The sequence below is a fragment of the Micromonospora sp. WMMD964 genome (assembly GCF_029581455.1).
Taxonomy (GTDB): Bacteria; Actinomycetota; Actinomycetes; order Mycobacteriales; family Micromonosporaceae; genus Micromonospora.
This window is the reverse complement of sequence record NZ_CP120860.1, coordinates 285388-400419: the sequence shown is the minus strand read 5'-3', so window position 1 is coordinate 400419 and position 115032 is coordinate 285388. Positions and strand designations below refer to the sequence as shown.

The window sequence follows — 115032 nt, the reverse complement described above, 5'->3', positions numbered from 1 at the left end:
CCGCGCTCAAGATCCGCGCAACTTCCCGGATGTTGCTGCTTCCGACGTGCGGGAGACACCAACTTCCCTGGGGTAGTTCCATCCTGAGTTGGCTGGTCAGGGGGTCTTGACGGTTGGTGGTGGTGGGTGGGAGGTCCAGGTTGGTGGTGAGGTGATCTTTGGGTTGATCGTTTGCCGTGGGTGGTTAGCGGGTGGTGTGGGTTTGGGTGAGGACGGTGAGTGCGCGGATCAGGGTGGTGGCGTGGTGGTGGTTGCCGCGTAGTCGGTCGAGGATTCGCCAGTTCTTGAGGTCGTTGAAGGCGTGTTCGTTGGTTGCTCGTTCGCGGCTGATGAGGGTGTTGACGATTGTTTGGTGGCGGGTGAGGGGTTTGCCGCGGGCGGCGCGGCGGCCGGTGATGATGGTGGGTTGGTCGTGGGGGTGGCCGGGGTGAGCGCCGCGGGGGCGAGGTGTGTGGCTGATGCCGGGTTGGTCGTCGAGGCGGGTGAAGCCGAGGTCGCAGATGGCGGCGAGGTCGGCTGCGCGTAGGTGTGCGGGGATGCGGTTGCGGCGGGCGGCGGTGATTTCCGCGGTGCGTGCGGGTAGGGCTGCGGAGGTCCAGAGCAGGTTGCCGTTGAGGTCGGTGATGGCGAGGACGAGTAGGCCGAAGGTTTTGTGTTTACCGCTGTAATGGGTGCGGCGGCGGTGTCGGTCGTGGGGGCGTTGGACCGGGATGAGGGTGCCGTCGAGCAGGACTACCTCGCTGTGGTGGCGGGCGCGGCGCAGGACCCGTGACAGGCGGGGCATCTCAGCGGCCAGGACAGCGATGACTTGCGCGACCCATCGACGGACGGTGGAGGCGGATATGCCGTTGCCGGCGGCCAGGTCGTGAGGGCGTTGGTTATGGCGCAATACCGCCAGCACGATCATCGCCGCGCGGTGATCGGACAACTTGCGCCATCGGGAACGCACCCGTGAGCGGTGCTGACGGATCGCGTTGACGACCAGGGTCAGGGTCTTCGTGGACAGCGCAAGGCTCGACTGGTAGACAAGCGGCGAGCCCTCGGCCACCGGGTTTTTGTGTGTCACGACCGAACACCCTGGCCGAGGGCTCATCTATCTTCTGCACGCCACACCGTCACCACCGGCAAACGATCACCGCGAAGATCACCAGCGGTTGACCTGCTCCATCCCCGCCACCCCCGCACCGTCAAGACCCCCTGACCAGCCAACTCAGGATGGAACTACCCCCCCTGATGTTGCGCGGATCTTGGGCGACGAGCATCCGGCGCGGGTGGCCGCATCGGCGACCCGCGCCCACTGCCGTTGCAGTATTGAGGCGTGCGACGGGATCTGGGTGATGGTTGGTCGATCGATCTCTACGGTGAGTGGACGGCCGAGCGCGCCACAGACGGCGGCACAACCTGGTGTGCGCCCGGCCGCACGATCCTGGTCGTGCCCGGCGCTCCGTGGCGGTGTGCCGATGGGGTCGACATCATCGCCTCGCTCGATGCCCAGCTACCGCCGGAACCCACGGTCAAGCTGGGTGAGGGGGGCCGAGGCGGGACCGGTCATCGCGCCGCCTGGGTCTACCACCACGACGGCGATGTCGAGTCCACCCTCCACGGCTACGCCTTCACCGATGAGACATACCTGGAGACGGTCTTCACCGACAGGCACTCGGGTGACCTCGGTTGGGCCTACGACGCTTGGCGGTCGGTGACCCGATCTGCCGCATAGTCGGTCTAAGGGTCTCGAGCAGTGACCTGCTGGCATCAACGCAGGAACGTGAAGAGGATTCCCGAAGGTTCCAGGGGCCGCGGAGCGCTTTCGAACCGGTGAACGCCGACAGAGAATCGAACGCCGTCCGGAGCGTGGAATGCCTGCTCCGCGAAGCCGGCAGCCCGAAACCACTCCCGTACCGCCGGGGTCAGGTCCGGCTCGCGCCGCGTCCTGGTCCAGATCACGGTGGCGCCCTCGGAGCAGACCTGGGGTAGGGCGGCAACGGTTCGCTCTACGTCGGCGTCCGAGATGTTGCCGAAGACCCCGACCATGAGCAGCAGGTCGGCCGGAACCGCCCCCGCGTACGACGACAGCCAGCCCGCGTCTGCCTGCCTGATCACGATGGTGGAGAGCCCGGCCTGAGCGGCGGCGGCCTGAGCGGCCGCCACATTGCCCGCGTCGTTCTCAAGAAGGGTCGCGCGTACTCGTTGAGCATCACACCTGGAGGCGAGGACGCCGATGAGGTCTTGGCCCTGCCCCGCGCACACGCTCACCACAGTCAGCCGCTCGTCGGAACGCTGCTCGAGCCACGACGCAATGTGCTGCTGCACCAGGCGCAGTCGACGCGACAGCGGGGATGTTTCATCGGCATAGGGCTCATGCCACGCCTGCCAGTGTGTCTGGGCGGTCATTCGGGCAACGTTGCCAGGCCGATGCTCACACCGAGGCTGCGCCGGGCCGTCGGAGGCCGGTCGCGGCCGACCAGCGACGACCAGGGGCGACGGTGTGCCCAGGGGATGATCGGTCTGCCAGCTCGCCGGTCCCCGCCCTACCGGTAGTTGGTGAACTGCAGGGCGACACCGAAGTCCTCGCCCTTGAGCAGTGCGATGACCGCCTGGAGGTCGTCCCGCTTCTTGCCGGTGACCCGCAGCTGGTCGCCCTGGATCTGGGCCTGCACGCCCTTGGGGCCCTCGTCGCGGATCTTCTTGCTGATCGCCTTGGCCTTGTCCGTCTCGATGCCCTGGATCACCTTGCAGTCGATCTTGAAGGTCTTGCCCGACGGGCGCGGATCACCGGCGTCCAGCGACTTCAGCGAAATGTTCCGCTTGACCAACTTCTCCTTGAACACGTCCAGCGCCGCACGGACCCGCTCCTCGGTCTCCGCCTGAAGGCCGATCGCCTCCTCGCCGGACCAGGAGATCTCAGCGCCGGTGCCGCGGAAGTCGAACCGCGTCGCGAGCTCCTTCTCCGCCTGCCGAAGGGCGTTGTCGACCTCCTGGCGGTCAACCTTGCTCACGATGTCGAACGACGGGTTCGCTGCCATGTTTCTGCTCCTGCTGTCCGGCGGTCTGGGCCTGCCGTCGGCCGCCGACCAGCGGCACGACCCCCTGACCGTACCCGGTTGCGTGGGTGCCGGGTGGAGCCGCTATCCTTGCTTCCGCCGCCGCGTTACGACGCGGTGGGGTGCCCTGGCGGGTTGCCCGAGCGGCCAATGGGAGCGGACTGTAAATCCGTCGCGAAAGCTTCAGAGGTTCGAATCCTCTACCCGCCACCAGGTGCAGACACGGCCCCTGACCAGCAGAGATGCTGATCGGGGGCCGTTGTCGTTTGTCTGGCCGAGTCCGGCTGAGTCCAGCCGTTGACGACTCGTCGTGGGCAGATGGTGGGCGGGTCGATCTTGCCGTTCAGGACTCCTCTGGGGGCTGCGAAACGCCAGCGCTCCGGGAGTTGCCGGCCCGGCGCGATGGCCCCTGGAGCACCGGCTGAGACTGCCGCGGGCTTAGCTGGCTGCGTAGGTAGCCCGGGGGCAAGCCAGTCCCGGGGTTGGACTGGCGCGGCAGTCGGAAGCCCTCACCCTCGATCAGGTCGACCTGCCGGCTTCCGTGCCGCCTGGCCTTGGTCGCGCTGCGGCTGGATCAGTGGAGTTCGGGGCGGCGGTCCGGCGACAGTCGGTGGCTCTCCGCCCCGGCGCCGGAGGCGGCCGGGGCGGCTTGCCGCCGGCCGGCTCACCGCCCGCGTCGCGCGGAGCGCGGCGCCTTGATCCAGAACAGAAGAAGTCGGCAGCACAGGGGCCCATGTGCGTGTCCACGTGCGGACGGCAGGTGGCAGCGAGAGATCTCGCTTACAAGCCCTGCGCAGGTCGTCTGGCCTCGTCCATCCGCGTTCGCGGCCTCGGGTTGGGAGCCGCCGCCGGTGTCCATCCGTACGGAGTGTCAGCTGGCGGTCAGTGCTCGTCACTCGGCCTCCCTTTGCCATCGGGGAAGCGGCATGATCCTGGGTACCTGGACGGCCTGCGATCTTGACCGCAAGTGTCGGCAGTACGTACGTTCTAACGGTGTGCCACCCGAGCGTCCAACTCAAGCGCAGCGCCCGCTCGGCGTGTCGCGAGTTCGACGCCCCCCCGCCGTCAGCCCTCTCCGCTACTCTCCCTTATAGTTTCGGCACCTCGGATGAGGTTCCGAATTTATAAGGAACCTGAGGAGGTTCGGTGGCAACAATCCTTCCCCTCGGTGGGGGCGGGTACGAGGAGGAGCTTCGGCGGCTCAGCATCCCGTACGACGCTCTCCTCGAAGCAGTCGGCGCCAGCAACACCGAGCGCCGGCTGTGCACGCCGCAGTCAGCCAAGACGGCCTTCGGCTACTACGCCTACAACGGCATGGTCGCGGGTATGACGGTCCAGCTGCGCCCGCACGGTTACCGCCGGATCGACCTCAACGGCGTGTTGCCCCTCTGGATCAATGACGAACTGAAGATCAAGATCGGTGTCACTAGCGGGAACTCCATGACGGGCAGCCGTGTCGGAGGCCACCAGCCGAAGACCCGCTACCCCAAGGGTGAGCTGACCCGCCAGATGGTCACCCGCAACCAGCCCGCAGGGGTCACTCCGTTGTTCGACATTGCAATGGAGACGAGCAGCCAGGACGAGCCCTTGGCCGACTACGACCTGTGGCTCGCGCTCATGTACTTCGACAAGGCGAAGTCGGAAGTGCGTTACGAGGTGTCCTACCCGCTCCAGACCAACGCGCGTGGCTTCATCACCAACTGGCGTCCGCGCATCATCCCGCCGCCGTACCCCGTCGAGGAGATCCCTGCAGACGACCCGAACGACGGCTTCGGAGACATCGACGTGCGCGTCGAGCCACGCTAGCGCCAACAGCGCTTCATATAGAAAGAGTGCCCCATGTTTACGCCGTCGCGATTGTCCCTAGCTAGGAAAAGGCGCGGCATGTCTGCCGCAGAACTCGCACGGCGCATCGATAAGAGCACTCAAAGCGTCTCCAACTACGAGTGTGGCCGCCAGAAGCCGTCGGAGGAAACTCTTGCTCGAATCGCCGCCGAGCTGGAGTTTCCCCTGGCTTTCTTCTCCCGTCCCCCGGTAGAGCACGTCACGGAGGGACAAGTGAGCTTCCGCGCAAGAACGAAGTTGCTCGCCGGACCTCGCGACGCCGCCCTAGCCACGGCAACACTCGCCTTCGAGCTCAACAATCTAATCGATGCTCGCTTTCGTCTTCCTACAGCAAATGTGCCAACTTTGGAGCGCCATCGCCCAGAAGAGGCCGCAGAGTTCGTCCGCGCCAAGTGGGGCATTGGGGAACTTTCCCCCGCCCCCAATATGGTCCATCTGTTAGAAGCCAACGGCGTCAGGGTGTTCTCTCTTGCCCCCGAGCACAGTGATGTTGATGCCTTCTCATTCTGGCGAGAAGGCATCCCGTTCGTCGTGCTCAACACAATGAAGAGCGGTGAACGCGGCAGGTTCGACGCTGCTCACGAGCTGGGGCATTTAGTCCTTCACGGGCACAACGGATGCGCCACGTGGCCAAAGGATAGCGAACGTGAGGCGAACCACTTCGCTTCAGCCTTCCTCATGCCGCGCATTAGCGTCCGTAGTCGAATACCGAACAACCCGACCACTGATCAAGTGCTCAGGGCGAAGCAGTATTGGAGAGTCGCAGCGCTAGCTTTGGCATATCGAGCCAATGACATCGGCATGTTCAGCGAATGGAACTACCGTCGGTGTCTAATCGAACTCGGCAAGCTCGGTTACCGTGTTGGAGAACCGGGTGGAATCCAGCGGGAAACATCCCAGGTCCTCGACAAGGTATTTCGAGGTTTGCGAAAGCAGCATGTCCATCCATCGCAGATCGCCGCTGAACTGGATACCAGCGTTGACGATCTGAGCATGCTTGTGTTTGGACTCGTGATGACAGCTCTTGACGGCACTCGTGAGGCAAGTCCTCGACCGGAAGGGCCTGGTCTTAAGCTTCTCGCTGGCGGTCGGCGCTAGCCACCCCGGGTCCTTTCCCTGTTGCCGCCTAGCCGTTTGAACGACTTGCCGGAGTTAGGTCCTTCTGCTGGCGGCGATCTCATCGAAGGATCTTCTCTCAGCCTGGGGGATCGGATTGATTTGCGCCAGAGGCGTGGTGTTGGCCGGTTGCGCAGGTGCGGGCGATGCAGCAACACGCTGCGGTCTGCTCCGGTCGACCCGTGCTGACCGCTCCGACGGGCATTGGCTCGGCGCGGCAGAAGCTCAACTCTAGGTCGCGATTCGGAGGGATCAGCGGCACCGACCGCTCACCCGCTGGCTTGGCCCGCCGTCCTCGAAGGGAAGGTGTGTGGCGAAGCCCAGCTACCCTCACAAGGGACCTTGTCTGCGCCTCGGAACGTGGAGTTCAGATGTCGACCTTCGATGTCGAGGTAATCTCTGACCCTATCAATTTGCTTGCTAACCTGGCCTACGATTTTGATAGCCCCTTATGCAAGGCGTCTCCGGCTTACGACACGCAGATAGTTAAGCCCGCACTGTTGTTTGCCGATCGGGTCAACCTCGTAAGCTCTCGGTCGACCCTGCACCACTTCGTGGGAATCGAGGCGTCTTACTTCGCTAAGAATCCAGATGAGCAGATCAAAGCGTTCATCCATTTGTCTACCGGCAAGTATCCTCGGCTCCTTCAGATGCTTGGCCTTACCCTAAAGGATCTGGGGGAAGCCGCAGAAGCAGAGAACATTATTGCAGCAATGGCGGCCAGCAAGTCAGGTCGAGAGACCCTTGATCTATACCGACTCCTAGTCGTCCCTTTTTGGGATAAGCACATTAGTGAAGTTGAAGCTTTGGCTGATGCATATCTGAGCCTGTGGCAAGAGCGGCACGACTCCTTGATTGCTCCTGAGGTTCGTCAAGCGATTGACCGTGGCGTGGTGACGATCCAAGCTTGGGGAGGAAAGCACCCTGAGGTCGACCAAATCCTCACACCCGCAGACGAATTTCTTGGGGAGAGCGTTGGTGCGATGATCCAACGGCTCCAAGATCCGGCCCGTCTGGCACTGCTTGACACCCAGCTCGCCGGGTCAACTAACGGCGACAGCCAAGGTGCGGGAAGCGGTCCCCCCTTCATCGCAAATGCGGTCCTTTCCAGGCTGACTGGCCTTGAGGACCTGCCAATCACTGAAGTCCTCGGTTTGCGAGAGGATCTGAAAACGCACTTGCCGTATTTCCGCAGCGAAATAGTCCGACTCTCCGATGAGCTTGCCAACACCGATTCCAGTCGCGAAGCCTCAGCACTTCTTGACCGACACTGGCACCGCGAAATTCTTCCTGCCTTGGAGGAAATACGTAGGGAAGTCGCTGGTGCAAGATACCCGCGACGGCTCTTGGACGCAGTAACCGCAGACCCAGGCACGATTGCCTCAAGTGCCGGCGCACTGACTCTCGCAGTCGGTGGCTTAGCCGCCGGGCTGAGCGCCTTGTTGCCTGCAGCAGCAATAGCTGCATATCCGTTTCTCAAAGCAAATTCTGATCGGCTGCAACGACTAGATCAGGCAAAAGCGAATAAACTCTTCTTTCTCTACGCAGTCCAGGAAAGGGCAGGCAATGTCATGTGACCGCCAGAAATAGCGGTGCGTGACACGCCCCGCAACCCCGCAAGTCCGTCCTGCCAGACCGCCAGCGCCCTGCCCGATTGCTACTTGGCCAAGGACGGTGTGGGGCCCCATGCCCCAAGTCAGGACCGGCAGGACAGCAGGCGTTCACCCACCGGCGCCGTGTGACTAGGCGGAAAGTTGAAGCGGAACGAAGAGCACCTGTCCCGCCACCAGCGGCACAACGCCCGACGCCTGCTCACACGCCGTCTCGGGCTGCCGGCGTTGGTGGCTGGTTGACGACAATTGACGGTTCTTGCGCCCCGTGTGTGCCCCATACCGTCGGACGCAGCCATCGTCAGAACCCCTGACAGACTGCCGCCATGCCGCCTCAACCGGACATCAGGCGCTTCTCACAAGCTAATCGCTGCCTCGTGGCTGCCTGACCTCGACCGCCTGGGCCGCGCTCGCCTGCGGGAAGCCGTCTCCGTGCTAGGAGTGTCACCCCCACCTGTCAACATTGATGCACCTGACGATCAGAGGGGACAAGATGCCTTCGGCAGAACGGCAACGCTTACGGGAGCGGCGAGCGCTCGGGCAACCCGCGCAAGCCTGTCACGCCGATCGAGGTCGCCGCGTCACCGATGCAACCGAAGCGGGGATGCGAACGGCGCAGCGAGGGCTGCCGAACGGCCTCGCCCGTCTACGGTAGGTATGCGCCAACTGCGCCTACGAGCTTGACCGATACTTATCGGTTTATATGGGTCTGACCGGAGGCGCAGCAATTGAGGTGTATGAGAGCGCCAAGCGACGTGGGAACTTCCTCCGCCCGGCCCTCGTGGCCCGTGTCGACGTCCGCAAGTCCTAGTCACACAAGTGACAAGTCATATCGCAGACAGCGTACGGTTGGATACCCTGCACATTCGTCCAACGTTCCCTGACACGAGGATCCCGATGAGTAGGCATGCCTTCGCCGCCTATGGTCTGCACGTATCGCCGCGATACCGCCCAAATGAACGACTGCCACTCGACGACATCGGCGGCACAAAGGCTAGCCTCTTGTCACTCGTTCACGGCCTTTTACAGAACCTCAAAGATGAGCCGCTTCGGGAAGAGAAGTCCGAGGACTACCTTTACATTGATGAAGTCGACCCCCTGGGTGCCCGGATACATTTCAACGCCGAATACGGGAAGTTTGGCCTCGAAGGAGGAATCCGGGACACTCGCAGCCATCAGACTACTCACACATACGGGACCGACGAATCCGCCACTGTTCCTATTCGAAATATGATCCTTTGTTTGCCCCGGTCGAAGACCGCAGTGTTCTTGACTGAGCGCTACGGCAACCGTGGAGTAGGCAGCATTTTCCTTAGGCAACTACAGGTCGCATTCAGGGCGAAGTTCTCCGACCTCATCCTCCATTCCGAAAGCTTCATCGACAATGAGCAATGGCGCATCTTCCGCGAAAGAGCTAAGCTTACTAGCGTGAAGGTCGTCCGTCATAAGATCTCACACGACGTCGCAGATGGCATTGATCCTCAAGTTATTGGCAAGATCGTCTATGAGGCCAAGCCTCGATGGGGTGTCGAGGGTCTCGGAAATAAGATAAAGAATGGGCTGCTTGGCGGCGATCTTAAGGCGCACGGGCTTCTTGGCCTGTCCGAGGTGCAAGATAGCGACGAGACGCGACTTACGCTCAGTGACGGCGACCAGGAACGTCAGGTAGTCCTTGGGAGGGAAGACTTGCCGGCGCTCGTGTATTCGGTTGATCACGATGGCAAGGAACGCGCAAAGGATTCTGTAGTCTATAGCGAGATGCATAGTATTATCCCGGTCCTTACGAAGCAACTTGGACTTGAGCTCCCCGGGGACTGGGACTCCACTGAGTGGCAGAAGGCCCAGCTTATAGTGAAGATGGGAGCCGTCCGTGAGCGCTAAGTGGTCGGTGACACCAATCATCAAAAAACAGCTGAACACGCTCGTCGACCAGAATGATCCGAAGCAGCGGCCAAGATTGGGCGACTATCTCGGGCTTTTTGGAGTTCCGCTGGCTCTTGCCGCTGCCGCATTCTTTATGGAATTTCGCCTCCGCGGCGTAGAGGGTCTACTAGCGGGTGTTGCGATCTTCACGGCGCTCCTATTTGGACTGCTGGTTCATGTCTTTACGCTCGGACTTCGGATTACCGATGATCCCCGAATATCTAAAAGCGGAAAGACAGCGCAACTAGTGGATCAGCTTCAAGGTAACGTCGCTTATGCCGTCCTGGTGGGGCTTTTTACCACCACGGTACTTATCGTGGGAGTAAGCACGACTTTGAAGGATCATGCTCTGGGTGTGCCAATCAGCACGGTCACCGTGTTCAGTATCTGTCATCTCCTTTTGATTATGCTGATGGCCCTTAAACGCACTCAAGCTGCATACGAACAATTTCGTCTTTAAACTGGCAGCGCCTTCGCCTTGTCAATCTCGTCTTGACACTGAACGGGCAGCTACGCTCCTGGCAGGCCAGCGACGAGGCCGGGGTGGGTGGATGCGGCGCGAGCATCACGGGCAGGCTCCCGCCTGCCGGCAATGTCGGCTCGAGGGGTCGCGGAGGCTCCGGGGTCAAGGGCAGCCCGTAGGGTCGCCGCGCTGCGATGGGAGGCACCCTTGAGGTCGGAGGGGCGGCCTGCATCCAGCGCGTCGCCTCCCCATCACGGCCGGCGGTAACTCGCCCTACGGCGCGGCGATGCGACGGCCGCCGCAGCCGGCCGACTGCCGGCCCTCAAACTTCAATCGCCCTCGCCGCTACCGTCTGTGGGGGCCCCAGGCATCGCGCTCTCCGCGCCAGCCGCCGGGCATCAAGCGTAACGGCCGCAGAGCGACCGTGTCCGGTTGCGCGCCCAGGCGGGCGCGGTGGACGGGCACCCCATGCTCGGTGTTGGCGCGTGCGGCCCGTTGCGGGCCGCCTTGAGGACGTATCGAAGGTGCGGACCGGTCTATTGCTCTGTCTGAAGGAGTCGGTAGGTCCTGACGACTGTTCCGACGACTCCGTTTGTCCGAGTGAGGCTCTGTTGCTCCACCAGGGCCACGCCCACCTCGACAGCGAAAAGGGCTGCAAGCTCTGCGTCAGCGGCGACCTGGCGCTGTTGCGTTTCCGTCTCGGAACCCCTGTCTAGCCCGGGCTCACAGCGCGGGGTTGCATAGGTTCCGCGACCGTGTTCGGTAGCCACCAAGCCTGCCTCGCGTAACGCGGCTATTGCCTGACGAACCGTGCCGCGCGCTGCCTCGAATTCGGCGGCGAGCGCGCTCTCAGCCGGCAAAAGGGCTCCGGGCGCAAGGACGCCGCTCTCGATGCGCTCTCTTAACTCTTCGGCGATGGCGCGGTAGCGCGGCTGTCCGTAGTGCGGGGTGGGCACCCGCTCACCGTACCTGGCACTTGTCTTACCAAGTGCCAACCAAGCGACTGGGTTCGACACCTAGACAACTCGTCCAGTTGTAGATACGTTTCCTGGTGTGCGGCTGGGGTGACGGTTCGTGTCAGGGGTGGCTTTCCGCCCTTCCTGGTCGCACCTGGTGCGCGGCGTCCTGTCGGACCGGTTGCGGTAGCCGCGCGTACAAGTTGGCTCGGCGATACCCGACCCGTCCGGCGTCTGACGGCGTGCCGTGCCTTCATCCGGGCCGGTGGCCGGCCGCATTTCCCCCGTGGCTGGCCACCGGTTCCTGTCTACCTGTGGAGGTGCGATGTCCGGCTCTCATCGTCGATACCATTGGCTCTCGTCCTGGTGGTCTCGGAGACGCCCATCAGCCCGGAGTGCCAGCAGCAACGTTCCGTCGAGTCCACGCGCGGGATCTACTACCTCCTCGCCGCGGTGGTCGACGCGTGCCACCCGCGAACTGCCAGCGCTCCGGTACGCGCCCTTGATGACGCGAGCCCAGCTCTTCCGAGGCAACGGCGGGCGGTGGCCGCAATGAGTCGTACGAGCAATCCGGCCGCCGTCACAAGCCACCCGGACTGGTGCGCCCCGGATCGCTGCGGCTACCTGGTGCCGCCGGTTATGACTCATATGGCCCGTCGTCATCGTGGCCTAATGCAGCGGGTCGGCGAGAGCCGGGCGGGCGGACTCGTCGTCACGTACCTCATCAGTAGTGAGGCTCTGGGCGGTCCCATGGTCGGCGTGCACGTGACGTGCAGGGCTGGGAACGCCTGGGCAGAGTTGTCCTTGCCGCAAGCGGCCCAACTGGTCGAGCAACTTCGCGGATCGCTGGCCCAGGTCGCCGGGCAGGAGGTGACCGGCGATGAGTGAGGGAGCTGCCATTCCAGAGGGCCGGTCTTCGTTGTCGATCGCGCCGGTCGTGTGCCCCGTGTGGTGTCGGGGCTGTGGACCGAACGACCCGATGCACCGCGGGCTTCTCTCCACAATCGGACGGGAGCGGACCGGCTGGGTCACCGTCCAACTGGTCGTCGACCGGTTCGCCCGTCGGGACCTGGCCGTGAAGCTCGACGCGACCCGGTACGGCGCGACGCAGACCGTGCTTCTGTCGCCCGCGCAGGTGGACCGGCTCATCGACGAGCTGGTGTACGCCCAGCTGGAGATGCTGACACCGGCAGAAGGCGGCGAGCGGGCCGGAGAGACGCGGTGAACGCCAACACCCGTCGGGGCCCAGCCGTTCCTCGTACTCCTGGCCTCCGCCCTGCGCGGCCACCGCGAGCAGCGGTAGCCGTACCGCCGGTTCCTGAGCGGCCCGCAGGCGGGACCACCTGGCAGACGTTGGAACGTCTAGGGGGTACGGTGACCGGTGTGCAAGGCCGGGACTGGCGCCCTCGCTACCTGCAACTCGCCGAAGAGTTGCGGGCGAAGATCGTGAGCGGCGAACTTGCCCCCGGCACCCTGATGCCCAGCGAAACCGAGCTGGCCGACACCTCGGGCCTGTCACGCACAAGCGTCCGCAACGCCATCCGGCAGCTCCGCGAATGGGGCCTGGTCCGCGCGGAGCAGGGGCGCGGCACCTACGTGCGGGCACCCCGCCAACGGGTACGCCGTCGCAACACCGAGCGGTACCAGTGGGAGAAGGATCGCGTCCTACTCGATGAGGACGAGCGGCTGAAGACTGGTGCCACCGAGCACGACACCGGTCTGACCGTCGACGACCTGAAGTTCCACGCCGAGTATTCCCGAGTGGAGGCTGATGCGGAGATGGCGGCGGCCTTGCAGGTCGAGCCGGGCACTTCGCTGCTGCGCCGGGTCTACTGGACGTCGTCGCGGCACGAGAACGCGCCGCTGACCGTGTCGTACTCCTACCTGCCGTATGACCTGGTGGCCGCGAACCCGGACCTGCTCGACGCGGGCAAGGAACCGTGGCCGGGTGGCACCCAGCACCAGCTCTACACGCTCGGCATCGAGCTGGACCGGATCGATGACGAGATCCGCGCCCGCCCGCCGTCGCCCGATGAGGCCGAGTTGTTGGACATCGACCCGGGCGTCTCCGTGCTCACCGTGCGAAAGACCTCGACCGACACCACCGGCCGGGTCGTTGAGGTCGCCGACGTGGTGATGCCGGGGGATCGCACGGAGCTTGTCTACTCCCACAAACTCCAGCGGTGGAAAACTTGACGCAGCTCGTCTCGGTCATCACCCCGGTTCACGCGCCCAGCATCGAGCACCTGCCTGGCGCCTATGAGTCGTTGGCCAAGCAGGAGGTGCCGGACGGCTGGGACTGGGAATGGCTCGTCCAAGAGGACGGGCAGACCGGCGTCCTGATCGACGCGCTGCCCGGTGACCCTCGGATCAGTCTCGGTACCGGCCGTCCCGGTGGGCCTGGTGTTGCCCGGACCCTCGCGCTCTCCCGAGTCTCCGGGCAACTCATCAAGGTCCTAGACGCCGACGACCAATTGACCCCCGGCGCGCTCGCCCGAGACATCGCCGCGTTCGACGCGCACCCGCAGATCGGCTGGACCACCTCACGAGTACTCGACCTGCTGCCCGACGGATCGACCGCCGGTTGGGACAAGGACCCGGCCGGCGGGGTGATCGACCGCGGTGCGGTGCTGTCGTTCTGGCGAGCCAACGACTACCGCGCATCGGTGCACCCGGCGACGCTGTGCCTGCGGCGGGATCTCGTCTTCGCCCTGGGCGGCTGGATGGCGCTGCCCGCCTCCGAGGACACCGGCCTCCTGCTCGCCGCCAACGCCGTCAGTGCAGGTTACTTCACCCGGGAGTACGGCTTGCTCTACCGCAAGTGGCCCGGCCAGGTCACCAGCCAGGCCGCGCACCGAGAGCCGGCCGAGTATCAGGCACGAATGAGGATCATCGAGGCCAGAGCCACCGCCCTGACCTCGATGATCCCGATCGGCTTCGGCGACAGCGCTACGGCGTAGCCTCGTGCCCCGGCATCCCGTGGGTACGCCGCCGCTCCTTCATCTCCGCCTCGAAGATGTGCCGCCGACCGCCGGCCAGCCTCTCCCGCGCCTCGCGCTCGATCTCCTGGAACGCGGCGTAGTAGCCGTCGTCGAACTCCTCCACGATCTGGAACGTCCACCGGCCTGGTAGGACGTTGCGGCCCAACAGCTCGCGTTCGACTCGGTCGGCTATCTCGCCGTGTCCGGCCTCGCGAAGCAGCTTCACGACCCGGTCCAGGGTGAGGTCCGCCCCACCGACGAGCTGGTGCGCCGAGTACAGGTGACCTCGCACCCGATGGATCGTCTCCAGCGCCTTGCTCAACTCTCCCAATGCTTCGACTGTCTGGTCATCCAGGCCAAGCGGCCTGGAATGCGTTTCGTCTAACACTGCCGGCGACCTTGACTCGTGCTGCGACATGAGTGACTCATACCCCGGGTCTGTCCGACGTCACATCTGCACTCCTCCTGACGTCCGGATGCCGCCGCCTGCGGATCTCATGCCTAGATTCGTTCGGGTGGCCACGATGCAGGGTGGCGCCTGAGATGTACTCTTCGCCTGGCTTGAACTGATTGGTTGATGTCTCGCGTGACGCGGCCCCGCTTGGTGGCAGTGAGGGGCGGCCTGCCGTGCGGAGCAACTTTGTTTATCGCCACCAAGCGGTCTGCCTCCGAGCGCCATGCGGCCGAATTCACCACCGAAACCCCAGCGGCGTCCAACTCGACCGCTCGACCACCAAGCCGTTCAGGCCCAGCAGCCGGGTCGCATGCTCGCAGCTCTTCACCTGTGACCATCCACTCCTCACTCAGATGATCACCGACGAGCTGCGAGCTTTGACGTTTAGGTCGACTCCAGCCGCGAACCCTGCTCAAGTTCGAAGAGCTGCCATGCGTTAGCCGTGGACTGTACGAACGCTGCCACTCACACCAGCGGCTATCCGCCGTCGCAGCTCCTCCCGTCCGACGTCGAGGCACTGGCCTAGATGCCGCATTATCGGCGGTTCTGTCGTTACCCCGTGCCTGTCTCGGTGGCGTCGAATTTGCGACGCAGGACGCGCAGTTCGCCTTGAGTGGCGTCGCTAGAAGCGGCGACTGCGAAGACTTGGCCGTAGATCCGCAACCAGTCGTCAACAATCCGCTCCTGCAGGTCACCCGTCGTCTCGATAACCATCAACCGCTCCAGGACCGGCAGCGAGTGCCGCAGATAGGCCATCCACGTGACCAGGTTGCCGGTCTCCAGTTCGTGCGCCGCCTCGAACTGGTCCATCGCGTCGTCGTAGTACGCAGCCAGCACGGTCTCGTCGCTGCGCGCCGCCTTCGCCAGCAGCACGACGCCAAGCGTGGTGAGACTGTACGAGTCCCTGACCAAGGTGACCGCGCGGCGGGCGTAAGACTCGGCCCGAGACAACAACTCCGGCCGCAGCTCGCCGTCGTGCCGACTCATGATCGCCCGCTGCTCCCAGAAACGGGCGCTCCACGAACCGAAGCTGCCGGACAGCTTGTCGTACCAAGGTTCCAGGTCGGCGCTGGAGAAGACGCTGCGCAGGTTGTTGTACTTCATGAACGAGCCGACGAGCAGGCCGCGGGCGTTGCGTTCGAGCTGGCTCTGCCGGCCGAGGCCCTTGGCAATCCGCGTTATGCCCTGGGCGAGCATCTCCAACGACTGGTCCTCGCCGAGGCGCTGCACGCAATACGGCAGGGCGAGCCACCGTTGGCGGGTGCGCAGCCAGTCGCCGTCGGTGGACAGCACCGACGCCAGCCGGTTGCCGCCGGAAACTTGCCGGATAATCACCTCGCTCTGCGTGTTCAGCAGCCGGGCCGCGTCAATGACGTGCAGACGGGCGCCGACCCGGGCGGCGTACGAGGCGAACAGCAGGTAGCGCATCTCGTCGTCGGAGAGGTCACGGATTTCGTCCTCCACCCGCCGGCCGAACCCGGGGGCGTTCTCCAGCTGCGCCATCGCGTCGAAGATCTCGTTGTTACGGAAGTGTCGGAGGCGTGCCCAGTCCTTCTGGTCCTCCAGGATGCCGAGCCGGGTCAGCCGGTTCAGCGTGTCGACCAGTCGGGACGCGTCGGTGCTGGTCAGCCGCTGGTTGATCGTGCGAACGGTGCGGTTCACCAGGAAGTTGGTCTCGATCCGGCCGAGCAGCCCGGCGCTGCGCCCAGCGTGGTCCACCCCGATGCAGGCGATCTTCAGGTCCGCGTACCTTGCCCGTTCAATCAGGTCGTTGACGTCGTCGGCGAAGTCGGTGATGCCGTCGAACAGCAACGCCACCGGCCGCTGGTCGGCGGCGTACGTCAGCAGGGCCTCGACGTCCAGACGCTGGTCTGCTGTGAATAGGAAGGTACGCCAGGAGAGCTCCCGCAGCTTCCGGCCGATCGCCAGCAGGCCGGTGCTGCGTCCGCTCAGTCGCTCCCCCGTGTAGACCACCGCGCTACTGCTCGGCACCCCCGCTGAACCAAGCCGCTTGACCGTGTCCGACGCCTCCCTGATCCAGTCCAACTCGGCGAAGCGGCGCATGACGATGTCCGCCCAAAGCGGCTCATCCCCGCCGATGAAATCATGCGCCCGCGGAACCTTCCCGACCCGGTCCGTCCGCAGCTCGACAAACTGTCGGCCGACCCGCAGACCGATCTCCTCCCGCGCCGCCGGCGGCGTAGTCAGATCCATGCCTGTCAGCTCGGCCCACGCGGCGATGAACTCCTCGCCGGTCATCTTCAGAGGGATGACGTTCCAGCTGCGGAAGTCTTCAGCGGCCGCTTCCGAAATGCTGCGATTCACATAGAACGTGGGCGCCGGATGCACCGGCTTGCGGCGCGCCACCACCGCCTCGATGTCCGGCTCGTCACGAATCCGGGCGCCCACGATGACGAACGGTGCGATGCCGTAGTTGTCGCGGAAGTTCGCCGGCCACGCGGCGCCAGCGACCGCAGCGTCCGCGTACTCACTCAGGGAGAAGACCAGCCGCTGAGCTTCCTCCTCGTCCACCTTGCCGTGCAGGTGCACCACCGACAGGTCCCGGGTCATGCTGAACTGGTCGTCCCAGTTGACCCGCCGGATGGCCCGCGAGCCCTCGCCCATTACCCGGCCGTACGCCCGTTCGAACGAGTCGTCGACGTTCAGCGTCCACACGCACTGCCAGGGGAAACGGGCGAACGGATCCATCCAGTCCGGCGGGGTGACCTCATGGAACAGCTCCCGCAGCCAATCGTAGACCGGCTTCGCGCCAGCCTTCTGGACCACTCGGTCATAGACCCGCCACAGCAGGTCGTCCGCGTCGTACTTCACGCCGAACTCGGCGGCCAACTGCTTCAGCAGATCCTGGCTGCCGGGCAACTTGCTGCCGTTGCGCGCCACCGAATCACGGCTGGCACCGGCACCGAGCAGGAGGTGGTAATCGCCGTTGGCTGCAGCACGCAGCAGCGCCTCCGTTTGGTCCCCGGACAACCCGAGATCCGCCACCCTGGTCACCCCGTCTTAGTCCGTCCGCCACGCTTCGTATCGCCGCATCGTACCGAGCACTCGCCCGGCTCCCCGGGTCGCCATCGACGAGCGACAGTCTTACCGGCATGCGTCGTAGGCGTCGCCCTTCGGGCCGATGGTGTGTACGGCGGCGGGCGGGAGATACGCAAGGCGGGTGAGCAATCGCATGGCCGCGCCGTGGGGTTGCCGGTGGACCGTCCCCCAACCCCCTTACGGACGGGCAGGGGCGGATCCTGCCTGGCGTCAGAGCGATCGTGGGCGGGATGCAGCACTGGGCCACTGGCTCATTGGTATTGCGGGCGCCGCCGCCCTGGCTATGCCGTCGACGGTCGTCAGGATGACCGCTGCGGTCGCCGCCCTCTGTCGGGCCGAGTCAGCTGATGGCGGCGTGAAGTTGATCAAAGCGCTCACAGGGCTAGCCAAGGTCAAGTGACGCCCCGACCCGATGCCGAAAGCTTGTTGACTTGTCTGCCAAGTGCCGTCTACGTTGGAATCTCAACTTGGCAGACAAGTTAACAAGTTGGAGGTTGAGCGATGGCTCTGCGAGGCGGCACGAGGTTCGCGGTGCGGTGTGAGGACGTGTTCCCGGCGGGGTGCGCGTTGGTGCCCGAGTCTCTGGGCGAGGTCGAGGACTACGACGAGAAGACCGGCCGGCGTAGCCCGGCGAAGGACAAGCTGACCGGCCAGCGGGTGTGGCAGGTCCGGGTGATGGACCTGGATCCGGAGCTGGGGAAGCGGTCGCGGGAGACGACGGTGAAGATCTCGGCGGACTACCAGCCGGTGCCGCCGACGGGTGGCCTGTTCGAGGCGGTGGAGTTCGACGGCATGACTGTCACGCCGTACGTGGGCAACAACGGTCGGATGGCGTATTCGCTGCGGGCGACCGGGATGCGTGCCCCGGCGGGCGTGGCCGCGAAGGCGGCGCAGTAGCCGCATCTGGTGGGGGCGGGGCTGTCAGGTCTTGGCGGACGGCAGCCCCGCCCTCTGTCTCTTTCCCCTGCTCTGTCGAGAGAGGTAGTGACATGTCCAAGCGTATGCCTGCCGTCCTGCGGCGGCCCACAGTGGCGGGTGCGCGGTGATGCGCCGGCCGCGTGGCGAGGTTGTGATGACCACCGCCGGGGACCTGATGGTGATCCGGCCGCGCCGGCTAGAGCTGCCGGTCTGGTTGATCGCGCTCGGCCTGGCGCTGCGGTGGTTGTGGCGGGGCCTGTGGTGGTGTCTTCGCCACCCGGTCGCCGTCGCCCTGGTCGTGGCCGGGGTGAGCCTCTACCGGGAGTTCGGCCGGTCCGGCGTGATCGTGCCCGTGGTCCTGGCCGCTGCCGTGTCGGCGCTGTGGCGGTGGCGGCACGAGTCGTCCTGGTGGACCTGGTGCGCCGGCCCGATCCTCGGCCGCTTCCGTCAGCTCTTCGTCTACCGGCGGGCCTGGCGCGAGGCCATGACCCTTTGCGGGCTGGCCAAGGTGTACGACCATCGCACCGTCCTGCCGGAGCTGCTGCGGGTCCGCTCGGATCAGGCGCTCGACGTGCTGACCATCCGCATGGTCCGCGGCCAGACACCGGAGGAATTCCAGAAGGCAACGGCGAACCTGGCGTACGCCTTCGGCCGGCGGCACGCCCGCGTCTACTCCGAGCGCCCCGATGATCCGCCGATCCGGTCAGGCTACTGGGCGCTGGTCCTGGGCGCGGTCGACCGGCTGCGATTCCGGGACCGGCCGTCGGTGGTCTACCTGGTGGTGGTCCGCACGGATGCGCTGCGCACCGTGGTCGACCCGTTCGACGTCCCGTCGGTCCCGGACTTCACCGCCCTGCCGCTGGCGCGACGGGAAGACCTGCGGCACTGGTGCCTGCACCTGCTCGCCACACACGTCCTCATCGGCGGCGCCACCCGCTCCGGGAAGGGCTCGGTGCTGTGGTCGCTGGTCCGGGTCCTGGCCGGTGGGATCTCCTCCGGGCTGGTCCGGCTGTGGGTGATCGATCCCAAGGGCGGGATGGAGTTCGCGATGGGTCGGCCGTTGTTCGCCCGGTTCGCCTGCAAGTCGTTCGAGGCCATGGCCGACCTGCTCGACGAGGCCGTGACAGTGATGCGGGAGCGGCAGACCCGGCTTGCCGGCGCGGTGCGGGTCCACACTCCGACCCTGGCTGACCCCCTGGTCGTGGTCGTCATCGATGAGATGGCGGCGCTGACGGCGTACCTCCAGGATGTCGACCTGCGCAAGCGCATCGGCGGCTCGCTCGGGTTGCTGCTGTCGCAGGGTGCCGGCGTCGGTGTCCTGGTGGTGGCGGCGTTGCAGGACCCCCGTAAGGAGGTGCTGCCGTTCCGGGACCTGTTCCCGACCCGGATCGCGCTCGGCCTGACCGAGGCCGCTCAGGTCGACCTGGTGTTGGGCGACGGTGCCCGCAACCGGGGTGCCCTCGCCGACCAGATGCCCCGCTGGGCCAAGGGCGTCGGCTACGTGATCCTCGACGGCACCCCTGAGCCCGCCCGGGTGCGCTTCTCCTACATCTCCGACGACCACATCCGGGAGCTGGCTGCCGAGTACCCGGCACCGGCCGACGCGGCGGACATCCTCGCCCAGGTCGGCCGGGAGACCGCAACCGAACCGACCCGGCCGCGTCTGCCCCGGCAGCGTCGCGGACCACTGCTGCCCGACTCGCTGCTGAACATCCTCGACCGGGACACCACCGACGGGGGTGAGCCGCGGTGACCGCATCGACCGATGGCCGAACCTTCTACCGGCTCCGCGCACCCGGCACCGACGGCGCCACCAGCACGGCCGTGTCTGTCCGCGTCGACCCCGGCCGGCCCGATGCGTACCCGGTCTATCTCGCCGTCGGCGGCGGCCGGCGCCGCATGTACCTGACTCCCGACGAGGCGTGGGCGCTGTGGCGCTGCCTCTCCGAAGCGGTGGCCTCCCTCGGCGAGCCACCCGACCACATCCGTACCCGCGTCGCCCCGGCCCGGAGGTAACCGATGTCCCTCAAGAGCCTCTTCCTCGGCACCCATCGCCTCAAGCCGCTGCACGTCGAACTGGACGGTTCCCCGGACCGGCTCGCCGGTGCCCTGCACGGCCTGGCGCACATGGTCAACCGCCGTCGCGACCTCAACGGCCAACAGATCTGCATCATCCTGACCGTCCGCGACAACGGCAGCGGCCGATGATCCGCGAACGCGCCGAGTCCGGCGTTCGGGTGCTGATCCTGCTCGCCATCGGCACCATGGCCGGCGCCGCCGCCTTCACCCACGTCCACGACCTGACCGTCGCCCACGGGCAGCCCGACTGGATCGGCTGGGCCAACGCCGTAGCCGTAGAGCTGATGGCCATCTACCTCGGCCTAGAGATCCGCGCCCGCCGCCGTGATGCTCGGCCCGTCGGCCTGGTCGGCGTGCTCCTGGTCGCGTTCGCGCTGCTCTCCCTCGCCGCTCAGGTCGCCGAAGCCGAACCGTCCGTCTGGGGCTGGATCGTCGCGGCGGTGCCTTCGCTGGCCTTCCTCGCCCTGGTGAAGGTTGTCCTGTCCAGCGAACCCACCACACTGCCGGCATCGGAGCCCGATCAGCCGCAGGGCGATTGGTACGACGAGCCGCAGCCTGTCGAACCCGCGCCACCGGCTCCGGTGATGCCGCCGGCATCAGCCGCGGCGCTGCCTCCGGTCGGCGTCGTCCATTCCAACCGGCCCCAGGTCGTCGGGATCATCCGATGACGGCTCCGACCCTGCCCGGTCTCGAACCCGCCCCGACCCCGGTTGCTCCTCGGCCGGGGTCGCGGGCGGCCCGCATGGCGCTACCCCGCTCGATCGACGTGCTCAAGGACATCGCCATCGAGTACGGCGTCTGCGTCCGCCCTCTGGCTATGCGCCGCACCGACCTCGACACCGGCCTGGCCGAAGTCATCGACCTACCCTGCGGCGCGACCCGTGAGGACAAGTGCCCGCCGTGCGCCAAGAAGAACCGCCGGCTACGGCAAGCCCAGATCCGCGAGGGCTGGCACCGCAACGACGAACCGCTGCCCGGTCCGGAACCCGCGACCGAGGCGCAGAAGTCGCTGATCCTGTTCCGCGCGCACCTGGAATTCTCCCGGGACGAGGCGGTGAGGGCAGCCCTGTGGGACCAGGTGACCGACATCGACGAGGCTATCCGCGAGGTAGAGGAAGCCATCGCCGCTGAGGGCCTGCGCGGGCGCGTCGGACCACCGCACGCCAGCGACGATGAGGACCAGGACGACGAGCCCGGTCAGCGACGCAAGCGCTCCACCAAGCGGCGCCAAGATGCCCCCGAGCTGCCTCGACGCAAGGTCGAACGGCGCACCGTCGGCAAGACCTATACCGCCCCGGACGGCGCCACCTACCAACCGTCGATGTGGCTCACCGTCACCCTCGACTCGTACGGCCCGGTCCGCCCCGACGGCACCCCCGTCAACCCCGCCCGTTACGACTACCGCCGTGCCGCCTGGGACGCCGTGCACTTTCCCCGGCTGCTCGATCGGTTCTGGCAGAACCTCCGACGGTGCGAGGGCTGGAACGTCCAGTACGCCGGCTGCGTCGAGCCGCAACGACGACTCGCCCCGCACGCCCACTTCGCCATCCGGGGCACCATCCCTCGGGACGTGCTTCGCACTGTGGCGGAGGCGACCTATCACCAGGTGTGGTGGCCCTCGGTCGACGTCCAGCGTTACACCCTGGACCGGCTCCCGGTCTGGGACGAGCAGGCGGCGACATGGGTCGACCCCGACTCTCGCGAGCCGCTGGCCACCTGGACGGACGCCCTCGACGCCATCGATGACGACCCGGACGCGGAACCGGTCCACGTCGCGCGCTTCGGCGCCCAGGTCGACGCCCGCGGCGTTATGCCCGGCACCGAGGACGCCGAACGGACCATCCGGTACGTCACGAAATACATCACCAAGCACACCGGCGACTGCCACAAGGCGACCACCGACCGGCAACGCAAGCACCTCGACCGGCTCTGGCAGCAACTCCAGCTCACCCCGTGCACCGATCGGTGCGCGAACTGGCTGCTCTACGGCGTCCAGCCCAAGAAAGCGCACGCCAAGCTCAAGCCGGGCCGCTGCAAGGGCAAGGTCCACCAGCGCGACACCCTCGGCATCGGCGGCCGGCGCATTCTCATCTCCCGCGACTGGTCCGGCAAGACCCTCGCCGACCACAAGCACGACGCGCGGGCCTGGGTCCGGGCACTGCTCGGCGTCACCACCGACGGCACACAGCTCATCGACGACCAGGGCGACACCACCGAACGGGTCCGGCACGCCTGGGAGTTGGCCCGACCGGATGACCCGGACGTCGGCCCGACGACCCACCGGCTCATGCGCTCGATCAGCGAACGCGCCCGCTGGCGGTCCGAACTGCTCGCCGCCAAGGACCGGGCCGCGCAGCAGTCTCCAGATCTTTCGGCAACTCAGCACAGCGCACAGCACGACGGGGAGGAAACGCCGTGAACGAGGAGTTGTTGACCGTGCCGGAAGTACTCGCCGAGCTGCGCGTACCGCGATCGACCTGGTTCTACTGGCGGCAGACCGGCAAGGGACCACGGGTGATCAAGCTCCCGAACGGGCAGCTGCGGGTCCGCCGGTCGGCGCTCGGCCGGTGGCTCGGCGACCTGGAGCAGGACGCGGCATGAAGAGCTACGAGGTCCAGATCTGGGATATCGGTAAGCGCGCTGACCGGAAGGCTCGGCCCTGGCGGGTCCGCTGGGCAGTCAGCGGTCAGCGCTTCGAGGACATGTTCCGTACCAAAGCCCTGGCGCACTCGTTCCGCGCCGAGCTGGTCCAGGCGGCCAACGCGGGGGAGCCCTTCGACCCGGCCACCGGTCGCCCGGTCTCGGAGGCCAGAACCAAGAACCCCACCACCTGGTACGCGCACAGCCGGGCGTACGTCGAGATGAAGTGGCCCCGGGCGGCGGCCAAGACCCGGCGCTCGATCGTCGAAGCACTGACCTCGATCACGGTGACCCTCACCCGGCCAACAAAGCGGGGCCGACCGACCGATGCCCTGCTCCGTGAGGCGCTGTACCTCTACGGCCTCAACCCACGCCGCTGGTCCGACGAGATCCCGGCCGAACACGCGGCGGCGCTGGCCTGGCTGGAAACCGCATCCCTCCCGGTAGTCGAACTCGACTCGCCCGCGATGGTCCGCCGGGTCCTCGACAGCCTGTGCGTACGCCTCGACGGCAAGCCCGCGGCTGCCTCCACCGTCCAGCGGAAGCGGGCCACCTTCTACAACGTGCTCGGGTACGCCGTCGAGCTGGAGCTGATCGACTCCAACCCGGTCGACCGGGTCCAGTGGACCGCCCCCGAGGTCGCACAGTCCATCGACCGGCGGGTGGTGGCGAACCCGGCCCAGGTCGCCACGCTGCTGGAGGCGGTGAAATCTCTCGGCAAACGCGCCGACAAGGTCACCGCGTTCTTCGGCTGCCTCTACTACGCGGGGATGCGTCCCTCGGAAGCCGCGGACCTACGGCGGGAGGACTGCGACCTTGCCGCCCGGTGCGCCGACTGTGGGGCCGACTTCGACGACCTGGCGGCGGTGAAGCCTTCTCGGTCCTGCGACCACGAGAAGATCGAATATCGCTGGGGCCGCCTGGTGCTCGCCGGCACCTCGCCGCGGGCCGGGTCGCACTGGACCGATGATGGCGGCTCCCACGAGCGGCGTGGCCTCAAGCACCGGGGGAGGGCTGAGACTCGTACGGTCCCGATCCCGCCTCGGCTCGTCGAGCTGCTGTGCGTGCACGTCGAGAATCACGGGGTCGGCCCGGACGGTCGGTTCTTCCGGGGCCTGCACGGTGGGCCGCTGTCCGAGTCGGTCTACGACCGGTGGTGGAAGCTCGCCCGCGAGAAGGCGCTGACCGAATCGCAGGTCGCCTCGCCGCTCGTCCGCCGGCCCTACGACCTGCGGCACGCGGCGGCGTCGCTCTGGCTGAATGCCGGCGTCCCACCGACCGAGGTCGCCCGGCGCCTGGGCCACGGCGTCGCCGTCCTGCTCCGCGTCTACGCCAACTGCATCGACGGCGGCGACGACACCATGAACGACAAGATCGGGAATGCCCTCGAATGACTGGTTGTTGCCCGCAGGGCTGAGCCTGGTGGGGACAGAGTGGCATGAGTGAAGGGGCAACGGGCGCTTCGTGGTTGATCCGATGAATTTCCTGCGCGGTTTTGAGCAGCAGTCGCGCGAGCGTGAGCAGTGGCGCATCGAGTCCGAGCGGATGATGGACGACCTCGAAGAGTCCGTGACGGCGAGGGAGGCCGAAGAAGCGGAGCGCCACGAGCGAGCTGAGCAACGTGAGACGGAGCTCCTGAAGTGGAACGCTGCCTTGGCGCAGCAGTTTGCGGACTTCGTGTCGAAGGTCGAGCACGACCGGGTCGACGACCAGCAACGGCTTGAGCGTGCTGAGCGGAGAGAGCTTGAGGCTCTCGGGGTGGCCAAGGACAGTCGGCGTGTGGCTTGGCTCTCCGCAGCGGTTGCGATCTTTGCTCTGCTGGTCGCGATCGTCGCGATAGTTGTGCCCCTGGTCTGGCCCTCTAACCAGACGAGCACTCCGGTGGTGACGCCTTCCGTGTCAGTGCCTTCGCCCACCAGTTCTCCCGCCCCGTCGGCGGAAGTTGGCAGGCCGTCTGGTTCGCCGTTGCCCTCGGCGTCGTGAGAGGTCGGGGGAACCTGGTGGGCGTGGGCAGATGGTGGGCGGCTGAACGGATGGCCTCTGTCCGGACGAGCAAGTCGCCAGGTCGCAGGCGCTGAGGCGGTCAAGATCGCGGACGCCCTGTAAATCCGTCGCGAAAGCTTCAGAGGTTCGAATCCTCTACCCGCCACCAGGTGCAGACACGGCCCTTGACCAGCAGAGATGCTGATCGGGGGCCGTTGTCATATGTCCAGCCGACCCCAGCCGAACTGCGGGAGGTGGTTCGGCGGCTGAGGGCATCCGGAGTCGGAGTCGGCAGCGTCAGCTGAAAGGGATTCGTCAGTCGTCCAGGTCGAGGTTTCGTCTGGTGCGGCAGACCGGCACAGCCCAGGTGGGGGCGTGCGTACCCGCACCGTCGATGCGGGGTAGGCGATCCGACTGACGCCGGGGCTGGTCACGTATGCGGCCGCACGGGGGGTGCTCTCCGTCTGTAACGAATCCGCCGGGGGGCTGGCGCGATGGCGGTAAGACGGTATGGTTGTCGATGGCCGATACGGAGAGCGAGCATCGACATACCGCCTCCAGGTGTTACGTACGGTGACCGTCGCGCTGGACACAGTGAGCGTCGGACGGCTGGACCGAATTGTGGTGAAGGTCGTATTGAGCGTTCTGTGAAGCGGTGAGCTGACCCGCAGGCGTGTGATCTGGCCCGGTGCGACGAGGGCGGTCGGCCGAACGGCGGGAAGTCACAGACGGTGGGGTCAGTCGGGGCGTCCACCACTTTTCTGGCTGCCAGCCCTATGGCACCATCGTGGAATCTTTATCCACGCTGCACATCTTCCGACAGGAGCGATAATGTCTGGTCGTAGGTTGGGCCGACTGAGCGGGTCGCTTCTCCTTCTTCTCGCTGCCGCCGCCATCGTCGGATTCAACGCCGGTCTCTACGACGGCATGGCCGATGCTTACCAGGCCACCGACATCATCTGGACCATCGGCACAGAGAGCGCTGTCGTCGACAGCGGCCGCTGAGCGGTTCCGCCGTCATCGCCACCGGACGGCGGGGGCCGAAGAAGCCGTAGGGAGCGACATGGCGCAGCGTGATCGCTCGCGACGATCAGCAGATCGGGCCTGGTTCATCACCGGGCCATTGGCGCTGTTCGCGGCTATTTGTTCCCTGGTCACGGGGCTGGTGTCTGATCCGCCGTTCGGTGACTGGTTGTTGGCGGCCGCGTTGCTGGTCGCGATGGTCGGCATCGGCATGCCGGTCCTCAACTTCGTCATCCGGCGGCAGTCGTTCGGCGTGACGCTGACCGAGATTCCGCTGGTCCTCGCACTCTTTCTGCTGCCACCGTTGACCGTCGTCGTGATCTACACGGTGGCGTCCATGCTCACGCAGACGCGCCACCGGTTCGCGCCCGTCAAGTTCTGGTTCAACGTGGCCAAGGCGGCCGCCGGCACGTCCCTCGCGGTCCTCGTCCTTGAGGCGCTGCCACCCCTCGAAAAGGTGGAACCGGGCACCTGGCTGGGGCTGTTCGCGGCCGTCACCGCGGTGATCCTCGTCAGTCTGGTGGCCGTGGTCGGCGTGCACACGCTGTTGCAGGGCTGGCAGGCGGGACGGGACGCCCTGCGCACCGCGCCCCCAGCGCTCCTCACCGCAGCGATCAACGCCTCACTCGGTCTGATCATCCTGATCGCCGTCACCACCACGTGGTGGTCTGTGGTGCTGCTGGCCTCGCTGGGTGCGGCCCTCGTGCTGGTCTACCGCTCCTACGCGGCGTTCTTCCGCCAGCACCGGACGCTGGCCGCGATGTACGAGCTGACCCGCGCGATCGCGGAGCAGGGCCAGGATGGTGCGCTCGTCGATGCTCTCCTGGGTCGGGTCCGAGCGCTGATGCAGGCCGAATACGCGACACTCTGGCTGCCCGCCCAGGGCCGTCATCCCGAGGTGCTGCTCACCGCCCGGGTCGACGATTCGGGCCTGCTGGACGTCGTGCCGACGCCGCCGTCCCTCCGGCAGCGAGCCGCGGACGAGGGACGGACCCTCGCGGTGGGGCGTGCCTTCGACGACGAGTCGCACGAGCGACAGGCACTGAGTCAGGGCAAGATCAAGGACGTCATCGTGGTGCCGCTCCGTTCCGGCCAAGCGGTCATCGGCACGCTGGAAGTCGCCAACCGGCTCAGCGACGTCGGTCATTTCACCCGTAGCGACATCCCCATCTTCGAGACCGTGGCGGCGCACGCGGCGGTGGCGTTGGAGAATTCCCGCCTGGTGGACCGGCTGCGGCACGACGCCTACCACGACGCGTTGACCCGGCTGCCCAACCGGCGGCGGATCACCGACGCGCTGGACGAGTCGGTCAAGATCCGGCTGCCCGGTGAGGTGGTGGCGCTGCTGCTCTTCGACGTCGACGGGCTGCGGCAGGTCAACGAGTCCCTCGGTCACGCGGCGGGGGACAAGGTCCTCGCCGAGGTCGCCAGCCGGTTGCGGGCCAGCGCGCCGTCGGCGGCGCTGGTCGGCCGGGCGGGTGGCGACGAGTTCCTGGTGACGTTGCGGTTGGAGAGCGCAGAGGCCGCGCTGGAGTTGGCCGCCCAACTGCGCGACCAGATCCGCGACGAGATGGTGTTCGACGCGCTCACCCTGGACGTGAACACCGCCGTCGGGGTGGCCGTACACCCGGATCATGGAAGCGATGCGGCGACCCTGCTCCTGCGGGTCGACCTGGCGGCCACGGCGGCGAAGTCGGTGCCGGGCAGCGTGCAGCTCTTCAACCCGGCTCTGGAGTCCCGGTCGCTGCGTCGGCTCGGTCTGGCCGGCGATCTGCGCCGAGCGTTGGACGACGACGAGCTGGAGGTCTACTTCCAGCCGAAGGTGACCCTGCGGGACCGGCGTCTGGTGGGTGTCGAGTGCCTGGCCCGGTGGGAGCATCCGACGCATGGCACTGTCGCCCCGGAGGACTTCGTGGCGGTGGCCGAGCACACCGGTCAGTTGAGCCGACTCACGGAGGTGGTGCTCCGGGAGGGGCTGCGCCGCAGCCGTGACTGGGCGCTGGCCGACCAACCGCTGCCCATCGCCGTCAACCTCGCGGCCCGCACGCTGACCGACCAGGACTTCCCGGAGCGCGTGCGGGAGCTGCTGAGCGAGTACCGGGTGCCGGCGCAGCGTCTCACCCTGGAGATCACCGAGTCGGGGGTGCTGGACGGCACGGACCGGCCCATCCCGACCCTGCAGCGGCTGCGTGACCTCGGCGTCCGGCTGTCGGTGGACGACTTCGGCACGGGCGACTCGTCCCTGGCGCACCTACGCCGGCTGCCGGTGCACGAGGTGAAGGTGGACCGCTCCTTCGTGCAGGGCATGGCGACCGACCCGGGGGACCTGGCCATCGTCAACGCGGTGGTGACTCTCTCGCAGCAGTTCGGCCTGGCCGTGGTCGCCGAGGGCGTGGAGAGTGAGCTGACGCTGGAGCTTCTCCAGGACATCGGCTGCGAGATCGGGCAGGGCTTCCTGTTCAGCAGGCCGCTGCCGTACGAGCGGTTGGCCGCCTGGTTCGGTGCTCAGGTCGAGCCGGAGACGACCGCCGAAGGGGAGCTTCCGCGCCTTCGAGTAGTGCCCTGAGCAGGGCGGGAACCATCACCGGGGATCCGATTTCACCTGTCGAGCCGGGCCGTGTACTCTTACTCCTGCGCGCCCCACGGGGAGATCGCGCAGGCCCCCTTAGCTCAGTCGGCAGAGCGTCTCCATGGTAAGGAGAAGGTCTACGGTTCGATTCCGTAAGGGGGCTCGAGGGTTCAGCTGGACCCATCGCAGCGGTGTAGCTCAGATGGTAGAGCAAGCGGCTCATAATCGCTGTGTCGCCGGTTCAAGTCCGGCCACCGCTACTCTCGTCTTCCGGGCTCGTTGCCGGTGGTCGTAAGAATGGGCGCTTCTGGCGCCCACTTTGCATGTCCGCGCTGTCAGCGTCTAGGCTGGCGCGTCGTAGTTGTTTCCGTTAGCGAGGAAGGCACTCCGCCGTGGCGAAGGCTACCGATGTCCGGCCGAAGATCACTTTGGCGTGTGTGGAGTGCAAGGAGCGCAACTACATCACGCGCAAGAACCGGCGCAACGACCCCGACCGCATCGAGCTGAAGAAGTTCTGCCCGCGTGACGGTCGGCACACGGTCCACCGCGAGACCCGCTGATCCGTGGCCGGCTTCGCGCCGGCCGTTGTCGAAGCTCTAGCAATCGCCGATCTGACCGGTTTGGCGCGGCTCCGCCGCCTGCCTGCCGATCGGATCGGCGATTGCGCTTTCCGTGTAGGTTCGCGGCATGTCTCTGGACCCTTCCTTCGTCGGCCGGACCTATCCGCCGACCGCCCCCTACCAGGTGGGCCGAGAAAAGATCCGTGAGTTCGCCAGCGCCATCGGCGCCACGGACCCGGCTCATCACGACCCGGAGGCTGCTCGGGCGCTGGGGCACGGCGACGTGGTGGCCCCGCCGACCTTTCCGGTGATCGTCACGATGGCCGCCACCCGTCAGATCATCGAGGATCCGGACCTGGGGGTCGACTACAGCCGCCTGGTGCACGGCGACCAGCGGTTCGCGTACACCCGGCCGGTCGTCGCGGGCGACGAGCTGGTCTGCACCAACACCATCGAGGACGTCAGCACCCGGGGTGGGCACGGCTTCCTGACCACGCGCACCGACGTGAGCACCGTCGCCGGGGAACCGGTGGTCGCCGTCTGGGCCAGGTACGTCATTCGCGGGGAGGGCTGAGATGGAGCTGCCGGCCAAGACGTTCCGGGTGACCCGGGCCGACCTGGTGCAGTACGCGGGCGCCTCGGGTGACTTCAACCCGATCCACTGGAGTGACCGGGTCGCCACCAAGGTCGGTCTGCCCGGGGTGATCGCCCATGGCATGTTCACCATGGCGCTGGTCGGCCGGGCGGTCACCGAGTGGGCCGGAGCGCCCGACGCGGTGGTCGAGTACGGCGTCCGGTTCACCCGACCGGTGGTGGTTCCCGACGACGACCAGGGCACCGAGATCGAGGTCACCGCCAAGGTCCGTGAGGTCACCGAGGACGGCCTGACCCGACTCGACGTGACCGCGACCTGTCTGGGCGACAAGGTGCTCTCGCAGGCCCGCGCGACGATCCGTACGGCCCGCTGAACCCTCCTCGCCACGCGTGGCGGGGAGACCGGTTGGGAAAGTCGGGGGGCTACCCGTACACTGGTCCGCCGTGGGGCAAGTGACCCCTGCTCGGTCGTCTGTGACCGCGTGGGGCGAGTGTTGCCGCACAGGGGTGTAGCTCAATTGGCAGAGCAGCGGTCTCCAAAACCGCAGGCTGCAGGTTCAAGTCCTGTCACCCCTGCGCCTCAGGCCTGACCGTTCCCGTGGGTCGCGCCGCCAGCATGGCGGCGTCCGGCCCGTGGTGGTGGCATCGGCGGGGTGGTTCCGAGGCGATCGGGCCCCTCCGGATGATCCACCGGCCGCGGCCCGTCGCGGGACGGTTGGGCCCGGCCGGCGTGACCAGCGCCGCGTACGCCGCCCGGCGTGCGACCCGAGATTCCGCGACGGAGGGCGAAGTGGCCGACAACAAGCGGCACGGCGAGGACGCCGGCGACGATCGTCTGGATGACGAGATCGTCGACGACGTGGCCGACGACGACGCCACCGGCGCGGACGAGCCGGTTTCCCGGGGCGGCACCGCCACGCGGTCGCGCGCACGGGCGGAGTCGGCGGACAGCCGACCGACCACCCGGTCGGAAACGGGTCGGGTGGGCGTGTTCGGCCGCATCGCGCGGTTCTTCCGCGAGGTCGTAGCCGAACTGCGTAAGGTCATCTGGCCGACCCGCAAGGAGTTGCTGACCTACACCGCCGTGGTGGTGACGTTCGTCGCGGTGATGCTGACGATCGTCGGTGTGCTGGACTACGGCTTCGCCAAGGTCGTGCTGTTTGTCTTCGGCAACTCGGACTGACCGGCTGCCTCCAGCCGATAGTGACGGAAGTGAGCGAGCGTGCCTGAGTACGACGAGACCGCCGGACCGGTGGACGAGCAGTCCACGGTCGCGACGGCGGCTGGTGACGAGTCGGTTGAGGCCGCCAGCGAGCCGGAGTTCCCAACGACCGAGCCCGCACCGGACGAGGATTACGACGCGGTCGCCGAGCTGAGGCAGAAGCTGCGTTACGCGCCTGGCGACTGGTACGTGGTGCACTCGTACGCCGGCTACGAGAACAAGGTCAAGACCAACCTCGAGACCCGGATCACGAGCCTCGACATGGAGGACTTCATCTACCAGGTCGAGGTGCCGACCCGGGAAGAGGTCGAGGTCAAGAACGGCAAGCGTTCCCAGGTCCAGGCCAAGGTCTTCCCGGGTTACATCCTGGTCCGGATGGAGCTGACCGCCGAGTCCTACTCGTGTGTGCGCAACACCCCGGGTGTGACGGGCTTCGTCGGCGCGACCGACCGGGCCGACCGGCCCGCCCCGCTCTCCCTCGACGAGGTGCTGAAGTGGCTGGCACCGGCCGTCGAGACCGAGCAGAAGAAGGCGAAGCCGGAGGTCAAGGTCCTCGACTTCGAGGTGGGCGACTCCGTCACCGTCACCGACGGCGCCTTCGCGTCGCTGCCGGCCACGATCAGCGAGATCAACGCCGACCAGCAGAAGCTCAAGGTGCTGGTGTCGATCTTCGGTCGGGAGACCCCGGTGGAGCTCAACTTCAACCAGGTCGCCAAGATCTGACTGGTCGTCGGCGGCGGGCCCGGCCCGCCGCCGACGTCGGCGTAGCCCTCCCGCTCGACCTCGGCGGACGAGCGGGCTGCGGCCTGCGCTACTCTTGAATGTCGCCGCTGTCGCACCGCGCTGACCGTGCGCGCTCCGAGGGCGGCGACAGCCGCATTTTCCCAGCTCCAAGCCCCAGGAAGTGACATGCCTCCGAAGAAGAAGCTCGTCAAGACGTTCACGCTTCAGCTGCCGGCGGGCCAGGCCACGCCGGCCCCGCCGGTCGGCCCCGCGCTCGGCCAGCACGGCGTGAACATCATGGAGTTCTGCAAGTCCTACAACTCGCAGACCGAGTCCCAGCGGGGCGACATCGTCCCCGCCGAGATCAGCGTCTACGAGGACCGGTCCTTCACCTTCGTGCTGAAGACCCCGCCCGCCGCCCGGCTGCTGCTCAAGGCCGCCGGTGTGCAGAAGGGCTCGGGTGTTCCGCAGTCCGACAAGGTCGGCTCGGTCAGCCGCGGCCAGCTCCGTGAGATCGCCGAGAAGAAGATGGCCGACCTCAACGCCAACAACATCGAGCAGGCCGAGAAGATCATCGCCGGCACCGCCCGGTCGATGGGCATCACCGTCAACGACTGACGTCGGCCCAGGCCGTCGACCCGACCGTGGGAGGGCCCGCGCCGAGCGGCCCGCCAGAGACCACAGGAGTAATCAGCAATGCAGCGCAGCAAGAGCTACCGCAAGGCCGCCGACGTCATCGACCGGTCGAAGCTCTACACCCCCGCCGAGGCCGTGAAGCTGGCCAAGGAGACCACCAACGTCAAGTTCGACGCCACGGTCGAGGTCGCCATGCGCCTCGGCGTCGACCCCCGCAAGGCGGACCAGATGGTCCGCGGCACGGTCAACCTGCCGCACGGCACCGGTAAGACCGCCCGCGTGATCGTGTTCGCCGGTGGCGCGAAGGCCGAAGAGGCCGCCGCGGCGGGTGCCGACGAGGTGGGCACCGACGAGCTGGTCGCCCGGATCCAGGGTGGTTGGCTCGACTTCGACGCGGCGATCGCCACGCCGGACCAGATGGCCAAGATCGGCCGGATCGCGCGGATCCTGGGCCCGCGCGGTCTCATGCCGAACCCGAAGACCGGCACGGTGACCATGGACGTCACCAAGGCGGTGCAGGACATCAAGGGCGGCAAGATCACCTTCCGGGTGGACAAGCACTCCAACCTGCACCTGATCATCGGCAAGGCATCCTTCACGGAGAACCAGCTGGTGGACAACTACGCCGCGGTGCTCGACGAGGTCCTGCGGGCCAAGCCGTCCGCGGCCAAGGGCAAGTACCTCCGCAAGGTCATCCTCACCACCACGATGGGCCCGGGTGTCCCGGTCGACCCGAACCTGGTGAAGAACCTCCGTGAGGACTCGGCCGAGGCCTGAGCCGACAGTTCGCTCCGCCGGGGCGCCGCCACGACTGTGGCGGCGCCCCGGCGCGTTCCTGGTGGCAGGCTCGACGCCATGCGGCTGGAGAACGTCTGGTTGCGGTACCACCGGCGGGGGCCGTGGGTGCTGCACGGTGTCGACGTGCGGATCGGTCCGGGCGAGGTCGCGGTCGTGCTGGGCCGCAACGGGGTGGGCAAGTCCACACTGCTCCAGGTCGCGGCCGGAGTGCTGCGGCCGGGCCGGGGCCGGGTCACCGATCGACCCGCGCGGGTGGGCTGGGTGCCGGAGCGCTTTCCGGCCGACCAGCCGTTCACCGTGGCTCGCTACCTGACCGGGATGGCTCGGGTGACCGGGCTGGGCAGGGCGGCGGCCGACGAGGCGGTGGCCTCGTGGACCGACCGGCTCGGGCTCTCCGCCTTCCGCTCGGTCCGGCTGCCGGAGCTGTCCAAGGGCACCGCGCAGAAGGTGGGCCTGGCCCAGGCGATGCTGCGCCCTCCGGGGTTGCTGGTGCTCGACGAACCGTGGGAGGGGCTGGACGCCGCCACCCGCGAGCTGGTGCCCGAGCTGATCGACGAGGTGCTCGCCGCCGGGGGGTCCGTCCTGGTCAGCGACCACCGGGGGGAGACCGTCCGGTTGCCGGCCGCGCGCCGTTGGCTGGTGGCCGACGGTTCGCTGACCGAGGAGACGTCCGCCGCGGACGAGACGCTCGCGGTGGTCGAGGTCGCGGTTCCGGCCGCGCGGGCCGCCGGCACCGTCGCCCGGTTGCGCGCCGAGGGGCATCACATTCTGCGGGTACGCGTCGACGCCTCCACCGCCGCAGCTCCGGCGCGACCGGACGAGCCGTCTCCGGAGGCCGGTGCCGCCCGACCCGGCGAGCCGCCGTCGTCGGTGGTCGGGGAATCGGCAGCGGGGCAACCCGCCGACGCGGTGGTCGAGCCGGCGGCGGGGGAGGCCCGGTGAACGCCCTGATCCGGATGCGACTGGCGGGTTTCCTGCGGACCGGCCGCGCGATCGCGCCGCTGCTCGCCGGCCTCGTGACGCTCGGCCTCCTCTACGGCGGCGGTCGTGCCCAGCCGGCGGAGGCGTACGGCGTCTCGGCCGTGGTCCTCTTCCCGGTCATCGCCTGGCAGACCAAGATCCTGCTGGACGTGGAGCCGGACGTGCAGCGCCGGCTGGCACAGGTGGCGGTCGGGGTGTCCCGTGAGCGGTTGGCCGGTCTCCTCGCGGCCAGCGGGGCAGCGCTGGTGACGGTGGGCGTCGGGCTGCTGTTCCCGTGGTTGGTCGGTGGGGTCTCCGGCCCGGTGGAGCCGGGGGACCGGTCGATCCCGGTCGGGCTCGCGCTGGGGCTGTGGGCGCACCTGGTGGCCGTACCCGCTGCGGTCGCCCTGGGCGCTCTGGCCAGCCGGGCGTCGGTGGGCGGGGCCGGGTACGGCGTCGCGGTGCTGGCCCTCGGCGGCGTCGGCGCGGTGGTGCTGGGCCTGAGCGGCTCGGTGGTTCCCTGGCTGGCACCGCCGATCATGGCCGCCGCCCGCGCCACCGGAGGGGACGCCGCCGCGCTCACCCTGGTGGGGCTGAGCATGTGGGCGGTGGCCTGGAGCGCCGCGGTAGTCGGTGGCTATCTGTGGCGGCGGCGGGCCCGGGGCTGACCACCGATGTCGGCGTCGGTGACGTGGCTCACCAGGCGCGATTTGGTGCTGGTGGCCCGGGCGCGTACTCTTCAACAGTCATCCGTGTTCTCATGGATGGCGAACCACCCAGAGACCGCTGGTCACCGTGCTTCGGCACGGTCGAAGGTCCCGCGACAACGGGCGACCCGCGCAGGGCGGCAAGCGTAACTCGGCAGTGAGCATGGTCCGCCGACCGTGACGATCCGCCGGCCCTCGCCCCGTGCGCCCTGCGCCGGGGCTTTTTCGTTGTCGCGCTGCCTCCGCTCCCGTTCCGGCTTCGGCCGTGACGGGGCCAGCCTCGAGTAACGAGAGAGGAGGGACATGGCGGACAAGCCGATCCGGGCCGACAAGGCCACGGCCGTCGCTGAGCTGACCGAGAGCTTCCGCAGCTCGGGCGCCACCGTGCTGACCGAGTACCGCGGTCTGACGGTTTCCCAGCTCACCCAGCTTCGGCGCTCGCTCGGCGCCGACACCAGCTACATGGTCGCGAAGAACACGCTGGCCAAGCGTGCTGCGACGGACGCGGGCATCACCGGCCTCGACGAGCTGTTCACCGGTCCTACCGCGCTGACTTTCGTTTCGGGCGACGTCGTCGAGGCGGCGAAGGGGCTTCGCGACTTCGCGAAGGCCAACCCGAAGCTCGTCATCAAGGGCGGTGTCTTCGAGGGCAAGGCCATTTCCGCGGCCGAGGTCACGAAGCTCGCCGACCTGGAGTCCCGCGAGGTGCTGCTGGCCAAGCTGGCCGGCGCGATGAAGGGCAACCTGAGCAAGGCCGCGGCCCTGTTCCAGGCCCCGCTGTCGAAGACCGCCCGTCTGGCGGCTGCACTGCAGGACAAGCGCGAGAAGGAGGGCGCCGAGGCGGCCTGAGGCCCCCACGGCGCACCAGTTCTTACTTATCAGCATTAGGAAAGGACGCCAGACATGGCGAAGCTCAGCACCGACGAGCTGCTCGACGCGTTCAAGGAGATGACGCTGATCGAGCTCTCTGAGTTCGTGAAGCAGTTCGAGACCACCTTCGAGGTCACCGCTGCCGCTCCGGTCGCGGTTGCCGCGGCCGGCGGTGCCGCCGGTGGCGCTGCTGCCCCGGCCGAGGAGGAGAAGGACGAGTTCGACGTCATCCTCGACGCCGACGGTGGCAAGAAGATCCAGGTCATCAAGGTCGTGCGTGAGCTGACCGGCCTGGGCCTCAAGGAGGCCAAGGACGCGGTCGAGTCCGCGCCGAAGGCCATCCTGGAGAAGGTCAACAAGGAGACCGCCGAGAAGGCGAAGGCCAAGCTCGAGGGTGAGGGCGCCAAGGTCACCCTCAAGTGACCTGAGCTCCACCAGCGCGTACCCGGCTCGTGAGCCGGGACACGAATCGCGTCGCGGCGGGCGGTGATCCGACACGGATCGCCGCCCGCCGTGTTGCTGGATCCGGCGCGGACCGGCCCTGAGCTGGGCTCCGACGCCCGGTGTGCGGGACCCCGAGGAGCGCGGCGGGTCGCCCGCCAGGAGGAAAGAAGTGACGACCCGGATACCGGCCCTTGACGCGGCCCCGGGCTGCCAGGCACGCTGACACCAGCAAGACACCGCGCTTGCGACGGCCACGATGTGGGTATGACAGCGACGGCACCATCGGTCGCGGTCACCCGAGCGGCCCAGTGGGGAGTTGCGTTCTGAGCGGCCCGGCAGACCCCGGTTGAGGGGGGCCGAGGCGCGTTCCGCAAACGACCTGCGGGGTGGGCTGGACAGCGGTTAGCCTCTCGGCTACACTGCTAGTTTGCGCTGCCTTCCGACTTGACCCCTGCTCGGAAATGTCCGTTTACGGATAATTCTGGTGGGGTCATTGGAGTGCACGCGTACCAGCCGTTCTGCAGCACCGGTCCTCGGAAGGACGCATCTTGGCAGCTTCCCGCCCTGCGAAGACCAGTCGTACGTCGAGCGCATTCGCTCCCCGCCGAGTTTCATTCGGCAGGATCACCGAACACCTCGAGGTCCCCAACCTCCTTGCCATCCAGAACGAGTCCTTCGACTGGCTCGTCGGCAACGAGGCTTGGCAGGGCCGGTCGGCGGACGACCCGCACGCACGCTCGGGTCTCGCGGAGATCCTTGAAGAGATCAGTCCCATTGAGGACTTCTCCGGCACCATGTCACTCTCCTTCTCGGCGCCGCGCTTCGACGAGGTCAAGGCCTCGATCGAGGAGTGCAAGGAGAAGGACCTGACCTACTGCGCTCCGCTCTTCGTGACCGCGGAGTTCACCAACAACACCACTGGCGAGATCAAGAGCCAGACGGTGTTCATGGGTGACTTCCCGATGATGACGCCCAAGGGCACCTTCGTCATCAACGGCACCGAGCGCGTCGTGGTCAGCCAGCTCGTCCGGTCCCCGGGCGTCTACTTCGACAAGCAGCCGGACAAGACCTCCGACCGCGACCTCTCCAGCGTCAAGGTCATCCCGAGTCGGGGTGCCTGGCTGGAGTTCGACATCGACAAGCGCGACACGGTCGGCGTACGCATCGACCGCAAGCGTCGGCAGGCCGTCACGGTCCTGCTCAAGGCCATCGGATGGTCGGCCGAGCGGATCCGTGAGCGGTTCGGCTGGTCCGAGCTGATGATGACCACGCTCGAGAAGGACCACATCGCCGGCGCCGACGAGGCGTTGCTCGACATCTACCGCAAGCTGCGCCCTGGCGAGCCGCCGACGCGCGAGAACGCCCAGACCCTGCTCGACAACCTCTTCTTCAACCCGAAGAGGTACGACGTCGCCAAGGTCGGGCGCTACAAGTTCAACAAGAAGCTCGAAGTCGACGTGCCGATCACCACGGGCACGCTGACCGAGGACGACATCGTCGCCACCGTGGAATACCTCTGCCGGCTGCACGCCGGTGAGGAGGGCTACGAGGCCGACGACATCGACCACTTCGGCAACCGTCGTCTGCGCACCGTGGGCGAGCTGATCCAGAACCAGGTTCGGGTCGGCCTGTCCCGCATGGAGCGGGTCGTCCGCGAGCGGATGACCACGCAGGACGTCGAGGCGATCACCCCGCAGACTCTGATCAACATCCGCCCGGTGGTGGCGGCGATCAAGGAGTTCTTCGGGACGTCGCAGCTGTCCCAGTTCATGGACCAGACCAACCCGCTGGCGGGCCTGACCCACCGGCGGCGGCTGAGCGCGCTCGGCCCGGGTGGTCTGTCCCGGGAGCGGGCCGGCTTCGAGGTCCGCGACGTGCACCCGTCCCACTACGGCCGGATGTGCCCGATCGAGACGCCGGAAGGCCCGAACATCGGTCTGATCGGCGCGCTGTCCACCTTCGCCCGGGTCAACCCGTTCGGCTTCATCGAGACGCCGTACCGGAAGGTCGTCGAGGGTCGGGTCACCGACCAGATCGACTACCTGACCGCGGACGAGGAGGACCGTTTCGTCAAGGCCCAGGCCAACGCGCCGCTGCGGGCTGACGGGACGTTCGCCGAGGACCGGGTCCTCGTCCGTCGTAAGGGCGGCGAGACCGAGGACGTGGCGCCGGGCGCCGTGGACTACATGGACGTCTCGCCGCGGCAGATGACCTCGGTCGCGACCGCCATGATCCCGTTCCTCGAGCACGACGACGCCAACCGGGCACTGATGGGCGCGAACATGCAGCGCCAGGCGGTGCCGCTGGTCAAGGCCGAGGCGCCGCTGGTGGGCACGGGCATGGAGTACCGGGCCGCTGTCGACGCCGGCGACGTGGTCGTCGCCGAGGTCGGCGGTGTGATCGAGGATCTCTGCGCCGACTACGTCACCATCCACCAGGATGACGGCCACCGCCGGACGTACCTGCTGCACAAGTTCCGCCGCTCCAACGCCGGCTCCTGCGTCAACCAGAAGCCGGTGGTCTTCGAGGGCGACCGCGTCGAGGCCGGTCAGGTCATCGCCGACGGGCCGTGCACCGACGAGGGCGAGATGGCACTCGGGCGCAACCTGCTCGTGGCCTTCATGACCTGGGAGGGGCACAACTACGAGGACGCGATCATCCTGTCGCAGCGCCTCGTGCAGCAGGACGTGCTCACCTCGATCCACATCGAGGAGCACGAGGTCGACGCTCGGGACACCAAGCTCGGCCCGGAGGAGATCACCCGCGACATCCCGAACGTCAGCGAGGAGATGCTCGCCGACCTCGACGAGCGCGGCATCATCCGGATCGGCGCCGAGGTCGTCCCCGGTGACATCCTGGTCGGCAAGGTCACGCCCAAGGGTGAGACCGAGCTGACCCCGGAGGAGCGGCTGCTCCGCGCGATCTTCGGTGAGAAGGCGCGCGAGGTCCGCGACACCTCGCTGAAGGTGCCGCACGGCGAGACCGGCACGGTCATCGGTGTGCGTACCTTCTCCCGCGAGGACGGCGACGAGCTGCCGCCGGGTGTCAACGAGCTGGTGCGGGTCTACGTCGCCCAGAAGCGCAAGATCCAGGACGGCGACAAGCTCGCCGGCCGGCACGGCAACAAGGGCGTCATCTCGAAGATCCTGCCGATCGAGGACATGCCGTTCCTGGAGGACGGCACCCCGGTCGACATCGTGCTCAACCCGCTGGGTGTGCCGAGCCGGATGAACATCGGCCAGGTGCTGGAGACCCACCTCGGTTGGGTCGCCAAGACCGGTTGGAAGGTCGAGGGCGACGACACCGAGTGGAAGCGGCAGTTGCGCTCGATCGACGCGCACGAGTCCGAGGGGGACACGAACGTGGCCACCCCGGTCTTCGACGGTGCCCGCGAGGCCGAGATCTCCGGCCTGCTGGCGTCCACGCTGCCCAACCGTGACGGCAACCAGCTGATCGGTTCCAGCGGCAAGGCGCAGCTGTTCGACGGTCGTTCCGGTGAGCCACTGCCGGACCCGATCGCGGTCGGCTACATCTACATCCTGAAGCTCAACCACCTGGTCGACGACAAGATCCACGCTCGGTCGACCGGCCCGTACTCGATGATCACGCAGCAGCCGCTGGGTGGTAAGGCGCAGTTCGGTGGTCAGCGTTTCGGTGAGATGGAGTGCTGGGCGATGCAGGCGTACGGCGCCGCGTACGCCCTGCAGGAGCTGCTCACGATCAAGTCCGACGACGTGCTCGGCCGGGTGAAGGTCTACGAGGCCATCGTCAAGGGCGAGAACATCCCGGAGCCGGGCATCCCCGAGTCGTTCAAGGTGCTGCTCAAGGAGCTGCAGTCGCTGTGCCTCAACGTCGAGGTGCTCTCCAGCGACGGTGTGGCCCTGGAGATGCGCGAGACCGACGACGAGGTGTTCCGGGCCGCTGAGGAGCTGGGCATCGACCTGTCCCGGCGCGAGCCGAGCTCGGTCGAAGAGGTCTGAGGTGAGCGGTCGGGGGCCGGTCTGCCGGCCCCCGACCTCGCCCGAGAATTAGCAGTACAGACGACGACATAGGGGACATAGTGCTCGACGTCAACTTCTTCGACGAGCTGCGCATTGGTCTCGCCACCGCCGACGACATCCGTCAGTGGTCGCACGGCGAGGTCAAGAAGCCTGAAACGATCAACTACCGCACCCTGAAGCCGGAGAAGGACGGGCTCTTCTGCGAGAAGATCTTCGGTCCGCAGCGGGACTGGGAGTGCTACTGCGGTAAGTACAAGCGCGTCCGGTTCAAGGGCATCATCTGTGAGCGCTGCGGCGTCGAGGTGACTCGTTCCAAGGTCCGTCGTGAGCGGATGGGGCACATCGAGCTCGCCGCTCCGGTGACCCACATCTGGTACTTCAAGGGCGTTCCGAGCCGGCTGGGCTACCTGCTGGACCTCGCCCCCAAGGACCTCGAGAAGATCATTTACTTCGCCTCGTACGTCGTGACGAGCGTGGACGCGGAGTCGCGTCACCGTGACCTCTCGACGATCGAGAACGAGATCCTGGCCGAGAAGCGGCAGTCCGAGAACAGCCGCGACTCGGAGATCGAGAAGCGGGCCGCCAAGCTCGAGGCCGACCTGGCCGAGCTGGAGGCCGAGGGTGCCAAGGCGGACGTCCGGCGCAAGGTCAAGGAGGGCGGAGAGCGCGAGATGCGCCAGATCCGCGACCGGGCCCAGCGCGAGATCGACCGCCTGGACGAGGTGCTGGACACCTTCCGCAAGCTGGAGCCGAAGCAGCTGGTCACCGACGAGCTGCTCTACCGCGAGCTGCGTGACCGGTTCGGTGAGTACTTCACCGGTTCCATGGGCGCCGAGGCGATCAAGGCGCTGGTCCAGAACATGGACCTCGACGCCGAGGCCGAGAGCCTGCGGGAGACCATCCGGTCCGGCAAGGGTCAGCGGAAGATCCGGGCGCTCAAGCGACTCAAGGTCGTCGCGGCGTTCCTGAACACCCGCAACTCGCCGCTCGGCATGGTGCTCGACTGCGTCCCGGTCATCCCGCCGGACCTGCGCCCGATGGTGCAGCTCGACGGTGGTCGCTTCGCGACCTCGGACCTGAACGACCTGTACCGCCGCGTGATCAACCGGAACAACCGCCTCAAGCGACTGATCGACCTCGGTGCTCCCGAGATCATCGTGAACAACGAGAAGCGGATGCTCCAGGAGGCCGTCGACGCGCTGTTCGACAACGGCCGTCGTGGTCGGCCGGTCACCGGCCCGGGTAACCGCCCGCTCAAGTCGCTGTCCGACATGCTCAAGGGCAAGCAGGGCCGGTTCCGCCAGAACCTGCTGGGCAAGCGCGTCGACTACTCCGGCCGTTCGGTCATCGTGGTCGGCCCGAAGCTCAAGCTGCACCAGTGCGGTCTGCCCAAGCAGATGGCGTTGGAGCTGTTCAAGCCGTTCGTCATGAAGCGGCTGGTGGACCTCAACCACGCGCAGAACATCAAGTCCGCCAAGCGGATGGTCGAGCGCCAGCGCCCGGTCGTGTGGGACGTGCTGGAAGAGGTCATCGGCGAGCACCCGGTGCTGCTCAACCGGGCGCCGACCCTGCACCGCCTGGGCATCCAGGCCTTCGAGCCGCAGCTGGTCGAGGGCAAGGCGATCCAGATCCACCCGCTGGTCTGCACCGCGTTCAACGCCGACTTCGACGGTGACCAGATGGCGGTGCACGTGCCGCTGTCCGCCGAGGCCCAGGCCGAGGCTCGGATCCTGATGCTGTCGTCGAACAACATCCTCAAGCCGGCCGACGGCAAGCCGGTCACCATGCCCACCCAGGACATGGTCATCGGTCTCTACCACCTCACCCACCTCACCGCCGGTGAGAAGGGCGAGGGCCGGGCGTTCAGCTCGGACGCCGAGGCGCGGATGGCCTTCGACAACGGTGAGCTGCACCTGCAGGCACCGGTGCGGATCCGTCTGCACGGCGTGATCGGTGTCGACAACGGCGCCGGCGCCGAGCCGTGGACCGCCCCGGAGGGCTGGGTCGAGGGTGAGCCGCTGACGGTCGACACGACCCTGGGTCGGGTGCTGTTCAACGAGACGCTGCCGCAGGGCTACCGCTTCGTGAACTACGAGATCCGCAAGGGTCAGCTCTCCGCGATCGTCAACGACCTCGCCGAGCGCTTCCCGAAGGTGGCCCTGGCCGCCACCCTGGACGGGCTCAAGGAGGCCGGTTTCCACTGGGCCACCTGGTCCGGCGTGACGATCGGCATGGAGGACGTCATCGCTCCGCCGCGCAAGGCGGAGATCCTGGCGCGGTACGAGAAGGAAGCCGACCGGATCGACAAGCAGTACCAGCGTGGTCTGATGACCGCCGAGGAGCGTCGCGGCGAACTCATCGAGATCTGGACCAAGGCGACCAACGAGGTCGCCAAGGAGATGGACACCGCGCTGCCGCAGGAGAACCCACTGTGGAAGATGATCAACTCGGGTGCTCGCGGTAACCTGCTCCAGCTCCGGCAGATCGCGGCGATCCGTGGTCTGGTGGCCAACCCGAAGGGCGAGATCATCCCGCGGCCGATCAAGGCCAGCTACCGGGAGGGTCTGTCCGTGCTGGAGTACTTCATCTCCACGCACGGTGCCCGTAAGGGTCTCGCCGACACCGCGCTGCGTACCGCCGATTCGGGTTACCTGACCCGTCGTCTGGTGGACGTCTCGCAGGACGTCATCATCCGCGAGGAGGACTGCGGCACCGACCGGGCGATCCCGATGCAGATCGGCGAGCGGTTGGACGGCAAGCTCGTCGTCCACACCCACGCCGAGACCAGCGTGCACGCCCGGACGCTGGCCGACGACATCAAGGGTCCGGACGGCACCGTGGTGGCCGAGCGTGGCCAGGACATCAACTCCATCGGGGTCGACAAGATCGTCGCCGCCGGGGTGGAGACGGTCCGGGTGCGCAGCGTGCTGACCTGCGAGTCGAAGCTGGGCGTCTGCGCGGCCTGCTACGGCCGGTCGCTGCCGACCGGTAAGTCGGTCGACATCGGCGAGGCGGTCGGCATCATCGCCGCACAGTCCATCGGTGAGCCCGGTACGCAGCTGACGATGCGTACCTTCCACACCGGTGGTGTCGCGGGTGAGGACATCACCCAGGGTCTGCCGCGTGTGCAGGAGATCTTCGAGGCCCGGGTCCCGAAGGGTAAGGCGCCCATCGCCGACACCCCCGGCCGGATCCGGATCGAGGACGGCGAGCGCTCGCGCAAGATCATCGTGGTGCCGGACGACGGCAGCGACGAGATCGTCTACGACAAGATCTCGAAGCGGGTCAAGCTCCGGACCCACGACGGCGGCCACGTCGCGGTCGGCGAGAAGCTGACCGAGGGCACCATCGACCCGCACGAGCTTCTGCGGATCATGGGTCCGCGGGCGGTCCAGGTCCACCTGACCAGTGAGGTCCAGGAGGTCTACCGCTCGCAGGGTGTGCTCATCCACGACAAGCACATCGAGATCATCATCCGCCAGATGCTCAAGCGGGTGACGGTCATCGACTCCGGCTCGACCGAGTTCCTGCCGGGTGTGCTCGTCGACCGGGCGCTGTTCGAGTCGGAGAACCGCCGACTCGTCTCGGAGGGCGGCGAGCCCGCCGCCGGTCGTCCGGTGCTGATGGGTATCACCAAGGCCTCGCTGGCCACCGACTCCTGGCTCTCGGCGGCCTCCTTCCAGGAGACCACCCGGGTGCTGACCGACGCTGCGATCAACTCGCGCAGCGACTCGCTGGTCGGCCTCAAGGAGAACGTGATCATCGGAAAGCTCATCCCGGCCGGTACGGGCATCAGCAAGTACCGCAACGTCCGGGTGGAGCCGACCGAGGAGGCCAAGGCCAAGGTCTACTCGATGACCGGGTACCCGGAGACCGACTACGGGTTCGGGCCAGCCGGCGGGCAGGCTGTGCCGCTGGACGACTTCGACTTCGGGTCGTACCGCTAAGCACCGATCACCCGACGAGGCCCCCGGTATCCGCCGGGGGCCTCGTCGTGTCCGGAGCCACCCACCCCGGCTGCGACTTCGGCATGATGGGGGGATGACGACCGCACCCGGGCAGGTGCCCGTCGCGCACCAGGACCCACGTCACCCTCTCGACCCGGATCCGGCCCGTGCCACGAAGGCGCGGGCGGTCTTCGCGCTGGGGCTGCTCGGCATGCTGACCGGGCTCTTCGTCGGTGGGGTGGTGCCCGCGACGGTGGCACTGCAGTTGGCCCGGCAGGCGCGCCGTGAGGCGTACACCTCGGGGGGTTTTCTGACCGGTGCCGTCTGGCTGCGGCGGGGGGAGCGGATGGCCTGGACCGGCCTGGTGCTGTTCGCGGTCACCGTGGTCACCGCGGTGGTGATCGGCGTGGTCCGGTTGGCCGGGGCGCCGTTCGGCCACGACTACCCGACGAACATGGACTGAGCCGGCCGGTGGCCGCGCCCCGGCGGCGGCGCCCTCGGCGGTAGCCTGGCCGGTGTCCACCGTGCGGCGGTGGTGCCCTTTCGACAGGAGGACCTCGTGACGGAACCGGCGCGGCCCCCTGCGGACGAATCGGCCGCCCCTCCGGACGCGCCGACCGCGCCCGAGCCGGCCCTCTCCGCGCCGACCGCGCCCGAGCCGGCCCCTGCCGCGCCGACCCCGCCCGAGCCGGCCCCTGCTGTGTCGAGCCCGCCCGAGCCGACCTCTTCCGCGCCCGCCTCTGCGGCGCCGGGCTCGCCTGCGCCGAGTGGCTGGGAGCGGCCTGGCCCGGGTGGCGCACCGCAGCCTGCGGGTTGGGCTCCAACGCCGTCCTCCGCACCACCCCCCGGCTGGGGCCCGCCCGCGTCGGCCGGCTACCACCAGCCGTACCCGGTCTCCGGTGGGCCGACCCCGCCGCCCCCAGGCTGGGGTCCGCCGTCGTCTGGGCCTGGTGTGCCGCCGGGGTGGGGTTCGCCGTCGTCTGGGCCTGGTGTGCCGCCGGGGTGGGGTCCGCCGTCGTCTGGGCCTGGTGTGCCGCCCGGGTGGGGTCCGCCGCCGCCGGGGCGTGCGCCGGGTTGGGGTGGCATGGTCGGGCATCCGGTTCCACCCCCCACGGATGACCAGCGCCGACCGCCGAAGCGGGTCGAGACGGTTCCGGGTACGCCGTTCGGTGTCGTGCACCTGGACGTGGCGCCCGTCACGTCCGGGCTGGCCATCGGGGCGCTGGTGGCCGGCATCGCGTCGGCAGTGGTCTCGCTTCTGGTGATCTGCTTCGGGGTGACCTTCGTGGACGAGGGCGGTGCGTGGGCCTCCGGGGCGTTCGCGGTGCTCGGGGTCCTGACGGGCGTGGCGGCGGTCGTCATCGGGCTGCTGGGCCAGCGGCAGATCCGCCGGCCGGTCACTCCTCCGGCCGTCCGCTTCACCGGCCGTGGTCTGGCGGTGGCCGGGATCAGCTGCGGCGTGGCGGGAGCGGTGCTCAGCCTCCTCGGCCTGGGCCTGGCGTTGCTCCTCGCGCTGGCCTGAGCAGTTTCGCTGCCGTCGCCCCCTTCCTTGTCCAAACCCGGTGCCGGTCCGGGGCCGACGGGTGGTCCCGCGGGGAAGCCGGTACACTTGTGTTCGTAGGTGCCCATCGCGGGCGACGGGGCAGGGCGAGATCCGGCCGGCAGAGTGAGACAGGCGCCGGGCCATTCCGTTTTGACCTGGGCGGTTGTGGTAGGTACTCTTTCCCCTTGTGCCCGGGCATGCCCGGGCAACTCGTGCGTGCGCTGTTTCGGGATTTCGAGCGGCGGCACGACAGGCCAAGGATCCGGGGCGGGGCGACCCGCGTACCGGTGACAAACTCCGGTCCGCACGCGAGAGCGTCGCAACGGAGCCGTGACGAGGGCGACACGCCCGACCGCGGGTGCCGGGGTCTCCGCAAGGCGACCCTGGTCGGAATGTAGGAGAGCCGGTCATCAGGCCGGCTAACGAGCAGACGGCGCGGCCGCGGATGCGGCCGAAGGGAGCGGAGAAACCCGGTGCCCACGATCCAGCAGCTGGTCCGAAAGGGCCGCCAGGCGAAGACGACCAAGACGAAGACCCCGGCGTTGAAGGGTTCCCCTCAGCGGCGCGGCGTGTGCACCCGCGTGTACACCACCACCCCGAAGAAGCCGAACTCGGCGCTGCGCAAGGTCGCTCGCGTGAAGCTCAGCAGCCAGATCGAGGTGACCGCCTACATCCCGGGCGTCGGTCACAACCTGCAGGAGCACTCGATCGTGCTCGTCCGCGGTGGCCGGGTGAAGGACCTCCCCGGCGTGCGTTACAAGATCGTTCGCGGCTCGCTGGACACCCAGGGTGTCCGCAACCGCAAGCAGGCGCGCAGCCGTTACGGCGCGAAGAAGGAGAAGAGCTGACATGCCGCGTAAGGGACCCGCTCCGCGGCGGCCACTGGTCGCTGACCCGGTGTACAACTCGCCGCTGGTCACCCAGCTGGTGAACAAGATCCTGCTCCGCGGCAAGCGTCAGCTCGCCGAGTCCATCGTGTACGCGGCCCTCGAGGGCTGCCGCGAGAAGTCCGGCACCGACCCGGTCGTCACCCTGAAGCGGGCGATGGACAACGTCAAGCCGACCCTCGAGGTGCGCAGCCGTCGTGTCGGTGGCGCCACCTACCAGGTTCCGGTCGAGGTCCGCCCGACCCGGGCGACCACCCTGGGCCTGCGTTGGCTGGTCACCTACTCCCGCGCCCGGCGCGAGAAGACCATGGTCGAGCGGCTGATGAACGAGCTGCTGGACGCGAGCAACGGCCTCGGCGCCGCCGTCAAGCGGCGCGAGGACACGCACAAGATGGCCGAGTCGAACAAGGCCTTCGCGCACTACCGCTGGTAACACCCTGGTTCCGGCGCTCACGGGCGCCGGAACCGCCACCAGTTGAGTCGAGACGACGATAAGTAGGGATTGAAGTGGCCGCCGCAGACGCGCTCGCCAACGTACGCAACATCGGCATCATGGCGCACATCGATGCCGGTAAGACCACGACCACCGAGCGAATCCTGTTCTACACCGGTATCACGTACAAGATCGGTGAGGTCCACGAGGGCGCTGCCGTCATGGACTGGATGGAGCAGGAGCAGGAGCGTGGTATCACCATCACCTCCGCTGCTACCAAGTGTGAGTGGAAGGGCCACACGATCCAGATCATCGACACGCCTGGCCACGTCGACTTCACGGTCGAGGTCGAGCGGTCGCTGCGGGTCCTGGATGGCGCGGTCGCGGTTTACGACGGTGTCGCCGGCGTGGAGCCCCAGACGGAGAACGTCTGGCGGCAGGCCGACAAGTACAACGTCCCGCGCATGTGCTTCGTCAACAAGCTCGACCGGACCGGCGCCGACTTCTTCCGCTGCGTGCAGATGATGATCGACCGGCTGAACGCCACCCCGCTGGTGCTCCAGATCCCGATCGGGCTCGAGGGCGACCACATCGGTGTCGTCGACCTGATCGGCATGCGCGCCCTCACCTGGCGCGGGGAGACCCAGAAGGGTGAGGACTACGCGATCGAGGAGATCCCGGCCGAGCTGGCCGACTCCGCGGCCGAGTGGCGCGAGAAGCTGATGGAGACCCTGGCCGACGTCGACGACTCGGTGATGGAGAAGTACCTGGAAGGCGAGGAGGTCTCCGTCGAGGAGATCAAGGCCGCCATCCGGCGTGCCACCATCGCCGGCAAGGCCAACCCGGTGCTCTGCGGCTCGGCGTTCAAGAACAAGGGCGTGCAGCCCATGCTCGACGCCGTCGTCGACTTCCTGCCGTCGCCGCTGGACGTTCCGGCGATCGAGGGCACGGCCCCCGACGGCGAGACCCCGCTGCTGCGGAAGCCGTCCAAGGCCGAGCCCTTCTCCGGCCTGGCGTTCAAGATCCAGACCGACAAGCACCTTGGCAAGCTCACCTACGTCCGGGTCTACTCCGGCGTGGTCGAGACCGGCACCCAGGTGGTCAACTCCACCAAGGACCGCAAGGAGCGGATCGGCAAGATCTACCAGATGCACGCCAACAAGCGGGAAGAGCGCAGCTCGGCCCAGGCTGGCGACATCATCGCGGTGCAGGGTCTCAAGCAGACCACCACCGGTGACACGCTGTGCGACCCGGCGAACCCGGTCATCCTGGAGTCGATGACCTTCCCGGAGCCGGTCATCGAGGTCGCCATCGAGCCGAAGACCAAGGCCGACCAGGAGAAGCTCAGCACCGCCATCCAGCGGCTGGCCGAGGAGGACCCGACCTTCCGCGTCAAGCTGGACGAGGAGACCGGCCAGACGGTCATCGCCGGCATGGGCGAGCTGCACCTGGACATCCTGGTCGACCGGATGCGCCGCGAGTTCAACGTCGAGGCGAACATCGGTAAGCCGCAGGTGGCGTACCGCGAGACGATCCGCCGCAAGGTGGAGAAGATCGAGTACACCCACAAGAAGCAGACCGGTGGTTCGGGTCAGTACGCCCGCGTCATCGTGAGCGTCGAGCCGCTGCCGCTGGACAACGACTCGCCGACCTACGAGTTCGCGAACGCCGTCACCGGTGGCCGTGTCCCCCGGGAGTTCATCCCGTCGGTGGACGCGGGCGCCCAGGACGCCATGCAGTACGGCATCCTGGCGGGCTTCCCGCTGGTCGGTGTGAAGCTGACGCTGCTGGACGGCCAGTACCACGAGGTCGACTCCTCGGAAATGGCATTCAAGATCGCCGGCTCGATGGTGATGAAGGAGGCGGCCCGCAAGGCCGACCCCGCACTGCTCGAGCCGATGATGGCTGTTGAGGTCACCACTCCTGAGGAGAACATGGGTGACGTCATCGGCGACCTCAACTCCCGCCGCGGCATCATCCAGGCGATGGAGGAGCGCAGCGGCGCCCGCATCGTCCGGGCTCTGGTGCCGTTGTCGGAGATGTTCGGCTACGTCGGCGACCTGCGGTCGAAGACCCAGGGCCGGGCTAGCTACAGCATGCAGTTCGACTCCTACGCCGAGGTTCCGCAGAGCGTCGCGAAGGAGATCATCGCGAAGGCGACGGGCGAGTAACTGCCCCGAGCAGGTGATTCGTGGTTGGTCGCGGGAGGTTCACCCGCCCGCGGCCACCACGATCGGATCGCGTGAGACCGGGCCTGTAGGCTTCATCGCCGCAGAACCCACAAAGGCTCTCCGGCCGTCTGGCCGGAAAGGCTGTCGACAGAGTCCTAAGCGCCGACCGGCGCGCCGGGCGTACGAACCAAGAAGTCCACAGGAGGACACCAGTGGCGAAGGCTAAGTTCGAGCGGACTAAGCCGCACGTCAACATCGGCACCATTGGTCACATCGACCACGGTAAGACGACGCTGACGGCGGCCATCACCAAGGTCCTGCACGACCAGTACCCGGACCTGAACCCCTACACGCCGTTCGACGAGATCGACAAGGCGCCGGAGGAGAAGGCCCGCGGCATCACGATCTCCATCGCGCACGTCGAGTACCAGACCGAGGCGCGGCACTACGCGCACGTTGACTGCCCCGGTCACGCTGACTACATCAAGAACATGATCACCGGTGCCGCGCAGATGGACGGCGCGATCCTGGTGGTGGCGGCGACCGACGGCCCGATGCCGCAGACCCGCGAGCACGTGCTGCTGGCCCGTCAGGTCGGTGTGCCGTACATCGTCGTGGCGCTCAACAAGAGCGACATGGTCGACGACGAGGAGCTCCTGGAGCTCGTCGAGCTCGAGGTGCGCGAGCTGCTCTCCTCGCAGGAGTACCCGGGTGACGACCTGCCGGTCGTCCAGGTCTCCGCGCTGAAGGCGCTCGAGGGCGACCCGGTCTGGACCGCGAAGCTGCTCGAGCTGATGAGCGCGGTCGACACCGCGATCCCGCAGCCGGAGCGCGAGACCGAGAAGCCGTTCCTCATGCCCGTCGAGGATGTGTTCACGATCACCGGTCGTGGCACCGTCGTCACCGGTCGTGTCGAGCGTGGCGTCCTGCTCCCGAACGAGGACGTCGAGGTCGTCGGCATCCGCGAGAAGGGCTTCAAGACCAAGGTCACCGCGATCGAGATGTTCCGGAAGACCCTGGACGACGCCCGCGCAGGTGAGAACGTCGGCCTGCTGCTGCGTGGCACCAAGCGCGAGGACGTCGAGCGCGGCATGGTCGTCATCAAGCCGGGCACGACCACCCCGCACACGGAGTTCGAGGCGACGGTCTACATCCTCTCCAAGGAGGAGGGTGGCCGCCACACCCCGTTCTTCCAGAACTACCGTCCGCAGTTCTACTTCCGGACCACGGACGTCACCGGTGTCGTCACCCTCCCCGAGGGCACCGAGATGGTCATGCCGGGTGACAACACCACCATGTCGGTGAAGCTGATCCAGCCCATCGCCATGGAGGAGAACCTCAAGTTCGCGATCCGCGAGGGTGGCCGCACCGTCGGCGCCGGGTTCGTCACCAAGATCGTCAAGTGAACTAGGTAACCCCGATTAGACCCGCCGCCGGTCGTGCGGCATACTAGTCAGGTTGCGTAACGACAGTTCGTCGCCTGTGTTCGGCTTTCGCTGAACCTCCGGGTGGCGAGACAGTCGAGCGTGGGGTGGTTGGCGGCCCAGTCGCCAACCACCCTCGCACGGCGTTCAGGTCGCGGTAAGCGATCGGCGCCTTGACCCACCGCGCGGTCAAGCACCACTCCGGAACCATGGGGCGGAGCTCGGCCCGAGGGCGCGACACGCCCGACCGCGGGGGTCGGCGAAGTGGGCCTGTACCAGCCGGTACAGGCGCCCGCAACACAGCGGCATCGAGAGAAGGAACAGAAGCCACCATGGCGGGACAGAAGATCCGCATCCGGCTCAAGGCCTATGACCACGAGGTCGTCGACTCCTCGGCTCGGAAGATCGTCGAGACGGTGACGCGCACCGGGGCGCAGGTCGCGGGCCCGGTGCCGCTGCCCACGGAGATCAACCGTTTCTGCGTTATCCGCTCGCCGCACAAGTACAAGGACTCGCGCGAGCACTTCGAGATGCGCACGCACAAGCGGCTGATCGACATCATCGACCCGACCCCGAAGACGGTCGACTCGCTCATGCGCCTCGACCTGCCGGCTGGCGTCGACATCGAGATCAAGCTGTAGGGACCGGACAAATGGACAGGCAAGTCAAGGGGATCCTGGGCGCCAAGCTCGGCATGACCCAGGTCTGGGACAACAACCGCGTTGTTCCCGTGACCGTGGTCGAGGCCGGCCCGTGCGTCATCAGCCAGGTTCGTAGCGCCGAGAAGGACGGTTACTCCGCGGTCCAGCTGGCCTACGGCAACATCGACCCGCGCAAGGTCAAGAAGCCGGTCAGCGGGCACTACGCCAAGGCGGACGTGGCGCCGCGCCGGCACATCGTCGAGCTGCGCACCACGGACGCCGCGGAATACTCGCTCGGCCAGGAAGTCACCGTCGAGGAGTTCCCGGCCGGCGTCGTCATCGACGTCACCGGCAAGACCAAGGGCAAGGGCTACGCCGGCCCGATGAAGCGGCACGGCTTCCACGGTCTGGGCGCCGGCCACGGTGTCGAGCGCAAGCACCGCTCGCCCGGTTCCATCGGTGCCTGCGCCACGCCGGGTCGTGTCTTCAAGGGCACCCGGATGGCCGGCCGGATGGGTGGCGTGCGGTACACCGTGCAGAACCTCACCGTCCAGGCGGTCGACACCGAGAACAACCTGCTGCTCGTCCGGGGTGCCATCCCCGGTCCGAAGGGCGCGCTCGTTCTGGTCCGTACCGCGGCGAAGAGCAAGGTGAAGAAGGGCGGTGCGGCCAAGTGACCACCGTTGACGTGCGCACCGTCGAAGGCACCACCAGCAGCTCGGTCGAGCTGCCGGCGGACATCTTCGACGTGCAGGCCAACGTCGCGCTGATGCACCAGGTCGTGGTGGCCCAGCTCGCGGCGGCCCGACAGGGCACGCACAAGGCCAAGACCCGCGGCGAGGTCGCCGGTGGCGGCAAGAAGCCGTACAAGCAGAAGGGCACCGGTCGCGCCCGGCAGGGCTCGATCCGCGCGCCGCAGTTCGCCGGCGGTGGCGTCGTGCACGGTCCCGTGCCGCGTGACTACAGCCAGCGGACCCCGAAGAAGATGAAGGCCGCCGCTCTGCGGGGCGCCCTCTCCGACCGGGCCCGCGCCGGGCAGGTGCACGTCGTCGAGGCGTTCGTCTCGGGCGAGAAGCCGTCGACCAAGGCGGCCCTGGCCACGCTCGCCAAGCTCACCGAGGCCCGTCGGGTCCTGGTCGTGCTGAGCAGCACCGACGAGCTGAACTGGGTGTCGCTGCGCAACGAGCCGCGCGTGCACCTGATCGAGTCCGGCCAGCTGAACACGTACGACGTGCTCGTGGCCGACGACGTGGTCTTCACCAAGGACGCCCTGGACGAGTTCCTGGGCGTGCCCGCCGAGACCACCGAGGAGGGTGGCAAGTGAGCACGATCGCCGACCCGCGCGACATCATCGTGGCGCCGGTCGTCTCGGAGAAGAGCTACAGCGAGCTGAACCGGAACTGGTACACCTTCCTGGTGCACCCGGACGCGAACAAGACCGAGATCAAGATCGCTATCCAGCAGATCTTCAACGTCCGCGTCCTGACGGTCAACACGCTCAACCGCCAGGGTAAGCGCAAGCGCACCAAGACCGGCTTCGGTCAGCGCAAGGCGACCAAGCGGGCGATCGTGAAGCTGGCTGACGGTGACCGCATCGAGGCCTTCGGCGGCCCGGTCAGCTGAGGGGTGTAGACAATGGCTATCCGTAAGTACAAGCCGACGACGCCGGGCCGACGTGGCTCCAGTGTCGCTGACTTCGCCGAGATCACCCGGTCCACGCCGGAGAAGTCGCTGCTGGCTCCGCTGCCGAAGAAGGGCGGGCGTAACGCCCACGGCCGGATCACCACGCGGCACCACGGCGGTGGTCACAAGCGCCAGTACCGTCTGATCGACTTCAAGCGGGTCGACAAGGACGGCGTGCCGGCGAAGGTCGCTCACATCGAGTACGACCCCAACCGCACCGCGCGCATCGCGCTGCTGCACTACGCCGACGGCGAGAAGCGGTACATCATCGCGCCGAAGGACCTGAAGCAGGGCGACCGCGTCGAGTCCGGTCCGGGCGCCGACATCAAGCCCGGCAACAACCTGCCGCTGCGCAACATCCCGGTCGGTACCACGATCCACAACGTGGAGCTGCGTCCGGGCGGCGGGGCCAAGCTGGCCCGTTCCGCCGGCGTCGGCATCCAGCTGCTCGGTCGTGAGGGCGCGTACGCGACCCTGCGTATGCCGTCCGGCGAGATCCGGCGGGTGGACGTGCGCTGCCGCGCCAGCGTCGGCGAGATCGGCAACGCCGATCAGTCGAACATCAACTGGGGCAAGGCCGGCCGGATGCGGTGGAAGGGCAAGCGCCCGACCGTCCGTGGTGTCGCCATGAACCCGGTCGACCACCCGCACGGTGGTGGTGAGGGTAAGACCTCCGGTGGTCGCCACCCGGTCAACCCGCAGGGTAAGCCCGAGGGCCGCACCCGCCGTAAGGGCCAGCCGAGTGACCGGCTGATCGTCCGCCGTCGCTACGCCACGCGTAAGCGCGGCTGAGGGAGATAAGACATGCCTCGCAGCCTGAAGAAGGGCCCGTTCGTCGACGACCACCTGCTCAAGAAGGTGGAAGTTCAGAACGACAAGGGCTCCAAGAACGTGATCAAGACCTGGTCGCGGCGCTCGACGATCATCCCCGAGATGCTGGGGCACACGATCGCCGTGCACGACGGACGCAAGCACGTCCCGGTGTTCGTGACCGAGGCGATGGTCGGGCACAAGCTCGGCGAGTTCGCGCTGACCCGCACGTTCAAGGGTCACGAGAAGGACGACCGGAAGAGCCGTCGGCGCTGACGCCGCGGGCATACGGATAGAGGGAACAAGGGGTTACAGCGATGCCAGGAAAGGGCGACGCTCCGGTGCTTCCGGGCGCGCGGGCGGTTGCGCGGCACGTGCGCATCTCGCCGATGAAGGCGCGCCGGGTGGTCAACCTCGTCCGCGGCCTGCCCGCGAAGGAGGCGCTCACGGTGCTGCAGTTCGCGCCGCAGGCTGCGAGCGAGCAGGTGTACAAGGTGCTCGCTAGCGCGATCGCCAACGCGGAGAACAACGAGCGGCTGGACCCCGACGCGCTGCTCGTCAGCGAGGCCTTCGTGGACGAGGGCCCGACGATGAAGCGGTTCCAGCCGCGGGCCCAGGGTCGGGCCTACCGCATCCGCAAGCGCACGTGCCACATCACCGTGGCGGTCGAAGCGGTCGCGCCGGCAGCACCGAGGAAGGCCGCGGCTAAGAAGGCCGCCCCGGCCACGGAGGCCGCACCGGCCGAAGCGCAGAGCAAGACGGAGGACGCCGAGTAATGGGTCAGAAGGTTCACCCCACTGGGTTCCGGCTCGGCATCTCGACCGACTGGAAGTCCCGCTGGTTCGCGGACAAGCTCTACAAGGACTACATCGGCGAGGATGTCAAGATCCGCCGCATGATGTCCAAGGGCCTCGAGCGCGCCGGGATCTCCAAGGTCGACATCGAGCGCACCCGCGACCGGGTTCGGGTCGACATCCACACCGCCCGGCCGGGCATCGTCATCGGCCGTAAGGGTGCGGAGGCCGACCGGATCCGCGGCGAGCTGGAGAAGCTCACCGGCAAGCAGGTCCAGCTGAACATCATCGAGGTGAAGAACCCCGAGTCGGACGCTCAGCTCGTCGCGCAGGGCGTGGCCGAGCAGCTGTCCAGCCGGGTCAGCTTCCGTCGGGCGATGCGCAAGGCCATGCAGTCGGCGATGAAGAACCCGGTCTGCAAGGGCATCCGGGTTCAGGTCTCGGGTCGCCTCGGCGGCGCCGAGATGAGCCGGACCGAGTTCTACCGTGAGGGCCGGGTTCCGCTGCACACGCTGCGGGCCAACATCGAGTACGGCTTCTTCGAGGCCCGTACCACGTTCGGTCGGATCGGTGTGAAGGTCTGGATCTACAAGGGCGACGCCGTTCCGGGCCGGGAGGCTCCGGCCGAGGCCGGTCCGTCCCGCCCGCGTCGTGGTGAGCGTGGCGACCGTCCCGAGCGTCCGCGCCGTGGCCGGTCGGGTTCGTCCGGCACCACGGCTGGTGGCACCGAGGCCGGCCGGGCTGCTGCGACCACCATCGCGCAGCAGGCCGAGACGCCGAGCGGCGAGCCGGTCGACAGCTCCGCTGTCGCCGCCGCGGCTGCTCCGGCAGAAACGCAGCAGGAGGGCTGACAGATGCTGATGCCGCGCAAGCCCCCGAAGGGCTTCCGCAAGCCGCACCACCCGGACCGCAGTGGCGCGTCCAAGGGTGGTAACCGGGTGGTGTTCGGCGAGTTCGGGATCCAGGCTCTCGAGCCGGCGTACGTGACGAACCGGCAGATCGAGTCGGCACGTATCGCGATGACTCGCCACATCAAGCGTGGTGGCAAGGTCTGGATCACGATCTTCCCGGACCAGGCCCTCACCAAGAAGCCGGCCGAGACCCGGATGGGTTCCGGTAAGGGTTCGCCCGAGTGGTGGGTCGCCAACGTCAAGCCGGGGCGGGTTCTCTTCGAGATGTCCTTCCCCAACGAGCAGACCGCGCGAGAGGCCATGCGTCGCGCGATCCACAAGCTCCCGATGAAGTGCCGCATTGTTACGCGCGAAGTGGGTGAATCCTGATGGCAGCGGGCGTTAAGGCGACCGAGCTGCGTGAGCTCTCCGAGGAGGAGCTGGTCACGAAGCTGCGGGAGGCCAAGGCGGAGCTGTTCAACCTCCGCGTGCAGGCCGCAACCGGGCAGCTCGACAACAACCGGCGGCTGCAGGTCATCCGTCGGGAGATCGCCCGGATCTACACGATCATGCGCGAGCGCGAGCTGGGGCTCTCGGCCGCGCCGACTGAGGTGACTGCATCATGACCGAAGAGACCGCCACCACCGCGCGCTCGCGCCGCAAGGTCCGTGAGGGCCTGGTGGTCAGCGACAAGATGGACAAGACCGTCGTGGTCGAGGTCGAGGACCGGGTTCGGCACGCGCTGTACGGCAAGATCATGCGTCGTACGAGCAAGCTGAAGGTGCACGACGAGCAGAACGCCGCTGGCACCGGTGACCGGGTTCTCATCATGGAGACCCGGCCGCTGAGCGCCACCAAGCGTTGGCGGATCGTGGAGATCCTGGAAAAGGCCAAGTAGCGAAGGCTCGAGCTCGCCCGGCGTTGCGTCGGGCGTAGGTTCCGCCAGGCTCCGGCCGCCACGGCGGCCGGAGAACCGGCAGACATAGGAGATAGACGTGATTCAGCAGGAGTCGCGACTGCGCGTCGCCGACAACACGGGTGCTCGGGAGATCCTGTGCATCCGGGTTCTCGGTGGCTCGGGTCGGCGCTACGCGAGCATCGGCGACGTCATCGTGGCCACGGTCAAGGACGCCATCCCGGGTGCCGGTGTGAAGAAGGGCGACGTCGTCAAGGCGGTCGTCGTTCGCACGGCCAAGGAGAAGCGGCGGCCGGACGGCTCGTACATCCGCTTCGACGAGAACGCCGCCGTCATCATCAAGGACGGCGGGGACCCGCGTGGTACCCGCATCTTCGGCCCGGTGGGCCGGGAGCTGCGGGACAAGCGGTTCATGAAGATTATTTCCCTCGCGCCGGAGGTGTTGTGACCGTGAAGGTCAAGAAGGGCGACACGGTCGTCGTCATCGCCGGCAAGGACAAGGGTGCCAAGGGCAAGGTCATCGCGGCCTACCCGCGGCAGGACAAGGTCCTGGTCGAGGGCGTGAACCGGGTCAAGAAGCACACCCGCATCAGCACCACCCAGCGTGGCGCCAAGACCGGCGGCATCGTCACCCAGGAGGCCCCGATCCACGTCTCGAACGTGCAGGTCCTGGACTCCGACGGCAAGCCGACCCGCGTCGGTTACCGGATCGACGACAACGGCCAGAAGGTCCGCATCGCGCGTAGCACCGGTAAGGACCTGTGATGACCACGGCTACCGAAAAGACCATGCCGCGCCTCAAGGAGCGGTACCGCAACGAGATCGTGGCCCAGCTGCGCGAGCAGCACAGCTACGGCAACCCCATGCAGGTGCCGCGGCTGGTCAAGATCGTCGTCAACATGGGTGTCGGCGAGGCTGCTCGCGACGCCAAGCTGATCGACGGCGCGGTCCGTGACCTCGCCACGATCACCGGCCAGAAGCCGCAGGTGCGGCGGGCGACCAAGTCCATCGCGCAGTTCAAGCTGCGTGAGGGCATGCCGATCGGCGCGAAGGTCACCCTTCGCGGTGACCGGATGTGGGAGTTCCTGGACCGGCTGCTCTCCATCGCGCTGCCGCGTATCCGCGACTTCCGCGGTCTGGACGGGCGCAAGCTGGACGGGCACGGCAACTACACGTTCGGTCTGACCGAGCAGTCGGTGTTCCACGAGATCGATCAGGACAAGATCGATCGGCAGCGGGGCATGGACATCACGGTGGTCACGACCGCCACGACCGACGACGAGGGCCGGGCGCTGCTCAAGCTCCTGGGCTTCCCGTTCAAGGAGAACTGAGATGGCCAAGAAGGCGCTGATCATCAAGGCGGCCGCGAAGCCGAAGTTCTCGGTTCGCGCGTACACCCGCTGCCAGCGGTGCGGGCGTCCGAAGGCGGTCTACCGCAAGTTCGGGCTCTGCCGGGTCTGCATCCGGGAGATGGCTCACCGCGGTGAGCTGCCGGGCGTGTCCAAGGCTTCCTGGTAAGGGCGACCGCGTCCCGGCCGTCGGCCGGGAACTCCTGCACCGATTAGGTATTGCTCTTCGCCGTAGGCCCGGGGCTGATGCCCCGGGAACCCCGGCGAGAAAGGCTGACGAAATCCATGACGATGACCGACCCGATCGCAGACATGCTCACGCGTCTGCGTAACGCCAACCAGGCGTACCACGATCAGGTGAAGATGCCCTACTCCAAGATCAAGGCGAACATCGCCGAGGTCCTGAAGGCCGAGGGTTACATCGCCACCTGGTCGGTCGAGGAGCCCGAGGAGGGCGCCGTCGGCAAGCGACTGGTCGTCGAGCTGAAGTACGGCCAGAACCGCGAGCGGAGCCTGGCCGGCATCAAGCGAGTGTCCAAGCCCGGTCTCCGGGTGTACGCCAAGTCGGACGGGCTCCCGCGGGTGCTCGGCGGGCTCGGCGTGGCGATCATTTCGACGTCCCAGGGGCTGCTGACCGACCGGCAGGCCCGCAAGCGGAGCGTTGGCGGGGAAGTCCTCGCCTTCGTCTGGTAACGGGAGACAGGTAGAAATGTCGCGAATTGGACGTAAGTCGATCCCGGTGCCAGCCGGCGTCGACATCACGATTTCCGGGCAGACCGTCACGGTCAAGGGCCCCAAGGGCCAGCTTGAGCACACCCTCGCCGAGCCGATCACGATCGAGCGGGCCGAGGATGGGCAGCTGAGCGTCAACCGGCCGAACGACGAGCGCAAGGCCAAGGAACTCCACGGCCTCAGCCGTACGTTGATCGCCAACATGATCGTCGGTGTCACCGAGGGCTACCGCAAGAGCCTGGAGATCGCCGGCACCGGTTACCGGGTGACCGCCAAGGGTTCGGACCTCGAGTTCGCGCTCGGGTTCTCGCACCCGGTGGTCGTCTCCGCCCCGGCGGGCATCACCTTCACGGTGGAGCGGCCGACCCTGTTCCACGTTGCCGGCATCAACAAGCAGCAGGTCGGTGAGGTCGCCGCCAACATCCGGAAGATCCGCCCGCCGGAGCCCTACAAGGGCAAGGGCGTCAAGTACCAGGGCGAGGTCATCCGCCGCAAGGCCGGAAAGGCAGGTAAGAAGTGAGCGCCACGCTGCTCAAGCGCCGCCGCGGTGTCGCCGCCAAGCGCGCCGTCGGGCGTGCGCGTCGACACTTCCGCGTCCGCAAGAACGTCACCGGTACGGCCGAGCGTCCGCGCCTGGTCGTCACCCGTTCGCTGCGGCACATGGTCGCCCAGGTCGTCGACGACACCAAGGGTCACACCCTGGCGTCGGCGTCGACCCTGGACGCCTCGCTGCGCGGTGCGGAGGGCGACAAGAGCGCCCTCGCCGGCAAGGTGGGCGCTCTGCTCGCCGAGCGGGCCAAGGCCGCTGGCGTCTCCAAGGTCGTCTTCGACCGCGGTGGCAACCGGTACGCGGGGCGGGTCGCCGCGCTTGCCGACGCCGCCCGCGAAGCCGGGCTCGAGTTCTAACAACCCCGTCACGAGAGATAAGGAAGGCTGCTGATGCCAGGTCAACAGCGCCGTGGCGGCGGGTCCGGTGGCAACGAGGGTGGTCGCCGCGACAACCGCCGTGAGGGCGGCCGCGGAAACGCGCCCGTCGAGAAGACCCCGCACCTCGAGCGGGTCGTCGCGATCAACCGCGTCGCCAAGGTCGTGAAGGGTGGTCGTCGCTTCAGCTTCACCGCCCTGGTGATCGTGGGCGACGGCGACGGCACGGTCGGCGTGGGCTACGGAAAGGCCAAGGAGGTGCCCGCGGCCATCGCCAAGGGTGTCGAGGAGGCCAAGAAGCACTTCTTCAAGGTTCCGCGTATCGGCCAGTCGATCCCGCACCCGGTGACGGGTGAGGACGCCGCTGGCGTGGTGCTGCTCAAGCCGGCCTCGGCCGGTACGGGTGTCATCGCCGGTGGTCCGGTGCGCGCCGTGCTGGAGTGCGCCGGTATCCACGACGTGCTCTCCAAGAGCCTCGGCTCGTCGAACCCGATCAACATCGTGCACGCCACCGTGGCGGCCCTGAAGGGGCTCGAGTCCCCCGAGCAGGTCGCGTCGCGTCGTGGTCTGCCGGTGGAGGACGTCGCGCCGGCCGCCATGCTGGCGTCGCGGGCGGGGGTGGCGTCCTGATGGCACGCCTGAAGGTCACCCAGCTCCGGTCCGGTATCGGGACCAAGCAGAACCAGCGTGACTCGCTGCGTTCGCTCGGTCTCAAGCGGATCAACGACGTGGTGGTCAAGGAGGACCGGCCCGAGATCCGCGGCATGATCTTCACGGTCAACCACCTCGTGAAGGTCGAGGAGGTCGAGTAATGACGATCAAGGTGCATCACCTGCGCCCGGCACCCGGATCCAAGACCGCGAAGACCCGTGTGGGTCGCGGTGAGGGGTCCAAGGGCAAGACCGCCGGTCGCGGTACCAAGGGTTCCAAGGCCCGCAAGAACATCTCGGCGGCGTTCGAGGGTGGGCAGATGCCCATCCACATGCGCCTGCCGAAGATGAAGGGCTTCAAGAACAAGTTCAAGGTGGTCTTCCAGGTTGTCAACCTGGACCGACTCGCTGAGCTGTTCCCGAACGGTGGCCAGGTCGGCCCGCTGGAGCTGGTCGAGGCCGGCGCGGTCCGCAAGGGTCACCCGGTCAAGGTCCTCGGCACCGGGGACCTCGGCGGTGTGGCGCTCCAGGTGTCCGCGCACGCGTTCAGTGCGTCGGCCAAGGAGAAGATCGCTGCCGCCGGTGGCTCCGTCACCGAGCTGTAAGGCGTAGGACCATGGCGCCCGTCCAGTTGTGACCAACTGGCGGGCGCCATGGTCTGCCTGGGGCCCTAGCGCCCGGTAACATCGGAATCGATTTATGTAGTCGGGCGCATCTGCCCGGAGCGGGGTAGGGCTGTTAGAGTCCCATCCCAGTCATGGATTGCGGGCGCTCGCCCGTGATCCACCCCGACCCGCCAGGGATCACCGGCGGCCCGCCTCGCGCAGGAGGAAGAAGTTGCTGTCCGCCTTTCTCAGTGCGTTCCGTACGCCTGACCTGCGCAAGAAGCTGCTGTTCACAGTAGGCATCATCGCGGTCTACCGGCTGGGCGCGACGCTCCCCAGCCCAGGCGTCTCGTACGGCAACGTGCAGAAGTGCCTCGACACCATCCAGGGTGACACCACCGGGGTGGTGAACCTGCTCAACCTCTTCTCCGGCGGAGCGCTGCTGCAGCTCTCGGTCTTCGCGCTGGGCATCATGCCCTACATCACCGCGTCGATCATCCTGCAGCTGCTGACCGTCGTGATCCCGCGCCTCGAGCAGCTCCGCAAGGAGGGCCAGGCCGGCCAGGCGAAGATCACCCAGTACACCCGCTACCTGACCCTCGGTCTCGGTGTACTGCAGGCGTCGGCGTTCGTGGCCCTGGCCCGCTCGGGCCAGCTCTTCCAGAACCGCTGCGACCAGTTCCCGATCATCCCCACCGGCACCGGCATCCCGGACTGGCTGACGCTGTCCATCCTGGTGATGACGATGACCGCCGGTACCGGCATGGTCATGTGGCTCGGTGAGCTGATCACCGACCGCGGCGTCGGCAACGGCATGTCCGTCCTGATCTTCACCTCGATCGCGGCCCGGCTGCCCAGCGAGGGCTGGCAGATCAAGACCAGCAAGGGCTGGGACATGTTCGCCCTGGTCATCGCGCTGGTCCTGGTGGTCATCACCGCTGTCACCTTCATCGAGCAGGCGCAGCGCCGGATCCCGGTGCAGTACGCCAAGCGGATGATCGGCCGGCGGATGTACGGCGGCACCTCGACCTACATCCCGCTCAAGGTCAACCAGGCGGGTGTCATCCCGGTCATCTTCGGCTCGTCGCTGCTCTACCTGCCGCAGCTGGCCCTGCAGTTCTTCGACCAGACCGACCCGGGCAAGACCCAGGCGTGGATCCAGAACAACCTGGTCAACCCGAGCAGCCCGATCTACATCTCGGTCTACTTCCTGCTGATCATCTTCTTCACGTACTTCTACGTCTCGATCACGTTCAACCCGACCGAGGTCGCGGACAACATGAAGAAGTACGGCGGGTTCGTGCCGGGCATCCGCCCGGGCAAGCCGACGGCCGACTACCTGGACTTCATCCTCAGCCGGATCACCCTGCCGGGCGCGCTCTACCTGGGTGTCATCTCGATCCTGCCGAACTTCTTCTTCATCTGGCTGGACAACCAGCAGTACCAGAACTTCCCGTTCGGCGGCACCGCTGTGCTCATCATGGTCGGCGTCGGTCTGGAGACCGTGAAGCAGATCGAGAGCCAACTCATGCAGCGGAACTACGAAGGGTTCCTGCGGTAGATGAGACTCGTTCTGGTTGGCCCGCCGGGGGCGGGCAAGGGCACACAGGCCGAGTTCATCGCCGCGCACCTCTCGGTGCCGAAGATCTCGACCGGAGACATCTTCCGGTCGAACGTCACCCAGGGCACTCCGCTGGGTGTCGAGGCGAAGCGGTACATGGACGCGGGCGAGCTGGTTCCGGACGAGGTCACCATCAACATGGTCCGGGACCGGCTGGCCGAGCCCGACGCCAGCGAGGGGTTCCTGCTCGACGGCTTCCCGCGGACCACTCCGCAGGCGGCCGCTCTGGACAAGCTCCTCGCCGATCTGGGGACGGCGCTCGACCTGGTCCTGGAGCTGGTCGTCGACGACGACGAGGTGATCCGGCGGCTCTCCGGCAGGCGCACCTGCCGGGGCTGCGGCAAGATCTGGCACGTCGAGTTCGACGCCACCACCCGGCCCGGCATCTGTGACCGGTGCGGCGCCGAGCTGTTCCAGCGCGACGACGACAAGCCGGAGACGATCGCCACCCGGCTTCGGGAGTACGGCGAGAAGACCGCGCCCCTGGTCGACTACTACGGCGCCCAGGGCAAGCTGGTCGGGATCGACGCGACCGGGCCGGTGGAGGACGTCACCACCCGGGCCATCGACGCCCTGCGGTCGTACGGCGGCTGAGGTCCGGCCGGACCACGGCGGATAGAGTGCGAACAGCGGGGTACGCGAGACGTGCCCCGCTGTTCTGCAACGAAAGGTAATCGCTCCATGCGTCGTCCCCAGCTGGACATCCAGCTGAAGACCCCTGACCAGATCGAGAAGATGCGGGCCGCCGGGCTGGTGGTGGCCGAGGCGCTTCGACGGATGCGGGAGGCTGTCGCCCCCGGTGTGAGCACCGCCGATCTGGACGCCATCGCCGAGTCGACCATCCGCGAGGCGGGTGGCGTCCCGTCGTTCAAGGGCTACCACGGCTTCCCTGCGTCGATCTGCTCCTCGGTCAACGAGCAGATCGTCCACGCGATCCCCTCGCCGAAGCAGGTGCTCGCCGACGGCGACCTCATCAGCATCGACTGCGGAGCCGTGCTGGACGGGTGGCACGGCGACTCCGCGATCACGGTCGGGGTCGGCGACGTCGACCCGGCACTGCTGAAGATGGCCGAGGTCGCCGAGGACGCCATGTGGGCCGGTATCGCCGCCGCCGCTCGTGGCGCGGCGAGCGGCAAGGGCCGGCTCACGGACATCTCCCACGCGGTGGAGACCGCCGTCCGCAAGGGCGGCCGGTACGGCATCGTCGACGGCTACGGCGGGCACGGCATCGGCACGGAGATGCACCAGGACCCGCACGTGCTCAACCACGGCCGGCCGGGCAAGGGCCCGCGCCTGGTTCCCGGCATGGCGTTGGCCATCGAGCCGATGATCACGATGGCCTCCCCGCGTACCGTCGAGTTGTCCGACGGGTGGACGGTCGTCACCCGGGACGGCTCGGTGGCAGCGCACGTCGAGCACTCGATGGCGCTGCTGCCGGACGGGGTCTGGGTGCTGACCGCGTTCGACGGGGGCCGGGCCCGCCTCGGTGACCTGGTCACCGCCCGTCAGCCCGCCGCCTCGACGACCCCCTGATCAGCCGAGCCCGGCCGGTCATTCCCGAACAGCCGGGCGGACCGGCTGCGTCGCCCCGACCCTGTCGTGACCGGCCAGCCCGCCTCGCCACCGCTCCGCCCTAGTGATCGACTCCGTATCGCCGGAATGGCGGTATCAGGGCGCTCGGATGCCCCCAGGTCGGCGATACGGAGTCGATCAAGTGCGCCGGTTGGACCGGGGTGGGGCCGGATTGGCGTGGCGGTGGCATGCTTGCGCGCATGGACGGGCACGACGGGATGCGAGCGGCGGACGCGGACCGGGAAGCAGTGGCCGAACGGTTGCGGGTCGCCCTCAACGAGGGTCGGTTGGACCTGCACGAGTACGACGAGCGGTTGCAGCGGGCGTATGCGGCGCGTACATACGCTGATCTTGAAGTGCTCCTGACCGATCTGCCGCCGGTGACGCCGCCGCAGCGGTCCGGACTGGCACCGGCTGTGGGTACCGCTCCGGCGGTCGGCGCGCCGGGTGTCCAGTCCGGCCCGGTCGCCACCCGCGGCGTCACCGCCCGTTGGCTGGCCGAGGTGTGGCTGCCGTACCTCAACGTGGTGGCCATCGTGGTGACGATCTGGGCGGTGGCCTCGCTGCTCAGTCGGGACCTGCTCTACTTCTGGCCGGTGTGGGTGGCCGGGCCGTGGGGTGCGGTGCTGCTGGTCCGCACGGTCACCGGGCTGACCGGCGGAGAGCCGCAGCGCCAGGCCGTCGAACGGGAGCGCCGCCGGCAGCGTAAACGGGACAAGCGGGAGCGGCGGCGCGAGTTGCGCGCCGCCGAGTCGGACGAACCGGACGACCCCACCGCACCGGCCTGACCTCGACGCCACCTCACCGTCCGCGGCGGGTGGCTGATCCCTTGATCGACTCGGGATCCGCGAAGCCGGGGTGTCGAAGGCGGTTCGTCACCGCGGGTTCCGTGAAGGCGAGTCGATCATGATGCGCCGGCGGCAACTGCATGATCAACGAGAGTCTGCGGGTCGGAGCGGGTGGCCGGTTTGGCGGGCGCCAGTCGGCGGGCGTACACTTTCAGATCGGCGCACAGCGTCCACTCCGGCATGCCCACCCTGCGCTTCGGTGGGAGCTGGAGCCGCGGCTGGCGCGGTCTTCTGATCATGGTCAGATTTCCGTGTAAGGCGTTGTGGGTCGCCCGGAGCAATCGACGTCAGGACAGCGGAGGACATGCCGAAAAAAGACGGAGCCATTGAGATCGAGGGTCGGGTCATCGAGCCCCTGCCGAACGCCATGTTCCGGGTGGAGCTCGCGAACGGTCACAAGGTGTTGGCTCACATCAGCGGGAAGATGCGACAGCACTACATCCGCATCCTTCCGGAGGACCGGGTCGTCGTCGAACTCTCGCCGTACGACCTGACCCGCGGGCGCATCGTCTACCGCTACAAGTAGTCCTGACGACGGCCGGGAAGTCCCGTGTCCGTCTTCGACGTCCGGCGTCGCGCAGAGCGCGTCCCCGGGCCAGATGGGAAGTAAGGCAACCGTGAAGGTCAAGCCGAGCGTCAAGAGGATCTGCAACAAGTGCCGGGTTATCCGCCGGCACGGCCGGGTCATGGTGATCTGCACCGACCCGCGCCACAAGCAGCGCCAGGGCTGAGTCAGCCCACACATCACACATGCTCGTCCCAGCCGCGAGCGGTACGCGAGACGTACTCCTTCGTGGCTGACCCCCGGTCGGAGGCCGGGGCCCGCTTGGGCAGCGACCGATCCCGGTCGCCGGCGCTTCTCGCGTCGGAAAGACGGGACGGCCGGTAGCGGGGTGGGACGGGTCCACACCTCCGCCACACATAACGAGGAGTACGCCCGCACATGGCACGTCTAGTCGGCGTGGATCTCCCCCGCGAAAAGCGGTTGGAGATCGCGCTCACCTACATCTTCGGGGTCGGTCGCACCCGCGCCCTGGAGACGCTCGCCGCCACCGGCATCTCGCCGGACAAGCGCGCTCGGGACCTCACGGACGAGGAGCTCGTGCAGCTCCGCGACCACATCGAGGGCAACTACAAGGTTGAAGGCGACCTGCGCCGCGAGGTCGCCGCTGACATCCGCCGCAAGGTTGAGATCGGCTGCTACGCCGGCATCCGGCACCGCCGGGGCCTGCCCGTGCGTGGCCAGCGGACCAAGACCAACGCCCGGACCCGCAAGGGCCCGAAGCGGACCGTCGCCGGCAAGAAGAAGCCCGGCAAGAAGTAAGACGTAGACCGGAATACGGGTCTGGGTCCGCCGAGCTAGGCCAGGCCGCAACCTGTATCGGGAAGTCAACTAGGAGCGCAGAAGACTTATGCCACCGAAGGCTCGTGCCGGAGCCGCTGTCAAGAAGGTCCGGCGCAAGGAACGCAAGAACGTCGCCCACGGGCAGGCGCACATCAAGAGCACGTTCAACAACACCATCGTGTCCATCACGGACCCGACCGGTGCGGTCATCTCCTGGGCCTCCGCCGGCCAGGTCGGCTTCAAGGGCTCTCGCAAGTCGACTCCGTTCGCCGCGCAGCTGGCCGCCGAAGCCGCCGCGCGTCGCGCCATGGAGCACGGCATGCGCAAGGTCGACGTGTTCGTCAAGGGCCCCGGCTCCGGCCGGGAGACCGCCATCCGTTCGCTGCAGGCCGTGGGCCTCGAGGTCGGTCAGATCTCCGACGTCACCCCGCAGCCGCACAACGGATGCCGTCCGCCGAAGCGTCGCCGGGTCTGAGAGGTAGAGAGAGATGGCTCGTTACACCGGTGCTGACTGCCGCCGTTGCCGGCGGGAGAAGATGAAGCTGTTCCTCAAGGGCAGCAAGTGCGATGGTCCGAAGTGCCCGTTCGAGTCCCGGCCGTTCCCGCCCGGGCAGCACGGCCGCGGCCGCACCAAGGAGACGGAGTACCTGCTCCAGCTCCGTGAGAAGCAGAAGGCCCGCCGCGTCTACGGCGTGCTGGAGAAGCAGTTCCGCGGCTACTACGAGGAAGCCGTCGGCAAGCAGGCCAAGACCGGTGAGGTCCTCCTGCAGATCCTCGAGTCGCGGCTGGACAACGTCGTTTACCGGGCCGGCTTCGCCCACTCGCGGGACATGGCCCGCCAGCTGGTCAAGCACGGTCACTTCACGGTGAACGGCAAGAAGGTCGACATCCCGTCGTACCGCGTCAAGGAGCACGACATCATCGAGGTTCGGGGCAAGAGCAAGGAGCTCACCCCGTTCGTCGTCGCGCAGGCCCAGGCCGGCTCGAAGACGGTTCCGGCGTGGCTCGAGGCCATCCCGAGCCAGATGAAGGTGCTCGTGCACTCCCTCCCGGCCCGGCAGGTCATCGACACGCAGGTCCAGGAGCAGCTGATCGTCGAGCTCTACTCCAAGTAGTCGGGCTCGTTGCGGTGGCCCGTCCCGCCAGGGGCGGGCCACCGGAACAGTTTGTGTCGTGGACGTCAAATAGCGGGCGTCCCGGAAGAGAAGAGAAAAGATGCTCATCAGCCAGCGACCCTCCCTGTCCGAGGAGTCGATCAACGAGACCCGGTCGCGGTTCGCCATCGAGCCGCTGGAGCCGGGCTTCGGCTACACCCTGGGTAACTCGCTGCGGCGTACGCTGCTGTCGTCGATCCCGGGCGCGGCCGTCACCTCGATCAAGATCGACGGCGTTCTGCACGAGTTCACCACGATCCCCGGTGTCAAGGAGGACGTGGTCGAGCTCGTCATGAACATCAAGGAGCTGTGCGTCAGCTCCGAGCACGACGAGCCGGTCAGCATGTACCTGCGCAAGCAGGGCCCGGGCGACGTGACGGCGGGCGACATCCAGCCCCCGGCCGGCGTCTCGGTGCACAACCCGGATCTCAAGCTCGCCACCCTCAACGGCAAGGGCCGGCTCGACATGGAGCTGACCGTCGAGCGGGGCCGGGGTTACGTGACGGCCGCGCAGAACAAGCAGTCCGGTGCGGAGATCGGCCGGATCCCGGTCGACTCGATCTACTCGCCGGTGCTGAAGGTGACCTACCGCGTCGAGGCGACCCGTGTGGAGCAGCGCACGGACTTCGACCGGCTGATCATCGACGTCGAGACCAAGCCGTCGATGGGCCCGCGTACCGCGCTGGCCTCCGCCGGTTCGACGCTGGTGGAGCTCTTCGGGCTGGCCCGGGAGCTGGACGAGACCGCCGAGGGCATCGACATCGGGCCGTCCCCGCAGGACGCCCAGCTGGCGGCGGACCTCGCTCTGCCGATCGAGGAGCTGGACCTCACCGTCCGCTCCTACAACTGCCTCAAGCGCGAGGGCATCAACTCCGTTGGTGAGCTCATCGGGCGTACCGAGGCCGACCTCCTCGACATTCGTAACTTCGGTCAGAAGTCGATCGACGAGGTCAAGATGAAGCTCGCCGGGATGGGTCTCGGGCTGAAGGACTCGGCTCCGAACTTCGACCCGGCGCACGTCGTGGACACCTTCGGCGAGGCCGACTACGACACCGACGACTACCGCGAGACCGAGCAGCTCTAGTCCGCGCTGCCGCCACAACTGAGGAGCACCAAAAATGCCCACGCCCACCAAGGGCCCCCGCCTCGGCGGCAGCCCCTCGCACGAGCGGCTGATGCTGGCCAACCTGGCCACTGCGCTGTTCCAGCACGGCAAGATCCAGACCACCGAGACGAAGGCTCGGCGGCTGCGTCCGCTGGCCGAGCAGCTCATCACCAAGGCCAAGCGTGGTGACCTCGCCTCGCGTCGGCGGGTGCTGGGTGTCGTCAAGGACAAGGACGTGGTCTACGCCCTGTTCGACCAGATCGCGCCCCGGTACGCCAACCGCCCCGGCGGTTACACCCGGATCGTGAAGACCGGCCCGCGCAAGGGTGACGCCGCTCCGATGGCGATCATCGAGCTGGTGGAGGAGCTTCAGGTCGCCGAGCCGAAGGCGAACAAGAAGACCGCCGCCCGCAAGGCCGCGCAGCAGGACAAGGTCGAGGCGCTCGCCCCGGCCGAGGAGGCCCCGAAGTCGGCCGACGCCGACCAGGACTCCGAGGCGCCGGTGTCGGCGTCCGGTGACACCGACGCCGCCCGCGAGGACAGCGACGAGGCCACCGAGAACAAGGCCTGATCAAGGGCATCGTCGGGCCCGGCACCCCATCGGGGTGTCGGGCCCGACCCGTTACAGGAGGTACGAGGTGGACGAGCTGATCCGGCTGCGGCTGGACGTCTCGTACGACGGCACGGACTTCTCCGGGTGGGCCCCGCAGCCGACCCGCCGCACTGTCGCCGGGGTGCTGATCGAGACCCTGGCCCTGGTCCTCGGTGCCGACACGGTCACCGGGCTGACGGTGGCCGGGCGGACCGACGCCGGGGTGCACGCCACCGGGCAGGTCTGCCACCTGGACCTACCCGCTGACGTGTGGCGGGAGCACGAGGGGCGGTTGCTGCGCCGCCTGGCCCGGCTGCTCCCCGGCGACGTACGCGTACGCGCGATGACCGAGGTGCCGGCCGACTTCGACGCCCGGTTCTCGGCGACCTTCCGGCGCTACGAGTACCGGGTCACCGACGCGCCCTTCGGTGCCGAGCCGCTGCGTCGGCACGAGGTGTTGGCCTGGCCGAAGCCGCTGGACCTGGCCGCGTTGAACGCCGCGGCGGGCGGCCTGGTCGGTGAGCACGACTTCGCCGCGTACTGCCGGCGCAAGGAGAACGCGACCACGCTGCGCGAGGTGACCCGGCTGGACTGGCGGCGCGACCCGGACGGCATCCTGGTCGCCACCGTCCAGGCCGACGCGTTCTGCCAGGCGATGGTGCGCAGCCTGGTGGGGGCGATGCTGGTGGCGGGTGACGGCCGCCGGCCGGTCGAGTGGCCGGGCAGCCTGCTCATCAATCGGGAGCGTTCCAGCGAGGTGACGGTGGCACCGGCGCGCGGATTGACGCTGGTGGCCGTGGGTTACCCGACCGATCCGGCGGAGTACGCCCGCCGTGCGGACCTCACCCGTCGGCTGCGGGTTCCGGTCGAGGGCTGACCTCCGGGTCAGTCGCCCGGCAGGTCGTCGCCGCTCTGCGTGCCGCTGTTGTCGGTCGGCGCTGCCGTCGGTTGTGCGGCGGTGCCACCGTCGGCGCGTTGTTGCAGCACTCCACGGCTGAGGTGCAGCTCGATCATGTCGAACAGGATCTCGCCGACCTTGGCGTCGCCCGCCTTGATCGCAGTTCCGTCCTCGCGGACCACCAGGGCGTACGCCAGGTAGTGGCCGCGTACCTGCCAGCCGACCCGTGCCGGAGCGCTGGCGAGCACGTCGGTGCCGTCGCCCTCGTTGCCGGTGAGGCCACGGAACCGACCCTGCCGCTCGTCGAGCAGTTGTCGAACGCGGTCCCGGGCCCGTTCCGCACTGGCCTTGTCGGTGAGGTTGAACAGTCCGGCGGTGACCAGGTGATCGCCGCCGGGTGTCCGCAGCGTGGCCCGGACGACCTGGTTGCAGCCGAGTCGGACCAGCAGGTCGGCGACCTCGCCGGTGGCGGCGACCGCGCAACTGCCGCTGGACTGGGTCTTCACGACCTGGTAACTCGGCTGACCTTCGCCGAGCTTCAGTTCCTTGCCGGGGAAGAGTTCCTTGGCGGTGAGCGGGGACTGGTCGGTGTCTCGGGAGTCCAGGGTGAGCCGTTCCGCCGGGGCGGACGTCGGTGCGGCGTTCGGTTGGAACGTCGGGGTGGACTGCGGTTGCGGGCCGCGTTCGGAGAGCAGCGCGGCGGCACCCAGGCCGCAGAGGGCGAGCAGCACCAGGACGGCCGCACCCCCGATCAACACCTGCCACAGTCGGCCGCCGCCGCGCCGGGTGGGCGGCTCCATCGGCGTGGCCGAGGTGTAGACCTGGCTGCGGGGCGCGGCGGGCGGGATCTCGGCACGGGCCGGCGGCGGTGGCGGTAGCGACGGCTGCGACGAAGACGGCAGCGACGGCGACGGCCGCGAGGACGACGGCAGCGAGAGCTGGTTCGGCCGGGGCAGCGACGGCGCGGGGAAGCGTGACGGTGAGGGCCCGGCCGGCGGGGGCGGACCGGCGCCGAGCGCCGAGCGGTCGGACCCGGGCTCCGGGTACTCCTCGAAAGCGTCCTCATCGGACTCGTACCGATACACCATGTCGCCCAGAGTAAGAGCTATTGTCCCTTTTGGTGATAATTTCAGGGAAATGCGTGCGCAGGCCGCGTCGGGGTCGGCCCCGACCGGTGCGAGAATTGCCGACGTGACCGGCGACCACTACTTCACCGCTCAGCCCGCCAGCGACGCCCCGGCGCGCGAGGTCGAGTTCTCCGTCGCCGACCGCGACTACCGGCTCGCCTCCGCGGGCGGGGTCTTCTCCGCCAGCCGACTCGACCCGGGCACCGCTGTGCTGCTGCGCAAGGCGGAGCTGCCCGCCGCCGACACCAGCGGTGACCTGCTCGACCTGGGCTGCGGATTCGGGCCGATCACCTGCGTCCTGGCCGACCTGGCACCGACCAGCACCGTCTGGGCCGTCGACGTCAACGCCCGCGCCCGCGAGCTGACCGCCGCCAACGCGGCCCGGGTCGACGCCGCCGACCGGGTCCGGGTCAGCGCGCCGGACGACGTGCCGCCGGACGTTCGGTTCGCCCAGATCTGGTCCAACCCTCCCATCCGGATCGGTAAGGACGGGCTGCACGAACTGCTGCTGCGGTGGCTGCCCCGGCTCGCACCGGACGGCGTCGGCTGGCTGGTCGTCGCCCGGCACCTCGGCGGCGACTCGTTGCAGCGCTGGCTCACCGAGCAGAACTGGCAGGTGGAGCGGCACGCCAGCCAGAAAGGCTTCCGGGTGCTACGAGTCACCCGGTAATTGGATGTCCCCTCCGGCCCTCGCTGGGGCAGGATCCCCGCGTGGGATACGTGGACGTGGCAGGGGTCGGGCACATTCTGCCCGACGGTCGGGAACTCTTCGCCGACGTGTCGTTCCGGGTCGGGGAGGGCGCCAAGGTCGCCCTGGTCGGGCCGAACGGCGCGGGTAAGACGACACTGCTGAGGATGGTCGCCGGTGATCTGCCGGTGCGCACCGGCGTCGTCGCACGCGCCGGTGGGCTGGGCGTGATGCGCCAGTTCATCGGCATGATCGGCGATGAGTCGACGCTCGCCGACCTGGCGCTGTCGCTCGCCCCGCCCGCACTGCGCGACGCCGGCCGCCGGCTGGGCGAGACCGAGACGGCTATGCGGGCCGCCGAAGCCCGGGGCAAGTTCAGCAACGCCGCGAGCAAGGCCCAGTTGGCGTACGCGGACGCGCTCGGCGCCTGGGGCGAGGCCGGCGGGTACGACGCCGAGGTGCTCTTCGACACCGTCGCGACGATCGTGCTGGGCCGACAGTGGGACGCGGTCCGGGACCGGCCGGTGCGCACCCTCTCCGGTGGCCAGCAGAAGCGCTTCGCCCTGGAGTTGCTGCTGCGTGGCCCGGACGAGGTGCTGCTGCTCGACGAGCCGGACAACTTCCTCGACGTGCCCGGCAAGCGTTGGCTGGAGGCGCGGCTGCGTGAGTCGACCAAGTCGGTGCTCTACGTCTCGCACGACCGTGAGCTGCTGGCCCAGAGCGCGGACCGGGTGGTCGCCGTCGAGGGTGGCAGCGCCTGGGTGCACCCGGGTGGCTTCGCCGGCTGGCACGACGCCCGCGTCGCCCGGCACGCCCGACTCGACGAACTGCGGCGGCGCTGGGACGAGGAGCACCAGAAGCTGCGCGAGCTGATGCTGATGTACAAGCAGAAGGCCGCGTACAACGACGGGTTGGCCTCGCGCTACCAGGCCGCGCAGACCCGGTTGCGCAAGTTCGAGGAGGCCGGGCCGCCGCCCGTACCACCGAAGGACCAGGACATCCGGATGCGGCTGGCCGGCGGGCGCACCGGCAAGCGTGCGGTCGTCTGCGAGCAGCTTGAGTTGGACGGCCTGACGTTCCCCTTCGACCTGGAGATCTGGTACGGCGACCGGGTGGCGGTGCTCGGTGCCAACGGCACCGGCAAGTCCCACTTCCTGCGGTTGCTGGCCCGGGGCGGCACCGACCCCGACCCGGCCAACGGGCCGGTCGACGGGGCGGGAGCGCTCGCTCCGGTGGCGCACGACGGCACGGCCCGGCTCGGTGCCCGGGTCCGCCCCGGGCACTTCTCGCAGACCCACGACCGCCCGGAGCTGATGTCGAAGACCCTCGTCGAGATCCTCTGGCGGGGCGACGAGCACCGCACCGGGATGGACCGGCACGCGGCGATGGGGGTGCTCAGCCGGTACGAGTTGGCGGCGCAGGGCGACCAGCGCTTCGGCACGCTCTCCGGCGGGCAGCAGGCCCGTTTCCTGGTGCTGCTGCTGGAGTTGTCCGGGGCGACCCTGCTGCTGCTCGACGAACCCACCGACAACCTCGACCTGGCCAGCGCGGAGGCCCTCGAAGCGGGCCTGAACGCCTTCGAGGGGACGGTGATCGCGGTGACCCACGACCGCTGGTTCACCCGCTCCTTCGACCGGTTCGTGCTGTTCCGGGGCGACAACGAGGTGGTGGAGACTCCCGAACCGGTCTGGGACGTCGGGTGATCCCCGCCGATCTGCCCGATCGGCTGTGCGCCGTCGGAGCGCGCTGCCCGGCGGGCTAGGACGGAACCAGGCGTTCGAGGCGGCGGCGGGCCTCCGCAATCGCGGGGTCGCCCACGTCCTCGTAGATCTGCACGGCCTGGCGCCAGGCGGAGGAGGCGGCGGTCAGGTCGCCCATCCCTTCCCGGGTGTCACCGAGTCGGATGAGGGTCTCCGCCTCGTGGTAGCGGTCGGCGGAGTCGCGAAAGAGTTGGATCGCCTGCTCGTAGCAGTCGGCCGCGCGGTCGCGTTCACCGAGGCGGTCGTAGGCGAAGCCAAGGCTGTCGAGCGTCGCGGCCTGGCCGTTGCGATCGTCGCTTCGTCGTTGTTGGTCGAGAGCTTCTGTGCAGCTCTCGATCGCCTGGGCGTAGTCGCCGGTGGTGGCCAGCAGCCAGCCGATCGCGTTGAGTGTCCGAGCTTCACCCGAGCGGTTGCCCGCCAGCCGGTAGAGCCGTAGCGCCTCGCGACCGTGTGCGAGGGCCTCGTCGAAACGGCCGTCCAGATAGCAGAGTTCACAGTAGTTGTGCAGCGTCTGCGCCTGGCCGGTCGGATCGCCGAGGCGTTCGTGCAGCTCGAGTGCGCGCTTCAGCCGGTGCTCGGCGGCATCGCGATCGCCGAGTCGGGTCAGGGCACGGGAGAGTAGCCGGTTGGCGGCAGCCTGACCGGCCAGGTCGCCGATCTTCTCCGCGGCGGCCAGCGCGACCCGTTGGATGTCGAGCTGGTCCTGCCACAGGCCACGCGGCGCGACGAAGGTGTTCAACGCCCAGGCGATCTGCCAGGCGTACGCTTCGAACCCGCGCTCGGCGGCCTGCCGAACCACCCGAATCAGCACCCGGTGCTCCGCCGTGAACCAGGCGAGCGCGCCGCCGTGGTCGGTCGCCGGCCGCCTGGTGGGTACGGGCAGCGGCGGCACCGGCTCGATCGGGGGCCACTGCGGCTGGAGCAGTAGCGCGGCCGGATAGGCGGCGTGCAGGTAGTGGTCGTACAGGCGCTGTCGGGCGGCGGTGTGGTCGTCGGCGCGCTCCGACGACTCCGCCAGCTCGGCGGCATAGGCGCGGAGAAGATCGTGGAAGGCGTAGCGGCCGGGCGTGTGCTCGCTCAGCAGATTGAGCCGAGTCAACTCGCGCAGTCGCGGCGTGACGACTGCGGTCGGCTCACCGGCCAGTGCCGCGGCTGCGACGGCGGTCAGGTCCGGGCCCGGGTGCAGCCCCAGCAGGGTGAACAACCGGGCCGCGTCCGGCCGCAACGCCAGGTACGACCAGGAGAAGACGCGCCGCACGTCGCCGTCGGCCAACACGTCGAGCCGCGCCTCGGTGGAGTGCAACTCGGCGGCGATGGCGCTGAGCGGAAAGGTGGGGTGGGTGGCGACGCGTGCCGCCACTATCGCCAGCGCCAGCGGTAGCCGGCCGGCGGCCTCGACGATGTCGGCCACCGCACCCGGCTCGGAGGCGAGGCGGCCGACCCCGAGCCGGCCGGCGAGCAGGCTTGTCGACTCCTCCGCCGTGAGCACGCCCAGTGTCAACGGCACCGCGCACTCGGCGGCGATCAGGCCACCGAGCCGGTCCCGGCTGGTGACCACGACCATGCAGCCACCGGCACCGGGTAGCAGGGCGCGAACCTGGGCGGAGTCGCGGGCGTTGTCGAGCATCACGAGCATCCGGCGGGAGGCCAGCAGGCTGCGGTAGAGACCCGTCCGGGCCTCCGTGCCGGCGGGTATCCGGGAGTGCGGCACACCGAGCGCTTCGAGGAATTCGGACAGCGCGTCGAGCGGGGACACCACCCCGGCTTCGTCGTAGCCCCGAAGGTTGACATAGAGCTGGCCGTCGGGAAAGCGGTCGGCGACCCGGTGCGCCCAGTGCAGGGCCAGGGCGGTCTTGCCGACTCCAGCCATGCCGGACACCGCGGAGATGGCCACTGTGCCCGACCCCTGTGCACCGCCCTCCAGCAGCGCGTCGAGGCTCGCCAGTTCGGCGGCGCGACCGACGAACTCCGGTACCGCGCGCGGCAACTGCTCGGGGCGCAGGACGTGCGGCACCGGCGCCGGCCCGTCCGAGCCCGAGGGTGGGTGCGCTGCCAACCCCGGTCGGTGATGCAGGATGTCGTCGTACACCTTGACGAGCTCCGGTGCCGGATCGAGGCCGGTCTCCTCCGCCAGCGCCTGCCGAGCTTGTCGGAAGGCGTCCAGGGCGCCGGCCACGTCCCCGATGCGGTACAGGCCCACCATCAGCTGGCCCCAGGCACGCTGCCGCAGCGGATGCCGGTCGAGCAGGGACCGGAGCCGGCGCACCACGTCGGCCGGTGCGCCGAGCGCCAGCACCGCCTCCGCGTAGTCCTCCTCGACGAGCAGCCGGCGTTCCTCGAACTGCGCCACCCGCCTGGCCAGCGACGAACGCAGGGGCAGGTCCGACAGTGGGGCCCCGCGCCAAAGCCCCAGCGCGGCGGAGAGCTCGGCCTCGGCACGGTCCATGTCGGAGGCCGCGAGAGCGTCGCGCCCTCGGGCCGCAGCGGCGTCGAAGAGGTCCAGGTCCCGCTCGTCGGGGCCCACCCGGATCACGTAGCCGCCCGCCGCGGCGGTGATCCCGTTCCAGGACTCCCGGTCGCCCAGCGACTGCCGCAGCCCGCGAACGTAGGTGCGGAGGTTCGCCGCGGCCGACGCCGGCTCCTCGTCGCCCCACAGCATCGACGCCAACTCGTTGGTGCCGACGACCTCGTTCGGGCGCAACAGGAGGCCGGCCAGCAGGAGGCGTTGCTTCACCGAGCCCAGCGGAACCGGCCGGCCTTCGCGGTACACCCGGAACGGGCCGAGGATGTCGAAACGCAACCAGGCACCTCACATGTGGGCGCTGCAATCCGGACGCGCGCCGCACCCGGGATGACGGGGCGGGCGGGTGCCCTGTACGCCAGTTGTGCGGCGGATGTACCGGCCCCACCTTACCGTTCAACCGTTCCATCGCCCATCGAAGTATCCACTTCCGTCCAAACAGGGAGATGCATGTCTTCGCTCCACTCCATCCGCCGGGTGCTCGGTAAGGCTGCGGTCCCCGCGGTCGGCGCGGCGTTGGCCATCGGACTCAACGTCACGCTCGCCACGCCGGCCGCGGCCAGCGGCTCCTACACCGGCAGGGCGTACGTCCACGGCACCGGTGCGGTATCCGACGATTTCGATGACGAGGGCGTCGTCAACGTCGGGACGCACCGCAGCTCGAACGTCACCTGTCTGTGGCAGACCATTCTCTGGGCAAATGGTTACCTGCCCTCGTCCGGGATCGACGGCATCTTCGGCGACCAGACCGATGCCGCAACGAGGAACTTCCAGCGCGACAAGAGCCTCACCGCGGACGGTTCCGCCGGCCGGAACAGCTGGACGAAGGCCGGCGACAGGCTCGCGCAGACCGACGACCAGAGCGGGTGGCGGTACGTGGTGTACCGGGGGGCACGGGGCTCCAGGAGCGCGTACAGCGCGCACGAGTTCGTCCTGCAGCGATCGCCCGACGGGAACTACCGGTTCTACCCGCCGCAGGGCGGCGGCCCCTACTGGGCCACCTACAACACCCGCTCCTGCTGATCTTCAGGACCGGCTGGCTCCTTCCGGGGGCCGCCGGGGCGATGACGTCGCCTCGGCGGGCCCTGGAGGGCCGGGCCGTCGGCCGCTGCCCCGCCGAGCCGGCGGCCACCATCGCCGCCGCCCGCGAGCTGGTCACCGAGGTGGTCGGCTGAGCCTCTACCGGGGTGGCCGCCACCTGACAGGCATAGGGTGGTTGTCGTGACAGAGATGACCTATCGCCGGCTGGGCGACTCCGGGCTCGTGGTGTCCGTGGTCGGCATCGGCTGCAACAACTTCGGCCGCAAGCTCGACCTCGACGGCACCCGTGCGGTGGTGGACGCGGCACTGGACGCCGGGATCAACCTGTTCGACACCGCCGACATCTACGGTGAACCGCAGGGCGGCTCCGAGGAACTGCTCGGGCAGGCGCTCAAGGGCCGCCGGGACGACGTGGTGGTGGCCACCAAGTTCGGCATGGACATGCACGGCCTCAACGGGCCGGACTTCGGCGCCCGTGGCGCACGCCGCTACATCGCGCGAGCGGTGGAGGCGTCGCTGCGCCGGCTCGGCACCGATCACATCGACCTGTACCAGATGCACGAGCCCGACCCGGGCACCCCGATCGACGAGACCCTCGCCGCCCTGAACGACCTGGTGCGCGACGGCAAGGTGCGCTACCTGGGCAACTCCAACTTCGCCGGGTGGCAGATCGCCGACGCCGACTGGGTCGCCTCGTCCAACGGGCGGGCCCGCTTCATCAGCGCGCAGAACCACTACAGCCTGCTGGAGCGGTCCGTGGAGACCGAGGTGATCCCCGCGTGCGAGCGGTTCGGGCTGGGCATGCTTCCGTTCTTCCCACTCGCCAACGGCCTGCTCACCGGCAAGTACAAGCGCAGTGAGCAGCCCCCGGCCGGGAGCCGGCTCTCCGGCGGTGGCCGGTACGCGGAGCGGCTCGCCGCAGCCGACTGGGACACCATCGAGGCGATCGAGGCGTACGCGGCCGAGCGGGGTCTGAGCATGCTCCAGGTGGCGATCGGTGGGCTGGCCGCCCAGCCGGCGGTGACCTCGGTGATCGCCGGTGCCACCACGCCGGAGCAGGTCCTCGCCAACGCCGCCGCCGGCACCTGGGAGCCCGGCGACGAGGACCTGGCCGCGCTGCGCGCCATCCTCTGAGCGCGGTGGCGTGCCGGTTCCGTTGATCGAGGCCGCGCGCCGCGTTGATCCACTCGCGTTCCTGAAAGTCGGGGTGACCTGTCGCTGGGGACACCCCGACTTCAGGAAAGCAGAGACGGAACAGGGCCGGGCCGCTGTCGCGGCCCGGCCCTGTCGGCTACTGCCGATGGGTCAGGTGGTCGGGCGGCGGCGGCCGAACAGCATGGCCACCCCCATCGCCAGGGCGACGAGGACCAGGCCGGCCGCCGCGTACGGCCACCAGCCGGCACCCGCCCCGCCGTCCGCCGGCTTGTTCACCGCGACCGGCTCGGGCGCGGGCGGAGTCTGCGCGGCCCGGGCCTGCACCGTCGCGGTGGCCTTGCCCGACAGTGGGGCGGGGGAGTTGACGGTCACCTTCCACGTGCCGGCGGTGAGCACCGCGCCGCTGCTGTAGAAGCCCTGCCCCTCGGGCTGCGGTTCCAACTGCACCGGCCCGACCTTCTGCCCGTCCGGGCCGGTGGCGGTGAGGACCAGTCGTACCACCTGGTCCAGCCGACGCCCGTCGGGGTAGGTGGCCTGGATGGTGACCCCCTCGGCGCCGTCGCCGGCCACCACGAGTTTGAGTTCGTCGGCCTGCGCGGCCTGCGCCGCCTGAGCGGCCGTCGGGGCAGCGGCGAACACCGTCAGAGCCAGTCCGACGAACACGGCGGCCAACGCCTTGCGGATACCCGTCACGGACATCTCCTCACTACGGATGAGGGAGGCCCCTCCCCGACGCCGTGGCGTCGGGGAGGGGCCTCGTCGGATCAGAGCTGGCGACCGGGCGCGAGCCGGGTGGCATCGCCACCGAGCCGTCCGGTGCCCTTGACCGATTCGCCGTCGTTCGCCTTCACCCCGGCCTTACTGGCCGCGCCACCGAGCCGAACGATCATGGCATCGGCGTCCCGGATCAGGACGTCCCGGACCTCCGCCTCGCCCACCAGAGCGGTGTCGGAGGCGAGCGTCCGGAACGCGGTCAGCTGCCGCACCGCCGCCTTGTCGTCGCCGGCCGCCTCGGACTTGCGGACGGCGTCGAGCTTGTTGGTCAGCTGCTTGTGCGCCTTGGCCGAGAGTCGACCCGTCGCCTTGAACCGGTCCAGCAGACCCTGCATGTCCCGGAACGAGGTGGTGACGAAGAACCGGACCGTCGAGGTGGTCTCGTTGCCCGCCTTGTCGGTCGCGGTCACGGTCAGCTCGTGCAGGCCGAGCGACAGCTCGTACATGGCCTGCAGGGTGCCGCTGGCGTACGCCTCGCCGTCCAGCTTGCCGACCACGGTCGCGATGCCCGAGGTCGGGTCGACAGCCTGCCAGGACACCCGAACGTCCTGGCTGTCACCGTAGAGCTGGCCGTCGGCGATACCGGAGACCAGCAACGTCGGCTTGGTGCCGTCGATCTTCAGGACCGCCGACTTGAGCGTCTCGGCGTTGCCCGCCTTGTCGGTCGAGCGGTACAGCAGCTCGTGCTGCCCGTCACCGGTCACCTCGACCGGCGTCGTGTACGGCGTCCACGCCCCACCGTCCAGCGACCACTCCACCGTCTTGACGCCCGAACCGGCGTCGGTGGAGGCCAGCACGACCGGGATCGTCCCGTTGTGCCAACCGGCGTCGTTCGCCGGAGCGAACGTCGCGGTGGTCACCGGCGCGGTGGCGTCGATCTTGACCGAGACGGTCTTCGTCGCCTCCACGTTGCCGGCCTTGTCGGTCGAGCGGAACCGCAGCTCGTGCTCGCCGTCACCGGTGACCTCCACCGGGGCGGTGTACGCCGTCCAGGTGGTGGCACCGTCCAGCTGGTACTCGGTGGTGGCGAGCCCGCTGCCGCCGGCCTCGTCGGCGGCGGTGAGGGTCACCGTCACCGCCCCGGTGTACCACCCCTCGGTCGGGGTGCCGGACACCGACGACGTGGTCACCGGCGCGGTCTCGTCGGCCACCTCCGTGCTCAACCGGAAGTAGTCGAACGCGGCGGTCTTCGAGGCCGTCTGGTTGGCGCCGAGGGTGAACAACCCGACCTTCGGGGTGGCACCCACCGCGGTGTTGGTCAGCGCCTCCAACGCGGTCCAGGTCGTCCCGTCGGCCGAGTATGACGCGGTGAACGTGTCGCCGGTGCGGGCCAACCGGAGGTGCCACACGGCACTGGTCAGGCTGGTCGCCTCCGGCTGCGGGTTCTGGACCGCCCCACCGATCTCGCTGCGGAACTCGATCCGCCGCGTCACCGCCGAGCCGGCCTGGTTGTCCGCGATGAAGTCGAACTTCAGGTAGTTGTCGTCGTCGGCCTGCACGAGCAGACCGGCCTGCTGGTACTGCTCGTTCAGCAGGCTGCCGTCGACCTTCGTCTCCAGGGTCCAGTCGCCCGAGGGCGCGGTCTGGAGGATGAAGTTCTTCGGCCCGGTGTTGTCGGTGCCGTAGATGTCACCGTTGGGCACGTCGATGCGCAGCGCGCCACCGGTGACCCGGTAACCGGTCGGGTCCTCCCGAAGGATCGCGTCCCACCGGCACTTGTCCAAGGTGTCACCGTTGAACTCGTCCGACGGGTCGACCGGGCCGGCCGGGGCGTCCGGCGTGACCTGGAACGAATCGAAGGCCGCGTTGACGACCGGTGCCTCGGTGCCGCCGTTGAGGGCGAAGACCCCGATGCGCGGGTTGGTGATGCCGGCGAGCGCGGCCGAACGGCCGACCGGGGTGAAGGTCTGCCCGTCGGCCGAGACGGCCGCGGTCAGGTTCGTCCCGTCGCTGGTGACCCGCAGGTACACGGTGTCACCGGCCGGTGCGTTGGTGGCGTCGGCGGCCTCGTTGCGAGGCGTGCCGGCCGTCTCCCGGATGAACTCCACCCGACGGCTGCCGTTGTACAGCAGGTCCAGCTTGGCGTAGTTGTCGTCGTCGCCGTACACCAGCAGACCTGCCTGCTGGTAGTTGGCCGTCACCGGGAGGGTGACCTTGGTGGTCATCTCCCAGGCACCGGTCGGCGCCGCCTGGAGCACCAGGTTCGTGGCGTCGTTGCGAGCGCCGTAGAGGTCACCAACAGCGGTGGGCAGCTGGAGCGCGCCGCCACTGAGCGAGTAGAGCTGGTTCTCCCGGATGACGCTGGTCCAGCGCTCCTTGTCGAGGCTGTTGCCGTTGAAGTCGTCCGAACGCGCCCCGAAGCAGGACGTGTCCGGAGCGTCCACCCGCACCGGCACCGTGGCGTACGCCTTGGCGCCCTTGCTGTCGGTCACCGTGAGGGTGGCCGTGAACGTGCCCGCGGTGGTGTAGGTGTGGCCGGCGTCCAGAGTGGTCGCCGTGCCCCCGTCACCGAAGTCCCAGGCGTACGTCAACGGGGTGTCGCCCTCGGCGTCGGTGGCCGTGCCGTCGAAGGCGACGGTGACCGGTGCGGTGCCGGTGGCCGGGTTGGCCGTGGCGCTGACCACCGGCGGCGCGTTCTCGGTGACACCGCGGCCGACGAAGTCCATCCAGTTGACGTTGAACAGCGAACCGGTGCCGCCGTTCGGGTCGCGGGCCAGGAAGTACAGCGAGCCGCTCGCGGCACCGGTGACCGGCGCGCTCACATCCGTGTACGTCTGCCACGCACCGGTCGCCGGCACGGTCGCCGTGGCGACCACCGGTCCGTCGACCGCACCCGCGCGGACCTCGATCCGACCACCCGCGGCGGCCGAGGCGGCCCGGAAGCGGATCTCGGTGATGTTGGTCAGGTCCGCGGGGGCGAGCGACCACCAGTCGCCGTCCTCGATGAACCCGATGTTCTGCCCGCCGCCGGCGGTGTCGGAGCCGGTCTCCCGCTGCACGCCGGCGTCGCCGCCGCCGGTGCTCACCGGAGCGCGCCCGGTGGCGGTGAAGAACTCGGCCTGCTTGCGCTTGGGCTGCAGGACCTCGATCACCCGACCGGTGAGCGGGCTGGCCCCGCCGGCGCCACCGTCATCGGTGTAGGTGGCCTCGAAGACCGCGAACACGTTCGCCTCGGCGCCGTGCCCGGAGGCGAGCGACGTCTGGACGGTGCCGGTGCAGCCGGTGTGCTGCTCCAGCGGGTGGGCGTGCTCGTCGTGGCCCAGCAGGACCTGGAGGTTGACCCGGTCACAGTCGATCTCCCCGTCCTCCGGGTCGGTCACCTTGATCGAGTAGCGGACCTGGTCACCCCACTCGAAGAATCCACCGTCCGGCGGGAACTCGATCGTGACAGTCGGGGACGTGTTGCCCACGGTGATCGGCACGTTGGCCACCGCGGTACGGCCCTTCGGGTTGGTGACGGTGAGCTGGGCGGTGTAGTTGCCCGCCGCGGCGTAGGTGTGCGTCGGGTTCGCCTCGGTGGAGGTCTGCCCGTCGCCGAAGGCCCAGGCGTAGGTGAGCGTGCCACCGTCCGGGTCCCGGGATCCGGCACTGGAGAAGGTGACCGTCAACGGTGCCGCACCCGAGGTCGGGGTGGCGGACGCCGCCGCGATCGGCGCGCGGTCACCGGCGGTGTAGTCGATCCGGTAGACGCCCGAGTTGTCGTTGTTGCCGCCGAAGCCGCTGCCCCACTCGATCAGGTACAGCGCGCCGTCGGGGCCGAACTCGAAGTCCATCGGCCGGATCATGCTCATGCCGGTGAGCAGCTGGTTGATGTCCACAAGCGACTTGCCGTCGGCAGTCACCTGCATCGTGTACATCTTGTTCTGGTTCCACTCGCCGAGCAGCGCCTTGCCGTCGTAGTACGCCGGCCACTTGCGGGTGGAGTCGAGGTCGGCGTCGTAGCGGTAGACCGGGCCACCCATCGGGGCGCCGCCGCCGCCGATCTCCGGGTAGCGCGCGTCACCGGCGTACCCGTAGTCGACGGTCGCCGGGACGACCGGCGGGAGGTTGGTCAGACCGGTGTTGTTGGGCGAGTTGTTGACCGGTGCGGCGCAGTCGAACTTCGGGCCGCTCGGCCCGGACGGGAACGTGTAGTCGTTGTACGCCTCGTTCGTGCCCGTGCAGTACGGCCAGCCGTAGTTGCCCGGGGTGACGATGTTCCACTCGACCAGACCGCGCGGGCCCCGGTTCGGGTTGTCCGAGTTGGCGTCCGGCCCGTAGTCGCCGACGTACAGCGTGTTGGTCTTCGGGTCGGTGCCGATCCGGAACGGGTTGCGGAAGCCCATCGCGTAGATCTCGGGACGGGTCTTCTCGGTGCCCGCCGGGAAGAGGTTGCCGGCCGGAACGGTGTACGTCCCGTCGTCCTCCGGGTGGATCCGGATCACCTTGCCGCGCAGGTCGTTCGTGTTGGCCGAGGTGCGCTGCGCGTCGTAGTCCTGGCGGCCCGCCCGCTCGTCGATCGGCGTGTACGAGTTCGACTCGAACGGGTTGGTGTTGTCACCGGTGGCCAGGTAGAGGTTGCCCTCGCTGTCGAACGTCATGCTGCCGCCGGCGTGGCAGCAGGTGTTGCGCTGGGTGTCGACCCGCAGCACCTGCTTCTCACTGGCCGGGTTGATGGTGTCGCCGGTCACCGTGAACCGGGACAGCAGGTTGCGGGCGACCCCGTCGTTCGGGGCGTAGTACAGGTACACCCAGTTGTTGGTGGCGAAGTCCGGGTCGAGCCGGATGCCGATCAGGCCGTCCTCGTTGCCGGTGAAGACGTCCAGGTCGACGGCGGTGACGGTGTTGCCGGTGTCCGGCTTGATGATCTGCACGCGACCGTCACGCTCGATGTAGAAGACCCGCCCGTCGGGGGCGATGTCCAACTCCATCGGGTTGCTGGTGTTGCTGTCCAGCGCCACCTTCTCGAAGTTCGAGGTCTTCGAGGCGCCGCAGTCGGCGTCCTGGACACCTGCCGCGGTGCGGATGCCGCCGAGCAGGTGGGAGAGGAAGCCGGGCTCGGCGTACGACTCCCGGGTGTGGCCGCCGCCGGTGTACCAGGAACGACCACCGTCGTAGTCCTGACACCAGGCGATCGGGTGGTCGGCGCCCATCGCGCCGGCACCGGCCGTGTAACTCTTCTCGTCCAGGCTGGCCAGCACGTGCACGTCCGGCCGCGGGTTGGTCTGGTAGTTGTACCACTCGTCGAAGCGGGACCAGCGGTCCGGCAACTCGGCGGTGGACGGGTGCGCGTGGTCCTCCACCTTCACGGTGGCCTGCTGGTTCTGCGGGTGGTTGGCGAAGTACGCGCCGACCAGGTCGCCGTACCAGGGCCAGTTGTACTCGGTGTCCGACGCGGCGTGGATGCCGACGTAGCCGCCGCCGGCCTTCACGTAGCGCTCGAACGCCGCCTGCTGCTCGGCGTTGAGCACGTCACCGGTGGTGGAGAGCCAGATCACCGCCTTGTACTTCGCCAGGTTGGCGTCGTTGAATGCGGCGCCGTCCTCGGAGTTGTCAACGGTGAATCCGTTGGCGGCACCGAGCTGCTGGATAGCGGCGATGCCGGTGGGGATGGAGTCGTGCCGGAAGCCGGCAGTCTTGGAGAAGATCAGGACGGAGAAGGGATCGGCCGCTGCCTTTGGTGCCTTGGGCACCACCTGGCTGACCGGGGCGCCGGCCGGCGCCTCTCGTGGGGGGACCTGGGCGGCTGCCTGGGCAGGCGTGCCGAACAGGGTGGTCGAGGCCATGGCCAGGGAGATGAGTGTTGCGGTGATGGGTACGCGGGCACGACGAGAACGGGACACGCCGCCTCCTGTGTCGTAGTGACAGAGAGCTCGCGGGAGTCGGCTCGCCGAACGCCCTCCCTCGTGGAGCCGGTGGTGACGCCGTGCCAGGGTGCCCCACCGACATTTTGTCGAATCGCTGAACAAATTAATTCGGCTGGCTCGATGTCGGGCAAGATGCCGACGGGTAACGGTTCTGCAACGGCGGGCGACATTCCGAACAGGACCGTATGAAGTGCCCCATCGATCTTGTTCGTCGCGGCCCGCCCGGACGCCGCCGACCCCGCCTTGGCAGACCGGCGGATCTGTCGTACGGTGACACGCAAGTAACCCACGGGAGCCCGGTGTACCGGGCTGAGAGGGGGGCTGACAGCCCCCGACCGTCGAACCTGATCCGGGTAATGCCGGCGCAGGGAGGAGTGTTGCCGTGCCGTCCCTGGGGCGACTGCATCTGATCACCGACACCCGACCCGGGCGTGACCCGCTCACCGTGGTCCGGGCCGCCCTCACCGCGGCCCGCGCCGACCTGGTGGTGCAGGTCCGGGTCGAGGACTCCGCCACCGACCGCGAGGCGTACGACCTGGCCCGGCGGGTGCTGGCGCTGTGTGCCCCGTACGAGGCGACCTGCCTGGTCAACGACCGGCTGCACGTGGCGCTGGCGGTCGGCGCGGCCGGCGGGCACGTGGGGGCCGACGACCTGCCGGTCGCCGCCGCCCGCCGGGTGCTCGGCCCCGCCGGAGTGCTCGGTGCCACCGCCCGCGCGCCGGGTCCGGCCGCCGAGGCGGTCGCCGCCGGAGCCGGCTACCTGGGCGTCGGGCCGTGCCACACCACCAGCACCAAGTCCGGCCTGCCCGACCCCATCGGGCCCGCCGGGGTACGCGCCGTCGTCGACGCCGTCGACGTGCCGGTCATCGCGATCGGCGGAGTGACCGCCGCGCGGGTGCCGGCGCTGCGGGCCGCCGGGGCGTACGGGGTGGCCGTCGTCGGTGCCGTCTCCGCTGCCGCCGACCCGGCCCGGGCGACGGCCGAGCTGATCGAGGCGCTGACGTGCTGACCGGCCGGTTCCCGTCACCGCCGTCGAGCGACCGGGTCCGGCCGGATGTGGCGGTGGTGGGGGCGGGGCCGATCGGGCTGTCCATCGCCTGGCGCTGTGCCACCCGGGGGCTGCGGGTGGTGGTGCACGATCCGGCACCCGGATCGGGGGCCTCCGCGGTGGCCGCCGGCATGCTCTCCCCGGTCGCCGAGGCGTACTTCGGTGAGCGGCAGCTGACCGAACTGCTCCTGGCGTCCGCCGCCCGCTGGCCGGGGTTCGCCGCCGAGCTGACCGAGGTGACCGGCGTCGAGATCGGCTACCGGACCGAGGGCACGCTGATGGTCGGGCTCACCGGCGACGACCTGGCCGAGGCGCGCCGGCTCTGGGCGTACCAACAGGGGTTGGGACTTCCGGTGACCCCGCTGCGCCCCAGTGAGCTGCGCGACCACGAGCCGGCGCTCGCCCCGAGAGTGCGCGGCGGCGCGCTCGCGCCGACCGACCACCAGGTGGACCCCCGACTGCTGGTGCCGGCGCTGCGCGTGGCGGCGCAGCAGGCCGGCGCGGTCCTCGTGCCGCGACCCGTTCAGCGGCTGTCCGATGTGGACGCCCGGGTCACTGTGGTCGCCGCCGGCTGCGGGGCCGCGGCACTCACCGGTCTGCCGGTGCGGCCGGTCAAGGGCCAGATCCTCCGGCTCCGCGCGCCCGACGGCGTCGCGCCGGGCTTCCGGCACGTGATCCGGGGGTACGCCGACGGCGAACCCGTCTACCTCGTGCCCCGTGCCGACGGCGAGGTCGTGCTCGGCGCGACAGTCGAGGAGCGGTCGGACACCACTGTCACCGCCGGTGCCGTGCAGCGCCTGCTGCGCGCCGGAGTCGACCTGCTGCCCGAGCTGGCCGAGTACGACCTGGTCGAGGCGGTCGCCGGGCTGCGCCCAGGCACCCCGGACAACGCGCCGATCCTCGGCCCGCTGCCCGGCCGTCCGGACGTCCTGGCCGCCACCGGGCATCACCGGCACGGCATCGTGCTCGCCCCGATCACCGCCGACCTGATCGCGGATCTGGTGCTCGGCGGCGGACCCGACCCGCTGCTCACGCCGTTGCGCCCGGAGCGGTTCTCCGCCCGGACGCCCGGCGGCAGCTCTGATCGCAGCACGGAGGGGGACCAGTGGAGTTGACGGTGAACGGGGCCGGACGCAGCGTGCCGGGTGGCACGTCGGTCGCCGACCTGGTGCGCGACATCGTGCCCGAACAGCGCGGGGTGGCGGTCGCCGTCAACGGCGAGGTCGTACCCCGGGCGGGTTGGCCGGCCACGGCGCTGCGCGACGGCGACCGGGTCGAGGTGCTCACCGCGGCGCAGGGCGGGTGAGCGGCATGCCGTTCGAACTGGGCGGGGAGACGTTCACCTCGCGGTTGATCCTCGGCACCGGCGGTGCCGCGAACCTGCACGTCCTGGAGCAGGCGATCCGGGCGTCCGGCACCGAGCTGGTCACGCTGGCGTTGCGTCGGGTGGGCACCGCTCCGGGCTCCACCGGCGGATTGCTGGACCTGCTGGACCGGTGCGGGGTACGCCTGCTGCCGAACACCGCCGGCTGTCACACCGCGACCGAGGCGGTCAAGGTGGCCCGGCTGGCCCGGGACGCGTTCGACACCGACTGGGTCAAACTGGAGGTGATCGGCGACGAGCGCACGCTGCTGCCCGACGGGGTGGAACTGCTCCGCGCCGCCGAGGAGCTGGTCGCCGACGGCTTCACCGTGCTGCCGTACACCAGCGACGACCCGGTGTTGGCGCGTCGCCTCGCCGACGTGGGCTGCGCGGCGGTGATGCCGGCCGGCTCACCGATCGGGTCGGGGCTCGGCATCGGCAACCCGCACCACATCCGGCTCATCCGGCAGGGTGTGGACGTTCCGGTGATCCTCGACGCGGGCATCGGCACCGCCTCCGACGCCGCCCTGGCCATGGAGTTGGGCTGCGACGGGGTGCTGCTGGCCAGCGCTGTCACCCGGGCGGCCGACCCGGTGGCGATGGCGACCGCGATGCGGTACGCGGTCGAGGCGGGACACCTGGCGGCCGGTGCCGGTCGGATCGCCCGACGCTTCCACGCGCTCGCCTCCACCCCCGACGAGGGAAGACCCGACCTGTGACCGGGCCGGACGGCGTCGTCGTGCTGACCGACCGGCTCGTGGCCCGGGACCGGCTCGACCGGGTCGTGGCGGGGGCCGTGGCCGGGGGAGTGCGCTGGGTGGTGCTGCGGGAGAAGGACCTGCCCCGAGCCGAACGCGCCGCCCTCGCCGCCGACCTGCGCGCGATCCTCGCCGACGTCGGCGGGACCCTCGTCGTCGCCGGTCCCGACCCGCTCGGAGGCGACGCGGTCCACCTACCGGCCGCCGGTCCGTACCCACCACCGACCCACACCGTCGTCGGCCGCTCCTGCCACGACAAGGCCGAGTTGGACCGCCTGACCACCGAGCACTACGCCACCATCTCCCCGGTCTACCCGACCAGAACAAAACCGGGCTACGGCCCACCCCTTGGCTCCGACGGCCTGCGAAAGCTTGTCGAGGTCAGCCCCGTGCCCGTGCTGGCCCTCGGCGGAATCGAAACCCCACAACAGGTAACCGCCAGCGTAAGAGCAGGAGCAGCAGGCATAGCCGTCCTGGGCGCGATCATGCGATCACAAGATCCCAGAGAAACAGCCGCCACCCTGACCAGCGCCTATGAAAAGGCGGTCACCCCTGTTCTGACCAAAACCCGGCTCGGTGGCACCCAGGTCTCCGAGTCAGGGCTGCGGCCGACCGTGCCCACGCAGGGATCAAGCCTGACCGCCCGGAGTGGGCACGGTCGGCCGCAGCCCCCAACCGCAACCACAAGTCGGCCGCAGCCCTCAACCGCAACCACAGGGGAGAAAGCATGACCCCCCAGACACTGCTGACGATCGCCGGCTCGGACTCCGGCGGCGGCGCGGGCATCCAGGCCGACCTCAAGGTCTTCGCGGCGCTCGGCGCGTACGGCACCAGCGTCCTCACGGCGGTCACCGCGCAGAACACCACCGGTGTCGACGCCGTGCTGCCGATGCCCCCGCGCACCGTCACCGAGCAGTTGGACAGCGTGCTCGCGGATTTCACCGTCGCGGCCGTGAAGACGGGGATGCTCGGCACCCCGGCGGTCGCCGACGTGGTGGCCGGGGCCGCACGGGACGGTCGACTGCCCCACCTCGTCGTCGACCCGGTGCTGGTCGCCACGAGTGGTCACCGGCTCGGCGTGGTGGGTGCGGTGGAGCGACTGCTGCCGTACGCCACTGTGGCGACGCCGAACTGCGCGGAGGCCGCGGCCATCACCGGACGTTCGGTCGACGACGTGGCGGGGATGGTCGTCGCCGCCGAGGCGCTCGCGGACGGCGGACCGGAGTACGTGGTGGTCACCGGCGGCGACCTGGGCGGTGGCGAGGCGGTCGACGTGCTGCACGGCGGCGGGGTCACCACAGTGCTGCGCGCACCACGGGTGGACACGCGGCACACCCACGGCACCGGGTGCTCGTTCTCGGCGGCGATCGCGGTGCGGCTCGCGCTGGGCGATCCGGTGCCGGCGGCGGTGGGGGCCGCCAAGGAGTACGTGCTCCGCGCGCTGACCGGCGCGCGGAGTTGGGAGCTGGGCGCGGGGCGCGGACCGCTGAACCACTTCGGCTGGCCCGCTTGATCACCAGGGAGGCTGTCATGCAGGCACGAGGCAAGGTGTACGTCGAGGGTTCGCGACCGGATGTCCGGGTGCCGTTCGCGGAGGTGGAGCTGACCGGTGACCATCCGCCGGTGCGGCTCTACGACACGTCCGGCCCGGGGTCGGACCCATCGGTGGGGCTGCCCGCGTTGCGGGGCCCGTGGATCGCCGAGCGGGGCGACGTGGCGCCGGTGCGGGGCGCGGGTACGCCACTGGCCGGGGTGGACGGACGCCGCCCGACGCAGCTCGCGTACGCGCGGGCCGGTGTGGTGACGCCGGAGATGGAGTTCGTGGCGATCCGGGAGAACGTCGACTCGGAGCTGGTCCGGGCCGAGATCGCCGCCGGCCGGGCGGTGCTGCCGCTCAACGTGAACCACCCCGAGTGTGAGCCGGCGATCATCGGTAAGGCGTTCCTGGTCAAGGTGAACGCCAACATCGGCACCTCGGCGGTCAGCTCGTCGGTCGCCGAGGAGGTGGAGAAGCTCACCTGGGCCACCCGGTGGGGTGCGGACACCGTGATGGACCTGTCCACCGGCAAGCGGATCCACGAGACCCGCGAGGCGATCGTGCGGAACTCGCCGGTGCCGATCGGGACCGTGCCGATCTACCAGGCGTTGGAGAAGGTCGGTGGTGACCCGGTGAAGCTGAGCTGGGAGGTGTTCCGGGACACCGTCATCGAGCAGGCCGAGCAGGGCGTGGACTACATGACCGTGCACGCCGGGGTGCTGCTGCCGTACGTGCCGCTGGCCGTGGACCGGGTCACCGGCATCGTCTCCCGGGGCGGCTCGATCATGGCGGCGTGGTGCCTGGCGCACCACGAGGAGAACTTCCTCTACACCAACTTCGCCGAGCTGTGCGCGATCCTCGCGAAGTACGACGTGACGTTCTCCCTCGGTGACGGGCTGCGCCCCGGTTCGATCGCGGACGCCAACGACGAGGCGCAGTTCGCCGAGCTGCGTACCCTCGGCGAACTGACGAAGATCGCCTGGGAGTACGACGTCCAGGTGATGATCGAAGGCCCGGGCCACGTGCCGATGCACAAGATCAAGGAGAACGTGGACCTCCAGCAGGAGTGGTGCCACGAGGCGCCCTTCTACACGCTCGGGCCGCTGACCACCGACATCGCGCCGGCGTACGACCACATCACCTCGGCGATCGGTGCCGCGATGATCGGCATGTTCGGCACCGCGATGCTCTGCTACGTCACCCCGAAGGAGCACCTCGGCCTGCCGGACCGCGACGACGTGAAGGCGGGCGTGATCGCGTACAAGATCGCCGCGCACGCGGCGGACCTGGCCAAGGGGCACCCGGGGGCGCAGGCGTGGGACGACGCGCTGTCCAAGGCGCGGTTCGAGTTCCGCTGGGAGGACCAGTTCAACCTCTCACTGGACCCGGAGACCGCCCGGTCGTACCACGACGCGACACTGCCCGCCGAGCCCGCGAAGACGGCGCACTTCTGCTCGATGTGCGGCCCGAAGTTCTGCTCGATGAAGATCACCCAGGAGCTGAAGGAGTACGCGGCCCGCGGCATGAAGGACAAGTCGGAGGAGTTCGTCTCCGGAGGTGGCCGGGTCTACCTGCCGCTGGCCTGACGGTGCCGGGCTCGGCTCGGCTCGGCCTAGCCGTCTAGCCGTCCTGGCGCCGCCTGCGCGACGGTCGGCTCGGCCTAGCCCTCCCGGCGCGGCCTGGGCAACGGTCGGCTCGGCCTGCGGGCCGGTCGGCGCGGCCTGCCGACCGGTCCGGCCAGCGGACGCCGCAGGATGATCCACTCGGGTTCACCGATGTCGCGGTGTCCGGCCGGGCGGGATGGCCCGACTTCGGTGAACCCGAGTGGATCAGCGGGACCTACTCGCGGTGGTGCCGACCGGTGGAGCGCAGCGATCGGCGCGCCTTCCCCTGCTCCGGCTCGTTGTCCGACACCGGCTTGCTGAGCCCCGCGACCCAGTCGACGAACTCCTCGTCCTGGGCCGGCAGCGGTTCCGTCGCGCCGTCCGGCTGCTGGCTCTCCTCGCCTCGGGACCGGTTTCGGCGGAAGAGACCCCCGAGCCGTCCGCGCCGGGAAGGCTGTTCCGCCACCTTCTCCGGCGTCGGTGTCGTGTCGACGCTCGCCGGGTCTTCGGTGCCGGAGCCAGTGGCCGAGAGATCCGGTGCGCTCGCGCGCTCCGGCGGGGCTGCGGTTTCGCTGCTCGCTGCCGGACCCGGACGATCAGTCGACTCGGTCGGTCCGGTGCGTCGGGTCGTGTCGAAGGCGTTCCAGGTGCTGGCCCGACTCAGGTCCGGCAGCGGCGCCCGGTGCCGGGGCCTCGGTGTCGGTGTCGGTGTCGGTGTCGGTCCGGACGGTTCCGACCCGGCGGGCGCGTCCGAAGCCGTCGACTCCTGCGCAGGTGCCTGCGGTGGCACCGTCCACGCCGAGCTGACCGGCCAGGGCGATCGCGCGGGCGTCCAGCGGTCCGTGTCCGGGTCGCCGGTGGTCGTGGACCCGAACAACCCAGCGGCGGACGTGTCCTCGGTCGCCGCCCGCACCCCGGCGGCATCGCCGGCCCGGTCGGCGGCGGACCCACCGGCCACATCCGCCGGTGGCGCGGTGGAGTCGGCGGTTGCGCCGACCGGGGTACGCGGCGAGCCCGCCTTCGGGTCGGCCATCTCGGACGCTGGGCTGGTCCCGGTGGCCGGTGGCGTCTTCGGGTCGGCCGTCCTGGCGTTGGCCGATTGCCTCTTCGCGCTGGTGGCCGGGGCGCGTGAGGGGTCGACCGCCTCGGCCACCGCAGCGATCGGGGCATGTGCCGTGCCGGTTGGGACGTCCGCCGCGTCGGTTGCCGACGTCGAGGGCTTCGCCGGGCCGGTTGCGGTGGTCGCGGTTCCTGCCGCGTCGGTGGCTGCGGCCGGGGCCTCTGCCGTCGCGCGGGCCTCGGAGGGCGTCTTGGTCGCCCGGTCGGACCCGGTGGCCGGACGCCCGGCGCTGGGCATCGGCGAGCCGGAACCGGTGCGGTCGTCGGACCTGCCGGGCCCGGTGACCTTCCGCGTGCGTCCGGTAGCCGTACCGTCGGTGCCCCTCGACTCGGTCGGCGACCGGTCGCCCGGGAGGTCGGAGGTGGCATCCGGGTCGACCTTCGGCTTGCGCGCCCGCCGAGGCTTGAGCGGCGCAGCGGTATCGCCCGCACCCGTGCTGCCCGCATCCGTGGTGCCTGTGCCGGTGCTGCCCGTGCCGGTGCTGGCCGCACCCGCACCCGCACCCGCACCCGCGCCCGTCTCAGCGCCCGTGCTCGTGCTCGTGCTCGCCGCAGCCGTGCTCGCCGCAGCCGTGCTCGCCGCAGCCGTGCTGGCCGGAGTCGTGCTGGTCGCAGCCGTGCTGGCCGGAGTCGTGCTGCCCGTGACCGTGTTCGTCGTGCCGGGGCCGGCCGCAGTCGTGCTGGTCGCAGCCGTGCCGACCGCGTCCGTGCCAGCCGTGCCCGCGCTGGTCATGCCCGTGTTGGTCGCGCCCGTGCTGCTCGTGCCGATGCTGCGCTCGCCGGTCGGTAGGCCGTTCGTGCGCGTTGTCGCGCTGTCGGTCGGATCGTCACCGGCCGGGCTGACCCCACCCGCACGACCGGCCTTGCTGCTGGTCGAGGCGGCGCTGGTCGTGCTGGTGACGTCGGCGGTGGGCGTGCGCTCGGGACCGGCCGAGGAGGTGCCTTCCTCCGGGCTGAGCCTGCGGGTCCGCGCTTCGGCGGTGAACTCGCCGGTCGGGTCGGTCAGCCAGGACGCCGGCTTCGCGGGCGTGTCAGGGGTGGTCGCAGCGGTCGGGGCCGGACCGTGTTGGCCGCTCGCGGTGGACGTCGGCCAGTCCCAGTGGGCGGGGACGGTGCGTACACCATCGGAGCCCTCGGCGGACCACGGACCTGGAACGACGGTGGCCGGCTTCGGGTCGGCGGGCGGCTCGACGGCGGCGCGGTCGGCGGTGGCCGGCTCGTTCGACGAATCCGCCGACGTCGCGCCGGGCAGCTCCGGGCCTGCGGGCAGCGGGCGCAGGATGTCGGAGGGCTCGATCGCCTGCGGCTCCGCGCCACGGGCGCCGACGGGCCACCGCAGCAGCGCGGCGGCCGCCGCGCCGAGCGCACCGGCGAGGATCGCGATCAACGAACCGTAGTACGGGGTGGCCTGATAGCGGTCCACCGCGTCACCCGGGCCGGCGGTCAGGTAGGCGAACGCGACCAGCACCGGACCGGCCACCCCGGTGGCTCCGCTGATCAGTGGTGCCTGACCCCGCCAACGGGCCAGACCGGCGGTCGCCCCGCCGGCCAGCAGGGCCACGATGGGCAGCAGGAGCAGCGCCAGCCGTTGCGCGGCGGCGTCGTCCAGCCAGCTCGGCTCCAGGACGCCGAGCCGGACCGTCGGCAGGGGGCCGGTCGTGCCGAGCGACGGCAGCACCGAGATCAGCGCCAGTAGCCAGACCGCACCGGCGACGGCTGCCATGTTCCAGCCCAACTCGGGCCGGAGCAGGACAGCGATCGCCGCACCCGCTCCGATCACCGCTCCGAGTACGGCGCAGATGCCCACCGCCCACACCGGGTCCACCGAGATCAACTCGGCGGCGCGGGCGGGCTGCATGCAGAGCGGAGCGATGACTGTGGCACCGAGCGCCGCCGCGGCACCGATCGCCAACTGACGACCGGTGGTGGGCGCGGGTGCGTCGCGGCGCGCGAGGCGTCCGGTCAGGACCGCGCCGACGACGGCGGCGTTCGCGGCGAACCAACCGACCCAGACGAGCTGGGTCGGCCACTGATTGACGGTCGTACCGGTGAAGGCGCCGGTCAGCCGGACGATGCCGAAACCGTACGCGACGCCGAGCTGGCCGGCCCCGGCCAGCACGCTCACCCCGAGCGCCGTGAGCAGCAGTCTGCCCCAGGTCCGAAAGGCCATGTCGGGCACGTTACGCACCTGGTACACCCGATCGCCACCGGCGCGCCGCGCGGCGCGCCGGCCCGCGCTCGGCGGGTCTACTTGAGCTCGACCAGCCGGGCCAGGTAAGTCGTGTCTCCGACATTGGTGAGCATATGGACCGCGCCCGGATCCCGGTAGACCACGCCACCGGTGGGCTCGTCGGCGTCGATCAGGGTGCCGTCGATCGTCTGTACGACGTTCTTCGCGCCCTCGATCGCCACCACCAGATACGGGTGGTCGTGCCGGTGCAGCGGCTGCCGCTCGCCGGGCTCGAGGCGGATGTGCCAGACCCGGACCCGGTCGTTCTCGAACACGATCTCCTGGCCCACCGGGCCGAGTTCGGTTCCGTCGATCACGTCGGTCATCGTTCTCCGTCCAGTTGGGGAAGGACCTCGGCGGCGATCAGTTCGAGGTGGTCGAGGTCGTCGAAGTCGATCAGACGCAGGTGTACCCGGGTGGCGCCGATCGCGGCGAACTCGCCGATCCGCTGGGCGAGCTGCGCGGGTGAGCCGACCACCGGGTCCTCCGGCGGAAGGGCGCTCTTCTCGTGCAGGGGTGCCGCCCGCCGCCGGGCCTCCTCGTCGGTCCGGCCGATGGCCACGACGATCCCGGCGGACAGCACCAGCGGCGCCCGCCCGGACTCCGTCCGCCCGGTGCGCTCGCTCGCCTCCCGTACCCGGTCGTACGCGGCGGCGGTCTCCGCGACGGACTTGAACGGCATGTTGAACTCGTCGGCGTACCGGGCGGCCAGCTCCGGGGTGCGTTTGGGGCCGCGGCCGCCCACGATGATCGGCGGCCCGGGCACCTGCACCGGCTTGGGCAGGGCCGGCGCGTCCACCAACCGGTAGTGGTCGCCGGTGAAGCTGTAGGTCTCGCCGGACGGGGTTCCCCACAGCCCGGTGATCACCTCGAGCTGCTCGGCGAGCCGGTCGAAGCGTTCGCCGACCGCCGGGAACGGAATGCCGTACGACGTGTGCTCGCGCTCGTACCAGCCGGCGCCGATGCCCAGCTCGACGCGACCGCCGCTCATCTGGTCGACCTGCGCGACCATCACCGCGAGCGGGCCGGGCGGGCGGAAGGTGGCCGACGTCACCAGGGTGCCGAGTCGGATCCGTTCGGTCTCCCGGGCCAGCGCGGCGAGGGTCAGCCAGGCGTCCGTCGGGCCGGGCAGGCCCGGGTCGGCACCCATCGCCTGGTAGTGGTCGGCGCGGAGGAAACCCTCGTACCCGCAGGCCTCGACCGACCGGGCGAACCGGAGTTGGGTGTCGTAGGTGGCGCCCCGGTGGGGTTCGGTGAAGACCGACACCCGCATGTTCATCGTCCTTCCGCACCGGCCGCGGCCGGCTCGTCGCGTTCCATCAACAGCTCGTGGAGGTCGGCGCTGACGCGAGCGACGTCGGCCAGGTGGGCGTTGCGGCCCAGGGTGCGGGGCCGGGGGATGTCGACGTCGAGCACCTTGCGGATCCGGCCGGGGCGGGGGCTCAGCACGACCACCCGGTCGGCGAGCAGCACCGCCTCGTCGATCGAGTGGGTGACGAAGACGATGGTCGGCTTGTTCTCCATGTGCACCCGCTGGAGTTCGCCGGACAGTTCCTCGCGGGTGAGCGCGTCGAGCGCGGAGAACGGCTCGTCCATCAGCATCACCCGGGGTTCGCCGATCAACGACCGGCACAGCGAGACCCGCTGCTGCATGCCACCGGAGAGTTCGTGCGGCAGGCGCTTCTCGAAGCCGGCCAGACCGGCCACGTCGAGCAACTGCCGAGCCCGCTCGCGGTGCTTGGCGCGGCTCCAGCCGAAGATCTCCACCGGCAGCAGGACGTTGTCCAGCACGGTGCGCCAGGGCAGCAGCGCCGGTTTCTGGAACAGCATGGCGATGTCCTGGCGCGGGCGGGCGATCGGCGTACCGGCCACAGTGATCTCGCCGGCGGTCAGCGGGAGCAGCCCGGCGATGAGCCGCAGCAGCGTGGACTTTCCGCAGCCGGAGCGGCCGAGCACCGCCACGAACTCACCCTCGGCGACGTCGAGGTCGATGCCGCGCAGCGCTTCCACCCGGCCGGACCGGCCTTCGAAGGTACGGGACACTCCGGACAGTCGGATCATCTCCGGCGGCCTCCGCTGAGTGGACGGTCAGGAATCCGACAAAGGCTAGCCCGCCCTTCGGTGTATCGCACCGTCCGGGGTGGTCGTCAGGTTGTTTCCGTTCCGCAACCCGATGCACCTGGCGTCGCAAGTGTGGGTTTCTCGTACGCTGTGCCCGCGAAGAGTCCCCCCACGACGGCGGCGCCGGCTTCCGCCCCTCTTGCCGGCCCGTCATGACAACCCCTCCGGTGCCGGTCAGGCCCGGTCGGAAAGGACATGGTGCTTTGATGAGAAGGCTGACCCGTACGGTCGCTACGGCCGCGCTGGCCACCGCCCTCGCCTTTGTCTCCGCCTGCAGCAGCGGGTCGGACTCGGCCGACGACGCCAAGGGCGGCGACAGCAAGAGCCTGGAGAAGGTGACCTACCTCACCTCCTTCGGCAACTTCGGCCGTGACTCCTACGCCTGGGTGGCGAAGGAGAAGGGCTTCTTCAAGGAGGCCGGTTTCGACGTCGAGATCAAGCCCGGTCAGGGCACCGGCGGCGTGATCCAGACCATCGTGGGCGGCCAGGCCGACTTCGGCCCGGTCGACCTCACCGGCAGCCTGCTCCAGGTCGGCAACGGCCAGGCGAAGGACTTCACCGTGGTGGCCGCGATCCAGCAGCGCACCATGGCCGGCATCGCCTCGGTCGAGGGCAAGAACATCGCCTCCCCGAAGGACCTGGAGGGCAAGAAGCTCGCCGACACCCCCGGTTCCGTGGTCCGCAACCTGTTCCCGACGTACGCCCGGCTCGCCGGTGTGGACGTCAACAAGGTGACCTGGGTCAACGGTGAGGCGCAGGGCCTGATCGGCATGCTGGGCACCGGCTCGGTGGACGGCATCGGCCAGTTCGTCGTCGGTCAGCCGACCATCGAGGCGGTGGCCAAGAAGAAGGCCGTCATGCTGCCGTACAGCAACGTGATGCAGGACCTCTACGGCAACGTGCTGATCACCTCCTCGAAGATCGCCAAGGAGAAGCCCGAGATGGTGAAGCGATTCACCGCGGCGCTGCTCAAGGGCCTGGAGTACAGCCTGGCCAACTCCAAGGAGGCCGGCGACATCCTGAAGAAGAACATCGACGCCACCAACCCGGTCGCCGCCGCCGCCGAACTCGAGCTGATGGCCGCGTACGTCCGTTCCGGCAACACCGGCACCGCGATCGGCACCCTGGACAGCGGCCGGGTCGCCAAGAGCATCGCCATCCTGCAGGGCGCGGGCGCGCTGAAGCAGAACATCACCCCCGAGCAGATCATCGACTTCAGCCTCGCGCCGAAGGCCTGATCGTCCGGTCGTCACCAGGGGGTACGTTCCGCCGATCCCGGCGGGGCGTACCCCCGTCGCTCGTCGGCCCCCAGGGGCCGTGGGATTTTCGAGGAGGACAAGATGACCGACATCCGGTCAGCGGACCCGGCGGTGGCGGCGACCCCGGCCCCGGGTGCCGGCCCCGAGTCGGGGCGTGCGGGTCGGGGTGCCGGTCTCCGGGCCGGAGCCGGGGCGGCGCTGCCCGCGGTCGGCCTCCTGATCGCTCTGGCGGTGTGGTGGTTGACCGCCCGGCTGGAGCTGATCCACCCCGCGGCGCTGCCGCCGCCCGGCGAGGTACTCACCGCGTTCGTCGACAAGCCCGCTCAGATGCTGGGGCACACCTGGGACACGATGCTGGAGATCCTGTACGGCTTCGCCCTCTCGGTCGCCGCCGGTGTCCTGATCGGACTGTCGCTGGCCAGCTCGCGCACGGTCGAACGGATGTTCACCCCGCTCCTGGTCGCGGTGAACGCGGTGCCGAAGATCACGCTGGGCCCGCTGCTGGTGGTGGCGTTCGGCTGGGGCCAGACGCCGATCCTCACCATGGTGTTCCTGCTCTGCTTCTTCCCGATCGTGCTGTCGACCGCCACCGGCCTCACCACCACCCCGGCGGACCTGGCCGAACTGGTGCGGTCCTGGAACGCGTCCCGCTGGCAGGCGTTCCGCAAGGTGCGCTTCCCGGCCGCGCTGCCGCAGATCTTCGTCGGGCTCAAGGTGGCCATGCCGTTGGCCGCGATCGGCGCGGTGATCGGTGAGTTCCAGGCCGGCGAGAGTGGCCTCGGCTTCGTCATCACGCAGTACGCCGGTGTCGGCGACACCGCCACCGCCTGGGCGGCGATCATGCTGGTGGCCCTGGTCAGCATCCTGCTCTACTCGGCGCTCCTGCTCACCGAGCGGATGGCCCTGCCCTGGGTCCGCGAAACCACCAGCAGCCGCTGACAACAAAGAACACCAACCACAGAAACGCAAAACGGGCCGGCCTCCCGGGTGGGAGACCGGCCCGTGTCGTCGACGGCGCTGGCGCACAGGGTGTGGCCTACCGTGCCCGGCGGAGGGATCAAGCCTGACCGCCCGGAGCCGGGCGCGGTAGGCCACACCCCACCCGGCACACCACGGGATCAAGCCTGACCGCCCGGAGCCGGGGACGGTCGGCCACACCCCCACCCGGCATACGACGAACTGCGCGCCGGGTGAAGAGAACACAAGGCCAGAAGCGTTACCCCGCCAACCTCCAGCGCCCGTTGCGGGCGACCAGCGTGGTGAGTGCCTGGGGCATCAGGCCGCTGTGGTTGTCCGGCGTCATCCGGATCGGCCCGGACAGGCCGTCCATCTGCGACGTCTCAAGCACGTCCCGGAGGCCGTCGCGGTTGACCTTGCCGACCTCGCCACCGGCGCGCAGTTCCGCGTCGGCGATCAGTTGGACGGCGTCCGCGGCGAAGGACGACGCGCCGTTGTAGCCGCCGAAGCGTGCCGTGTAGTCCTGGAACCACTGCCGCCGCGCGGCCTTGGCCGGCGTGGTCGCGATCACGTCGTCGATCGCCATCGTCTGGGTGAAGATCAGCGTCGCGCGCTCGGTGGCCTTGGCCGCACCGCCGAGGAAGAGGTCACCGGCCGCCCCGGCGTCTAAGAAGAGCGACCCACGGAAGGTGGTCTGCTGTGCGCTGGTGGCGGCCAGCATCGCCTGCTCCGGTGGGGTCCAGAAGACGAGCGCGTCCGGCTTGTTCGCCGTGAGCTGCCGGACCTGCTGGTTCACGTCGGTGTCGGTGATCTTGGCCTTCTGCTCGCGGAGCGTGATGTTGGCCTTGTCCAACTCGCTTTTCAGCGCGGCCATGCCCTCCCGGCCGTAGTCGTCGTCGCTGACGAGCGCCCCCACCTTGCGGACGTTGTTGCGGCGCAGTTCGGTGGTGAGTGCGGCGGCACTGTCGGCGGCGTTGGGGCCCAGCTTGAACACGTAGCGCCGTTCGGCGACCGGGCTGACGACCGCGCCGGAAGCGGCGAGCGCAATGGTGGGAATCCGCTTCTCGTTGATGGTCCCCACCGCACCGACCGCACATTCGTTGCAGCCGCCCATGATGATGGCGCTCACCTGAGAATCGCTGCTGAAGTCTGCGATGTTGCGAAGCGACTCGGCGGCGTCGGAACGGTTGTCCTTGAACTTCAGTTCAATCTTCCGGCCGTTCAACGCTCCGGAGGAGTTCAACTGATCGCGCTTGAGTTCGAGGGCTCGCTGGTATGTCCGGCCGACGGGGGCCGCGGCGCCGGACAGTTCGAGGTCGACGGCGATCACGATCGGACTCGTGTCCGTCTCCGCTTCACCGAACTGGCAGCCGGTGAGCGTGGTGGCCACAACGGCCGATGCGAGCGCCGCGATGGTCGCGGAGCGGATGGGGCTCAACTCAGTCCTCCAGGTGCGGGCGCGGGCGCTGCCCGGTCACCGCCGCTAATCCGTCCTCAGTGGAGGGCGGGATCTTCTCTGCCGTACGGTGTGCGCGAAGCCTGCAAAACCTTGCCAATGGCCGGCGCTGTGGTCAAGCGCGGACCCGGGCATCGCTTTCGGGACGGTCATCCCACATGCTGGGGTAACGCAATGTTTGCAAAACCTCACTTTGCATACACGCGTGACCACTCTGGAGTCACATGCCCTGTTCAGGGGCTTGCGGAAATGAAGGTATCAGTTGCCCGGATCATGGGATGCGCTCCGTCCGACCGTTTCCTACCTCACTGCGGCTTCCCAAATCCGATCTTCTCTGATGAAATCGCGGCCGTGCCGCGCGTGGTCCCCTCCGCTTACGGCATGGCTCGGCGGGTCAGGCGGGGAAGAAACGACGGAGGCGATGTCGTGAGCACCGGACCGACGACCCTGCCCGCGCTCGGCGACAGCGCTCGGCGTCCGAGCCGACGGTTGCCCAGACTGCGGGACGCACGGATCCGGTCCAAGCTGGCGCTGATCCTGGTCGTCCCGGTGGCGGCGGTGATCGCGCTGGCCACGGTCCGGTTGATCACCGTCGGCGAGGGTGCCCTCGACGCCACCCGGGCCCGTTCGTTGACCGCGCTCGCCGTCGACGTCAGCGCCCTCACGCAGGATCTCCAGAGCGAGCGGATGGCCGCGGCGGCCTACCTGGCCACGCCACAGCAGCCGGCCGACGCGTACAACCTGCGGGTCCGTCAGACGCAGCAGAAGGTGGACGAGTACCGCGCCGAGCGGGGCCGGGTCGGCGAGGTACCGGCGGCCCTGCGCGAGCGACTCGCCGTCATCGACGAGCATCTGGCCACTCTGGACGGCACCCGTCAGGAGGTGCTGGACCGCCGGCAGATGGCGGTCGCCGAAGCGGTGCTCCGCTACGGCGTCATCCTCACCGACCTGGTCTCGTACGGCGACGGCCTGGCCCAGCTGCCCGGTTCCGAGAGCCTGGCGGACAGCCGCCGCGCGGTCGCCGCCTTCGCCCGCGCCAAGGCTTCCGTCGCCGAGGAGCAGGCGGTCGCCTTCACCGCACTCACGGCGGGTCAGCTCGACTCGGAGCAGTTCTCCTCCTTCGTGGCGACGCTGACCAGCCAGCAGGAGTCCCTGGTCGCCTTCTCGCTGGCCGCCGACCCGGTGCAGCGGGCACTCGTCGACAGCACCGTCGCGGGTGACGCGGTCGGCCTGGCCGACCGGGTGGCCACCGACATCACCCGCTCGGTCGGGCAGCGTCCGCTGGTCAGCGCGCAGGACGCCACCGCCGCCATCGGCGCGGTGAACGACCTGATGCGCTGGGCCGAGATCCAACTTCAGGAGCGGCTGCTCCAGCAGGCCGACGACGCCCGGTCGGACGTCATCCGGCAGGCCGTCGTCGAGTCGGTCCTGGTGCTGCTGACCCTGATCATCGCCGTGTCGCTGGCCGTGGTGCTGGCCCGCTCGCTCAACCACTCGCTGCGCCGGCTGCGGGAGGGCGCCCTCTCGGTGGCGAACCACGACCTGCCGGACGCCGTGCAGCGGCTACAGACCATGGGCAGCGTGGGCGACGGCGGGGTGGACGAGATCGTCCGCCAGGTCCGGGACCCCATCCAACTCAACAGCCGCGACGAGGTCGGTCAGGTGGCGGTGGCCTTCAACGTCGTCCACCGGGAGGCGGTACGTGTCGCGGCCGAGCAGGCGGCGCTGCGTACCAGCGTTTCGGCGATGTTCCTCAACCTGGCCCGTCGTAGTCAGACCCTGGTCGACCGGATGATCGGCGAGCTGGACGCGATCGAACGTGGCGAGGAGGACCCGAAGCGGCTCGCGCAGCTCTTCGAGCTGGACCACCTCGCCACCCGGATGCGCCGCAACGACGAGAACCTGCTGGTCCTGGCCGGTGCCGACTCCGCCGTACCGCGTCGCGACGACGCGCTCGTCGTCGACGTGCTGCGCGCCGCCCAGTCCGAGGTGGAGCTGTACAACCGCATCGAGTTCGGGACGGTGGACACCGACATCTCGGTGGCCGCGCACGCTGTCAACGACGTGGTACGCCTCGTCGCCGAGCTTCTCGACAACGCCACCCGGTTCTCGCCGCCGAACACCACTGTGGTCGCCGACGGACGGCGGATCCGCGACTACGTCCTGATCCAGATCGAGGACCGCGGGCTCGGCCTCACCGATGAGCAGCTCGACTCGCTCAACCGCCGGCTGGCCGCGCCGCCGAGCGTCGACGTCGCCGCGTTCCGGCTGATGGGTCTGGCCGTGGTCAGTCGGCTCGCCTCCCGCTACGGCATCCGGGTGGAGCTGCGCCGCAACGTGGAGGGCGGCACCGTCGCCCAGGTGACGTTGCCCGCCGCGACCGTGGTGCTGCCCACCAGCCGGGGTCGCGACCAGGTGCTCACCCGGCCGCGCCAGCCGATGGCCGTGGAGCAGTCGCCGCTCGCTCCGGCCGGTCACGCCGAGCAGTTCGCCGGCGCCGCGACCTCGGCGGCGACGCTGCCGGACCAGTGGCGGACCAACGCGGCACCCGCCCAGTGGCAGTCCCCGCTGGACTCGCGGGACACCACTCCGGCAGTGCAGGCGGGCGGCTACGCCGCCACGCGCTCGACAGTGCCGCCGGCACCGGCCGCCCCGGCACCGGCCGCCCCGCTGCCGCCGACGCGGCCGTCGTACGGCAACGGTGTGGGCGCCTCGACGGGCAGCCCGACCGTGGCGTACCCGACGATCGACCCACTGCCCCGGCGCGGCTCGACCCCGGACACCGACGGCGGACGCGACATCACCCCGGGTCTGCCGGTCGGGCCGGTCGCCGGCCCCGGCGCGGTGGCACCACCGCCCGCCCCGACGGTGCCCGCCGCGCCGGTGAGCAGCCGCCCGGACTTCCCCGCCGAAGCGCCGATCTTCCGGGAGATGGAGGCGGTCTGGTTCCGGTCGCACGGCGACGACGCCACCGCGATCTTCACCCGGCCCAACTTCGACGAGCCGCCGACGACGGCAGCTCCGGCCGACGCCGGTCCGCGTACGCGTGCCGACGCCCAGCCGAGTGCCGCCCCCGTGCCGGCCGCCGCGCCGGCCCGGCCGCCACTGCCGACGCGTACCCCGGGCACCTCCAGCACCGACGGTGCCACCGCGCCGAGCAGCGGGGGTCTGGGCGGCGCGCCCACCGACGGCCGCCGTACGCCGCCTTCGGCCCCGCCGTCGTACTCTCCGCCTCCGGCTGCGCCGGCCGCACCCAGCGCGCCGTCGGCTGACCCGCATGCCTGGCGGACCGCTGCGGACGAGGGTTGGTCGCGGGCCAGTCGGGCCGCCGAGCCGGCTCCGGCCGGGACCACCCGGTCCGGGTTGCCCAAGCGGGTGCCACAGGCACAGCTCGTGCCGGGCGGCATCGAACCGAAGAGCGGCCGGGACCGCAGCCGGCGGACCCCTGATGAAGTACGTGGTCTGCTGTCGGCCTACCACCGCGGCGTACAGCGCGGTCGGACGGCCGGAACGGACCTGAACAGCACCTCGACCAAGGAGAGCCGATGAACAGGCCAGCTGCCATGCAGGACATGGGTTGGCTGCTCACCAACTTCGCCGACAGCGTGGCGGGTATCGCCCACGTGGTGGCGGTGTCCGCCGACGGGCTGCTGCTCGCGTCCTCCCGGGATCTCCCGGCGGACCGGGCCGATCAGCTCGCCGCGATCACCTCGGGCGTGGTGAGCCTGACCGAGGGCGCAGCCCGGATGTTCAGCGCGGGCGGGGTGCTGCAGACAGTCATCGAGATGGACAGCGGGTATCTCTTCCTGATGTCGATCAGCGACGGCTCGTCGATGGCCGTGCTGGCCGCGCGGAGCTGCGACGTGGGCCAGGTGGGCTACGAGATGGCTCTGCTGGTCGAGCGGGTGGGTGCCGCGCTGGTGCCGCTGCCGCGGGACGCGGTGCGTTCCTAGCACCGGCAGGCGGTGCGCTACCTGTGCGCCTGAGCAGAGACCGGAGCCGGCATCCACCGGCTCCACAGGGGACGAGGAGGTGATCGGGGATGGACCAACGCCGGGTTGACCCACGCGGGGCGCTGGTGCGCCCGTACGCGGTCACCCGCGGTCGTACCGAGCCCCGGCAGGACATCGCCCTGGAGGCCGTCCTCACCTCGTCTCCGACCCAGGTCGCCGAGTCCCGCTTCGCCGGGCATGACAAGCACCGCATCGCCACGGTCTGCGAGGGCCGCGCACAGTCGCTGGCGGAGATCGCCGCGTACACCCGGATGCCGCTGGGCGTCGCCCGGGTGTTGGTCGCCGACATGGTGGCCGAGAGCCTGCTGACGTTACACACTGCTGCTCCCGCCGAGGGGTTCGAGGAGCGGATGGAACTGCTTGGAAGGGTGCTAAGTGGACTTCGCAGGCTATGACCCCGCTGGGGGGAGGCCGGGCCGGGGAATCGTCTCCGCGAAGATCGTCGTCGCGGGCGGCTTCGGCGTCGGCAAGACGACGCTGGTCGGGGCGATCTCCGAGATCACGCCGCTGACCACCGAGGCGTTGATGACCGCGGCGGGCGTCGGCATCGACGACCCGTCCAAGGTGCCGGGCAAGGAGACCACCACGGTCGCCATGGACTTCGGCCGTATCACCATGGCCCAGGATCTGATCCTGTACCTCTTCGGTACGCCCGGTCAGACCCGGTTCTGGTTCATGTGGGACGAGATCATCCGAGGTGCGGTGGGTGCCGCCGTGCTGGTGGACACGCGCCGGATCACCGACGCGTTCGCCCCGCTGGACTACTTCGAGAACCGCAACCTGCCGTACGTGGTGGCCCTGAACCGTTTCGACGGTGCTCCCCAGTACGAGCTGGAGGAGGTCCGCGAGGCGCTGGCCATCTCGCCGCAGGTGCCGCTGGTGATGACCGACGCCCGGCACCGGGAGTCGGTCAAGCAGGTGCTGGTGACTGTCGTCGAGCACGCCATGCTCCGCCTCGAAGCCGAGCACGGGCGGGGCTTCGCCACCCCGGTCGGCTGACCCGTCGTGTCCCGGCCGGCCGGTGTCCACCGGCTGGCCGCGACGCGTCAGTCGACCCGTAGGCGATAGCCGCGCTTCACGACGGTCTGTACCACGCGTGGCGCGTGCAGGCCGGCCCGTAGGCGGGCGACGGCCATCTCCACCGCGTGCTCGTCCGCGCCTCGCGGCAGCGTCCGCAGCAGCGCCGTGCGGGACAGCACCCGGCCGGGCGACTGGGCCAGGGCCCGGAGCACCGCCATCGGAGCGGGGGCGAGTGGCCGCAACTCGCCGTCGATCACGGCGGCGTGCCCGCGCAGCGTGAGCAGGTGCCCGCCGGCCTTGAAGGTGACGGTCCGGCGGGGCAACTCGTCGACGATGGTCCGCACCAGCGCCCCCAGCCGGGCCCGATTCGGCGCGCTCACGGGCACCCCGCGTCGCAGCAGCGGCTCGGCGGTCACCGCGCCGACGCAACTGGCGAGCACGTCGGTGCGGAACGCGGAGAGCAGCGCGTCGGTACGATCCCCGGCCGCCCGCAGCAGCGCCTCGGCGGCCGGTGCCGAGGTGAAGGTGACAGCGTCCACCAGCCGACCGGCGATCAGGTCGATCAACCGGTGCAGCGGCGCCGGATCGGTCGGCGGAGCCCAGCGGTAGACCGGCACCTCGATCACCGTCGCGCCGGCCGCCTCCAGCGCCATCGTGCAGTCGGGCTGTCGCTCGCCGTGCAACTGCATGGCGATCACCTGCCCGGCCACACCTCGCCGGCGCAGGTGGTCGACCACCTCGTCGCAGCTCTCCGAGGCCGGCGACCACTGGTCGTGCAGCCCGGCCGCACGGATCGCCCCGCGCGCCTTCGGGCCCCGGGCCACCACGTACGAGCTGGACAGCACCGAGCGCAGCGGCTCGCCCAGCCCCCACCCCTCGGCCGCCTCCAGCCACCCCCGCATGCCGATGCCGGTGTTGGCCATCAGGATGTCCGGCGGTTGGTCGAGGCAGGCGCGGGTCGCCTCGCGCAGCTCGGTGTCGTCGGAGAGCGGCACGATCCGCAGCGCCGGGGCGAGCACCACCCGGGCACCCCGCCGTTCGAGCAACGCGGCCAACTCGTCGCGCCGCCGGTCGGCGGTCACCCCGATGGTGAAGCCCGCCAGTTCCTCCCGCATCAACCCTCCTGTCGCAGCCGCACCTCGACCAGACCGTCGCGGCACCGTGCGTCGTGCCGGGCCACGGCCACCCCGGGCAGGTCGAGGCAGTGCCCGCTGCGCAGGTCGTACACCTGCTTGTGCAGCGGCGAGGCGACCGTCGGCACACCGCCACGGCTGCCGACGATGCCCCGGGACAGCACGTACGCCCCGGAGACCGGATCGCGGTTGTCGATCGCGAACAACCCGTCCGCCGTCCGGAACAACGCGATCTGTGTCCCGTCGACCAGGGCGGCTACCCCCCGGTCCGGTTCGAGGCGGTCGAGGGCGCAGACAGCCGTCCAGCTCCGCGTGATGGTCTGGTTCATCGCCGTACCTCCGGTAGGCCGAGGGTGACCGGCCGACGACGGTGACCGTCGGCGGGGGTGTCGCCCCGTGCCGGCACCGGTTGGCCGCGCTCCAGAGCGAAGGTGATCGACGGGTCGGGCACGTCGGGGGCGTTGACGAAAGAGGTGTAGCGACGGAGCCGGTCCGGGTCGTCGAGCACGTCGCGCCACTCGTCGGAGTACGACGACACGTGCCGGGCCATCGCCGCGTCCAGTTCGGCGCAGAGGCCGAGCGAGTCGTCCACGATCACCGAGCGCAGGTGGTCCAGGCCGCCGTCCATCGCCTCGATCCAGCCGGCCGTGCGTTGCAGCCGGTCGGCGGTGCGGATGTAGTAGATCAGGAACCTGTCGATCAGCGTGATCAGCGCTTCCGTCGACAGATCAGTGGCGAACAGGTCGGCGTGCCGGGGCCGGAAGCCGCCGTTGCCGCCGACGTAGAGATTCCAGCCGGTCTCGGTGGCGATGATGCCGAAGTCCTTGCTGCGCGCCTCGGCGCACTCCCGGGCGCAGCCGGAGACCGCGGACTTGAGCTTGTGCGGTGCGCGCAGCCCCCGGTAGCGCAGCTCCAACGCGACGGCCAACCCCACCGAGTCCTGTACGCCGTACCGGCACCAGGTCTCGCCCACGCAGGACTTCACCGTCCGCAGCGCCTTGCCGTACGCGTGGCCGGACTCGAAGCCGGCGTCCACCAGCCGCCGCCAGATCTGCGGCAACTGCTCCACCCGCGCCCCGAACAGGTCGATGCGCTGCCCGCCGGTGATCTTCGTGTAGAGCTGGAAATCCCTGGCCACCTCGCCGATCACGATCAGCTTCTCCGGGGTGATCTCGCCGCCCGGAATCCGCGGCACCACCGAGTAGCTGCCGTCGCGTTGCAGGTTGGCGAGGAAGTGGTCGTTGGTGTCCTGCAACGACGCCTGCTCACCGTCGAGCACGTGCCCGCTGCCCAGCGACGCGAGGATGGACGCCACCACCGGCTTGCAGATGTCGCAGCCGCGCCCCCGACCGTGCTCGGCGACCAGCCGGGAGAACGTCCGGATGCCGCGTACGCGGACGATCTCGAACAGCTCCCGGCGGCTGACGTCGAAGTGCTCGCACAGCGCGCTGGACTGCGCCACCCCGGCCGCGTCCAGGAGCTGCTTCAGCATCGGCACGCAGGAACCGCAGCTCGTGCCGGCCCGGGTGCACGCCTTCAACGCCGGCACGTCCGCGCAGCCGTCGGCGATGGCGGCGTCCACGTCGCCCCGGGTCACCGCGTTGCAGGAGCAGACCTGGGCGGTGGCGGGCAGAGCGCCGGCGTCCGCCCCGCCACCGTCCGGGGCGAGCAACGCCAGCGGCGCCGCCGGCAACGGGCCGCCCACGCTGGCCCGCAACGTCGGGTAGGCGCTGGCGTCGCCGACCAGCACGCCGCCGAGCAGGGTGTGCGCGTCGTCGGAGAGGACCAGCTTCGCGTAGACCCGGGTGGCCGGGTCGGTGAAGGTGACGTCCAGGCAGCCGGAGGTCACGCCGTGGGCGTCGCCGAACGAGGCGACGTCGACACCGAGCAACTTCAGCTTGGTGGCGGTGTCCGCGCCCGGGAACGTCGCCGCGCCGCCGACCAGCCGGTCGGCCACCACCTCGGCCGTCGCGTACCCGGGGGCGACCAGACCGTGACAGGTGCCGTCGACGGCCGCGCACTCACCGATCGCCCAGATCCGCTCGTCGGCGGTGCGGCAGGTCTCGTCGACGAGCACCCCGCCGCGCGGGCCCAGTGGCAGGTCGGCGTCCCGGGCCAGCTGGTCCCGGGGCCGGATGCCGGCGGCCACCACCACCAGCTCGGCGTCGAGCACGCCGCCGTCGGACAACTCCAGCGCGGCGACCGCGCCGTCCGGACCCGGTCGGATCGCGCTCGTCGCGACCCCGAGATGGGTCCGTACGCCCAACTCCTCGACGTAGCGCCGCAGCATCGCGCCACCGGCCTGGTCCACCTGCACCGGCATCAGCCGGGGCGCGAACTCGACCACGTCGGTGCTCAGGCCGAGCAACCGCAACGCGTTCGCCGCCTCCAATCCCAGCAACCCGCCACCGATCACCGCGCCGACCCGGCGGCCGTCCGCGTACGCCCGGATCGCCGCCAGGTCGTCGAGCGTCCGATAGACGAACACCCCGGGCAGTTCCGCGCCGGGCACCGGCGGCACGAACGGGTACGACCCGGTGGCCAGCACCACCGCGTCGTACGGGTATTCGCCGCCGTCGGTGGTCACCACCTGCCGGGCCCGGTCGATGCCGGTGGCCGGTTCGCCCAGCCGCAGCCGCACCCCGTCGTGCGCTGTGTACAGGTTGAGTTCGCTCTCACTCACCCCGTCGAAGTACGCCGACAGCCGCACCCGGTCGTACGCCGGGCGTCGCTCCTCGGCCAGCACGGTCACCCGCCACCGACCCTCCGGGTCACGTGCGCGCAGCGCGTCGACGAAACGCTGCCCGACCATGCCGTTGCCGATGACGACCAGATCGCCGCCGTTCATCGCGTCACCTCCACCGATTCCGCCTGGCTCAGCCAGTCGACGATGCCGCCCACCGCGTCCCGGCATCCGCCGCAGCCGGTGCCGGCCCGGGTAGCCGCCACCACCGCGTCTACGGTCCGGGCTCCGGAGCGCCAACTGCGGACGAGCGCGCCCTTGCTCACCGTGTTGCACTGGCAGACCGTCGCCGCGTCCGGCATCAGCGCCGGTGACGCGGCCGGGGTCGCGCCGCTTGTGCCGAGTGCCCGACCCAGCAGGAGTGCCCGCCGGTCGGCCGGCACCGGGTGACCACGGTCGAAGAGCTGGATCACCGTCCCGACGGCCGGGTTGTCGCCGAGCAGGATCGCGCCGACCAGCCGCTCGTCGCGGATCCGCAACCGGGCGTACGTCCCCCGCGCCGGGTCGGCGAAGGTCAGTTCCTCGCCCGGCCCGCCGCCGACCGGGTCACCCATCGAGGCCAGGTCGATCCCGGCGGCCTTGAGTCGGGTCACCACCGGCTTGGGCCGGTACCGCGCCAACGGGTCCGTTCCGCTCAGCACGTCGGCGAGCACCCGTGCCTGGGCCCAGGCGGGCGCGACCAGCCCGGTGAGCACGCCGTCGTGCTCGGCGCAGTCGCCGATCGCCGAGATGGACCGGTCGTCGGTACGCAGCCGGTCGTCCACCACCACGCCACGTCGGACGGTCAGCCCGGCGGCCTGCGCGAGGGCGGTGTCGGGGCGTACCCCGCAGGAGAGCACCAGTAGGTCGGCGCGCAACGTCCGCCCGTCGGCCAGGTCGAGGCGAACGCCGTCGGCGTCGGCGACGACGCCGGTAGCCGGCACCGCGAGCTGCACTGTGACGCCGATCCCGGCGAGCGTGCCGGCGAGCACCGCACCGGCTACCGGGTCGAGCTGCCGTTCCATCAGGTGCTCGCTCGGGTGCACCACGGTGGTGGTCAACCCGCGGCTGGCCAGACCACGGGCGGCCTCCAGGCCGAGTAGACCGCCGCCCAGCACCAGGGCACTGCGCGCGCCGTCCGCCGCGGCGAGGATCCGCCGGCAGTCGTCCAGGGTCCGGAAGGGAACGACCCGCTCCGGTAGGTCGGCCGGATCCAGGCCGGGCAGGGGTGGTACCACCGCCCGCGCGCCCGTGGCCAGCACCAGGTGGTCGTAGGAGATGCGTTCGCCGTCGTCGGTGTGGACCTCCCGGGAGGACCTGTCGATCGAGGCCACCGATACGCCGGTGCGCAGGTCGATGCCGTGCCCCGCGGCCTCGGTCAGCTCCACGTCCGGCTCGCCGATGCGACCGGCCAGCAGTGTGGAGAGCAGGATCCGGTTGTACGCGCGGTGCGGCTCTGCCCCGAGCACGGTGACCTTTCGGTCACCCTCGCGGGCGTGCAGTTCCCCCGCGAGGCGGGCGCCCGCCATCCCGTTGCCGACGATCACCACCCGGGCGGTCATGCCTTCTCCACCCGGACCGCGCAGATCTTGAATTCGGGCATCCCGGAGATCGGGTCGACCGCGTCGCTGGTCACCGAGTTGGCCCGTTGCGCCCCCGGGTAGTGGAACGGGGCGAACACCGTGTCCGGTCGAATCCCCACGCTGAGTCGGGCCGGAGCGCACAACTCGCCCCGCCGCGAGGTGACCCGCACCGGGTCGCCGTCATCGACGCCCAACCGTGCGGCCAGATCGGGGTGTAGCTCGACGAACGCCTCCGGGGCGGCACGGCGCAGCGCGGGCACCCGGCGGGTCTGGGTGCCGGACTGGTACTGCGTCAGCACCCGGCCGGTCGTGAAGTGCAGCGGGTACGTCTCGCAGACCTCCTCGGCGGCCGGCCGATGGTCGACGGGGTGGAACCGGGCCCGGCCGTCCGGGGTCGCGAACTCCTCGGCGAACAACCGTGGGGTGTCCGGCCCGTCCTCGCTGCGGCAGGGCCAGTAGACGCCGTCCTGGTCGTCGATCCGGGCCCAGCTGATGCCGGCGTAGTCGGCTGCCCCGCCGGCGGAGGCGAGGCGTAGCTCGGCGAAGACGGTGGCCGGGTCGGCCGGGAACCGGGCAGCCGCGACGGCCTCCGGTCGCGCGCCGTCCGGTTCGGCGGCGGCTGGGGCTTCGGCGGCGGCGAGCCTCGCCGCGAGGTCGGAGATGATGTCCAGGTCGGTTCGGACGCCCGCCGGGGGTGGGCGCAGGGCGCGGCGACGCAGCACCCGACCTTCCAGGTTGGTCATGGTTCCGTCCTCCTCGGCCCACTGAGCGGTGGGCAGAACCACGTCGGCCAGCGCCGCTGTCTCGGAGAGCAGCAGGTCGGCGACGACCAGCAGGTCCAGGTCCCGCAACCGCCGTTCGATCCGGGTCGCCCGGGGCGCGGAGACCACCGGGTTGGAGCCGAACACCAGCAACGCCCGGGGGCCGTCCGGAGTGCCGAGCGAGTCGAGAAGTCGGTAGGCCGGCACACCCGGGCCGGGCAGTTCGTCGGCGGTCACCCCCCAGACCCGGGCGACGTGCTCCCGGGCCGCCGGGTCGTCGATCTTCCGGTAGCCGGGGAGCTGGTCGGCCTTCTGCCCGTGCTCCCGCCCGCCCTGGCCGTTGCCCTGCCCGGTGAGGCAGCCGTACCCCGAACCGTCCCGCCCGGGAAGACCGAGGGCGAGAGCCAGATTGACGTACGCGGTGACCGTGTCGACGCCCTTCGCGTGCTGCTCGGCGCCGCGTGCGGTCAGGATGATCACGCGACCGCCGGTGCCCAGAGCGCGGGCGGTCGCCTCCAGGTCGGCCACCGGCACCCCGGAGAGCTGTTCCGCGCGGGCCGGCCACCAGGCGGCGACAGCCCGGCGGACCGCTTCGAAGCCGCTGGTGCGCTCGGCCACGTAGCTGCGGTCGACCCACCCTTCGGTGAGCGCGATGTGCAGCAGCGCGTTGGCCACCGCGAGATCTGTGCCGGGCAGCGGTTGCAGGTGCAGGTCGGCCTGACGGGCGGTGGCGGTGACCCGGGGGTCGACGACGATCAGCCGGCCGCCGTTGCGGCGCTGCTCGGTGAGCCAGCGCACCAGCGGTGGCATGGTCTCCGCCGGGTTGGCGCCGACCAGCAGCAGCGTGTCGGCCCGACCCAGGTCGGCGAGCGGGAACGGCAGCCCCCGGTCGATGCCGAAGGCCCGCATCCCGGCGGCCGCCGCCGAGGACATGCAGAACCGTCCGTTGTAGTCGATGTTCCGGGTGCGCAGCCCGATCCGGGCGAACTTGCCCAACGCGTAAGCCTTCTCGTTGGTCAGGCCGCCGCCACCGAAGACGGCGACCGCGTCCGGGCCGGCATCGTCCTGGATCGCGCGGATGCGGGTGACGATCCGGTCGAGCGCGGCGTCCCAGCTCGCCGGGCGCAGCTCGCCGGTGGCCGGGTCGCGCAGTAGTGGGGTGGTCAGCCGCTCCGGGTGGTCGAGCAGTTCGGCGGCGGTCCAACCCTTCTGGCAGAGCCCGCCCCGGTTGGTGGGGAACTGGCGGGGGTGGACCGTCACCCCGGCGTCGTCCTCGCGCAGCGTCATGCCGCACTGCAGGGCGCAGTACGGGCAGTGCGTCGCCACCTCCCGGGGTCTGAACCCCGGTCGAGTTGCCGACCGTGCACCGTCTGTCATGTCGGCAAAGCGTGCCGCCGGGCGGTTTCCGGTCCGGGTCCCTTCTGTTTCGGTCCTGTCAAGTGGGCCTCACACCACCCTGGGGCAGCGAGCGCGTCGGAGGGTGCGAGTCGGAGCCTGTGGAGCTGAATCGTTTACGACATCGACGGTTGATTCGTTTGCGACATCAGCTCCACAGCGGCAGCGCACGTCACCCCGCAGGCGGTCGACGCACGCCGTAGCGGTTCGGTCGCGGGTCAGTGGCAGCCAGCCGAGGAACCGGGCGTGGAGTGCCCGCGGGTCAGGGTGAACGCCCAGTGAGTACAGGTCGTGAACCGCGTCCTGCATGTTCGCCGCTAGGTAGAACGCCAGCGCGATCGAGTGGCCGTAGAACTCGGTCGCCAGGTGGAGCTGAGCCGGCGGACACGGCCAGGGCGCCGCGCAGTTACGGCAGAGCCACGCCGGGCGCATCGGCTGGTGTGGGCGAGGTCGGCGACTCATCGAACACTCACCGTCGCCCGTGTGCGGCCTCCGTGGCGTGGGCTTTCGGCTCGGGTCCCTATCGGCCGCGCTGTCTGCCGGCTGCATCGCCGAGAGTGATGGGATCAGCGGCCCCGTCGGCTGACCAACGCAGCACCAAACCGCCCCCGGTGTCCTGGAGTCCCACGGAACCGGGGGCTTCTCGTGTGTCCAGGAGTGAGGTCGGCTCGTCGTCCAGCACTTATAATGTGGGAAAAGTGTCTCAAAGTTTGGGAGATGGCGATGAGCGTGACGGACGTTTTCGACGCGGTGGCCGGCACTTACGACGAGGCGCGCCGGCGGTTGATTCCCTGCTTCGACAGCTTCTACGGCACCGCCGTCCAGGTCGCCGCGCCGCCGTTGCGGGCCGCGCTCGCCGCGGGGCGTACCCCGGAGGTGTTGGATCTGGGCGCGGGCACCGGCCTGCTCTCGTTGCTGCTCGCCGCGGCGGTGCCCGGAGTGCGGTTGACCCTGGTGGACGGAGCACCGGCGATGCTCGCCCGCGCCACCGACCAGTTGGACGCGCGGTCCGTGCCATACCTGACGGTCCACGCCGACCTGGCCGACGAGCTGCCGCCGGGCCGGTACGACGCGGTGGTCAGCGCGCTGGCGATCCACCACCTGGACGACGCCGGCAAGCGCGCGCTCTACCGGCGGGTCGCCGCCGCGCTGGCACCGGGTGGGATGTTCGTCAACGCCGAGCAGGTCGCCGGTCCGACCCCGGAGCTGGACCGGCGCTACGACGAGGTGTGGATGGAGCAGATCACCGAGCTGGGCGCGTCCCCCGCCGAGATCGCGGCCTCCCGGGAGCGGATGCGGCACGACCGGCCGGCGACAGTGGCCGACCAGTGCCGGTGGCTTTCCGAGGCCGGTCTGGTCGAGGTCGACTGCTACTTCAAGGAGTGGCGTTTCGCGGTGTTCGGCGGCCGCGCCGCGTGAAGGCCACCTTTTTGTGCGTTTCGCCGCCCGGGGGTGAGCCGGTGAGCGCAGGGATGACTGTCGGTCATACCACTGGGTAATCTGCTCGGCATGACTGCCAAGGTGACTCTGTCGTTCACCGACGAGACGATCGAGGAGGCCCGGCGGTTCGCCAAGCGCGAGGGCCTGTCGCTCTCCGCGTGGATGGACCAGGCCGCCCGCGAGAAGGCGCTGCGCGAGGTCTTCACCGCGCACGCCGCCGCCGTGGGCCGGGCCGGTCTGGACCTGGAGTCCGCCGCTCTCGCCGACGCCCGCGAGGTGGGCATGGTCAACGACCTGCTCTCCGGCGGCCGGCCGCGTGCTGCGTAGGGGAGAGGTCTGGCGCATCGAGGGCGCCCGGGAGCGCCTCGGCCTCGTGGTCAGCTCGGATGTCTACAACTCCACCGACGTCCCCATCGTGATCGTGGTCGAGGTGGTCGAGGAGTCGCTGCTGCGCGACTCGCCGCTCGCCGTGTCCATGGGCCGGTACGTGGTGATGCCCGACCGCATCTCCTCGCCGATGAAGAAGTGGTTCACCGAATGCGTGGACGTCGCCGACACCGACACGATGCTCCGGGTCGGCCGCGCGCTGCGCATCCTCCAGCAGCTCTGATCGACACCTCACCATCGCCGCCGGCCCGTGGTGCGGTAGCCGTATCCGGGCCGACCCGCGACGGGCACTGCCAGGTAACCGGGTGTTCCTAGCGTTCCTCCTCGTCACATCGACCAGGAGGAGCCGCCGTGAGCACGCTCACCACCACCGCTGTCACCGTCGGGCCGCCGACCACCACCGGCCGTGGGCGCCGACTCGACGACTGGCGCCCCGAGGACCCCGACTTCTGGCGGACGACGGGCGCGCCGATCGCCCGGCGCAACCTCTGGGTCTCGATCTTC

At 69.3% G+C, this 115032-nt stretch carries 114 protein-coding genes, 4 tRNA genes and 1 riboswitch (1 of these 119 only partly in view); of the genes, 98 read left to right on the top strand and 20 right to left on the bottom strand.

The window, feature by feature from the left end; genetic code table 11:
* Positions 1–184: 184 nt before the first annotated feature.
* Positions 185–1066, bottom strand: a complete 882-nt coding sequence (locus O7616_RS01885) for a transposase family protein (RefSeq protein WP_282303345.1) — start codon at positions 1064–1066, stop codon at positions 185–187.
* Positions 1067–1432: 366 nt separating this feature from the next.
* Between O7616_RS01885 and O7616_RS01880 the strand changes: the two genes are divergently transcribed.
* The gene (locus tag O7616_RS01880; RefSeq protein ID WP_282264449.1) at positions 1433–1717 is read left to right on the top strand and encodes a hypothetical protein; all 285 of its coding nucleotides are present in this window, start codon (positions 1433–1435) and stop codon (positions 1715–1717) included.
* Positions 1718–1752: 35 nt separating this feature from the next.
* Here O7616_RS01880 and O7616_RS01875 read toward each other — a convergent pair whose 3' ends face one another.
* Entirely contained in the window at positions 1753–2391 is a 639-nt protein-coding gene (locus O7616_RS01875; RefSeq protein ID WP_282305352.1) for a class I SAM-dependent methyltransferase family protein, read from the bottom strand.
* A gap of 137 nt (positions 2392–2528) precedes the next feature.
* Positions 2529–3023 carry a YajQ family cyclic di-GMP-binding protein gene (locus tag O7616_RS01870; protein ID WP_250791733.1) on the bottom strand — a complete coding sequence of 165 codons (495 nt, stop codon included), beginning with the start codon at positions 3021–3023 and terminating at the stop codon, positions 2529–2531.
* A gap of 147 nt (positions 3024–3170) precedes the next feature.
* On the opposite strand from O7616_RS01870, the gene O7616_RS01865 reads away from it, so the two are divergent.
* The 6 genes from O7616_RS01865 (at position 3171) to O7616_RS01840 (ending at position 9995) form a co-directional block, all read left to right on the top strand.
* Positions 3171–3254, top strand: a tRNA-Tyr gene (locus O7616_RS01865).
* Positions 3255–4187: 933 nt separating this feature from the next.
* Positions 4188–4847, top strand: coding sequence for a hypothetical protein (locus O7616_RS01860; RefSeq protein ID WP_282305351.1), 660 nt, complete (start codon positions 4188–4190; stop codon positions 4845–4847).
* Between the two features lie 33 nt (positions 4848–4880).
* On the top strand, positions 4881–5984 hold the full coding sequence (locus O7616_RS01855) for an ImmA/IrrE family metallo-endopeptidase (RefSeq protein WP_282305350.1): 1104 nt from the start codon (positions 4881–4883) through the stop codon (positions 5982–5984).
* Between the two features lie 389 nt (positions 5985–6373).
* Positions 6374–7579, top strand: a complete 1206-nt coding sequence (locus O7616_RS01850; protein WP_282305349.1) for a hypothetical protein — start codon at positions 6374–6376, stop codon at positions 7577–7579.
* A gap of 930 nt (positions 7580–8509) precedes the next feature.
* Positions 8510–9493 (top strand): hypothetical protein, encoded by a 984-nt coding sequence (locus O7616_RS01845; RefSeq protein ID WP_282305348.1) that lies wholly within the window; start codon positions 8510–8512, stop codon positions 9491–9493.
* Entirely contained in the window at positions 9483–9995 is a 513-nt protein-coding gene (locus O7616_RS01840; protein WP_282305347.1) for a hypothetical protein, read from the top strand. Before O7616_RS01845 ends, O7616_RS01840 begins: the two co-directional genes overlap by 11 nt.
* A 539-nt stretch (positions 9996–10534) precedes the next feature.
* Here O7616_RS01840 and O7616_RS01835 read toward each other — a convergent pair.
* Positions 10535–10954: a GntR family transcriptional regulator gene (locus O7616_RS01835; protein WP_282305346.1), complete on the bottom strand. Its 420-nt coding sequence runs from the start codon at positions 10952–10954 to the stop codon at positions 10535–10537.
* 979 nt (positions 10955–11933) lie between these two features.
* Here O7616_RS01835 and O7616_RS01830 point away from each other — a divergent pair.
* The 3 genes from O7616_RS01830 to O7616_RS01820 all read left to right on the top strand — a co-directional run bounded on the left by O7616_RS01830 (position 11934) and on the right by O7616_RS01820 (position 13914).
* Positions 11934–12179 (top strand): precorrin-4 C11-methyltransferase, encoded by a 246-nt coding sequence (locus O7616_RS01830; protein WP_203149201.1) that lies wholly within the window; start codon positions 11934–11936, stop codon positions 12177–12179.
* Positions 12180–12328: 149 nt separating this feature from the next.
* Positions 12329–13150, top strand: coding sequence for a GntR family transcriptional regulator (locus O7616_RS01825; RefSeq protein ID WP_282305345.1), 822 nt, complete (start codon positions 12329–12331; stop codon positions 13148–13150).
* Positions 13138–13914: a glycosyltransferase gene (locus O7616_RS01820; protein ID WP_282305344.1), complete on the top strand. Its 777-nt coding sequence runs from the start codon at positions 13138–13140 to the stop codon at positions 13912–13914. The genes O7616_RS01825 and O7616_RS01820 overlap by 13 nt, the downstream gene beginning before the upstream one ends.
* Here the strand turns inward: O7616_RS01820 and O7616_RS01815 are convergent.
* Both O7616_RS01815 and O7616_RS01810 read right to left on the bottom strand, forming a co-directional pair.
* A complete protein-coding gene (locus O7616_RS01815; RefSeq protein WP_282305343.1) occupies positions 13904–14353 on the bottom strand; it encodes a hypothetical protein in 450 nt (149 codons plus the stop codon). The two genes, O7616_RS01820 and O7616_RS01815, sit on opposite strands and share 11 nt — an antisense overlap.
* 588 nt (positions 14354–14941) lie before the next feature.
* A complete protein-coding gene (locus O7616_RS01810) occupies positions 14942–17395 on the bottom strand; it encodes a hypothetical protein (RefSeq protein ID WP_282305342.1) in 2454 nt (817 codons plus the stop codon).
* 555 nt (positions 17396–17950) lie between these two features.
* Between O7616_RS01810 and O7616_RS01805 the strand changes: the two genes are divergently transcribed.
* From O7616_RS01805 to truA, 66 genes are all read left to right on the top strand, one after another.
* On the top strand, positions 17951–18346 hold the full coding sequence (locus O7616_RS01805) for a hypothetical protein (RefSeq protein ID WP_030489556.1): 396 nt from the start codon (positions 17951–17953) through the stop codon (positions 18344–18346).
* Positions 18347–18521: 175 nt separating this feature from the next.
* Positions 18522–20120 carry an FtsK/SpoIIIE domain-containing protein gene (locus O7616_RS01800; RefSeq protein WP_282305341.1) on the top strand — a complete coding sequence of 533 codons (1599 nt, stop codon included), beginning with the start codon at positions 18522–18524 and terminating at the stop codon, positions 20118–20120.
* Entirely contained in the window at positions 20117–20383 is a 267-nt protein-coding gene (locus O7616_RS01795) for a hypothetical protein (RefSeq protein ID WP_282305340.1), read from the top strand. Before O7616_RS01800 ends, O7616_RS01795 begins: the two co-directional genes overlap by 4 nt.
* Before the next feature lie 3 nt (positions 20384–20386).
* Positions 20387–20575, top strand: coding sequence for a hypothetical protein (locus tag O7616_RS01790; RefSeq protein ID WP_282305338.1), 189 nt, complete (start codon positions 20387–20389; stop codon positions 20573–20575).
* On the top strand, positions 20572–21114 hold the full coding sequence (locus O7616_RS01785) for a DUF2637 domain-containing protein (protein ID WP_348773847.1): 543 nt from the start codon (positions 20572–20574) through the stop codon (positions 21112–21114). Before O7616_RS01790 ends, O7616_RS01785 begins: the two co-directional genes overlap by 4 nt.
* On the top strand, positions 21111–22865 hold the full coding sequence (locus O7616_RS01780) for a replication initiator (protein ID WP_282305336.1): 1755 nt from the start codon (positions 21111–21113) through the stop codon (positions 22863–22865). The genes O7616_RS01785 and O7616_RS01780 overlap by 4 nt, the downstream gene beginning before the upstream one ends.
* Entirely contained in the window at positions 22862–23047 is a 186-nt protein-coding gene (locus tag O7616_RS01775; RefSeq protein WP_030329852.1) for a helix-turn-helix domain-containing protein, read from the top strand. Before O7616_RS01780 ends, O7616_RS01775 begins: the two co-directional genes overlap by 4 nt.
* On the top strand, positions 23044–24480 hold the full coding sequence (locus O7616_RS01770; protein ID WP_282305335.1) for a tyrosine-type recombinase/integrase: 1437 nt from the start codon (positions 23044–23046) through the stop codon (positions 24478–24480). The genes O7616_RS01775 and O7616_RS01770 overlap by 4 nt, the downstream gene beginning before the upstream one ends.
* Positions 24481–24562: 82 nt before the next feature.
* A complete protein-coding gene (locus O7616_RS01765) occupies positions 24563–25069 on the top strand; it encodes a hypothetical protein (protein WP_282305334.1) in 507 nt (168 codons plus the stop codon).
* A gap of 831 nt (positions 25070–25900) precedes the next feature.
* Positions 25901–26074 carry a hypothetical protein gene (locus O7616_RS01760; RefSeq protein ID WP_282264451.1) on the top strand — a complete coding sequence of 58 codons (174 nt, stop codon included), beginning with the start codon at positions 25901–25903 and terminating at the stop codon, positions 26072–26074.
* A gap of 58 nt (positions 26075–26132) precedes the next feature.
* The gene (locus O7616_RS01755; protein WP_282305333.1) at positions 26133–28658 is read left to right on the top strand and encodes a bifunctional diguanylate cyclase/phosphodiesterase; all 2526 of its coding nucleotides are present in this window, start codon (positions 26133–26135) and stop codon (positions 28656–28658) included.
* A gap of 93 nt (positions 28659–28751) precedes the next feature.
* A tRNA-Thr gene (locus O7616_RS01750) sits at positions 28752–28824 on the top strand.
* A 24-nt stretch (positions 28825–28848) separates the two neighbouring features.
* Positions 28849–28921 (top strand) — tRNA-Met (locus O7616_RS01745).
* Positions 28922–29053: 132 nt separating this feature from the next.
* A complete protein-coding gene (gene rpmG / locus O7616_RS01740) occupies positions 29054–29221 on the top strand; it encodes a 50S ribosomal protein L33 (protein WP_007073056.1) in 168 nt (55 codons plus the stop codon).
* Between the two features lie 127 nt (positions 29222–29348).
* Positions 29349–29795: a MaoC family dehydratase N-terminal domain-containing protein gene (locus tag O7616_RS01735; protein ID WP_282305332.1), complete on the top strand. Its 447-nt coding sequence runs from the start codon at positions 29349–29351 to the stop codon at positions 29793–29795.
* Position 29796: 1 nt separating this feature from the next.
* A complete protein-coding gene (locus tag O7616_RS01730; RefSeq protein WP_282305331.1) occupies positions 29797–30189 on the top strand; it encodes a MaoC family dehydratase in 393 nt (130 codons plus the stop codon).
* A gap of 129 nt (positions 30190–30318) precedes the next feature.
* Positions 30319–30391: transfer RNA gene (locus tag O7616_RS01725), tRNA-Trp, on the top strand.
* A 214-nt stretch (positions 30392–30605) separates the two neighbouring features.
* Entirely contained in the window at positions 30606–30998 is a 393-nt protein-coding gene (secE, locus tag O7616_RS01720; protein ID WP_269682297.1) for a preprotein translocase subunit SecE, read from the top strand.
* Positions 30999–31037: 39 nt separating this feature from the next.
* Positions 31038–31760 (top strand): transcription termination/antitermination protein NusG, encoded by a 723-nt coding sequence (gene nusG / locus O7616_RS01715; protein WP_278149140.1) that lies wholly within the window; start codon positions 31038–31040, stop codon positions 31758–31760.
* A 186-nt stretch (positions 31761–31946) separates the two neighbouring features.
* Positions 31947–32378 carry a 50S ribosomal protein L11 gene (rplK, locus tag O7616_RS01710; protein WP_282305330.1) on the top strand — a complete coding sequence of 144 codons (432 nt, stop codon included), beginning with the start codon at positions 31947–31949 and terminating at the stop codon, positions 32376–32378.
* 78 nt (positions 32379–32456) lie between these two features.
* The gene (rplA, locus tag O7616_RS01705) at positions 32457–33173 is read left to right on the top strand and encodes a 50S ribosomal protein L1 (protein ID WP_088987563.1); all 717 of its coding nucleotides are present in this window, start codon (positions 32457–32459) and stop codon (positions 33171–33173) included.
* A gap of 78 nt (positions 33174–33251) precedes the next feature.
* A complete protein-coding gene (locus O7616_RS01700; protein ID WP_282305329.1) occupies positions 33252–34136 on the top strand; it encodes an ABC transporter ATP-binding protein in 885 nt (294 codons plus the stop codon).
* Entirely contained in the window at positions 34133–34822 is a 690-nt protein-coding gene (locus O7616_RS01695) for a hypothetical protein (RefSeq protein ID WP_282305328.1), read from the top strand. Before O7616_RS01700 ends, O7616_RS01695 begins: the two co-directional genes overlap by 4 nt.
* 342 nt (positions 34823–35164) lie before the next feature.
* Entirely contained in the window at positions 35165–35710 is a 546-nt protein-coding gene (gene rplJ, locus O7616_RS01690) for a 50S ribosomal protein L10 (RefSeq protein ID WP_282264458.1), read from the top strand.
* A gap of 54 nt (positions 35711–35764) precedes the next feature.
* Positions 35765–36154, top strand: coding sequence for a 50S ribosomal protein L7/L12 (gene rplL / locus O7616_RS01685; RefSeq protein WP_145778891.1), 390 nt, complete (start codon positions 35765–35767; stop codon positions 36152–36154).
* Between the two features lie 569 nt (positions 36155–36723).
* Positions 36724–40155, top strand: coding sequence for a DNA-directed RNA polymerase subunit beta (locus O7616_RS01680; RefSeq protein WP_282264459.1), 3432 nt, complete (start codon positions 36724–36726; stop codon positions 40153–40155).
* An 80-nt stretch (positions 40156–40235) separates the two neighbouring features.
* Positions 40236–44123: a DNA-directed RNA polymerase subunit beta' gene (locus O7616_RS01675; protein WP_282264460.1), complete on the top strand. Its 3888-nt coding sequence runs from the start codon at positions 40236–40238 to the stop codon at positions 44121–44123.
* A gap of 94 nt (positions 44124–44217) precedes the next feature.
* Complete coding sequence (locus O7616_RS01670) at positions 44218–44586, top strand: hypothetical protein (protein ID WP_282305327.1); 369 nt, start codon at positions 44218–44220, stop codon at positions 44584–44586.
* Between the two features lie 621 nt (positions 44587–45207).
* Positions 45208–45645, top strand: coding sequence for a phage holin family protein (locus O7616_RS01665; protein ID WP_282264462.1), 438 nt, complete (start codon positions 45208–45210; stop codon positions 45643–45645).
* 494 nt (positions 45646–46139) lie between these two features.
* Positions 46140–46514: a 30S ribosomal protein S12 gene (gene rpsL / locus O7616_RS01660; RefSeq protein ID WP_007465318.1), complete on the top strand. Its 375-nt coding sequence runs from the start codon at positions 46140–46142 to the stop codon at positions 46512–46514.
* Position 46515: 1 nt separating this feature from the next.
* On the top strand, positions 46516–46986 hold the full coding sequence (rpsG, locus tag O7616_RS01655; RefSeq protein WP_007465317.1) for a 30S ribosomal protein S7: 471 nt from the start codon (positions 46516–46518) through the stop codon (positions 46984–46986).
* Positions 46987–47060: 74 nt separating this feature from the next.
* Entirely contained in the window at positions 47061–49157 is a 2097-nt protein-coding gene (fusA, locus tag O7616_RS01650; protein ID WP_088987572.1) for an elongation factor G, read from the top strand.
* 212 nt (positions 49158–49369) lie between these two features.
* Positions 49370–50563 (top strand): elongation factor Tu, encoded by a 1194-nt coding sequence (gene tuf / locus O7616_RS01645; protein ID WP_282264463.1) that lies wholly within the window; start codon positions 49370–49372, stop codon positions 50561–50563.
* Between the two features lie 350 nt (positions 50564–50913).
* A complete protein-coding gene (rpsJ, locus tag O7616_RS01640) occupies positions 50914–51222 on the top strand; it encodes a 30S ribosomal protein S10 (RefSeq protein ID WP_007073037.1) in 309 nt (102 codons plus the stop codon).
* Positions 51223–51233: 11 nt separating this feature from the next.
* Positions 51234–51899 carry a 50S ribosomal protein L3 gene (gene rplC, locus O7616_RS01635; protein WP_282264464.1) on the top strand — a complete coding sequence of 222 codons (666 nt, stop codon included), beginning with the start codon at positions 51234–51236 and terminating at the stop codon, positions 51897–51899.
* Positions 51896–52546: a 50S ribosomal protein L4 gene (gene rplD / locus O7616_RS01630; protein WP_088987575.1), complete on the top strand. Its 651-nt coding sequence runs from the start codon at positions 51896–51898 to the stop codon at positions 52544–52546. Before rplC ends, rplD begins: the two co-directional genes overlap by 4 nt.
* Complete coding sequence (rplW, locus tag O7616_RS01625; protein ID WP_007465304.1) at positions 52543–52845, top strand: 50S ribosomal protein L23; 303 nt, start codon at positions 52543–52545, stop codon at positions 52843–52845. The genes rplD and rplW overlap by 4 nt, the downstream gene beginning before the upstream one ends.
* Before the next feature lie 12 nt (positions 52846–52857).
* The gene (rplB, locus tag O7616_RS01620) at positions 52858–53697 is read left to right on the top strand and encodes a 50S ribosomal protein L2 (protein WP_088987576.1); all 840 of its coding nucleotides are present in this window, start codon (positions 52858–52860) and stop codon (positions 53695–53697) included.
* Positions 53698–53709: 12 nt separating this feature from the next.
* Positions 53710–53991: a 30S ribosomal protein S19 gene (gene rpsS / locus O7616_RS01615; RefSeq protein ID WP_007465299.1), complete on the top strand. Its 282-nt coding sequence runs from the start codon at positions 53710–53712 to the stop codon at positions 53989–53991.
* Positions 53992–54032: 41 nt separating this feature from the next.
* Entirely contained in the window at positions 54033–54491 is a 459-nt protein-coding gene (gene rplV, locus O7616_RS01610; protein ID WP_007465297.1) for a 50S ribosomal protein L22, read from the top strand.
* Positions 54491–55360, top strand: a complete 870-nt coding sequence (rpsC, locus tag O7616_RS01605; protein ID WP_145778898.1) for a 30S ribosomal protein S3 — start codon at positions 54491–54493, stop codon at positions 55358–55360. Before rplV ends, rpsC begins: the two co-directional genes overlap by 1 nt.
* A gap of 3 nt (positions 55361–55363) precedes the next feature.
* Positions 55364–55789: a 50S ribosomal protein L16 gene (gene rplP, locus O7616_RS01600; RefSeq protein WP_053653940.1), complete on the top strand. Its 426-nt coding sequence runs from the start codon at positions 55364–55366 to the stop codon at positions 55787–55789.
* On the top strand, positions 55789–56025 hold the full coding sequence (rpmC, locus tag O7616_RS01595) for a 50S ribosomal protein L29 (protein ID WP_007465283.1): 237 nt from the start codon (positions 55789–55791) through the stop codon (positions 56023–56025). Before rplP ends, rpmC begins: the two co-directional genes overlap by 1 nt.
* Positions 56022–56297 (top strand): 30S ribosomal protein S17, encoded by a 276-nt coding sequence (gene rpsQ / locus O7616_RS01590; protein WP_278141718.1) that lies wholly within the window; start codon positions 56022–56024, stop codon positions 56295–56297. Before rpmC ends, rpsQ begins: the two co-directional genes overlap by 4 nt.
* A 97-nt stretch (positions 56298–56394) precedes the next feature.
* The gene (gene rplN, locus O7616_RS01585) at positions 56395–56763 is read left to right on the top strand and encodes a 50S ribosomal protein L14 (protein WP_007073026.1); all 369 of its coding nucleotides are present in this window, start codon (positions 56395–56397) and stop codon (positions 56761–56763) included.
* Positions 56760–57080 (top strand): 50S ribosomal protein L24, encoded by a 321-nt coding sequence (gene rplX / locus O7616_RS01580; RefSeq protein WP_007465276.1) that lies wholly within the window; start codon positions 56760–56762, stop codon positions 57078–57080. The genes rplN and rplX overlap by 4 nt, the downstream gene beginning before the upstream one ends.
* Positions 57080–57646, top strand: coding sequence for a 50S ribosomal protein L5 (gene rplE, locus O7616_RS01575; RefSeq protein ID WP_088987580.1), 567 nt, complete (start codon positions 57080–57082; stop codon positions 57644–57646). The genes rplX and rplE overlap by 1 nt, the downstream gene beginning before the upstream one ends.
* Before the next feature lies 1 nt (position 57647).
* Positions 57648–57833, top strand: a complete 186-nt coding sequence (locus O7616_RS01570; RefSeq protein ID WP_007465272.1) for a type Z 30S ribosomal protein S14 — start codon at positions 57648–57650, stop codon at positions 57831–57833.
* A 116-nt stretch (positions 57834–57949) separates the two neighbouring features.
* Positions 57950–58357 carry a 30S ribosomal protein S8 gene (gene rpsH / locus O7616_RS01565; RefSeq protein WP_007465270.1) on the top strand — a complete coding sequence of 136 codons (408 nt, stop codon included), beginning with the start codon at positions 57950–57952 and terminating at the stop codon, positions 58355–58357.
* Positions 58358–58373: 16 nt separating this feature from the next.
* Complete coding sequence (gene rplF / locus O7616_RS01560) at positions 58374–58916, top strand: 50S ribosomal protein L6 (protein ID WP_282305326.1); 543 nt, start codon at positions 58374–58376, stop codon at positions 58914–58916.
* The gene (gene rplR, locus O7616_RS01555; RefSeq protein WP_203148342.1) at positions 58913–59302 is read left to right on the top strand and encodes a 50S ribosomal protein L18; all 390 of its coding nucleotides are present in this window, start codon (positions 58913–58915) and stop codon (positions 59300–59302) included. Before rplF ends, rplR begins: the two co-directional genes overlap by 4 nt.
* A gap of 33 nt (positions 59303–59335) precedes the next feature.
* Positions 59336–59950 carry a 30S ribosomal protein S5 gene (rpsE, locus tag O7616_RS01550; RefSeq protein WP_282264466.1) on the top strand — a complete coding sequence of 205 codons (615 nt, stop codon included), beginning with the start codon at positions 59336–59338 and terminating at the stop codon, positions 59948–59950.
* On the top strand, positions 59950–60132 hold the full coding sequence (rpmD, locus tag O7616_RS01545) for a 50S ribosomal protein L30 (protein ID WP_030329904.1): 183 nt from the start codon (positions 59950–59952) through the stop codon (positions 60130–60132). The genes rpsE and rpmD overlap by 1 nt, the downstream gene beginning before the upstream one ends.
* The gene (rplO, locus tag O7616_RS01540; protein WP_088987584.1) at positions 60132–60575 is read left to right on the top strand and encodes a 50S ribosomal protein L15; all 444 of its coding nucleotides are present in this window, start codon (positions 60132–60134) and stop codon (positions 60573–60575) included. The genes rpmD and rplO overlap by 1 nt, the downstream gene beginning before the upstream one ends.
* A 232-nt stretch (positions 60576–60807) precedes the next feature.
* The gene (gene secY, locus O7616_RS01535) at positions 60808–62136 is read left to right on the top strand and encodes a preprotein translocase subunit SecY (protein ID WP_282305325.1); all 1329 of its coding nucleotides are present in this window, start codon (positions 60808–60810) and stop codon (positions 62134–62136) included.
* On the top strand, positions 62137–62790 hold the full coding sequence (locus O7616_RS01530) for an adenylate kinase (protein WP_282264468.1): 654 nt from the start codon (positions 62137–62139) through the stop codon (positions 62788–62790).
* An 87-nt stretch (positions 62791–62877) separates the two neighbouring features.
* On the top strand, positions 62878–63729 hold the full coding sequence (map, locus tag O7616_RS01525) for a type I methionyl aminopeptidase (RefSeq protein ID WP_282264469.1): 852 nt from the start codon (positions 62878–62880) through the stop codon (positions 63727–63729).
* 257 nt (positions 63730–63986) lie between these two features.
* Positions 63987–64556: a DUF1707 domain-containing protein gene (locus tag O7616_RS01520; protein ID WP_282307501.1), complete on the top strand. Its 570-nt coding sequence runs from the start codon at positions 63987–63989 to the stop codon at positions 64554–64556.
* A gap of 364 nt (positions 64557–64920) precedes the next feature.
* Entirely contained in the window at positions 64921–65142 is a 222-nt protein-coding gene (gene infA / locus O7616_RS01515) for a translation initiation factor IF-1 (RefSeq protein WP_007073013.1), read from the top strand.
* A gap of 91 nt (positions 65143–65233) precedes the next feature.
* Positions 65234–65347 (top strand): 50S ribosomal protein L36, encoded by a 114-nt coding sequence (gene rpmJ / locus O7616_RS01510; RefSeq protein ID WP_012184307.1) that lies wholly within the window; start codon positions 65234–65236, stop codon positions 65345–65347.
* A 212-nt stretch (positions 65348–65559) separates the two neighbouring features.
* On the top strand, positions 65560–65940 hold the full coding sequence (gene rpsM, locus O7616_RS01505) for a 30S ribosomal protein S13 (RefSeq protein WP_030329917.1): 381 nt from the start codon (positions 65560–65562) through the stop codon (positions 65938–65940).
* 88 nt (positions 65941–66028) lie between these two features.
* Entirely contained in the window at positions 66029–66436 is a 408-nt protein-coding gene (rpsK, locus tag O7616_RS01500) for a 30S ribosomal protein S11 (protein WP_007073011.1), read from the top strand.
* A gap of 13 nt (positions 66437–66449) precedes the next feature.
* The gene (gene rpsD, locus O7616_RS01495; RefSeq protein WP_088987589.1) at positions 66450–67076 is read left to right on the top strand and encodes a 30S ribosomal protein S4; all 627 of its coding nucleotides are present in this window, start codon (positions 66450–66452) and stop codon (positions 67074–67076) included.
* A 100-nt stretch (positions 67077–67176) separates the two neighbouring features.
* Entirely contained in the window at positions 67177–68199 is a 1023-nt protein-coding gene (locus O7616_RS01490) for a DNA-directed RNA polymerase subunit alpha (protein ID WP_007465227.1), read from the top strand.
* Between the two features lie 34 nt (positions 68200–68233).
* Complete coding sequence (gene rplQ, locus O7616_RS01485; protein ID WP_282264471.1) at positions 68234–68791, top strand: 50S ribosomal protein L17; 558 nt, start codon at positions 68234–68236, stop codon at positions 68789–68791.
* A 67-nt stretch (positions 68792–68858) separates the two neighbouring features.
* Positions 68859–69689: a tRNA pseudouridine(38-40) synthase TruA gene (gene truA / locus O7616_RS01480; RefSeq protein ID WP_282305324.1), complete on the top strand. Its 831-nt coding sequence runs from the start codon at positions 68859–68861 to the stop codon at positions 69687–69689.
* 8 nt (positions 69690–69697) lie between these two features.
* Here the strand turns inward: truA and O7616_RS01475 are convergent, their stop codons facing one another.
* On the bottom strand, positions 69698–70798 hold the full coding sequence (locus tag O7616_RS01475) for a hypothetical protein (protein ID WP_282305323.1): 1101 nt from the start codon (positions 70796–70798) through the stop codon (positions 69698–69700).
* A 103-nt stretch (positions 70799–70901) separates the two neighbouring features.
* Between O7616_RS01475 and O7616_RS01470 the strand changes: the two genes are divergently transcribed.
* A complete protein-coding gene (locus O7616_RS01470) occupies positions 70902–71507 on the top strand; it encodes a methyltransferase (protein ID WP_282305322.1) in 606 nt (201 codons plus the stop codon).
* A 41-nt stretch (positions 71508–71548) separates the two neighbouring features.
* Positions 71549–73228, top strand: coding sequence for an ATP-binding cassette domain-containing protein (locus O7616_RS01465; RefSeq protein ID WP_282305321.1), 1680 nt, complete (start codon positions 71549–71551; stop codon positions 73226–73228).
* A gap of 55 nt (positions 73229–73283) precedes the next feature.
* On the opposite strand, the gene O7616_RS01460 is transcribed toward O7616_RS01465, so the two are convergent.
* A complete protein-coding gene (locus tag O7616_RS01460; protein WP_282305320.1) occupies positions 73284–76085 on the bottom strand; it encodes a BTAD domain-containing putative transcriptional regulator in 2802 nt (933 codons plus the stop codon).
* A 171-nt stretch (positions 76086–76256) separates the two neighbouring features.
* Here O7616_RS01460 and O7616_RS01455 point away from each other — a divergent pair, with 171 nt between their 5' ends.
* Positions 76257–76829 carry a peptidoglycan-binding domain-containing protein gene (locus O7616_RS01455; RefSeq protein ID WP_282305319.1) on the top strand — a complete coding sequence of 191 codons (573 nt, stop codon included), beginning with the start codon at positions 76257–76259 and terminating at the stop codon, positions 76827–76829.
* Positions 76830–77036: 207 nt separating this feature from the next.
* Positions 77037–77981 (top strand): aldo/keto reductase, encoded by a 945-nt coding sequence (locus O7616_RS01450; RefSeq protein WP_282307500.1) that lies wholly within the window; start codon positions 77037–77039, stop codon positions 77979–77981.
* Between the two features lie 171 nt (positions 77982–78152).
* Here the strand turns inward: O7616_RS01450 and O7616_RS01445 are convergent, their stop codons facing one another.
* Together O7616_RS01445 and O7616_RS01440 are read right to left on the bottom strand one after the other, a co-directional pair.
* Complete coding sequence (locus O7616_RS01445) at positions 78153–78695, bottom strand: hypothetical protein (protein ID WP_282305318.1); 543 nt, start codon at positions 78693–78695, stop codon at positions 78153–78155.
* Positions 78696–78766: 71 nt separating this feature from the next.
* Entirely contained in the window at positions 78767–84598 is a 5832-nt protein-coding gene (locus O7616_RS01440; protein ID WP_282305317.1) for a ThuA domain-containing protein, read from the bottom strand.
* A gap of 302 nt (positions 84599–84900) precedes the next feature.
* A riboswitch (TPP riboswitch) is annotated at positions 84901–85010 on the top strand.
* Here O7616_RS01440 and thiE point away from each other — a divergent pair.
* The 7 genes from thiE to thiC all read left to right on the top strand — a co-directional run bounded on the left by thiE (position 85005) and on the right by thiC (position 90914).
* The gene (gene thiE / locus O7616_RS01435) at positions 85005–85631 is read left to right on the top strand and encodes a thiamine phosphate synthase (protein ID WP_282264480.1); all 627 of its coding nucleotides are present in this window, start codon (positions 85005–85007) and stop codon (positions 85629–85631) included. (Overlaps the previous riboswitch by 6 nt.)
* Complete coding sequence (gene thiO / locus O7616_RS01430; protein WP_282307808.1) at positions 85628–86785, top strand: glycine oxidase ThiO; 1158 nt, start codon at positions 85628–85630, stop codon at positions 86783–86785. The genes thiE and thiO overlap by 4 nt, the downstream gene beginning before the upstream one ends.
* A complete protein-coding gene (thiS, locus tag O7616_RS01425; RefSeq protein WP_282305316.1) occupies positions 86776–86976 on the top strand; it encodes a sulfur carrier protein ThiS in 201 nt (66 codons plus the stop codon). Before thiO ends, thiS begins: the two co-directional genes overlap by 10 nt.
* Positions 86973–87752 (top strand): thiazole synthase, encoded by a 780-nt coding sequence (locus O7616_RS01420; protein WP_282305315.1) that lies wholly within the window; start codon positions 86973–86975, stop codon positions 87750–87752. The genes thiS and O7616_RS01420 overlap by 4 nt, the downstream gene beginning before the upstream one ends.
* Positions 87749–88522, top strand: a complete 774-nt coding sequence (locus O7616_RS01415; RefSeq protein WP_282305314.1) for a thiamine phosphate synthase — start codon at positions 87749–87751, stop codon at positions 88520–88522. The genes O7616_RS01420 and O7616_RS01415 overlap by 4 nt, the downstream gene beginning before the upstream one ends.
* A complete protein-coding gene (gene thiD / locus O7616_RS01410) occupies positions 88519–89304 on the top strand; it encodes a bifunctional hydroxymethylpyrimidine kinase/phosphomethylpyrimidine kinase (RefSeq protein ID WP_282305313.1) in 786 nt (261 codons plus the stop codon). Before O7616_RS01415 ends, thiD begins: the two co-directional genes overlap by 4 nt.
* A gap of 17 nt (positions 89305–89321) precedes the next feature.
* The gene (gene thiC, locus O7616_RS01405; RefSeq protein WP_282305312.1) at positions 89322–90914 is read left to right on the top strand and encodes a phosphomethylpyrimidine synthase ThiC; all 1593 of its coding nucleotides are present in this window, start codon (positions 89322–89324) and stop codon (positions 90912–90914) included.
* Between the two features lie 253 nt (positions 90915–91167).
* Here the strand turns inward: thiC and O7616_RS01400 are convergent, their stop codons facing one another.
* From O7616_RS01400 to O7616_RS01385, 4 genes are all read right to left on the bottom strand, one after another.
* Complete coding sequence (locus O7616_RS01400) at positions 91168–94221, bottom strand: hypothetical protein (protein ID WP_282305311.1); 3054 nt, start codon at positions 94219–94221, stop codon at positions 91168–91170.
* 77 nt (positions 94222–94298) lie between these two features.
* On the bottom strand, positions 94299–94607 hold the full coding sequence (locus tag O7616_RS01395) for a cupin (RefSeq protein WP_282264487.1): 309 nt from the start codon (positions 94605–94607) through the stop codon (positions 94299–94301).
* On the bottom strand, positions 94604–95554 hold the full coding sequence (locus O7616_RS01390; RefSeq protein WP_282264488.1) for an LLM class F420-dependent oxidoreductase: 951 nt from the start codon (positions 95552–95554) through the stop codon (positions 94604–94606). The genes O7616_RS01395 and O7616_RS01390 overlap by 4 nt, the downstream gene beginning before the upstream one ends.
* 2 nt (positions 95555–95556) lie before the next feature.
* On the bottom strand, positions 95557–96342 hold the full coding sequence (locus O7616_RS01385; protein WP_278141694.1) for an ABC transporter ATP-binding protein: 786 nt from the start codon (positions 96340–96342) through the stop codon (positions 95557–95559).
* 266 nt (positions 96343–96608) lie between these two features.
* Between O7616_RS01385 and O7616_RS01380 the strand changes: the two genes are divergently transcribed.
* Together O7616_RS01380 and O7616_RS01375 are read left to right on the top strand one after the other, a co-directional pair.
* Positions 96609–97640 carry an ABC transporter substrate-binding protein gene (locus tag O7616_RS01380; protein WP_282305310.1) on the top strand — a complete coding sequence of 344 codons (1032 nt, stop codon included), beginning with the start codon at positions 96609–96611 and terminating at the stop codon, positions 97638–97640.
* Positions 97641–97742: 102 nt separating this feature from the next.
* Positions 97743–98600, top strand: a complete 858-nt coding sequence (locus O7616_RS01375; protein WP_282305309.1) for an ABC transporter permease — start codon at positions 97743–97745, stop codon at positions 98598–98600.
* A 277-nt stretch (positions 98601–98877) separates the two neighbouring features.
* Here O7616_RS01375 and O7616_RS01370 read toward each other — a convergent pair whose 3' ends face one another.
* Positions 98878–100008, bottom strand: a complete 1131-nt coding sequence (locus O7616_RS01370; RefSeq protein ID WP_282307807.1) for an ABC transporter substrate-binding protein — start codon at positions 100006–100008, stop codon at positions 98878–98880.
* Between O7616_RS01370 and O7616_RS01365 the strand changes: the two genes are divergently transcribed.
* The 5 genes from O7616_RS01365 (at position 99959) to O7616_RS01345 (ending at position 105086) form a co-directional block, all read left to right on the top strand.
* The gene (locus O7616_RS01365; RefSeq protein ID WP_282307816.1) at positions 99959–100105 is read left to right on the top strand and encodes a hypothetical protein; all 147 of its coding nucleotides are present in this window, start codon (positions 99959–99961) and stop codon (positions 100103–100105) included. The two genes, O7616_RS01370 and O7616_RS01365, sit on opposite strands and share 50 nt — an antisense overlap.
* Before the next feature lie 395 nt (positions 100106–100500).
* Entirely contained in the window at positions 100501–103623 is a 3123-nt protein-coding gene (locus O7616_RS01360; RefSeq protein WP_282305308.1) for a sensor histidine kinase, read from the top strand.
* Positions 103620–104027, top strand: coding sequence for a roadblock/LC7 domain-containing protein (locus O7616_RS01355; protein WP_030329975.1), 408 nt, complete (start codon positions 103620–103622; stop codon positions 104025–104027). The genes O7616_RS01360 and O7616_RS01355 overlap by 4 nt, the downstream gene beginning before the upstream one ends.
* A gap of 89 nt (positions 104028–104116) precedes the next feature.
* Complete coding sequence (locus tag O7616_RS01350) at positions 104117–104482, top strand: DUF742 domain-containing protein (RefSeq protein WP_282305307.1); 366 nt, start codon at positions 104117–104119, stop codon at positions 104480–104482.
* The gene (locus O7616_RS01345; protein WP_282264494.1) at positions 104463–105086 is read left to right on the top strand and encodes an ATP/GTP-binding protein; all 624 of its coding nucleotides are present in this window, start codon (positions 104463–104465) and stop codon (positions 105084–105086) included. The genes O7616_RS01350 and O7616_RS01345 overlap by 20 nt, the downstream gene beginning before the upstream one ends.
* A gap of 47 nt (positions 105087–105133) precedes the next feature.
* On the opposite strand, the gene O7616_RS01340 is transcribed toward O7616_RS01345, so the two are convergent.
* From O7616_RS01340 to O7616_RS01320, 5 genes are read right to left on the bottom strand one after another with little or no spacing between them, the layout of a single operon-like run.
* Positions 105134–106222: a uroporphyrinogen-III synthase gene (locus O7616_RS01340; protein WP_282264495.1), complete on the bottom strand. Its 1089-nt coding sequence runs from the start codon at positions 106220–106222 to the stop codon at positions 105134–105136.
* Positions 106222–106569 (bottom strand): nitrite reductase small subunit NirD, encoded by a 348-nt coding sequence (gene nirD / locus O7616_RS01335; protein ID WP_282264496.1) that lies wholly within the window; start codon positions 106567–106569, stop codon positions 106222–106224. The genes O7616_RS01340 and nirD overlap by 1 nt, the downstream gene beginning before the upstream one ends.
* On the bottom strand, positions 106566–109088 hold the full coding sequence (nirB, locus tag O7616_RS01330; RefSeq protein ID WP_282305306.1) for a nitrite reductase large subunit NirB: 2523 nt from the start codon (positions 109086–109088) through the stop codon (positions 106566–106568). Before nirB ends, nirD begins: the two co-directional genes overlap by 4 nt.
* Positions 109085–110524, bottom strand: coding sequence for an FAD-dependent oxidoreductase (locus tag O7616_RS01325; RefSeq protein WP_282305305.1), 1440 nt, complete (start codon positions 110522–110524; stop codon positions 109085–109087). The genes nirB and O7616_RS01325 overlap by 4 nt, the downstream gene beginning before the upstream one ends.
* The gene (locus O7616_RS01320; protein WP_282305304.1) at positions 110521–112683 is read right to left on the bottom strand and encodes a molybdopterin oxidoreductase family protein; all 2163 of its coding nucleotides are present in this window, start codon (positions 112681–112683) and stop codon (positions 110521–110523) included. Before O7616_RS01320 ends, O7616_RS01325 begins: the two co-directional genes overlap by 4 nt.
* 741 nt (positions 112684–113424) lie before the next feature.
* On the opposite strand from O7616_RS01320, the gene O7616_RS01315 reads away from it, so the two are divergent.
* From O7616_RS01315 to O7616_RS01300, 4 genes are all read left to right on the top strand, one after another.
* A complete protein-coding gene (locus O7616_RS01315) occupies positions 113425–114120 on the top strand; it encodes a class I SAM-dependent methyltransferase (protein ID WP_282305303.1) in 696 nt (231 codons plus the stop codon).
* A gap of 90 nt (positions 114121–114210) precedes the next feature.
* A complete protein-coding gene (locus tag O7616_RS01310) occupies positions 114211–114468 on the top strand; it encodes a DUF6364 family protein (protein WP_088950199.1) in 258 nt (85 codons plus the stop codon).
* Positions 114458–114751 (top strand): hypothetical protein, encoded by a 294-nt coding sequence (locus tag O7616_RS01305; RefSeq protein ID WP_145778937.1) that lies wholly within the window; start codon positions 114458–114460, stop codon positions 114749–114751. Before O7616_RS01310 ends, O7616_RS01305 begins: the two co-directional genes overlap by 11 nt.
* A 128-nt stretch (positions 114752–114879) precedes the next feature.
* Positions 114880–115032, top strand: partial view of a nitrate/nitrite transporter gene (locus O7616_RS01300; RefSeq protein WP_282305301.1) — the 5' portion only. Its footprint extends 1230 nt past the window's final position; only the first 153 of its 1383 coding nucleotides appear in the window; it begins with the start codon at positions 114880–114882; its stop codon lies beyond the right edge, outside the window.

Excerpts from the sequence above, each read along its gene's own strand:
- O7616_RS01875 (WP_282305352.1), bottom strand. The coding sequence starts at position 2,391 with ATGACCGCCCAGACACACTGGCAGGCGTGGCATGAGCCCTATGCCGAT.
- O7616_RS01870 (WP_250791733.1), bottom strand. The coding sequence starts at position 3,023 with ATGGCAGCGAACCCGTCGTTCGACATCGTGAGCAAGGTTGACCGCCAG.
- O7616_RS01855 (WP_282305350.1), top strand. The coding sequence starts at position 4,881 with ATGTTTACGCCGTCGCGATTGTCCCTAGCTAGGAAAAGGCGCGGCATG.
- O7616_RS01850 (WP_282305349.1), top strand. The coding sequence starts at position 6,374 with ATGTCGACCTTCGATGTCGAGGTAATCTCTGACCCTATCAATTTGCTT.
- O7616_RS01845 (WP_282305348.1), top strand. The coding sequence starts at position 8,510 with ATGAGTAGGCATGCCTTCGCCGCCTATGGTCTGCACGTATCGCCGCGA.
- O7616_RS01830 (WP_203149201.1), top strand. The coding sequence starts at position 11,934 with ATGCACCGCGGGCTTCTCTCCACAATCGGACGGGAGCGGACCGGCTGG.
- O7616_RS01815 (WP_282305343.1), bottom strand. The coding sequence starts at position 14,353 with ATGTCGCAGCACGAGTCAAGGTCGCCGGCAGTGTTAGACGAAACGCAT.
- O7616_RS01805 (WP_030489556.1), top strand. The coding sequence starts at position 17,951 with ATGGCTCTGCGAGGCGGCACGAGGTTCGCGGTGCGGTGTGAGGACGTG.
- O7616_RS01800 (WP_282305341.1), top strand. The coding sequence starts at position 18,522 with ATGACCACCGCCGGGGACCTGATGGTGATCCGGCCGCGCCGGCTAGAG.
- O7616_RS01790 (WP_282305338.1), top strand. The coding sequence starts at position 20,387 with ATGTCCCTCAAGAGCCTCTTCCTCGGCACCCATCGCCTCAAGCCGCTG.
- O7616_RS01785 (WP_348773847.1), top strand. The coding sequence starts at position 20,572 with ATGATCCGCGAACGCGCCGAGTCCGGCGTTCGGGTGCTGATCCTGCTC.
- O7616_RS01780 (WP_282305336.1), top strand. The coding sequence starts at position 21,111 with ATGACGGCTCCGACCCTGCCCGGTCTCGAACCCGCCCCGACCCCGGTT.
- O7616_RS01770 (WP_282305335.1), top strand. The coding sequence starts at position 23,044 with ATGAAGAGCTACGAGGTCCAGATCTGGGATATCGGTAAGCGCGCTGAC.
- O7616_RS01765 (WP_282305334.1), top strand. The coding sequence starts at position 24,563 with ATGAATTTCCTGCGCGGTTTTGAGCAGCAGTCGCGCGAGCGTGAGCAG.
- O7616_RS01760 (WP_282264451.1), top strand. The coding sequence starts at position 25,901 with ATGTCTGGTCGTAGGTTGGGCCGACTGAGCGGGTCGCTTCTCCTTCTT.
- O7616_RS01755 (WP_282305333.1), top strand. The coding sequence starts at position 26,133 with ATGGCGCAGCGTGATCGCTCGCGACGATCAGCAGATCGGGCCTGGTTC.
- O7616_RS01735 (WP_282305332.1), top strand. The coding sequence starts at position 29,349 with ATGTCTCTGGACCCTTCCTTCGTCGGCCGGACCTATCCGCCGACCGCC.
- O7616_RS01730 (WP_282305331.1), top strand. The coding sequence starts at position 29,797 with ATGGAGCTGCCGGCCAAGACGTTCCGGGTGACCCGGGCCGACCTGGTG.
- rplK (WP_282305330.1), top strand. The coding sequence starts at position 31,947 with ATGCCTCCGAAGAAGAAGCTCGTCAAGACGTTCACGCTTCAGCTGCCG.
- rplA (WP_088987563.1), top strand. The coding sequence starts at position 32,457 with ATGCAGCGCAGCAAGAGCTACCGCAAGGCCGCCGACGTCATCGACCGG.
- O7616_RS01700 (WP_282305329.1), top strand. The coding sequence starts at position 33,252 with ATGCGGCTGGAGAACGTCTGGTTGCGGTACCACCGGCGGGGGCCGTGG.
- rplJ (WP_282264458.1), top strand. The coding sequence starts at position 35,165 with ATGGCGGACAAGCCGATCCGGGCCGACAAGGCCACGGCCGTCGCTGAG.
- rplL (WP_145778891.1), top strand. The coding sequence starts at position 35,765 with ATGGCGAAGCTCAGCACCGACGAGCTGCTCGACGCGTTCAAGGAGATG.
- O7616_RS01670 (WP_282305327.1), top strand. The coding sequence starts at position 44,218 with ATGACGACCGCACCCGGGCAGGTGCCCGTCGCGCACCAGGACCCACGT.
- O7616_RS01665 (WP_282264462.1), top strand. The coding sequence starts at position 45,208 with ATGGTCGGGCATCCGGTTCCACCCCCCACGGATGACCAGCGCCGACCG.
- rpsG (WP_007465317.1), top strand. The coding sequence starts at position 46,516 with ATGCCGCGTAAGGGACCCGCTCCGCGGCGGCCACTGGTCGCTGACCCG.
- rpsJ (WP_007073037.1), top strand. The coding sequence starts at position 50,914 with ATGGCGGGACAGAAGATCCGCATCCGGCTCAAGGCCTATGACCACGAG.
- rplC (WP_282264464.1), top strand. The coding sequence starts at position 51,234 with ATGGACAGGCAAGTCAAGGGGATCCTGGGCGCCAAGCTCGGCATGACC.
- rplB (WP_088987576.1), top strand. The coding sequence starts at position 52,858 with ATGGCTATCCGTAAGTACAAGCCGACGACGCCGGGCCGACGTGGCTCC.
- rpsS (WP_007465299.1), top strand. The coding sequence starts at position 53,710 with ATGCCTCGCAGCCTGAAGAAGGGCCCGTTCGTCGACGACCACCTGCTC.
- rplV (WP_007465297.1), top strand. The coding sequence starts at position 54,033 with ATGCCAGGAAAGGGCGACGCTCCGGTGCTTCCGGGCGCGCGGGCGGTT.
- rpsC (WP_145778898.1), top strand. The coding sequence starts at position 54,491 with ATGGGTCAGAAGGTTCACCCCACTGGGTTCCGGCTCGGCATCTCGACC.
- rplP (WP_053653940.1), top strand. The coding sequence starts at position 55,364 with ATGCTGATGCCGCGCAAGCCCCCGAAGGGCTTCCGCAAGCCGCACCAC.
- rpmC (WP_007465283.1), top strand. The coding sequence starts at position 55,789 with ATGGCAGCGGGCGTTAAGGCGACCGAGCTGCGTGAGCTCTCCGAGGAG.
- rpsQ (WP_278141718.1), top strand. The coding sequence starts at position 56,022 with ATGACCGAAGAGACCGCCACCACCGCGCGCTCGCGCCGCAAGGTCCGT.
- rplE (WP_088987580.1), top strand. The coding sequence starts at position 57,080 with ATGACCACGGCTACCGAAAAGACCATGCCGCGCCTCAAGGAGCGGTAC.
- O7616_RS01570 (WP_007465272.1), top strand. The coding sequence starts at position 57,648 with ATGGCCAAGAAGGCGCTGATCATCAAGGCGGCCGCGAAGCCGAAGTTC.
- rpsH (WP_007465270.1), top strand. The coding sequence starts at position 57,950 with ATGACGATGACCGACCCGATCGCAGACATGCTCACGCGTCTGCGTAAC.
- rplF (WP_282305326.1), top strand. The coding sequence starts at position 58,374 with ATGTCGCGAATTGGACGTAAGTCGATCCCGGTGCCAGCCGGCGTCGAC.
- rpsE (WP_282264466.1), top strand. The coding sequence starts at position 59,336 with ATGCCAGGTCAACAGCGCCGTGGCGGCGGGTCCGGTGGCAACGAGGGT.
- rpmD (WP_030329904.1), top strand. The coding sequence starts at position 59,950 with ATGGCACGCCTGAAGGTCACCCAGCTCCGGTCCGGTATCGGGACCAAG.
- rplO (WP_088987584.1), top strand. The coding sequence starts at position 60,132 with ATGACGATCAAGGTGCATCACCTGCGCCCGGCACCCGGATCCAAGACC.
- O7616_RS01530 (WP_282264468.1), top strand. The coding sequence starts at position 62,137 with ATGAGACTCGTTCTGGTTGGCCCGCCGGGGGCGGGCAAGGGCACACAG.
- map (WP_282264469.1), top strand. The coding sequence starts at position 62,878 with ATGCGTCGTCCCCAGCTGGACATCCAGCTGAAGACCCCTGACCAGATC.
- O7616_RS01520 (WP_282307501.1), top strand. The coding sequence starts at position 63,987 with ATGCGAGCGGCGGACGCGGACCGGGAAGCAGTGGCCGAACGGTTGCGG.
- infA (WP_007073013.1), top strand. The coding sequence starts at position 64,921 with ATGCCGAAAAAAGACGGAGCCATTGAGATCGAGGGTCGGGTCATCGAG.
- rpsM (WP_030329917.1), top strand. The coding sequence starts at position 65,560 with ATGGCACGTCTAGTCGGCGTGGATCTCCCCCGCGAAAAGCGGTTGGAG.
- rpsK (WP_007073011.1), top strand. The coding sequence starts at position 66,029 with ATGCCACCGAAGGCTCGTGCCGGAGCCGCTGTCAAGAAGGTCCGGCGC.
- rpsD (WP_088987589.1), top strand. The coding sequence starts at position 66,450 with ATGGCTCGTTACACCGGTGCTGACTGCCGCCGTTGCCGGCGGGAGAAG.
- O7616_RS01490 (WP_007465227.1), top strand. The coding sequence starts at position 67,177 with ATGCTCATCAGCCAGCGACCCTCCCTGTCCGAGGAGTCGATCAACGAG.
- rplQ (WP_282264471.1), top strand. The coding sequence starts at position 68,234 with ATGCCCACGCCCACCAAGGGCCCCCGCCTCGGCGGCAGCCCCTCGCAC.
- O7616_RS01475 (WP_282305323.1), bottom strand. The coding sequence starts at position 70,798 with ATGGTGTATCGGTACGAGTCCGATGAGGACGCTTTCGAGGAGTACCCG.
- O7616_RS01455 (WP_282305319.1), top strand. The coding sequence starts at position 76,257 with ATGTCTTCGCTCCACTCCATCCGCCGGGTGCTCGGTAAGGCTGCGGTC.
- O7616_RS01450 (WP_282307500.1), top strand. The coding sequence starts at position 77,037 with ATGACCTATCGCCGGCTGGGCGACTCCGGGCTCGTGGTGTCCGTGGTC.
- thiD (WP_282305313.1), top strand. The coding sequence starts at position 88,519 with ATGACCCCCCAGACACTGCTGACGATCGCCGGCTCGGACTCCGGCGGC.
- thiC (WP_282305312.1), top strand. The coding sequence starts at position 89,322 with ATGCAGGCACGAGGCAAGGTGTACGTCGAGGGTTCGCGACCGGATGTC.
- O7616_RS01400 (WP_282305311.1), bottom strand. The coding sequence starts at position 94,221 with ATGGCCTTTCGGACCTGGGGCAGACTGCTGCTCACGGCGCTCGGGGTG.
- O7616_RS01395 (WP_282264487.1), bottom strand. The coding sequence starts at position 94,607 with ATGACCGACGTGATCGACGGAACCGAACTCGGCCCGGTGGGCCAGGAG.
- O7616_RS01390 (WP_282264488.1), bottom strand. The coding sequence starts at position 95,554 with ATGCGGGTGTCGGTCTTCACCGAACCCCACCGGGGCGCCACCTACGAC.
- O7616_RS01385 (WP_278141694.1), bottom strand. The coding sequence starts at position 96,342 with ATGATCCGACTGTCCGGAGTGTCCCGTACCTTCGAAGGCCGGTCCGGC.
- O7616_RS01380 (WP_282305310.1), top strand. The coding sequence starts at position 96,609 with ATGAGAAGGCTGACCCGTACGGTCGCTACGGCCGCGCTGGCCACCGCC.
- O7616_RS01375 (WP_282305309.1), top strand. The coding sequence starts at position 97,743 with ATGACCGACATCCGGTCAGCGGACCCGGCGGTGGCGGCGACCCCGGCC.
- O7616_RS01355 (WP_030329975.1), top strand. The coding sequence starts at position 103,620 with ATGAACAGGCCAGCTGCCATGCAGGACATGGGTTGGCTGCTCACCAAC.
- O7616_RS01350 (WP_282305307.1), top strand. The coding sequence starts at position 104,117 with ATGGACCAACGCCGGGTTGACCCACGCGGGGCGCTGGTGCGCCCGTAC.
- O7616_RS01340 (WP_282264495.1), bottom strand. The coding sequence starts at position 106,222 with ATGCGGGAGGAACTGGCGGGCTTCACCATCGGGGTGACCGCCGACCGG.
- nirD (WP_282264496.1), bottom strand. The coding sequence starts at position 106,569 with ATGAACCAGACCATCACGCGGAGCTGGACGGCTGTCTGCGCCCTCGAC.
- nirB (WP_282305306.1), bottom strand. The coding sequence starts at position 109,088 with ATGAACGGCGGCGATCTGGTCGTCATCGGCAACGGCATGGTCGGGCAG.
- O7616_RS01325 (WP_282305305.1), bottom strand. The coding sequence starts at position 110,524 with ATGACCGCCCGGGTGGTGATCGTCGGCAACGGGATGGCGGGCGCCCGC.
- O7616_RS01320 (WP_282305304.1), bottom strand. The coding sequence starts at position 112,683 with ATGACAGACGGTGCACGGTCGGCAACTCGACCGGGGTTCAGACCCCGG.
- O7616_RS01315 (WP_282305303.1), top strand. The coding sequence starts at position 113,425 with ATGAGCGTGACGGACGTTTTCGACGCGGTGGCCGGCACTTACGACGAG.
- O7616_RS01310 (WP_088950199.1), top strand. The coding sequence starts at position 114,211 with ATGACTGCCAAGGTGACTCTGTCGTTCACCGACGAGACGATCGAGGAG.